Raw genomic sequence first — 115,343 nt, 5'->3', positions numbered from 1 at the left:
AATTACAGAAAATGGTAAATACTTAGGTGGGTCTATAGCACCAGGTATACGCATTGCCCAAGATGGACTTTTTGGAATGACAGCTCAATTGCCAAAAATAGAGCTTAGAAATCCAACAACGGCAATTGCAAGAACAACTCCTGAGAGCATGAATGCTGGTATAGTATATGGATATATTGCATTAATTGATGGACTAATTAGTCAGATTGAAGATGAACTTATAAACAATCATGATATTAAAAGTGATATAAAAGTAGTTGCAACTGGCGGATATTCTGAATTAATTTCAAATGAGTCAAAATATATTAAATGCATTGAACCGGATTTGATGTTAGACGGATTAAAAATTATTTATGACAGAATTAAAAAATAAAGAAATTATGCTGGCTCCACTAGCAGGAGTGACAGATGCAGCTTTTAGAATAATTTGCGAAAAATATGGAGCTGATAAAACATTTTCTGAAATGGCAAGTGTAAATGCCTTGGTATATGATAATAAACAGACCGATGATATTATATATATATCACCGAAAGAAAAGCATGCAAATATACAGATTTTTGGTAGAGATCCAGAAAAAATTGAAAGAGCAATAAAAGAAAAAATCAATCCAGTCAAAAACATTACTGATCTAAGTTTTAATATGGGATGTCCTGCTCCAAAGATATACAAAAATGGAGAAGGATCAGCACTTATGAAAGAAGTAGACTTAGTTGATAAGATTACCAAAACTCTAGTGAAATCTACTGATAAAAAGATAAATGTAAAATTTCGCTTAGGTGTTGATGAGCAAAATAAGAATTTTGTTGAAATAGGAAAGATTTGCGAGGATAATGGTGTAGATTATGTAATCCTACATGGAAGAACTCGCGATCAACACTATAGCGGAAATGCAAATTGGAATGATATCAGAAAATTAAAAGAAGCTCTAACTATACCTGTAATTGCAAATGGAGATGTTTTTTCAGTTAAAGATTTTGTAAATATCATAAATACAACAAATGCAGATGGTGTCATGTTAGCTAGAGGAGCTATGGGCAATCCGTTTTTATTTAAATATATTAAAGATTATTTAGAAACTGGCTCCTATACAAAGGTAACTCCTAGTGAAATAGTTGATCAAATTAAAGAGCAATATGCACTATCTTTAGAATTTAAAGATGAAAAATTAGTTGTAAATCAAATGAGAAAGCATGTAGGCTGGTATATTAAAGGCTTACCGGACTCAAGTAAAGTTCGAGATCAAGTTAATAAATTAAAAACCAAAGAAGAAATATTTGATTTATTAGATGAATATAAAAATGTTTTAGAGGGATGAAATGGCAGAAAATAAAGAAGTAATACTTTCAAAAGAGTATTTAGAAAAGTTAGAAGATGAACTAGAATACTTAAAAACTATAAGAAGACCAGAGATTGCAGAAAAAATAAAAATTGCAAGAAGCTTTGGTGACTTATCAGAAAATGCAGACTACGATGAAGCTAAAAATGAACAAGGTGAAATCGAAAGTCGTATAGCAAAAGTCGAAGATATGATAAGAAATGCAAAAACTATTGAAGTAGACGAAAATTCTGATGAAGTAGGGGTAGGTAATACAGTAACAGTACACGATGAAGAATTTGATGAAACAATGGATTATAAAATAGTTGGTACTGCCGAAAGTGATCCATTAAAAGGTTTTATATCAAATGAATCACCAGTAGGTGCTGCATTATTAGGAAAAAAAGTCAATGATAGAGTAGAAGTTTCTACTCCAAACGGCAAAATGTATTTTACTATTAAAGACATTAAATAAGGAGAAATGATGACTGATAACAATAAAGATTTAAATGAAATGCTTAAGATTAAAAGAGAAAAGCTAGCAGAACTTAAGCAAGAAGGAAGAGATCCACACGAAATTGTAAACTTTAAAGACCGTACACCTGCAGGTAAGATTAAAGATGACTTTGAAGAATATGATGGCAAATCAGCAAGAATAGCAGGACGTATCATAGCTAAACGTGGTCATGGAAATATGAGCTTTATGGATATCCAGGATGAATCTGGAAAAATCCAAATAGTAAATCGTAAAAATGTTATCGGTGATGAATTTAAACAAGTTAAAAAATATGATATTGGAGATATAGTAGGTATTGAAGGTAATGTATTTAAAACAAACCAAGGTGAGATTTCAATTGAAACCCAAACTCCTCAACTACTAACAAAATCTCTACAAATGTTACCAGAAAAATGGCATGGATTAAAAGACCCAGACCTAAGATATAGACAAAGATACTTAGATCTAATAGTAAATCCAGAAGTAAAAGAAGTATTTTACCTAAGAAGCCAAATTATTTCCGAAATTAGAAAATTTCTAGATGGTAGAGGATTTATGGAAGTGGAAACACCTATTTTAAATACAATTGCAGGTGGAGCCACAGCTCGTCCATTTATCACTCACCACAATACATTAGATATTGATATGTATCTAAGAATTGCTAATGAACTTTATCTAAAAAGACTTATTGTAGGTGGTTTTGATAAAGTTTATGAAATGGGCAGAATGTTTAGAAACGAAGGAATGGATGCAACCCACAATCCAGAATATACTGCCATGGAATTATATCAAGCCTATGCAGACTATGAAGATATGATGGAAATAACCGAACATATGATAGAAACAGTTGCTACAAATGTCTTAGGAAAAACAACTATAGAATATGACGGTCAGCAAATCGAATTAAAGGCTCCATGGGCAAGAATTCCTATGATTGATGCTATAAAAAATGAAACTGGCATAGACTTTAATGAAATTACATCTTATGAAGATGCAGTAGCAATTGCAAAAGAAAAAGGTGTGGAAGTAAAAGAAACCCGTGGTGAAATAATCTCAGAATTCTTTGAAGAGTTTGTAGAAGATAAACTAATCCAACCAACATTTATAACAGACTATCCAGTAGAAATATCACCACTTGCTAAAAGAAAAAATGATGACAAGTCATTAACCTATAGATTCGAAGCCTTTATCAATGGTAAGGAAGTAGCAAATGCTTTCTCAGAGCTAAATGATGCAGCAGATCAAAGAGAAAGATTTGAAGCTCAAGTAGCAAAACGTGAAAAAGGCGATGATGAAGCACAAATGATGGATTATGATTTCGTAAATGCCTTAGAAGTTGGACTACCTCCAACAGGTGGACTAGGAATTGGTATTGACAGAGTTATTATGCTTCTTACAGGTCAACATTCTATCCGTGACGTATTGCTATTCCCAACAATGAAGCCAATTGGTAAAAATAGTGAAGAAAATACAGAATCAGCGCCTGTAAAAACAATAGAAGAAACTAATGAAGTAGTTGACTTTACAGGAGTAGAAACAGAAGAGTTTTATGAAGATGTAGATTTTGATACATTTAGCAAATCTGACTTTAGAGTAGTAAAAGTTACAGGTTGCCAAGAAGTTCCAAAGTCAAATAAACTTCTAAAATTCACCTTAGATGATGGTACAGATACACCAAGAACAATTCTTTCAGGTATCAAAAAACACTATAATCCTGAAGAATTAATAGGAAAAAATTTAGTGGCAATAGTAAACTTACCACCAAGATCAATGATGGGAGAAGAATCTCAAGGAATGATCCTATCAGCAGTTCACAATCAAAACGGTGAAGAAAAACTAAATGTACTAATGGTAGGTAATAATATCCCTGCTGGAGCAAAATTATATTAATTTAAAATTTTAGGTGATGTGCATAATAGATTTATCTATTTCTGCAACATCATCTTTTTTTATATAGGTAAATTTTAATATATTCCTTAACTATATATTTTTAATACATAAGTGAAGTTTAAGAGTATTAAAAATATAAGAAGTTAATAAAATAGTTACTTTTATATACTAAAAAAATGAAAAATTTATTTATAAACTAGACAATAAATTAGTTATTATAAATAAAAAGAGAGTTTGTATTATATATACCTAATTGCTTTCAAAATGAATATAAATTATTATTAAAATTACTAGAAAAATATTTGTTAAATATTATTTGGCATAAAATTATCATATGATTTCTTTGTCTCTATCCCAGTGTATATACATATGGTATAATATGCTATAAAAGGAGAAAATTATGGAAGTTTTAGTAGTGGTTGATTTACAAAATGACTTTATAGATGGTGCATTGGGTAATATTGGTAATGAGGAAATAGTTAATCCTATAGAAGATTATATAGAAAAATTTGATGGAGAAGTCATTTTTACAAGAGATACTCATCATGGGGATTATTTAGAAACTTTAGAGGGAAAGAACCTGCCAATAACTCATTGTATTAAAGGAACACAAGGCTGGGAAATTAGGATTGATACCAAGGGATATAAAATATTTGATAAGGAAAGCTTTGGGTCTTATGAGTTAGCAGAATATCTAAAAGAATTAAATGATGAAGAAAAAATAGAAAAAGTAAGTTTTGTAGGTATATGTACTGACATTTGTGTGATTTCAAATGCTATATTAGTAAAAAGTGCTTTAGTAGATACACCTATTGAAGTAATAAGTTCTATGTGCAAAGGAACTAATGAAAGTAATCACAAGATAGCCTTAAATGCTATGAAATCAATGCAAATTAATATTATATAAGGGGTATAATATTAACAGAGGAGAAGTATATGAATGATAACTATCAATCAGATTTTAAAGATACCGACGCAGTTAGAAAATACGCTAGTAGGTATAATATTTATTCGTTATTATTTGCACTAGGAATTTTTATTATTATTGTTTCAATAATCCCTTATCTTTTAATAAATGCAACAAAGTTAGAAGATAGGATACTACCTTCAATAATAATCGCACTTGTAGGTTTAGTTATTGCAATTGTTAGCGATATTGGAAAAAGCAAATTAAAGGAAAAACAAATTAATAAGTACACGGTTGCTGCTGTAGAATTTATAGATTTTGAACATAGGTCTAGAAAGAAAATTTTTAGAAAAGATGTAGTTATTTCTATATTGTTAATTATATTAGTTCCATTTATTTACTATTTAATCCATACACAAGTAAATCTTGTTCCTGCAAGTTCAAAGAAATATTTCAATTCAGTATTGATTTTAATCCTAGCTATTGCAGTATTTATTATTTTATACAGTAAAGGAAAAAAAGAAGCATACAGCAACTTAATTTAAAAAGCACCTATAAATAGGTGTTTTTAATTGCCTAATTTTAAAATTTTGCATACAATAATATAAGTATGATTTAGGAGGATGACTTGAAAAAAATTAAAAATACTTTTGTTTTATTATCAACACTTGTACTTTTAACAGCTTGTAGTACAAATAAAGCTAAAGAAGAAGTAAATGAACCTGTAAGGACTGTAGAGTTAATTGAAAATATAAGAACAAATAATGAAGAAAAATCATTAGCAAAAAAGGAAATAACTTATGATGAGAAAGAAATTACAGAAAAAGACGATGAAAATGATAGTTCTCATCAAATAGATGAAAAAGACCAGTCTGAAGAAAAAATAGAAACAGTATCTCTTATAGCCGGTGGAGATCTAATGGCAAATATTGGTCAGACAGAATATGCCTATAATAAGGGAAATGGTAATTATGATTATTCTGATTCATTTATGTATGTTTCAGATTTTATAAAAGATGCAGATATTGCAATAGCAAATTATGAAACTACAACAAATCCTAATGTGCCATATGCTGGTCATCCTAGATTTAATGCACCAGCAGAATATTTAAAGGAAATAAAAAATGCTGGTTTTGATGTGCTGACAACAGCTAATAATCACTCTTTGGATACTGACATAGACGGATTAACCACAACTATAGACGCTATTGAAGAGGCTGGTTTAGACCATGTTGGTACTCGAGATGAAGATGGTGACACTAGATTTATAATTAAAAAAGTAAATGATATAAATATTGCATTTTTATCTTATACATATGGATGCAATGGCATAGAAGATTTATTTAAAGTTCGTGAAGAAGTTGACCAAGTAAATTATTTACATGAAGAAGAAATAAAAAAGGATATAGAAAATGCAAAAGAAGAAGGAGCTGATTTTATAGTGGTCTATCCACACTGGGGCATAGAATTACATTCTGATGCTGACCCTAGTCAAATAGAATTAGGTCACAAAATGATAGATTGGGGTGCGGACTTAGTAATAGGTAATCACCCACATGTTGTAGAACCTTACGAAGAGTATGAAAGTTCAGATGGGAGAAAAGGATTTATAGCATATGCTTGCGGAAACTTTATCAGCATCCAAAATTTAGAAACTGTAAATGACATTAGAACTGAACAATCAGTTGCCTATAAATTTGAATTAAGCAAAGATTTTTCAGATGGATCAACATCTATAGACAAATTTGAGGCTTATCCACTTTGGGTTGGTATGACTTATAATGATTACGGACGTAGTGTAAGAACTTATATATGCGAAGATTTCTTAGATGGCGGCAAATATTATGATCAAGTTGATGAAAATCGAAGAGAAAGGATTCAAAAAGCATTTGATGCAACCACCGCAACTATAAATAGGGAGGTAAACTATTAATGGGCCAGCGGACAAATTTTGAATTACATATTTTAGATGTCATTCAAAAAATATCTAATCCTACTTTAGATAAAATAATGGTAAATTTAAGTAGCTTAGGGAATATGTCCATTCTATGGATTGCTTTTATTATTATTTTCTTGTCTACAAAAGAATATAAAAAAGCAGGAAAAGTTATGGTTATAGGCTTTGTTTTAAACCTGATAGTAGTAAATATTTTGCTAAAAAATATTTTTGACAGGCAAAGGCCTTTTGAACTAGTAAATAATTTTAATTTGCTAATTCCACCTTTAAAAGATGGATCATTTCCATCAGGTCACAGTTCATATGCATTTACATTTTTTGCCATAATTTTATTTATGACAAAATCCAAAAGTTTAAAAGTTTTTACAGGAGTTCTAGCTTTTTTAATAACCTTTAGTAGGCTATACCTATACGTACATTTTCCAACAGATGTTATAGGAGGATCTTTAATTGGATTCTTTTTAGGAATGCTTGCTTTAAAAGTATATTTTGATAAAAAATTAAGAAAAAGATTTACGGTTAAATATTTGCAATTATAGTTATATATGTTATAATTAGTAGGTAACTGATAAGCCGGTGTGTTGGAATTGGCAGACGAGACAGACTCAAACTCTGTTGTCCATCTGGGCGTGTGGGTTCGAGTCCCACCACCGGCACCATATAACTATTATGTCGGTTTTCTTTATAGAAATCGTGATTTAAGCACGATAATATCGTATACCTAAAATTTTTTAGGATAAAAGCAGATAAGCTTAATTAAAAGTATAAATTTAAAACTCATAATCACAAAGATTATGAGCTTTTTTTATACAAATCTTTCAAATATCCCCGATTTAAGATATACTATAACTAAGGAGTGACAAATGAGTAAAACACTTATGCTAATTGATGGTTCTAGTTTAATATTTAGGGCGTTTTTTGCCCTGCCGAAGCTTACAAATAATGATGGAGTCATGACCAACGGAGTATATGGTTTTTTAACTATGTACCAGAATGCCTTTGATAAATACAATCCAGACTTAGTTCTAGTTGCCTTTGATAGATCTAGCAAAACGTTTCGCCATGAGGAGTTTAAAGACTATAAGGCAACTCGCGACAAGATGCCTAGTGAGCTTTCCTATCAGTTTGGAATTTTAAAGGATATATTAGATTCTATGGGCGTGGCTTATACTGACCTAGACGGATTTGAAGCTGATGATATAGTCGGTACTTATGCACAAATGGGTCAAGAAGCGGGCTATGATGTTGTAATAATAACAGGTGATCGTGATTATTTACAGCTGGTAGATGAAAATATTACACTTTATCTTACTAAAAAAGGTATCTCTGATATGGTTGAATACAACCTATCAACTATAAAAGAAGAATTTGGACTGACACCTAAGCAATTAATTGATGTAAAAGGTCTTGAGGGTGATAAATCCGATAATATTCCCGGTGTGGATGGTATAGGACCTAAAAAAGCAATTGGCTTTGTTCAAAAATATGGATCTATAGAAGGATTATATGAACATATAGACGAAGTTTCTGGCAAAAAAACTAAGCAAACTTTAATAGATAGTGAATCTATTGCGTATATGAGCAAAAAAATAGGGACAATAGTTAAAAATGCACCAGTAGAAATTGACTTGTCTGATTTAGAACTAGGAGAACCTGATTATCCAGCTCTAAGAGAGAAATTTTCTAAATATAACTTCAATAAATTTTTAGAAAAAATTGAAAGCCATGTAGATGATGCTGACAATAATAAAGATTTTATTTTTATTGAAACTGACTCTTATGATGAACTGATAGCATCCATTAAGGAAAATAAAGAATTTAGCTTTAAATCTTTATATGATGGAGATAATTATATACATTCTAGTATTTATAAAATAGCTATCAAAACATCTGATACTGATACATACATCATAAATCCCGATGAAAAATTTATAAAATCTTTTAAAGAGATTTTTTCTGATAAAGATATTATAAAAAATTCTTTTGATATAAAAGAAGATGTAGTCCTGCTTGATAAATTAGATATTAATCTAGACTTACCTTATGATGATATGATGCTAATGCACTATCTCATAGATCCTTCCAGATCATCTTATGATATAAAGACTTTAAGTCAAATTTATTCGGATTTTGAAGTTATGAATGAAGTAGACTTAATTGGCAAAGGTGCAAAAACTAAAAAATACGAAGAAATTGATCAAGAAGAATTAAATCCATATATGGCATCAGTTCTTTATACTATAGAAAATTCTAAAACAAAACTTGTAGAAGAATTGAAGAAATTAGAAATGTATGATCTGTATAAAGATATAGAAATTAAACTTTCTAAAGTACTAGCCAATATGGAAATTGCCGGTTTTGTAACTGACATGGATGTTTTAGAAAAATTAAAGGCAGAAATTGATGAGGTTTTAGAAGGACTAACAAACGAAATTCATGAATTAGCGGGATCTGAATTCAATATCAATTCTCCAAAACAATTAGGAGAAGTATTATTTAAGGATCTAGGATTGCCAGTAATTAAAAAAACTAAAACAGGCTTTTCAACAAATGCATCAGTATTAGAAAAGCTTAGAGATGAACATCAGATTATACCAAAAATCGAACAATATAGAGAAATGTATAAATTACGTTCCACATATATTGAGGGACTAGAAAATTCTATAGATGATGATGGTAGAATAAGATCTACCTTTAAACAAAGTATAGCATCAACTGGTAGGCTCTCATCAACTGAGCCAAATCTACAGAATTTGCCGATTAGAACTGAAGAGGGTAGAAAGATCAGAAAAGCTTTTAAAGCTGACCAAGGCAAAGTTTTAATAGATGCTGATTATTCTCAAATAGAACTTAGAATACTAGCATCATTATCAGATGACCCAAATATGATAAATGCCTTTATAAATGGTGTAGATATTCATGCTAAAACTGCTTCAGAAGTATTTGATAGGTCCATAGATGAGGTTACAAAACAAGAAAGATATAATGCAAAGGCTGTTAATTTTGGTATAATTTATGGAATTAGTGATTACGGTTTATCACAAAATTTAAATATTCCTAGACCTCTTGCAAAAGATTATATAGAAGGATTTTTTGAAGGTTATCCAAATGTAAAAAATTATATGGATAATATTATTAAAGAAGCAAGAGAGCTAGGTTATACAGATACTTTGTTTAACCGTAGAAGATATATACCAGAAATTACTTCAAAAAACTTTAATGTTAGAAGTTTTGGAGAAAGAGTTGCTTTAAATACCCCTATTCAAGGAACAGCAGCAGATATAATTAAGATTGCCATGATAAGAACTGATGAAAATCTAAAAAAAGCAGGTCTTGATGCAAAAATTATCCTACAAATTCACGATGAAATCATTCTAGAATCATCACTAAAAGATAAGGATAAAGCTATGGAGATTTTAAAAGATTCTATGCAATCAGCTGCAAAACTTAAAGTTCCATTATTAGTTGAAATTGATACTGGAGAAAGTATGTATGAGTCCAAGTAAAATAGTAATTACTGGTACAATTGCATCAGGAAAATCAACATTGTGCAAGCTTTTAGAATCAAAGGGTTTTATAGTCATTTCTGCAGATGAAATTAATAAAAGTTTATTAAATCCAGGAGCGATTAACTATGAATCTATTAAAAAATCTGGAGAATTTGATAAAGCTTTTATAAATGAGAGTTTGGATAAAGAGAAGCTAGGACAGATAATTTTTTCTGATGAAAATAAGCTGAAAAAATTAAATAAAATAACCCATCGAAATATTTTGAATGAAATTAATAAACAAATTGACTTAATAGATGAGAAAGCTGTTTTTGTAGAAATACCACTTTATTTTCAAATGGAAGTAAAATTTGATGCAGATGAAGTTTGGTTAGTTGTAGCAGACTACGAAACTCAAATAAAAAGACTTATGGATAGGGATAATATTAATCTTTCATATGCAAAAGCAAAAATAGAAAGCCAAAGGAAATTAATTAATATGAAAGAAAATAGCGATGTAGTTTTTGATAACAGCACAAGTGTAGAAAATCTAAACGAAAAATTAGAAGAAATTTTAGTACAAAAGGATTTACTATGAAAGTTTTAAAAATAATAGGAAAAATAATAGGATATTTGCTTTTAATTATACTTTTAGCAATTGTTTTATCCTATGGTATAATTGCCTATCAAACTTCAAGAACACAAATAAATTATCAGGATCAAATTACAGAAACTTCTGAAAATTTCAATATTGATCCACTTTTAACAGCATCAATTGTAAAAGTAGAGTCTGATTTTGATAATGATGCCCAAAGTCATCAAGGTGCTCAAGGTCTAATGCAACTTCTTGATGAAACGGCAAGACATTCTGCAGAGGTAATAGGTATGGACTATTATCCAGAAAAATTAAATGATATAGATTATAATCTAAATCTAGGGGTTGGATATTATAATTATTTAATAAAATACTACAACAATCAAAAATTAGCCCTAGCAGCCTATAATGGGGGAGTGGGAAATGTTGATAAATGGATAAAAGATGGAGTATTGGATAAAAATAATCCCGATATTTCAAAAATACCATTTGATGAAACTAGACAATATGTAACTAAAGTAGAAGCAACTTATGATGTTTATAAAACTTTTTATAAAGATGGCTTGCCTACAAATGAAGAAGTATCCGATTTAGGACAACTTAGCTATAATAATTTTGTGACATTCATTAATCAACTTTTATATAATATCGCATAGTTGTTGATGAATGTTACAAATTCATTTATAATATAAACAAAGATAAAAAAATAAGGAGATGTATATGGCAGAAAATGCTTTGACATTTAAAAAAGGTGTTCACATTGATGAGTTCAAAGAACTTTCTGAAAATAGTGAATTATTTACCCTCCCTACACCAAAAGAGGTTGTAATTCCACTTACTCAACATATAGGTGCACCAAGTAAATGTCTTGTTAACAAAAAAGACGAAGTACATATCGGGGATTTAATTGGGGAAGCTGTTGGTAATTTCTCAGCAAATATCCATTCATCAGCAAATGGTATTGTAAAAGACATAATAGATATACAAACAGCATCAGGGAAAAATTCTCAAGCAGTTGTAATTGATACTGAAGGCTACGACCAAGAAAAAGAGTACATATTAAATGAAAACGTAAGCTTAAATAAAGAGGAAATCGTAGCCAAAATAAAAGAAGCTGGAATAGTTGGTATGGGTGGAGCAGCTTTCCCAACACATATAAAATATACACCAGCAAAAGAAGTCGATACAGTTATTGTAAATGGTGCAGAATGTGAGCCTTATGTAACCTGCGATGACTATATATTAAAAAATAGACCACAAAATATTGTAAAAGGTCTAGAAATGTTAGTTGTTGGGTCAGGAGCAAAACAAGGAATTATTGCTATAGAAGACAATAAACCGAAAGCTTTTGAAGAAATATCTAATTATTTAAAAGATTATGCAAATAATGCTACAAATATGCCTGATCTAAAAGTAGTTAAGCTTGCAACAAAATATCCACAAGGGGACGAAAAAAGACTTATAGATGCTACATTAAATAGAGTTGTGCCATCTGGTGGTCTCCCAATGGATGCAGATGTTATAGTATCAAACGTTTCAACTGTAAATGCAGTTTACGAAGCTATTTACTATGATAAACCACTTTATGAAAGAGTAATGACAGTAACAGGTCATAATGTAAAAACTCCACAAAACGTAATTGTAAAAGTTGGCACTGCTTTTGGTTTTGCTATAGATCAAGTTGGCGGACTAAATGGAGAAATTGGGAAACTCATTAGTGGTGGACCAATGATGGGTATTGCTCAACCAAATGCAGGAAATCCTGTAGAAAAAGCTACAAACTGTATTTTGGTACAAACTAAAGAAGAAGCTATACCCGCAGAAATCGAACCATGTATTAGATGTGCTCGCTGTGTAAATGTTTGTCCAGTAAATCTAATGCCACTTTATATTCACAAATTTGCTTTAAATGAACAATTTGAAAAAGCAGAGGATTATAGAATTATGGACTGTATAGAATGTGGATCATGTTCTTATATTTGCCCATCTAAAAGACCATTGGTTGAAGCGATTAGATTTGGTAAACGTCAAATAAGACAAGCAGGAAAAGGTAAGTAGGAGCAGATATATGGAAAATAGAGAAAAATTATTAGTTACATCTTCTCCTCATGTGAGAAGTAAAAAAACAGTACAAAGCGAGATGAAAGATGTAATTATTGCGCTTATACCAGCTGGTATTGCAGCAGTATATTATTTCGGCTATAGAGCTTTAATATTAATATTAACATCAGTACTTGCTTGTGTACTATCAGAATATTTATTTAATAAAACAACAAAAAGAAAACAAACTGTAAAAGATCTTTCTGCAGTTGTTACAGGTATATTATTAGCCTTTAACGTACCATTTACCCTTCCAGTTTGGCAATTGGTAATAGGTGCAGTATTTGCAATTGTAGTGGTAAAAATGGCTTTTGGTGGTCTTGGACAAAATATAGTAAATCCAGCTTTAGCCGCAAGAGCATTTTTACTAGCATCATGGTCAAGCACAATGACTACATTTGTACCACCTCAAAGAGTAGCAACATTAAAATCAGTTAGTACAATATCTGCATTATCAGCAGCAACACCACTTTCAGAACCAGCTTCATATTCTGTTATGGATTTATTTTTGGGAAATATTCCAGGTTCTTTAGGTGAAGTTTCAGCACTTGCACTAATAATTGGTTTTATTTACCTACTAATTAGAGGAGTAGTAAATATAAAAATGCCACTTATTTACATAGTAACAGCAACCGTGTTAGGTGGATTATTCCAAGGATTTGATGATATACTAAAATACATCTTATCTGGTGGTATGCTTTTAGGAGCATTTTTCATGCTGACAGATTATACAACTAGCCCAGTAACACCAAATGGACAAATTGTTTATGCAATTCTTGCAGGTTTACTAACAGCGATTATTAGAGCTTTTGGTGGATATCCAGAAGGTGTAAGTTATTCTATCTTACTTGCAAATCTAGTTGTACCAATTATAGAAAAATATACTAGACCAAAAGTATTTGGTGTAGATTATAGCAAACAAAAAGGAGTGGAAAATGAATAATTTTAAATTAGGTTTAAGATTATTTGCCATTACAGCAGTGGTAGCTTTAGCACTTGCTTTTACAAATAGTCTAACAGCTCCAGTAGTTGCAGAAAATCAAGAAAAAGAATTAAAAGAATCTTTATCTGTAGTTTATCCTGCAGATTCTTATGAAGAAATAGATGTCAAAAAACCAGATACAATAGAAAATGTTTATAAAGCAATTACAAGTGATGGAGAAGGGTATGTATTCCAAATCAATTCTCCAGGTGGATATGGTGGAGATATTGAATACCTAATAGGTGTTGACAAAGACCATAACATTGTTGGATTTGCTCCATTAAATCACTCAGAGTCACCAGGATTTGGTGCGGAAATGGAAGAGGATTTCTTTAAAGAAGGAATGGTTGGAGTAAACATGGATAATGAAGTTGGCTATTCAGAAAATGGCGGAGAAAATGAAATCGTCGGCATATCTGGAGCAACATATTCAACTCAAACTATTGTAAATGGTATAAATGATGCTAGAGAAGTACTAGCTAATCTAAATTAGGAGTTATTATGGAACAACAAATAGATAAACCTATTGTAGATGAAAATACAAAGGTAAATAGCAAAAGAAAACAAAAAGTAAGTCTTGGTAAAGTGTTTTCTGATGGTATATTTAAAAACAACCCAGTCTTTGTACAATTAGTAGGAATGTGTTCAGTCCTAGGGGTTTCATCAACTATGCAAAATGCTATTGGTATGGGATTATCAGTAGTATTTGTACTTACAATGAGTAACTTAGTAGTTTCCCTACTTAGAAACTTCATTAAAGATGAAATCAGAATTCCAGCTTTTATCGTAATTATCGCAGGCTTTGTAACTATAGTTCAATTAGTCTTAAGAGCTTATGTACCATCATTGTATAAATCACTTGGTATATTTATCCCTCTTATAGTAGTAAACTGTGTAATACTTGCTCGTGCAGAAGGATTTGCTTCAAAAAATGGTCCTTTAGCTTCAATTATTGATGGACTTGGACAAGGACTTGGCTATACTATAGCTATTTCTGTTTTAGCTTTTGTAAGAGAATTATTAGGAGCAGGAACAGTATTTGGTAAAACAATAATCCCAGCAGATTATACAATTGGATTTTTACAACAACCAGCTTCATCATTTATAGTCTTAGGAATATTATTTGCAGCTTATGCAGCTCATAATAATAAAAAAGCAAGAACAACTAAATAGGGAGGGAATATGTCAGACTTATTAGCAATAATTATTGGATCAATATTTGTATCCAACTATGTTTTAGGACAATTCTTGGGAATTTGCCCTACTTTAGGTGTAACAAGCAAAGTTGATACAGCTCGTGGTATGAGTTTCGCAGTTATATTTGTAATTACTTTATCATCAATAGTAACCTGGTTTATTCAATACTACTTACTTGAGCCATTACATATAGAATATTTACAAACAGTTGTATTTATCTTAGTAATTGCATCATTAGTACAATCAGTTGAAACAGTTATGAAAAAAAATATGCCAAGCTTATATGGAGCCTTAGGTGTATTTTTACCACTTATTACTACAAACTGTGTAGTACTTGGTGTAGCTATAAAAACAATTACAAACTCTTACAATTTGCTTGAAACAATTGTATACGCTCTTTCTTCATCAGTTGGATTTATGCTAGCAATGATGATACTAGCTTACCTAAGAGAAAGAATTGCAGGAAATGATACTCCAGAAGCCTTTAAAGGTGCGCCAATGAGTCTAATTACTCTTGGTCTTATGTCAATAGCATTTATGGGCTTTGCAGGATTATAGGAGTAAAAAATGGATGAAATTTTATTAGCAGTTGTAGTTCTTGGTGTTCTAGGATTTTTATTTGCTACGCTCCTTGGACTAATTAGTTCAAAATTCAAAGTTGAAACTTCAGTTACAGAAGAAGAAGTAAGAAACGCTCTTCCAGGTGCAAACTGTGGTGCATGTGGATATCCAGGGTGTGATGGTTGTGCAGCAGCAATTGCAAAAGGTGAAGCTGCAGTAAACGCTTGTGTAATTGGTGGACCAACAACAGCAAAAGCAGTAGCAAAAGCTATGGGAGTTGAATCGGTAGAAAGCGATCAAAGAAAAGTTGCAGTTGTAAAATGTAATGGCGATTGCGAAAGTGCAAAAGATTTATTTGAATATTCAGGACTAGAAGATTGTAGAGCACAAATTGCACTTTTTGGTGGAAGAAAAGAATGTAATTTTGGATGTATTGGCTGTGGTACTTGTGAGAAAACTTGCCCATTTGATGCTATACATGTACATAATGGAGTTGCAAAAGTAGATCGTAATAAATGCGTGGCTTGTGGAAAATGCGTTGACGCTTGTCCAAAAGATATTATTAATTTAGTACCATATGATCAAAAAGCTGTAGTATTATGTTCTAATCAAGAAAAAGGTAAAGACGCTCGCAAGAAATGTGATAATGCCTGCATTGCTTGTACACTTTGTGCAAAAACATATCCAGAAGGATTTGAAATGAAGAAAAATCTATCATGTGAAAATATTAATACTGATCTAGATATAGAATTACTTAAACAAGCAGCAGATAAGTGTCCAAATTCTTGTATAGAAGTTTTTAATTAATAAGAGAAAAGATAAACCGGTTTTACCGGTTTATTTTTTTACCTATTCATAATTTGCTCTAAATTGACAACAAAAACTATAAAATGTAAACTCATATAATGAGGTATTTTTATGAAAATTAAAAAGGGAGATATAATTATTTCGCTTGCTTTATTATTATTAAGTTTACTAATGTCCTTTGGCATTTCAAATAGTAAACCAAAAACTAGTGGAAAAATTTTAAGGGTTGAACAAAATTCTAAACTTTATGGGGAGTATCCTTTAGATATAGATAGAGAAGTAGTTTTTGATGATGGAGTACATTTTAATAAAATTGTAATCAAAGATGGGAAAGCTTATATGGATGAAGCTAATTGCAGAGATCAAATATGTACTCATATGAAAGAAATCAGCATGAATGGTGAAACTATTATTTGCCTGCCAAATAGAGTTTTTTTAGAAGTAGTTGATCCTGAAAATGAAAATGATGATATTGATAAGGTGAGTAGGTAATATATGAAAGATATAAAAAAAGTAACAAATATTGGTTTACTGACAGCTATGGCCCTTGCAATTTCATTGATTGAGCATATGATCCCAATACCAGTACCTATTCCTGGAGCTAAACTTGGATTTTCAAATATGATTATTTTGATGACTCTTTATCTTTATGGATTCAAATCAGCCTTACTAGTAGGTGTATTAAAATCATTTTTATTAATGCTTATAACTGGATCTGTCACCGCATTTTTTTATTCATTAGCAGGTGCAGTTTTAGCTTCTATAGGGATGGCAGTTTCAATGAAGTTATTAAATAAATTTTCATCATTTATAGGCATAAGTGAAATAGGCGCTTTTTTTCACAATCTAGGTCAGATTTTAGTAGCTTCGGTATTTATGGGCAATATTAAAATGCTTATATATTTTCCTGCTCTTGTTATGATGGGAGTTTTTACAAGTTTTTTTGTTGGTCTTAGCGTAAACTATGTGGCTAATCATATGGATAAACTTGGTTTTGGAGAAAAAAATGTTAAACAAATCAATTAAGGACTTTAATCAAGAGGATAGACCTAGAGAAAAGCTTATAAGCAAAGGTGCAGATAGCTTAAGTGATGAAGAACTTTTAGCAATAATAATAGGTACAGGCACCAAGGAAAAAAATGTTATTGAATTGTCTAGAGAAATTTTGGAAACTTTTTCTTATGAGAGCTTGTCTGATATACAAGTAAGCGAGCTTACAAAAATCAAAGGAGTAAAATCAGCAAAGGCGAGTTCTATAGTAGCTTCTTTGAGATTTGGTCAAAGAATTGCTCAAAAAACTATGGAAAAAAAGATAAGAAAAATATCTAGTAGTGAAGATATATACAATTACTTAAAAAATGAATTGACAGATAAGAAAAATGAATATTTTTACGCTATCCTTTTAGATACTAAAAATGTTATAATATCTAAAGAAGTAATTAGTATTGGTACCTTAGATGTATCTTTAGTTCATCCTAGGGAAGCCTTTAAGCCTGCTATTAAAAAATCAGCAAAATCTATAATTTTTGCTCATAATCATCCAAGTGGAGATTACTCTCCATCAAATGATGATTTTAAAACTACCAAAAGACTAGTAAAAGCAGGGGATATTTTAGATATAGAAGTATTAGACCATATAATAATCGGCAAGGACGGTTATTATAGTTTTAAGAAAGAAAATTTTTTATAGGAGCAATGATACATGAGTTTTAAAATGGTTGCCACAGACTTTGCCATAGACCTTGGCACTAGTAATATTTTAGTTTATAAAAAAAATGAGGGAGTAATTATTAATGAGCCTTCTATGATAGTCTTAGATCAAAATAATACAAAGGTCTTAGCTATAGGAAAAGAAGCAAAAGAAATGATTGGCAAAACTCCTTCTAGTATCCATGTTGTAAAACCAATTGAAAATGGTGTTGTAACTGATTTTAACCTTACAGAAGCAATGCTAAAACATTTTTTTGATGAGGTAAATCCAGGAACATCAATAATCCAGCCTAAAATAGTAATTTGTGTACCAAGCGGCATAACAGATATAGAGTCACGTGCTATAGAAGATGCGGCTTTGCACGCTGGTAGCCGTGATATAATTTTAGTTGAACAATCGCTTGCAGCTGCATTTGGTATGGGACTTACTCCAGAAGATCCAAGAGGTATTTTACTATTAAATCTAGGTGCAGGGACAAGTGAGGTAAGTGTAATTTCTTTAAATGGAATCGTGACAAGCAAAACCATAAACAAAGGTGGAGACTACATAGATTATGCTATAATCGATTTATTTAGAGAGAAAAAACTTATGGATATAGGAAAATCTACAGCAGAAGAAATCAAGAATAATCTTTTAAGTCTAAGAGTGAAAGATGGAGAAAAATCTATGAATGTAGATGGCAGAGACTTAGTAACAGCTGCACCAAAAGCTGTAGATATAAAAAGTAAAGACTTAGTAGAATGTCTTATGCCATATGCTGATGAAATTGTAAATATGTTATACGAAGTTCTAGAAAAAATACCACCAGAATTGACAGCAGATATTAAAAAAGATGGTTTTGCACTAACAGGTGGACTAAGTATGATAAAGGGTTTACGAGAATATATTGAAAACAAACTACATCTATCATCCTATACATCCGATAATCCACAAACGGATTCAATTTTAGGAGCAGGACAAATCTTAGATGATCCAGATAGATTTTTTAAATATCGTAAGTAGGTAAAAATGGCATATAGAAGAAGAAAGAAATCTAATAAATCATTTTTAATAACAACAATAGCTTTATTAGCTACTATAGGTATAACATCTCAAACAGAAGGTTTATCAGGAGCAGGATCCAGTTTGGCAAATACAATTTTTAAACCAGTTGAGGGATTTACTTATTCACTATCATCTGAAATAATGGACCAGGTAGAAAGAACAATAGGTTCAAAAGAAACCAGAGCTGAAGTTATGAGATTGGAATCAGAAAATAGATCTTTAGTTATGGAAAATGCTAGACTTATGTCTATCATAAATAAAGAAGATTTTCTAAAAAATGAAGCAAAGACTATAGAAAATTCTCCAAATGAATTTATAAAGGCAAAAGTAGTTAATTCTGATGTGACTTCTTTGACTAGCAATTTTACTATAGATAAGGGCAAAAAAGATGGTATAAAGAAAAATGATATTATTTTACAAGCTATAGGAGATAGCAAATATTATACAGGTCTTGTTGGAAAAGTTACTGAAGTTTACCAATCAACAGCTAGAGTAGAAACAATAAATAATCAAGCAAATGATGTTTCCTTTATAAATACTAGAAGCGGAGATTATGGTGTTATAGATAAATTTACATCAAGAACCATGCAAGGTTATATGTTGGATGTAGAAAGCGAAGCAAAAAATTCTGATATACTTATGACAAGCGGACTTGGTGGAGTTTACCCATATGGAATATATATTGGAACTATAAGTAATGTTTCTATGAGTCAAGATACACTAAGAAAAAATATTACAGTAGACTCACCGGTTGACTTTTCTCATATATATAGAGTTTTAGTATTAAAAGGTGATGAAACATATAAATTAGATGAAAAGGCAGAACAAAGCGAAGGAGAGGAGAATGTAAGTGAATAAGTTTAAAACTTTTCTAGTATTTTTAGTGACGTTTATTCTCCAAACAACTATTTTTTCTAAAATTGATATATTTGGAGCAAATATAAATATAATCATACCAGCTACAGTTGCCCTATCCCAAACATTGGGAAAAAAAATTGGGCCTTATGGAGCGATGATTACAGGTCTTTTTGAAGATTTTCTATTTACAAATTTAGTTGGACCACGTGCTTTATCATACTTTCTAATAGGTTCTTTTGTATCAAGTGATAGATTTAGTTTTGCAAAAGATAAATCAACTGGCCTAATCATGACTTTTTTAGCAAGTATTTTTAATCTATTACTATTAAGCTTGATTTATTATATTTTTATGAGACAAAACAATTTTATGAATTATTTTCCAGGGCCAATGCTAGTCGAATCTGTTTTAAATACTTTAATTTACTTCATTTATTACAGGTTAGTTAAAAAGATAATGTATATTCCAACATATAGAATTTAGGAGTATAAGTAGTGAAAAAACAAAAGGAAAGACGCTTAGTAGTTATACAAGTTCTTGTAATCCTTCTAATGGCTATAATAATAGGTAAACTATTTTCAGTAATGATTAGTCAAGGAGATTATTATAGAGATCTATCAGATAATAGAAAAGTAAAAGAAGTCGATGAAATAGCTAGTCGTGGTAATATCTATGATAGAAATGGAAAAATACTTGCAACTAGCATACCATCTTTTGCTGTTCAAATTTATAAAGATCAACTCTTAGAAGAAGAGCCTAAAAAGAGAACCAGAAACTTAGCTGAGCTTGTAAATATTTTAGAAGCTGATGGTGTAAATTATACAGATGATTTTGCATTAAAACTAAACTCATTTGTGTATAAAAGAGACGAAGATTATTTTATACTTGGACAAATGCCAACAGAAGTTGTGGTTTCAACACTAATAGATAACAATCTAGTAGATGAGTTTCTAACATCAGTCTATAAAGATGATAATATTAAATACGAAACAATGAGCACAGCCTTACTTGCTTTAAAAAAACGTGGTATAGATATTCCTGCCAATGTTAGTCAGCAAGAAGGCAAGTTGAAAGTTAGTTATAGGCAAAATTCCAAAAATAAATTAAAATCAATCGGCTATAGTGAAAATGACAATCCTATAGACGTCGTAGTTGATGCGGTAGGTAATGATAGGTCAGTTTTACTATCTATATTACAAAATTCAAATGCTAGAGTTTTGGCGTACGATATTTTAAAATCAAATGATTTACTAGGCTCAATAACTATGAAGCCTTATGTTGTTAAAGCAGATGAGGATTTGATAGAAAAGAAAGCTAAGCTATCAAAAGTTTATCCAGAAGTTACATTAAAAAGTAAGGCTAGCGATGATTTTTATGAAATCGTAAAAGCCTCTACAATCAAGGATGTTTTAACAAAAGCAAATGTAAATGATGATGGATCTTATGTAATACCTGCTGATATTTTAATCCAACAACTTGAAAATAAAGGTATATATGCAAACTTTGACACAGAAGTAATAACAGAAAACGAGGATGAAAGAAATACATACAAAGTGAATGTTAAATTCAAAAACCCTCAAGCTGGTTCTCCAGTAGATGAACTAGCAAGAATTGCTGATGAAAATGGATTATTAAAACCATTAATTTTGTCAAAAGATATAAAATATATAGCCCAAAATGCCAACACTATAAATAATATATATCCTTCAATAGATATATCAGAAGATGATCCAAAAGATTGGGATTATACTTTTAATATAGAAAAAAATAATTTTTATACTTACTATGCAGGTAAAGATAAAGTCAATGATAGAGATAAGATAGTGTCTGTTCTTGAAAATGAGAAAGATGGTAAAGAAATTTTAAAGTATTTAAAGAAAATTATGGACCTAGAAGATTATTCTGATCCAGAAGCCTTAGGAATACTTACTATTGACAATCAAATCAACCGTCAAGGTAATTTTGGTTATCGTCCTATAAATTTAGTCTATAATATTGACGAATCTACAGTTTTAAAAATTGAAGAAAATATTGATGCTACTTCAGGTATACAAGTAGATACCATACCAATTAGATCATATCCAAATAGATACTTAGCTAGCCATATATTAGGATATATGGGACCTATAGCTACAGAAGAAGAGGTAGATAAATATGTAGATGAGCGTGACTATTTACGTGATGAGATAATAGGAAAAACTGGTGTAGAAGAATCTTACCAAGATAATTTAAAGGGAAAAAATGGTAAGTCTTTAGTAACAGTTGACTCAGCTGGTAACAGACGCCAAACTATATCTCAAACACCATCTGAACCAGGAGATGACTTATATTTATCAATAGATGCTGATTTGCAAGAGCAAACTGAGAAGTCTTTAGAAGGAGTTCTTGATGCTATAAGTGAAGGTTACCAATATGAGTCAGAATATGGTACATTTATGCCACTTAGACAAGCTCCTCATGCATCAAGCGGAGCAGTAGTAGTTTCAAATGTAAAAACAGGTGAAGTTCTAGCAATGGCTTCTTATCCAAACTATGATCCTAACCTATTTTCAACAGGTATTTCTCAATCAGATTGGGAAAGTTTACAAGTAGATGAAGATAGTGGACCACTGGTACCAAGACCTATGTTAAATATTGCAACACAAACTGCGGTTATGCCAGGGTCAACATTTAAGCTTGTAACATCTCTAGCTGCTCTAGAAAATGGTCTTGATCCTCAAGCAGTTATTACAGACTATGGATATGTAGAAGTAGGAGATCAAACCTTTAATAACTTAGCTTGGACAGAGTATGGTATTACCCAAGGTGAGGAAAACTTATACGGAGCAATTAGAGATTCAAATAACTATTATTTCTATGTATTAGCTCTAGGAGAAAATCCACATGATGGTAAGTCCATTGGGACAAAAGTAGACTTAAATGACATAAGAGTAGCAGCAGAAAAATTAGGACTTGATCAGCCAACTGGTATTGAAGTAAATATACCGAAAGAAACAACTGGCAATATCCCATCAATAGGCAAGAAAGTAGAAATAACTAAAACTATGCTACAAAACTATCTTGAAGATAGGTTACCAGTTTACTTAAAAGATGGCGTAAAAAAATCAAAAAGTGAATTTGAAAATGATGTTCTAGAAATTGTAAATATGACATCTAGTCCTAGCGAGTGGACTCGTAGTAAAATTATAGATTTCTTAGATGAAAAGGGATATAATGCAGAACAATCTTTAGGAGAAGATAGAGCAGGGCTTGCAGATACTATAAAATTCACATATTTAAACCAAGCTGAATGGGATATTACAGATATGCTTAATATTGTAATAGGTCAAGGTCAAAACTCTTATACACCGATACAAATGAATAGAGCTATAGCAGGTCTTACAAATGGAGGATACTTAAATAAATTAACACTAGTAGATAAGATAACCAATCATGATTCAGGGGATGTTTTATTTAATAATGTTCCACAAAGAACTAGAATAGATTTAAAAGATAAAAAATATCTAGAAGATATTAAATACGGTACACTTTTAGTATCTCAAAATAATAAAATTTTAAATCAAATGCCAGTAGATATAGGTATTAAAACAGGTACTGCAGAAGTAGAGGGCAAAAATTTAGATGGAAGTGACTATGATTCATATGCGTGGATGGTAGGTTTTGCTCCATACGATGATCCGGAAATTGCAATAAGTATTGTTCTTACTCAAGGAGATACATCTTATAATGCAACACCAATTATGAGAGATGTTATTTCAAAATATTTCGACCTAGATGTATATCTTACAAACTCTGGAGATACTCCAAACGATGCTGACATAGCAGAACTTGGAGACTCTGTAGCCAATGAGGAACAAGGTATGCCAGAAGATAAAAATAAAGACAACGAAGAAGATAATAATAAATTAGAAGAAGAAAATGCCGCAGGTGACGGCCCAGCAAACTAAAGGAATACAAATGAAAGTTTATGTAATAAATGGACCAAAATCCATTGGGAAAACAGATTTTTCAGTTAATTTAGCTGAATTTTTGCAACAGAATAATAAAGTTTTATTACTACAAGCAAAACGTGCAACAACGTCTAATATAGAAGATTATTTTCAAAAAGATGGTATGATAACTTATGACTTAGCAGACTATTTTACAGGATTAGCACCACTTGATACTATAATTGTTCATGAAAATCAAAATTTAGATTTTATAATCAGTCCACTTTTAGATGATAAATATGAGATTACTAATGTTGACTTCAATAAACTATTAAAAGAAGTTGATTATGATTATGTAATTATAGATGGGGTTGATAAAAATCTTTTGGAAAACAAAATTTCTGTAGATATTATAGGCCAAGATGATTTAAATCTAGTAAATGATAGTGATGCATTTTTTATAAATAAAGCTAGTGAAGATTTTGACATTAGAAAATATAAAGATACTATTGATAGCAAAAACAGTAAATATCTAGGATTTGTAAAAAATGGTGAATACTTTAAAAATGTAATAGAAAACTTGGTAGACGGCAGAGAAGTCGACATACCAAAATTAGGATTTTTTGAAAAATTAAAAGCTAGTTTTAGAAAATAAAAAGAAGGACTAAGTTAGATTAAAATTTCTAACTAAGTCCTCTTTTTTTGATTTTGATAATTTTTTGATAGCTATTTCTCTTTTTAATGCCTCTGATTTATTAGAGATTTCTTCATAATATACAAGATTGCAAGGTCCTTTAGCTCTAGTATATTTTGCTCCCTTGCCTGCATTGTGTAAACTTAGTCTTTTTTCTAAATTTTTGCACCAACCAGTATATAAAGAATTATCCTTGCATCTTAACATATATACATAACCATAAGTCATTTAAAAAGATCACCTACCACTATACTTATAATATCAAAATCAAAGCCTTTACCAGCAAGATACCTATAAACTTTTTGCTTATTTTCCATAGAAAAGTTATTTCGTGCTTTTTTTAAGGCAAAATAATAAGCATTTTCATATTCTTCTTTATTGCTTATTTGATCTAGATATTTATTTATTAATTCTTCATTTATATTCTTTGACTTTAGTGAGTAGAAAATTTTATTTTTAGACCATCTTGATAAATTATGCTTATCAGCAACATAAGATTTTACATAAAGTTCATCATTTAAGATTCTATATTCATTTAGAAATTCTATGGTTTTTTCTATTGTATTAGCAGAATAATCATTATCTTTTAAAATTTTTTCTACTTCAAAACTAGTTTTTTGAGCGTATGATATTTTTCTTAGAGCTAGGTTTTTTGCTCTATTTATTTCATCATTTTCTAGAATCTTTTTATATGTATCAAAATCCATCTTATCATCAATATTTAAATGTAAGTCATTGTATAGATCATAAGATATAGAAAAATCCTCACCAGAAATGGTTAGGATTACTAAGTTATATTTATCAGAATAATCTATTGCTTCAATAATCATAGACCGGCAAATGAAGCGTATGCACTATAAATAATAGGAGCTATCATAGCAACAGCAATTACTATTGCAAAAATTTTAAGTAAAGTTTTGTTATTTTTCATCAAATTCACCTCTAAATCATTCTACCATTCAAATTAAAAAATACATTAGAAGAATAATATAAAGTTTTAAAAAAAAGCTTGACAAGGGATAAGTATATGTACTATAATATATCTTGCAGTTAAGAATGCATGGATGGCCTTATCAAACGGCTTTAATTCAAATGTTAAGTTCATGTAAAAAATAAATTAAAAAAACTTGACATAAAAATTATATGCTGTATAATATATAGGGTAATGACCTGGTGGGTATGGTCCAGTTGGTTAAGACACCTGGTTGTGGCCCAGGAGGTCGTGAGTTCGAATCTCACTACTCACCCCATGCGGGATTGGCGGAATTGGCAGACGCGCTAGACTTAGGATCTAGTGAGAATTTCTCGTGAAGGTTCAACTCCTTTATCCCGCACCAATAAGACTTTAGAACCGTTGAAATATCAACGGTTCTTTTTTTATTCTTTTTTAACTTTACTATGATATAATAGTTTCATAGAATAAGTAAATAAGTAGAAATATCAAAAATTTTTAAAAACTCTTGGTTTCTATCTTTATTATAAATTTAAAATAGGTTATAATTTATATTAATAGGAGGCAGTTTTGCAAAAATTTAAAAGAGTTGTATTAAAGTTAAGTGGAGAAGCCCTCGCAGGCAATAAGGGTTTTGGATTTGATGATGAGGTTATTGAAAAAATCTGCTCATCTATAAAAGAAGTTCATAATCTAGGAGTAGAGATAGCTATTGTAGTAGGTGGTGGAAACTTCTGGAGAGGTCGTTCAGGAGCGCAAATAGAAAGAGCTAGCTCGGATACTATAGGAATGCTTGGAACAGTTATGAATGGTCTAAGAATCCAAGGAAGCCTTGAAGAAATGGGTTTGGACACTAGACTAATGACTGCTATAGATATGAAAGAAGTAGCAGAACCATATATAAGAAGAAGAGCTATAAGACACCTTGAAAAAGGTCGTATAGTTATATTTTCTGCTGGAACAGGATTACCATATTTTTCAACAGATACTACAGCTAGTTTAAGAGCTCTAGAAATTGATGCTGATGTTATCCTTCTAGGCAAAACAGGAACTGATGGAATCTATGATAAAGATCCTAATGCTTTTGACGATGCTGTAAAATATGATAAGTTGACTTATAAAGAGATTTTACAACAAGAAATCAAAATAATGGATACTACTGCAACAAGCCTTTCAATGGATAATAATATGCCACTAATAGCATTTGGAATTGATGATCCAGAGAATATGGTTAAAATTTTTAGTCAAGAAGAAGATATCGGTACAATTGTAAAGGAGAAATTTTAAATGAATTACGAAGAAATAAAATCAACAGCTGATAATGAAATGAAGGAAGCTGTAAAATCATTTGAAGGAAGAATTGCAAATATTAAAGCTGGTCGTGCATCGGAATCAGTTTTAGATGGGATAACATTTAGTTATTTCGGAAATGAAACTCCAATCAACCAAGCAGCTACAATCACTATTCCAGAGGCTAGACTTTTAGTTATTAAACCTTGGGATAAATCAAATATAGGACCAATTGAAAAAGCAATTTTAAAAGCAGATATTGGAATAAATCCTCAAAATGATGGAGAAGTAATAAGACTTCCATTCCCAACACTTACAGAAGATAGACGTAAAGAATATACAAAAGAAGTAAGCAAATATGCTGAGGATGCAAAAGTTTCTATTAGAAATAAAAGACGTGATGCTATGGATGATGTAAAGAAAAGCGAAAAATCTGGAGATATCACTGAAGATGATAGATTCTCATTAGAAGAAGAACTTCAAAATATTACGGATAAAAGTATTGACGAAGTAGAAAAATTAGCTGATAAGAAAAATAAAGAATTATTAACTGTATAATGTGGCTGATTTAGATTTAAATAAAATAAAGAACTTTTTAAATAAGGATATATCCTCAAAGAAAATAGACAGTAGGATTATGTCCTTATTTTTAAAGCAACTATCTTTACTACTTGGTGCAGGAGTAGCCCTAGATGAGAGTTTAAAGATTATAGAAGAACAAAAACTGGATAAAAAGTTAAATATTACTTTACACAATATAAATATTGAATTATCCAAAGGATTATCCGTAGACCAAGCATTTGAAATTAATAAAGAATATTTTAATCCTATGATTGTAGCTTTTATAAAAAGTGGCAGTCAAAGTGGTCGTATGTCTGAAGTTTTAGAAGAATTATCAACTTATATAGATGAGGATAGTAAAAATAAAAAAATAATTCAACAAGCTTTGGCTTATCCTTTAATAGTATTTGTTGTTATGATAATCATAATAATAGTAGTTATGAATTTTGTTTTACCTGGTTTTGAAAATGTATTTGAATCTTTTGGCAAACAATTGCCCCTTATGACAAGAATTCTAATGGGGATATCAAGATTTTTTGCAAATCGTGGATTATACCTTTTATTGATATTGGTTTTAATAATTATTAGTATTGTTTTCCTGAGAAAAGATGAAAGTATTCGTTTAAAACTAGATAAATTTCACTTCTTAAATTTGCCATTTTTCAAATATAGAAGACTTGGTTTAGAATATCAGCTTACATCTTTGCTTTATATTTTAAAAGCAGGAGATATAGATATTATAAAAAGTTTAGAAATAATAAGAGAATCATTTAACAATACATATATAAAAGAAGTTTTAAATCAGATAATTAAAGATTTAAAAAGAGGTTATAGTTTAAGCAAGTCAATGGCAGAAAAAGATATTTTTTCACCTCTATTAGTTTCTATGCTTAAAATAGGAGAGGACAGTGGAGAAATGACATTAGCCTTAAAAAAATCAAGTGATTATTTTTCTAGCGATTATATCTATAAACTAAAACACATTTCAACATTAGCAGAACCAATAATGATAATTATAATGAGTATATTAGTTGGATTTGTAGTTTTTGCAATAGCACTACCAATTTTTGAATCGGTAAATGGAATTAGTTTTTAGGAGAAAATATGAAAGATAAAAAGAAAAAGGGATTTACATTAATAGAACTTGTAATAGTCATTGCTATAATAGGTATTTTAGCTGCAATAGCTATACCAAAATACAACAATTCTAGACTTGCAGCTGCAGAAGCGGCTCATAAAAGTAATGTACAGATGTTAAAATCAGCAGCTCTTGTAAGACAAAATGAGTTATCAGGAAATCAAACAGTTACTTGGCCAACAAATGAGGATCCTAAAAATTATGTAGAAAAATGGCCGGATGTACCTGCTGGACTCAAAAATAAAAATGGAGGTCAAGTAGCAAAATCTTACACAGTAACAATATCATCTCAAAATATAAAAGTAAGTCCAGATGAAAATGATCTGACAAAATAATTGTGGAAAAATTTTATATATTTTTTGTAGGTACTATCTTTGGATCTTTTGCAAATGTAGTTATAAATCGCACTATTAGGCAAGAAAGCATAGTAAGTCCTCCCAGTCATTGTGAAAAGTGTGGACATAGGCTATATACAAAAGATTTAATACCTATAATTAGTTTTTTATTTTTAAAAGGAAGATGTAGATATTGCAAGCAAAATATAAGCAAAGATAATTTGATTTTAGAAATAATAGGTGGATTATTTGCCCTAGTGTTTTTTGATCATAATTATATACTAAAATCAATACTTTTTTATTTTGCAATAATGTTAGCTTTGATAATAGCTATTATTGACCTTAAAAGCTATGATATTTATATGATACAAATAGCTGTGTTGTCAATTTTTGGATTTATATACAGATTAAAAATTATTGGCTTTGACGTACTTTTTATAAAAAATGTTTTAATATTCTCTTTAATCTATGGAGCTATTTATTATATATCAAAAAATGGTCTTGGTGATGGAGATATTTATTATTATTTTGCTCTGTTTCTGTTTTTAGATAATAGTAAATTATTGTATTTTATCCTTATTTCACTTTGGCTTGGTGCCATATCAGGTGGATATATTGCTATAAAAAACAAGTCGACTAAGGTAGAAATACCATTTTGCATATATATTTTTATCTCGTTTTTAATAATAAATTTGCCGGGGATTTAAAATATGAAAAAGCATGGATTTACTCTGATAGAGTTAATTGTAGTTTTAACAATAATGTCGATTGGTTTGGGTATTGGGGCATTAAAGTTTAAAGTTGTGGATAGCTTTAAAGCTAATAGTGAAATTCAAACTATGATAAATGATGTAAATTTTGCTAAAATGAAAGCATTATCCACTGGTAGAGCTTACCAACTTGTTTTGAATAATTATTCCTATACTATAAAACCCAAAGGCGAAGAAAGTAAAGACGATATTATATATAGGAAACTTAATTATTTAGAAATTGGATTTAATGAAAAAAATTTCTCAAACCTTATAACATATACTGCAAGTGGTAGTATTTCAAATGCAGGTACTATATACATAAAAAGAAAAGATGATCTAGACATAGATCAGGTTTATAAGCTTGTATCAACTGTAGCAGGAGGGCATACTAGAATTGAAAAAGACTGGGTTTACTCTGATTGAAACTTTGTTCGCCTTAGCAATACTAACACTTATTGCAATTTTACTCTTACCATCACTTAATAATTTGATAAAAAGCTCAAATGCTCTAAAAGAAGATAGTAAAGTTATTTTTGCACTAGAAGAAGCTATAGAAGTAGAAAAACTAAATACAGTAAATGGTGAGCTTTCTTACGATGAAAGTATTAGGAATATTAATGGATATGATATATCAATAAATAGAGAGCAATATTCTAAAAATTTAGATAAAATTTCAGCTAGTTTTGGTAGATACCATTTAGAAGTTATTGAGGATAATTATGAGAAAAAAAGGCTTTACTCTCGTTGAACTTTTAGCTAGTATAGCTATTATATCTTTACTCATTGTAGTTACAAGCGCTATTTTTTCGATTAATATAAAAGCTAGTAAAAATGCTTATGAAAATGAAGTGAATTATAAAGAGACAGTAGTTGCGATGATGTATATAGAAAATGTGATAAGAGGATCCCATAAGATTGAGCTAATAGAAGATACTGGAGAAACAAATTTTAAAGCTTACATTCTAGATGAAAATAGCAATAAAATCTCAAGTGTATACTTTAAAACTTCCAAATCATCTGATGGTAATAATTATTTAATGGCTGTTAGAGATAATATTTCAAAAACTACAGATGATGTATTCGATTCTACTATTAAAAGCGGAACAATTAGAATCGCAAAATGCAAAGATTTATATGTAAAATATGATTTATCTAATGACATAGCTACTATTATTTTAAATAAAAATGATAGAAAGCTAAGATTTGAAAGCAAGATCTATCTTGGAGATAGATTATGAAGAAGGGTTTTATATCAATATATACGCTAATTATTTTTCTTATTCTATCTTTAACAATTACTTTTATTTATACTCAAAATGAAAATACAAATGAGTACATAAATGACCTGTACAATAAAAAACAGGCTCAATATCTGGCAGAATCTATCTTAAACATTTATATAGATAGCAATTATGAAAAAATAAAAAATGAAATTTTAAAAGATAATGAATATTATAAAAATGAAGATAGAAAATCTTATTGGGTATCAGAAGATGGAAAAGTAAGTTATAATGGAAATACTTATTATTTAAAGATAGCTTATGTGAAAAGGAATGATGATCCAAAGCTTTCGGATGTATATAGAATAGAAACAAGTAAAATAAATGTTGGAGATAGTGTTGCAAGTGCGCAAGCTATTTTCAAAGTCATTGATTCAAAAGAGCAATTAGATAAAAAAGATATAAAATTAATGGCGAAGTATACCTATTAACTTTTATATTGTAAGGGTATAGGTATAATAATGTATGTATAAAAATATAAGGAGTAAAAATGAAAATATTAGTAATCAATTGTGGAAGTTCATCACTAAAATACCAATTATTTAACATGGAAAATGAAGAAGTAATGGTAAAAGGATTAGTAGAAAGAATCGGTATCGAAGGTAGCCGTCTAGTACAAAAAAATAATGGCGACGAATTTGTAATCGAACAAGCAATGGAAAACCATACTCAAGCGGTATCTCATGTATTTGATGCACTTATCGATAGTGAAAATGGAGTTATCGATAGCCTTGAAGAAATTGATGCTGTAGGTCACAGATTTGTACATGGTGGAGAAAAAATGACAAAATCTGCTTTAATTACAGATGAGGTTAAAGATGCTATTAATGAAGCCGCAAAATTTGCACCACTTCATAATCCAGCAAACTTAATGGGACTAAAAGCTTGTGAGGAATTATTACCAAATGTACCAAATGTAGCAGTATTTGATACAGCATTCCACCAAACAATGCCAGCAAAAACATATCTTTATGGTATAGAATATAAATATTATGAAGAAGATGCTATTAGAAAATATGGTTTCCACGGAACAAGCCACAATTACATTACAAATAGAGCAGCAGATTTACTAGAAAAATCAGTTGAGGATACAAATATTATTTCAGCTCACTTAGGAAATGGTTCATCAATTACAGCAGTAAAAAATGGAAAATCATTTGATACAACTATGGGACTTACTCCATTAGAAGGACTTGTAATGGGAACTAGATCTGGTGATTTAGATCCTGCAGTAGTAACATATATCGAAGAAAAAGATGGCGTTTCAGCTGATGAAATGAACAATATATTAAACAAAAAATCAGGTGTACTTGGAGTTTCAGGTGTAAGTTCAGACTTTAGAGACCTCGAAGATGCAGCTAAAAATGGAAATGAAAGAGCACAAGTTGCATTAGATATGTTTACAACAAGAACTAAAAGATATATTGCAGGATATATGGCAGAATTAGAAAATGTAGATGCTATAGTATTTACTGGTGGTATTGGTGAAAATTCAATCGAAATGAGAGAAGATATACTAAAAGGATTTGAACAATTTGGTATAAAAATAGATCCAGAGGCTAATAATATTCGTGGTGGAGAACATGTAATTTCTACAGCTGATTCTAAAGTGAAGGTTATGGTTATTGCTACTAACGAAGAGCTTATGATAGCAAGAGATACACAAGATTTAGTTAAATAAATACCTTGACATCGGGGATAAGTCAATATATAATATAAAAGATTGCTAAAACTGATAAGAGGAGGTGTAACGATGGCAGTACCAAAAAGAAGAACATCAAAAACTAGAAAAAATAAAAGAAGAGCCTCAGCTTATACTTTGAACAGATCAAACTATGTTGAGTGTCCAAATTGCCATGAGCCAAAACTTGCTCACAGAGTTTGCCCAAACTGTGGAGAATATAAAGGCCAAGCAATAATTGATGTAGAATAAGATAGTGTTTTAGCACTATCTTTTTTTATACAAAAAAAGAGGAAAATATGAAAATATTAATTGATACTTTTGGAGCGGATGGAGGAGTAGAACCCATAATAGAAGGGACCATTAAAGCCCTTGAAACAAGAGATTTTATACCGGTTTTTGTAGGAAATGATAGAGAAATAAAATTATTAGTTCGTGATAGAATAAAAAACTATGAAATACTTCCTACAAATGAGTTTATTTCAAACGATGAAGATCCAGTAAGATCTATAAGAAGAAAAAAGGATGCTTCCATAGTTTTAGCATATGAAAAATTAAAAGAAGATGGATATGATGGATTAATTTCAGCTGGTTCTACAGGAGCACTACTTGCTGGCGGATTATTTATTCTAGGTAGAATACCGGGTATAAAAAGAGCTTGCCTAGCGGTAGGAGTTCCATCATTAAATGATGAGATTACACTTTTAATGGATACTGGAGCAAATATGGACTGTAAAGCAGAATTTTTATACGAATTTGCTTTAATGGGAAAAGTATACTTAGAAAACGTAATGAATGTGAATAATCCCAAAATTGGTCTATTAAATGTAGGAGTTGAAGAACATAAAGGGAATGCTCTTAGTAAAGAAAGCTACAAACTTTTAAAAGATTCTAATATGAATTTTACTGGAAATATTGAAGCTCGTGACTTATTTTATGGAAAAGTAAATGTAATAGTTGCAGATGGTTTTGATGGAAATATAGCTGTAAAAACAGCAGAAGGCGTTTTAAAATCTGTTGGATCAGAGCTTAAAAAAATAATTTATAAATCCAATAAGAACAAAATTGCAGGAGCAATACTAAAAAATGATATCAAATCATTAGCAGGTAAATTTAGCCCAGATGAAGTTGGAGGAGCACCTTTACTTGGGGTAAAATCTTATGTATATAAAGCCCACGGAAATACAAATGCAACAGCATTTTCAAATGCAATCTTGGGCTTATTAAATTATATAGATATGAATGTAATAGAAAAAATTGAAGGAGAATTAAATGGTAATAGATGAGTTAACACAACTTGCTAATAACAATCTTGATATAGATTTTACTGAATTAGATATGAGTACAAAATTATCAGACCTTGACATAGATTCTATTGATATGCTTGATTTCATTATGCTTATTGAAGAAAAATATGGCATAGAATTTGAAGAAGATGAACTAGATGAAATTGAAACTCTAGATGATATAGCAAGTCTTATAGAGAGTAAACTTTAATGATATCACAAGCACGTTTAGAACAAATTAAAGAATTTGAAGATAAGATTGGCTACACATTCAATGATAAATCATTGATAGATGTAGCCTTTACTCATTCTTCCTATACAAATGAAGCAAAGATAAAAGCAAAATCTAATGAGCGTTTAGAATTTCTAGGAGATAGTGTATTAGACTTAGTAGTTAGTGAAGTTTTATTTAAAAATTATAATAATAAACCCGAAGGTTGGCTTACTAAAACCAGATCACGCCTAGTATGCACTGATTCTTTTGCCAAAGCTAGTGAAAAATATGATTTAACAAGTTATTTAAATTTTGGCAAAGGTGAAAAACAACATGGGGGTCAGCTAAAAAAACATGTAAAAGCAGATACATTTGAAGCTGTTTGTGCTGCAATCTATTTAGATGCAGGTTTTGCCTATCTATATAAATTTTTAGTAGAAAATTATATGGAAGATGCAAAAGAAATAATTGATGATGATACTATTTTTAATGATTATAAAACTAAGCTTCAAGAATACCACAATGCCCATGACAAAAAAATATTAAGATATACCTTAGTTAAACAAGAAGGACCAGAACACGATAAGCTATTTACTATGCAAGTAAAGGTAGGAAATAAAGTATTAGCAACAGGTATTGGTAAGAATAAGAAAAAAGCAGAACAAGATGCAGCGAAAAACGCTTATGAAAGAATAAAAAATGACTAAAAAAGAGTATATAATACCCATATTCATTCCCTTTTTAGGTTGCCCACATGATTGTGCTTTTTGTAATCAAATAAAAATTACAAATTATAAGGATAAGATGGAGCCTAGCAAGGTGATAGGTGAAATAGAAAAAAATTTAGCGTATTTTCCTAAAAATAACAATTTAAAAGAAATTGCATTTTTTGGTGGATCCTTTACAGGACTTGATAAAGATGTAATGGTAGGCTACTTAGAAATTGCAAAAGAATATAAAGAGAAGGGAATTATTGATAGAATCAGACTTTCAACTAGACCTGATTATATAAATAATTCTATTCTTAATATCTTAAAAGAATATAAGGTAGATATAATAGAGCTGGGTATTCAATCTTTAAGCCAAGATGTTTTAGATGCTAATGAACGTGGTCATAGTGTAAAGACAAGCTATGAAGCTTCACAAATGATAAAAGATTATGGATTTACCTTAGGTCACCAAATCATGCCTGGACTTTTTAATGATACTTATAAAAAAACAATAGATACAGTTATAAAATCTATAAAAATAGGTCCAGATATTGTTAGAATTTATCCAACACTTGTCATAAAAGATACAAAATTAGAGGTGTTATATAATGAAGATATATACCATCCTTTAACAATCGATCAAGCAGTAAAAATTTCTGCTGAGGCTGCTATGCTATATAAATATGCGGGGGTAAATATTATAAGGATAGGCTTGCAGACAACTGAGAATATAAATGAAGGAGCGGATGTAGTTGCAGGTCCTTTTCATCCAGCTTTTAGACAATTGGTAGAAGCAGAGATATATAGAAAATATATTGAAGAAATTATAAATTGTAATAGCTTAGAAGACCAGCTAACAATTTTACAAATAATCGTAATATTTCATTAATTGCTGGCAATAATAAAGCTAATAAAGAGTACTTTTACAATAAATACAAAATAAAGTTGAAATTTAAAGCAAGCAACAAAGAATTTATCCTATATAACGATAAAAAAATAGAATTTAATGTGGATAGATTTATAGAGAACTATGTAAAAGAAAACTACGGCGGTGATTTACTATTAGACTCGAAAGTATTGAACTAAAAGGATTTAAGTCCTTTGCTAACAAAACAATAATACCATTTGAAAAGCAAATTACAGCTATAGTAGGACCAAATGGTTCTGGAAAATCAAATATTTCTGATGCCATTAGATGGGTTTTAGGTGAACAATCTGTTAAATCCCTACGTGGATCAAAAATGAATGATGTTATTTTCCAAGCTAATGGTGGAAAAAATTCTATGAATCTTGCAGAAGTAAATTTAAACTTCTCAAACGAAGATCATTCCTTACCTGTAGAATACGATAAAGTTGTAATATCAAGGCGAATATATCGTGACGGAGAAAATGAATATAAAGTAAATGGTAAAAAAGTTAGGCTAAAAGATATAAGAGAATTATTTTTAGATACAGGCATAGGCAAAGAAGGATATTCTCTTATAGGTCAAGGTCGCATTGATGAAATAATTAGCTCATCAAATCTACAAAGAAGAGCGCTTTTTGAAGAAGCAAGTGGGATTTCTAAACACAAATATAGGAGAGATGAAGCTAGCAAAAAGCTTACAAAAGTTAGTGATGATTTAGAAATAATTGAGCGTGAATGGGAATATAAGTCCAAAGATTTGGAAAAATTGTCAGTAGAAGCAAAGAATTTTGAAAAGTGGCATGAATTAACAAGAAACTTAGACAAAAAAGCTTATGGATATTTAAAAGAAAAATCAAATAATCTTATAAAATCAAAAAATATTTTAGACAAAGAAGTTAAAAATATTTTTGAAAATATTGACGATAAAGATAATAGTCTAGAAAAAATAAAAAATGAACTAAATCCATACAATGATCATTTGCAAAGCTTAACTACACAGAAAGAAAATATTGAAAATAAACTTGCTAAATCAAATAAAACTATAGCTAATAATAAAAATAAAATTGAATTAAATAGTAAGGAACTTGATTATAATAAAAAGGATTTAGATAGAATTATAGAAAATCTTTTATCAAATAATAAAAAATATGAAGAACTTAGCCATAAATTGTCTAGCAATCAAGAAAATTTTGCAAGTAAAAATAGTGAAATAGAAGCAGCTAAGTCTTATATTGAAAGTCTTAAAAAAAATATTGCTGAAGTAAATGAAAAAAATAACAAGTTAATGCTAGATATAAAGACAATTAAAAAAGATCATGATATATTAGATAAGCAAATATATGATTTAGAGATAAATGCAAAAACTAATGAGCTTTTAAATGAAAAAAGAAGCCAACAACTAGCACAAAATAAAGAAAAAATTAAAAAGATAGATTTGGAAATAGATAAGTTAAATAATAATTTAAATAAACTGTCAGATAAAAAAATAAAAGACCTAGAAACTAGTGACAAAATTAGCAATCTAATTAATACAACAAAAAGTGATTTACAAAAAATTGATAAAGATATAGATAATCGTCAAAAACAACTAAATAATGTAAGTATTGAATTAAAAACAGCTATAAATGAATATAGATTTAATAAAAATTTGTTAGAATCCAATGAAGGATATTTTTATTCTATACAAAATTTTTTAAACAAAACAAAGGCAGATAATCTTGATTATCTATATGAAGATACCTTAGCAAATTTAATCAGTGTAAAAAATGGCTATGAAGAAATAATAGACAATTTGATGGGACAGGCTGTTCAAAATATTGTCACAAGAAGTAAGGATGATAGTAAACAATTAATCAAGTTTGTAAATAAAAATAATATTGGGCGCATCACTTTTTTACCAATTGATTCTATAAAATCATATCAAAAATCAAGTCCGAATGAGCCAGAAGTTATTGCTATGGCATATGAACTATTAGATTTTGACCCAAAATATTCTGGAATTATAAATCATTTTTTAGGATCAACAGTAGTAGTAAAAGATATTGAAGATGCAACTAATCTATCGAAAAAAATAAATGGTTATAGGATTATCAGCTTAGACTTAGATGTTATAAATAGCTGGGGTTCTATGGTTGCTGGTTCTAATAAAAATAAAAAAACAAATACTAATCTATTAAATCGAAATAAAAAATTAGATCAAACTAAGAAAAAAATCACTGAATTAAAAGATAAAAATATTGCTATTAAGGGTGAATTTGATAATTTACTTAATCATAAAAATAAATTACTTGCAGATGAAAAACAAGAGATAAGTGATTTTGAATTTTTTAAAAAATCCATTAATGAAATAAATAACGAGATATCCAATCTTTCTTATAAGCTTCATAGTCTCAAAGATCAAAAAGAAGAATTAAATAAGGATTTGGAATTTATTGATAAGGATATAGATTATATAGACTTAAATGAATTAAAGAATAAAAAAGTTAAATATGAATCTTTATTAAAAAATTATTATGCACAAGTAAATGATAATGAAAAACAAATCAAAGTTTTAGAGAAAGATTTAAATAAAAACGAAAATAGAGTTGAAATTTTAAATCGTGACATAAATATGATTGAAAATAACATATCAGCTTTAAAAGCGGAATTAGCTAATTTGTCTGAAAGCAAGAAGATAGAGAGTAAATTAAAGCTAGAAACTGAAAAATTAATAGCTGACACTGAAGAAAAAAATAATAAATTAGTAAGTCAAATAAAAAAACTATCAAATGATATAAAAGATCTTGAATCTAAGCTAGAAGATAGAAATGAAATACTTAATAAATCTAATCAAGAAAATTCAAAGTTAGTTAATCAAGCAAGTGAATTAGAAGAAGAACTTAATAAATTGAATATCAAAAAAGTAGAGCTAACCTATAAGTTAGAGTCAGTAAAAAAAGATTATGACAACTTATTAGACGAAATAAAACCATTTTTAAGTAAAGAAATAAATGAGCTTGAAAAAACTTATAAAGATGCTGATATTAAGAATATAAATAAATCAGAGCTAATAAACTTGCAAAAGAAAATAAATAATATAGGATATTTCACAGCTGATTCATTAGAAAATTATAAGCAAACCAAAGAAGAATTTGACTTTATAAATAATCAGCTAAAAGATTTAGAAGAGTCAAAAGCTAATATTGAAAAATTAATTAAGGCCTTAGAAGATGAAATGAAAGATGAGTTTAAGAAAAAATTTGATATTATAAATACTAGATTTTCTGAAATATTTAAAATCTTATTTATGGGCGGAGATGCTAGATTAAGACTAGATAGTAATGATGAGCTTTTAGCTGGCGTGGAAATAGAAGCACGCCCACCATCAAAATCTCTTAAATCTATTTCCTTACTTTCGGGTGGAGAAAAAGCATTGACGGCTGTTGCACTTTTATTTGCAATTTTTGAGACAAATCCAGCTCCATTTGCAATTTTAGATGAGATAGATGCAGCCTTAGATGAAACAAATATAAAAAGATATATAGATTATTTAAAATCACTATCTCTTAACTCGCAATTTATAATGATTACTCATAGGCAAATAACCATGCAATTAGCAGAAAAAATTCATGGTGTGACTATAGGAGATGATGGAATAAGCAAAGTATATTCTATAGACTTTGATGAAAATTGAATAAAATAAAGCAAAAAGTAAAATATGATTAAATAGGAGGAACCTAATGGCTATAAGAAATATAAGAATTGAAGGCGACCCTATTCTTAGAAAAGAATGCAGGGAAGTCCCAAAAGTTACTGAAAGAATAAAAGTATTATTAGATGATATGGGCGAGACAATGTATCAAGCCGATGGAGTAGGCCTAGCAGCTCCTCAAGTAGGAATATTAAAACGTGTTATAGTGGTAGATCCACATGACGAAGTCACTGGTCTTGTAAAACTAATCAATCCAGAAATTATAGAAGCTGATGGAGAACAAGTAGGAGTAGAAGGTTGTCTTTCTATACCTAATTTTAACGCAACTGTAAAAAGACCAGAACACGTTAAAGTAAAATATTTAGATGAAAATGGTAAAGAACAAATCTGGGATGCTCATGGTTTCCCAGCAGTAATTTTATCTCACGAAATAGACCACTTAAACGGGGTATTATTTAGAGATAAATATATAGAAGAGATTTCATATGAAGTCGAAAATGCTTAATATATGTTTTATGGGCAATCCAAAGTTTGCAGTGCAGACTTTGGATGTTCTTTATAAAGAAGAAAATATAAATGTTAAACTAGTAGTTTCATCTAAAGACAAAAAAAGATCAAGAAACAAAGTGACACCAACACCTATTAAACAATATGCACTTGATAATGATATACCTGTAGAAACACCAGATTCTGTAAATAAAGAAGAATTTGTAAATCAATTAAAAGAATTAGAAATTGATTTTATAGTGGTAGTTGCCTTTGGTCAATTAATAGGAAAGTTACTTTTAGAAGAATTTAACGACCGCATTATAAATCTACATCCATCAATACTCCCGAAATACAGAGGAGCAGCACCAATGCAATTTACCTTGCTAAATGGAGATATAAAAACAGCACCAACTACTATGCTAATTGAAAAAGGTATGGATAGTGGTGATATTTTAATGCAAAATATTGTAGATGTAGATTTTAAGGATGATTATTATACCTTAGAAGAAAAAATGTCAGACCTAGGGTCAAAAGCTATCAGAGATACCCTCTTAAATTTTGATGAACTTTATAAAAACCGCCTCAAACAAGATGATGATAAGGCTACTTATACATCCAAAATTTCAAAAGAAATGGGTAAGATAGACTGGGAAAAATCTAGCTTCGAAATTTATAATCAAATAAGAGCCCTAGTGGCCTTCCCAAAGGCATATTTTTCCTATGAAGGGGACAATGTAAAAGTTTTAGAAGCAGAAATTTTAGATAAATATAAGTCAAATCCTGGCTACATTTATGAAGCAGATAGCAAAAATAATATCATAATTGGTACTGGAGATGGGGCTGTTAGGATAAATAAATTACAATTTCCTGGCAAAAAAGTTATGGATACTAAGTCATTTTTGTTGGGCAATGATTTTAAAAAAGGAATAAAATTAGATGACTGATTTAGAATTAGCATTTAATATCTTATATAAAGTTGTATATAAAGAAGCTAAGTCTAACGATGAGATAAATAAAGTAGCAGATTCTGCAAATAATTTAGCTTTTGTTACAAAAAATGTATATGGTGTTTTAGAGAATAAGATATATCTTGACTATATGATAAGAAAACTATCAACAGTTAGACTTAAGAAAATACATCCATCTGTGTTGCTTATTTTAGAAATAGGTATTTATAATATTTACTTTTTAAATACTAAAGACTATGCCATAGTAAATGAACTAGTTGAATTAACAAAACTTAAAAATAGAAGATCAAAAGGCTTTGTGAATGCTATCCTAAGAAACTTTATTAGAGACGAAAAAGAAATTTCTAAGATAAAAGAAAGTGATGATATAAAATCACTTTCCATTAGATATTCTCTACCAGAAGAATTAACTCGTTATATTTACAAAAATTATGGAATGGATTATACTAAAGCTTTTTTAAGATATATAAATAGCGAGCAAGTTATCTCAATAAGAGTAAATAATTTGAAAACTGATAAGGATGGTTTACGAGATTTACTATTAGATAAAGGATTTGAAATAGAAGATGGACATTTATCTAAAAATGCTCTTAAAATTTTAAACCCAGCGGGTCTTGTAAATACAGATGAATTTAAAGATGGTTTATTTACAATCCAGCAAGAAGGATCTATGAAAACAGTTGAAATATTGGATCCAAAAAATGATTGTAAAATATTAGACTTATGTGCAGCTCCAGGAACAAAAACTTCATATATTGGTGAATATACAAATAATAAAGCTCACATAATTGCCAATGATATTTCAAAAGATAAATTACCTTTAATAAAAGAAAATATTGATAGGTTAGGGCTTAAAAATATAGAACTTTCTAATTTTGATGCAAGTATTTGTAAAAATAAATTTGTAGATACTTTTGATTATGTTTTAGTAGATGCACCTTGCTCGGGACTAGGGGTTATGGGAAGAAAACCAGAAATAAGATACAATAGAAGTATGGAAGATATAGAATCCTTAGCAGAATTACAAAAGCATATTTTAGATCAAGCTATTAAGTATTTGAAAAAAGATGGAGTTCTAGTTTATTCAACTTGTACTATTGGAAATATAGAAAATAAAGAAAGCTTTTCATATTTATCTGCTATGGATAATTTAGAAGTTATCCCAATCGATGGTAAAAATTACATAGAATATGTAAACTATATTGATAAAACAGATGGATTTTTTATAAGCAAATTTAAGAAGAAATAATATGAAACAAACTATAAATGATAAAACAATTAAAGAACTAGAAAGCATTTTCGTTGACCTAGGATTTCAAAAATTTAGAGTAAAGCAAGTATTTCGTCAAATTCATGTAAATAAAATAAATGATTTTAATGAAATGACGGATCTGCCAACCGATATGAGAGAACAGTTATGTAAAGATTTTGAAATCCAAAAGGTGAATTTACTTGAAACTTATGCTTCCAATATAGATTCTACTAAAAAATATCTTTTCGAATTAAATGATGGCAATATTATAGAGGCGGTTTTTATGAAATATGATAATCGCAAGACTATATGTATTTCATCACAAGTTGGTTGTAGGATGGGATGCACTTTTTGTGCATCAACGAAAAATGGTTTAGTAAGACATCTAAGTGCAGCAGAAATAATAGATGAGGTCTATGAGCTTGAAAGACTAAATGGTGATATAAATAATATTGTAATTATGGGGATAGGCGAGCCTTTAGATAATTTTAAAAATATAACGAAATTTATAGAAATTATTACAAATGATAAAGGTAGAAATCTTTCTCATCGTTCTATTACTCTTTCTACTTCTGGTCTAACTCCAAAAATATATGAACTTGCTGATACAGGTCTTGACGTAAACCTTGCGGTAAGTTTACACTATGCTACTGATGAACAAAGACGTCAATACATGCCCGTAGCAAGAAAGTATAATATAGTTGGTCTTATGAAAGCCACTGATTACTATTTGGATAAGACCAAAAGACGTATATCTTTTGAATATGTAGTTATAGATGGGTTAAATAATAGAGATATTGATGTAGAAAATTTATCAAAACTTATGCACGGAAAAAACATCCATATCAACTTAATACCATTAAATCCTATTGAAGAATTTAAACATGATAAGACTAGCAAAAAAGTTATAAATGATTTTAAAGATAAGCTTACAAAAAAAGGATTAAATGCTACAATTAGGTATTCTATGGGTCAAGACATAGAGGCCAGCTGTGGTCAGCTGAGAAATAATTACGCGAGGTAGATATGAAATTTAGTTCAATATCAAATATTGGGAAACTAAGAGATACCAATGAAGATTATTATAGCAATATTTCGATTAAAAATTATGATTTTTTTATAGTTGCTGATGGAATGGGTGGCCATTGCGATGGTGAACTAGCAAGTAGCCTAGCGAGTAAAACTTTTACAGAATTTATTAAAGATTCTGAAATAAGTGACTATCAATCAATATTAGACTTACAAGAAGCAGCTTTATCTCATGCAAATAGTGAAGTATACAAGCTAGCAAGTGAAAAACAGGAAAAGATGGGCACTACCGCTGTCTGTCTTTGCGTTGATTATACTAACAATAAATATCATATTAGCCATATAGGAGATTCTCGACTTTATTTATATAGAAAGGGCGATATAAGCCAGATAACAAAGGATCACTCCCTTGTCAATGAGCTAATAGATAGCGGTGCTTTAAAAGAGGACGAAGCAGATAGTTTCATCAACAAAAGTGCTATAACTAGAGCAATAGGTATAGGACCTAGTATAAATATTGATAGTAAGACTATTGATATGGAAAATGATGATATAATCCTGATTGTAACAGATGGTTTAACAAACGAGTTATCTTTAGAAGATATAAGAAGTATTATTAGTGAAAATACAGATGTATATGATATATCAAGTAAACTAATTGAAGCGGCCAACTTATCTGGCGGTAGAGATAATATAACAGTTACAACTGTAAAAATTTAAGAGGATGTTATGGAAAAAATAATTTTGGACGATAGGTACGAGATTATAGAGCAAATCGGTGTAGGAGGTATGGCAAAAGTTTACAAAGCCAAAGATAAGCTCTTAGATCGATATGTTGCTATTAAAATACTCAAAGACCAATATGCTGAAGATGATGAATTTCTTAAAAAATTTAATATTGAAGCTCAATCTGCAGCTAAACTTTCCCATATAAATATAGTAAATGTTTTTGATATTGGTGAAGACATGTACAATGGCGAGCGTATCCATTATATAGTTATGGAATATGTAAACGGTCAGACCTTAAAAGACCTTATTGTACAAGAGGGCAAATTATCAAATCACGATATTATAGATTACTCAACTCAAATTGCCCAAGCTTTAAAAACAGCTCACCAAGCAGGGATTATCCATAGAGATATAAAACCACAAAATATTTTAATAGATAATTATGGACTTTTGAAAGTAACAGACTTTGGTATTGCAAGGGTATCTTCAAATGCAACTATAACATATACTAGTTCTATTTTAGGGACAGTTCATTATATTTCGCCAGAACAAGCAAAGGGAAAAATAGTAGACGAAAAGTCAGACTTATATTCTCTAGGTGCAGTTATGTATGAAATGGCTACAGGATGTGTACCATTTGATGCAGATAACTCAGTAGGTATTGCTGTAATGCATATCCAAGATGATCCTAAGCCACCAAAAGATTTGAATCCTGAGCTTTCAGACCATTTAAACTATATAATTATGAAGCTTTTAGATAAAGAACCTGCTAATAGATTTTTAAATGCTCGTGAGCTAATAGATGCTTTAGATGATGAGAATTATATAAAAGAAGAAGAGAATTTAACAGATACTGCTAGAATACCAATCGTTGTTCCCCAAGAACGTTCTTATCAAAAGGTTTACAATGAACAAGTCCAAGCTGAAAAAGAAGAAGAGGAAAAAGAAGCAGTATATGTTTCCAATAATGAAACAGAAGAAAAGACTAAGGATAAAAAAACTAGTAAGAAAATATGGCCATTATTATTAATAGCTATATTACTTTTAGGAGCTGTATATTTTTTGAGATCTAGATCCACAAGTAAAACTTCAGTAAATGTACCAATGGTACTAAATCTAGACCAATCTCAAGCAGTAAATGAACTAGAAAGAAGAGGACTAAAAGCTAATATATCTAGAACAGAAGAAAGCGATGAGTATGAAATCGGAAAAGTAATGTCCCAAGATCCAGAGCAAAATACTAAAGTAGAGCGTGGTTCTGTTGTAAATTTAGTTATAAGTGGGGGACGAGAGGTAGAAGTCCCAGATTTAAGAAATATGACCCTATCACAAGCAGAAGAAAGCTTAAAAGAGATTGGACTTAGGCTAGGTAGGACAAATTCCCAATCTAGTGATAGTGTAGATCGTGACCTAATAATTAGCCAAGATCCTAGAGCTAATACAAAATTGCAATCCGGGACAGAAATAGACGTAACAGTAAGTACAGGTCCTGACCAAAGAGTAAAAACAATTGAAGTTCCGAACTTAATAGGAAAAACAGAAGAGCAAGCAAAATCAATAATAAATCAATACGGTTTAAGCCTAAGAGATATAAATTATGAAAAGTCTTCAAATACTCAACAAGGGCTAGTAATGAGCCAGTCAATTGCCAAAGGGACTCAAGTAGCTAGTAACTCAAAAATAGACTTAACAGTAAGTCTAGGTGCAGAAGAAAGTCAACAAGAAACTACTCAGACAACAGATGATAATGACTTAAGAAACGTAGAACTTAGAGTAAAATTACCAGAAGAAAAAGATAACTTTAATGTAATGGTATTTGATGTTGTAAATGGACAAAGAAGTCAGGCTATAATAAACCAACAAATGTCTAGTGCTGACTTAAATGAAGAAGGAACACTTATATTAAATGTAAAAGCAAAAGTAGGAACACAGCTAGAGGTTATAATAGATGATGAAACATTAGGAGTATATGACGTAAGCAATGCAGGGTAAAATAATCAAAGCTCAAAAAGAATTGTATTATGTAGATATAGGCAACAAAATTTATATGTCAAAAGCTCGTGGCAACTTTAGGAAAAAAGGCATCAAACCTCTTGTAGGTGATGATGTAATTATCGATATACAAGATGAAGATAAAGCTTATATAACAGAAATCTTGGAAAGAAAAAATCTTATAAAAAGACCAAATATTTCAAATGTAGATCAGATGTTAGTTTTTGTAACCATTAATGATCCACCTCTAAATTTGTATAATTTAGATAAATATCTAGCCATGTGTGAATATGAAAACATGGATGTAGTTATTATCTTATCAAAAAAAGATTTGTCACCTAGTGAAAAGGTTCAAAATATAAAAGATATTTATGAAAATATAGGATACACAATTGTAAGTTTAGATAATTACAATGATTTCCCTCAAGAAAAGATAAAAGAAATATTAAAAAATAAAACTTCAGCAGTTTCAGGTGCTTCAGGAGTAGGTAAATCAACTTTTTTGAATAATCTAGTTGAAAAAGAACTTGAAATAGGAGAAATTTCTGAAAAATTAAAAAGAGGTAAAAATACAACTCGCCATACAGAAATATTTGCTATAGAGGAAAATACTTTCATTTTTGATACTCCAGGTTTTGATAACTTTGATTTTGACTTTTTAGAAGATGAAAATAATTTAAAATACACCTTTAGAGAGATGTCTAATTCTAAATGCAAGTTTAACAATTGTAATCACATAAATGAACCCAATTGCCAAGTAAAAGGAAAAGTAGAAATTGGTCAAATAGCAAAATCTAGATATAATAATTATCTAATGATGTTTAATGAACTAAAAAATAGGAGAGAAAATAAATGGTAGAACTAGCCCCATCAATACTAAGTTGCGATTTTTCAAATTTACAAGCAGATTTGGATCAAACAAAAGATACAGATTTAAAAATGATACACATAGATGTTATGGATGGTTCTTTTGTACCAAATATATCTTTTGGTTTTAAGGTGATCAGCGATATTCGTGACAAAAATGATTATTTATTTGATACACATGCTATGATATATGAGCCAATAAAATATATAGAAGAGTTTAAAAAAGCAGGTGTAGATAGACTTACTATTCACTATGAAGCATGTGAAAATCTTGACCAAACAATAGAAAAAATAAAAGAAAATGATATGCAAGTTGGTCTTACCTTTAAACCTGCAACTGATTTAGATTTGATAATCCCTTACCTTGATAAAATTGATTTGGTTTTAGTAATGAGTGTAGAACCAGGATTTGGTGGTCAGACATTTATGGAAAGTTCTATCGAGAAAATTAAAATTTTAAGAGATTATATTGACAACAATAATTTAGATGTCTTAATTCAAGTTGATGGTGGAATAAAAACAACTAATGTTAAAAAAGTTATAGAAGCTGGTACAGATATAGTAGTATCAGGTTCTGATGTATTTGGAAAAGATATTAAAAATCAAATAGATAAGTATTATGAAATATTTAACAAAAAGTCACTTTAATAGTGGCTTTTTGTTATATAAGGGTATGTATATACGTAAGAATTATTAATATATTTAAAGGAGATAAAAATGCCCAAAAAAGATAAAAATCAAAAATATGATCATAAAAAAGCTCCCTTAACTCCTCCAGATATAGATAAAGTAGAGCAAGTTAAAGATAATGAAAAACAAAAAGATTTAGAAGCTAATAAGGTTGATAACAAAGGTAAAGCTTTTACAACAAATAAAGGTCTAAAAATGGCTGAAGATGAATTTTCATTAAAATCTGGCAGACGTGGACCAACATTAATTGAAGACTTTCATTTAAGAGAAAAAATAATGCACTTTGACCATGAGAGGATTCCAGAAAGAATAGTTCATGCTCGTGGTGTAGGAGCTCATGGTGTATTTAAATGTACAAAAGATATGAGTGAATATACAAAAGCTTCATTATTTACAGAAGAAGGAAAAGAAACTTCTTTATTTACAAGAATTTCTACAGTAGCAGGTTTTAGAGGATCTACAGATACTCCTCGTGATGTACGTGGATTTGCTCTAAAATTTTATACTGATGAAGGAAACTACGATATAGTTGGTAACAATATCCCAGTTTTCTTTATTCAAGATGCTATAAAATTCCCTGACTTTGTTCATTCTGTAAAACCAGAACCAGATACAGAAGTTCCACAAGCCCAATCAGCTCATGATACATTTTGGGATTTTGTTTCAAGAAACCAAGAATCCGCACATACAGTAATGTGGGCGATGAGTGATAGAGCTATACCACTTAGCCTACGTATGATGGATGGATTTGCTGTTCATACATTTAGATTTGTAAATGCTGAAGGAAAAGGAACATTTGTTCGTTTCCAATGGAACCCTCAACTAGGAGTGCACTCTAGGGTTTGGGATGAAACACTAAAAGTTTCAGGTAATGATCCAGATAGCCAAAGGAAAGATTTATACGATGCAATTGACGAAGGAAACTATCCAGTATGGGACTTTTGTGTTCAACTTTTGCCAGAAGAAAAAGAATTTGACTATCCATTTGATATATTAGATCCTACAAAAGTATGGCCTGAAGAGTATATACCAAAAGTAAAAATTGGTGAAATCACATTAAATAGAAATGTAGACAATTACTTTGCAGAAACAGAACAAGTTGCCTTTAATCCGGGAAATGTTGTACCAGGAATTGATTTTTCAAATGACCCATTACTACAAGGTAGATTATTCTCATATACAGATACACAATTATTAAGACTTGGTGGTCCAAATTTTGCACAAATTCCAATAAATAGACCAATTTCTGAAGTTCATAATAACCAAAGAGATGGCTGGCATCAAGATATAATAAATAAAGGACCAGTTTCTTATCACAAATCAGCAATTGATGATCAATCTCCATACTATGAAAGTCCAGAAAATGGTGGATATGAACATTACCAAGAGAAAATTGATGGAACGGTAATAAAAGATCGCGATGATAGCTTTAGAGATCATTTTTCACAAGCTACAGCATTTTATAAATCACTTAACGAAGTAGAACAAAAACATATTAAAAGTGCGTTTTCATTTGAACTTTCCAAAGTTAAAAGACCAGAAATTAGACAAAATGTAGTAGATATGTTTGCAAACGTTGATGAAGATATGGCAAAAGAAATTGCTAAAAATGTTGGGGCGGATACTCCAGACGCTGAGAGAGGCTTTGATCCAGTAGGTATTAAGGCAAGTAAAGAAGCATTAAAAGTAAAAATGCCAGAATTTTCACAAGAAAATACTATTTTTAAACCAGATACTTTAAAAGTAGGAATTTATTCTGATAGTGACGATGATTTTGACTTTAAGTCTTTAGTAAAATCAATTAAGAATAGTAAAGCAAAAGCAGAAATAATACAAGCGGATTTACAAGATACTAAGGATGGTGTAATGGTAACTCATAGATACGAGACAATCCATCCAGTATTAGAAGATGCTTTAATCATAGTAGTACCAGAAAAACCAAGTCATGAATTTAGCAAAAATGTTGGTGAATTTGCAAAGGAAACATTTAAGCACTACAAACCTCTTTGGATTATAGGAGATGCAAGTGATATTCTTTCAGAGGATCAACAAAAAGCTGAGGGAGTAATGGTGACTAATGATAGCAAAGATATAGATAAATTTATAGAAAACTTAACTAAACAAAGATTCTGGGATAGAGATGGATCTAACTAGATAAAAAAAGACCACTAGGATTAAGTCCTAGTGGTTTTATTTTGAATTCAAAATAAAAAAAGCATTCGATTATGCTTTTTGTACTCTTCCAGATTTTAAACATTTAGTACATACGTTGATTGATTTTGGAGATCCATCTACTATAGCTCTTACTTTATGCACATTTGGTTTAAAATTTCTGTTGTTGATTTTGTGTGAGAAAGTAACAGTTTTACCTGCTTTTGTGCCTTTACCACAAATTTCGCATGTTTTTGCCATATAAACACCTCCTAGCTTTTACAATTAATCTTTATTATTTTACCAAATCTTTATCGAAATTACAAATTTTTTTTAATAAACAAAGATTTTAAATTACGGTATAATAATTTAGATAGAAAACTTTGATTTAATCTATTAAATCTAGGAGGACATATGGATTACAAATCTATTTATGAGTCAAAGAGATTTGGTGAAATACTTTTTGATGAACCCTTAAAAGATTACACAACTTGGGGGATAGGAGGCCCAGCCGACGTACTAGTTAAACCAAGTAATGAAGATGAATTAAAAAATTTATTAATATTTAATAATGAAAATGACATAAAAACAACTGTTATAGGTTTAGGTTCAAATTTACTCATTACAGATAAAGGTATTCGTGGATGTGTGTTAGTTTTATCTGAAAACTATGATGATATAAAATTAGATGGAACAGCTATGACCGTTCTTGCTGGAACATCTTTAAATAAAGCAGCTACTACATCTATTAGTAATCATCTAACAGGCATGGAAGAAATTTCTGGTATACCTGGAACAATAGGTGGTGCGGTTGCAATGAATGCTGGTGCTTATGGCAAGGAAATAAAAGATGTTTGTAAAAGTGTAAAAGCCTTTGACTTTAAAGGTAATGAATACAATTTTACAAATGAGCAAATGAATTTTTCATACAGACATTCTAAAATATTTGAGCAAGATTTGATAGTATCTTCAGCAACATTCGAACTTTTACCAGATGCTTTAGATCAAGCAGTTTTAAAATATGAAGATTATACAAATAGACGAGAAACAAAGCAACCACTTGACAAAAAGTCTGCAGGTTCTACTTTTAAGAGACCTGAAGGATCCTATGCATCAAAATTAATTGATGAATGTGGTCTTAGAGGTTATAGAGTAGGCGATTGCCAAGTTAGTGAAAAACACTGTGGTTTTATAATAAATGCTGGCAATGCGTCTTGTAAGGAAATGTTAGCATTTATAGAAGAAGTAGCAGGAATAGTACACGAAAAAACAGGATTTACTTTAGAACGCGAGGTTAAATTAATCGGAGAATTATAATGAAGCTTAAAATAATTACTGGTTTAAGTGGATCAGGGAAAACCACAGCTTTAAGGGCATATGAGGATATGGGATACTATGCAATGGATAATTCTCCAGCTTACTTAGTAGAAAAGTTTATTGAACTAAATGAAACTCAAGAAAACCCCATAGATAAAATGGCAGTAGTAATAGATTTTAGATCTCACAATATAGATAGCAATATGTATAAGTCTTTCAAATCTTTGAAAGAAAAAAATAGTGATACCGAAATAATTTATATTTATTGTAGTGATTCTATGATTTTAAAAAGATATAACGAATTGCGTAGACCACATCCCTTAGGTGAGTTTGGTAATATTTCTGATGGTATTAAAAAAGAAAAAAATTTGTTAAAAGCTATTACAAAAATTTCAGATAGATTTATAGATACTAGTAATTATACAGCTAAAGAACTAAAGAAGGTTATAGAAGATTCATTAGAAAAAAAAGATTCGATGATAGTAAATTTACTTTCTTTTGGTTACAAAAATGGCATTAGTGAAGATTTTGATTATGTATTTGATATGAGATTTCTTCCAAATCCATATTACATAAAGGATCTAAAGGCCTTAAATGGCACTGATAAGAAATTAAAGAAATATCTAGACCAATTTAATATTTTAGATCAATTTGAAAATGATGTATATAAAATAATTTCTTACTTAATCCCAGAATTTAAGAACCAAGGTAAAAATACAATAACAATTGCCTTTGGATGTACTGGGGGTAAGCATAGATCTGTTTATATGACAGAACGTATGTACAAACGATTAAAAAATGAAGATTACATAGTTATAAAAAAACATAGAGATAAGGAAAAGTGGTGAAATGCAGTATTGTAAAAGATTAGCTTTAGATAATGTAAAAAATGCAAGAGATTTAGGAGGAGTGCCTACTTTAGATGGGAATATAACTAAATGGAATAATTTTTTGAGAACTGCAAATCTTGATGATATTAGTGATAGTGAAATAAAAACTTTAAAAGACTATGGTATAGAAACTATTATTGATTTAAGACGTGAGAGAGAGATCCCTTTTGGTAGTGAAGAACACAAGAGAATTATAGATAATTTTAATTTTAACCATATATCTTTGGCACCAGATAATGAGTTTCGCAAAGAAGAGATAGAACAAATAATTAATAAAGAAATATCTATTGGCACAACATATAGAAATCTTATAGATAATTTTTCAAAGATAAGACAGATTATGGAAGTTTTTGCAAAGACAGAAAAAGCAATACTATTTCACTGTCAAGAGGGTAAAGATCGTACGGGAATTATTTCTATGATACTGCTGGGTCTTGCCAATGTAGCTAGAGCAGATATAATTGCAGATTATGAAATTTCATCTGCCTATCTTGGATATATAGAAAGATATGATGAGCATGAGCCCCTTTCTGTATTTAGAATTACAAATCCATATTATATGAAAGAAGCTTATGACTATATAGAAAGAAAATACAAGACTTTTGAAGATTATCTATTATATGCAAAAGTAGATCAAGATATAATTGATAAGGTAAAAAATAAATTAATTAACTAGGTGAGACTATGTCTTTTTCAAAAAGATGTAAAAAAGAAGTATTAAAAAAAGAACCAATAAATTCTCTTGCAGAATTACTCTGTGTTCTGGAATTTATAGGTTCCATAAGAATTTCAAGTAAGGGATATAGTATAGTCTTTAAAACTTATTCTAATTCTGAAGCTAGGTATATTTATAATATAATAAAAGATTCGTATGAGTACTCATCAGTTTTTGAGATAAAAGATTTACCGAGTGGAGATAGACTTTTCACGGTAATAATTGATAATGATGGTATTTGTGAAGATATTATGAAAAAAAATAAGGATTTTTTTATAAATACTTCTAATGATTTAGAAGAAGTTTCCTTTGACGACATAAAATCTTTTTTAAAAACATCTTTTGTATTTAAAGGTTCAGTCAATGATCCACAAAGAGGATATAATTTAGAAATCTCTACAAGTGATAAAAATCTTGCTGATTTATTAAAAGCATCTATGGAGATATTTGAGCTAAATCCAAAGATAAATACAAAAAGAGATTGTCTTGTAGTTTACTTAAAAGATAGCGACAAGATCTCAGACTTCTTGGCTTTAATTGAGGCAAATAAATCCTTATTTGAACTAGAAAATGTAAGGGCTATGAGGTCTATAAGAAATGATATAAATAGACAAACAAATTTTGATAAAGCAAACATTGATAGAACAGTAAATGCATCTTTAAAACAAGTAGATGCCATAAATCTGTTGATAAAAGAAGATGAATTTGAAAAATTATCAGAAGATATGATTGAAATAGGAGAGCTGAGACTTGCTAATCCTTATGCATCTATAGAAGAACTAGGAGCAATGCTAGAGCCACCGATGAGCAAATCAAAGGTAAATTACAGGTTACAAAAATTTATAAAAATGGCTGAAGATTTGTGATAAGCAAATCTTTTTAATTGGAGAAAACAATGGAAAATAAATTTACTCATTTACATGTACATACAGAATATTCTTTACTCGATGGTTTTTCAAGAATAGACAAGCTTATTGAAAAAGCTAAATCATTTGGTATGGATTCACTTGCTATCACTGACCATGGTCAAATGTATGGAGTAATAGAATTTTATAAAAAAGCCACAGCAGCAGGCATAAAACCTATAATTGGTTGTGAAGTATATGTTAGTGAAAAAGACCATCTCATAAAAGATCCTACAAATAAACGATATTATCATTTGATATTATTAGCTAAAAATAATAACGGCTACCAAAATTTACTAAAAATAGTATCTGAAGCTTATGTAAATGGATATTATTACAAACCTAGAGTGGATTTTGAATTTATAAAAAGATATTCAGAAGATATTATTGCTTTAAGCGCCTGCCTAAGTGGTGAAGTCAATCAAAGAATATTAGAAAATGATATTGATGGAGCATATGAAACAGCAAAAAAATACGCCGAAACTTTTGGTAAAGAAAATTATTACCTTGAATTACAAAATCATGGCTTGCCAGAACAAAAAAGAACAAATGAAGTTTTATCTCAATTGCACAATGACCTTGATATAGAATTAGTTGCTACAAATGATGTTCACTATATAAATAAAGACGATAGCTATTACCAAGATGTTTTGCTATGCATACAAACAGGTGCTCTTTTAAAAGACAATGACAGAATGAAGATGCCATGCGATGAGTTTTATTTAAAATCACCTGATGAAATGACTGCAATCTTTAAAGATTACGAAAGAGCAATTGAAAATACTAATAAAATTGCTGATATGTGTAATGTAGAAATACAATTTCATAACCCCCATCTGCCATATTTTTCAAAATTACCAGAAAATATGACAAATTTAGAATATCTTACCCAATTGGTAGATGAAGGATTGGCAAAAAAATATGATAAAGTAAGCGAAGAAATAAGAGCCCGAGCTACTAAAGAAGTAAATGTAATAAGTAATATGGGATATGTAGATTACTTTTTAATAGTTTGGGATTTTGTAAGATTTGCAAAAGATAATGATATAGCAGTGGGACCAGGACGTGGATCAGCCGCAGGATCTTTGGTTTCTTATGCACTAGATATAACTCAAATAGACCCTTTAAAATACGATCTGATTTTTGAAAGATTTTTAAATCCAGAAAGAGTATCTATGCCTGATATAGACATAGATTTTGATTATGTTAGACGTGATGAAGTTGTAGAATATGTAAATGAACTATACGGTAGAGACCATGTTTCTCAGATAGTTACTTTTGGTAGAATGCAGGCTAGAAATGCAATAAGAGATGTGGGTCGTGTTTTGGATATTTCATATGGCAAGGTTGATAAAATTGCAAAACTTGTGCCTGCAGTGATAAATATGACTCTAGATCGTGCATTAGAAGAATCAGATAAATTTAGGGAAGCTTATCATAGTGATGCTGAAAGTAAAAGATTAATTGATACTGCAAGGAAAGTAGAAGCTCTTCCAAGACACACATCAATCCATGCTGCTGGTGTAGTAATTAGCAAAGAAATATTAACAGATATTGTTCCTTTAGCGTTATCAAATGACCAAGTTGTAACTCAATTTAATATGACAGAAATAGAAGAACTTGGTCTATTAAAAATGGATTTCTTAGGTCTGCGTAACCTTACAGTAATTAAAGATACCATAAAAGATGTAAAAACAAATCGCGGTATAGATGTAGATATTGAAACAATTGATGAAAATGATCCTAATATAATTGTTCAGTTTAATAATGCAAAAACTATAGGTATTTTCCAGTTTGAGTCTCCAGGTATGAGAAACTTCCTTAAAAACTTAAAACCAACAGTTTTTGATGATTTAGTTGCGGCAAACTCTCTATTTAGACCAGGTCCTATGGATGAGATACCAACCTACATTCACAACAAAAATCATCCAGAAGATGTAAAATTTTTAGATGAAAAGCTAAAGCCAATTTTGGGTGTTACTTATGGAATAATAGTCTACCAAGAACAAGTAATGCAAATTGTCCAACAACTGGGAGGTTTTTCTTTAGGAGAAGCTGACAATCTAAGACGTGCTATGAGTAAGAAAAAAATGGATGTCATGCAAGCTAATCGAGAAGTTTTTGTTAATGGAAAAATAGATGAAAATGGTGAAGTGATAATTCCAGGATGTATAAGGAATGGAGTAAGTGAAAAGTCCGCAAATAAAATTTATGACGAAATGATCTCCTTTGCCAAATATGCCTTTAATAAATCCCATTCGGCAGCTTATTCTCTAGTTGCAGTGCAAACTGGATATTTAAAGCATTATTTTCCAGAAGAATATATGGCAAATCTAATTTCTTCTGTAATGGACAGTGCATCAAAGCTTTACTTATATGTAAGTGAAGCAAAAAGTATGGGCATAGAAGTAATTGCACCAGATGTAAATTTATCCTATCAAAAGTTTTTTGCCAAAGATGGTAAAATTATATTTGGATTATCAGGAATAAAAAACTTAGGAATAAACTTTATCAATGCAATTGTTGCGGTACGTGAGAATGATGGTAAATTTATAAACTTTAAAGATTTTTTAGAAAGAGTAGAAGCTTATGATAGTAGAGCTTTAAACAAAAAAGGATTGGAATCATTGATAAAAGCCGGTGCTTTTGATTCAATGGGTTATGCCAGATCAAAATTAATGGCAGTTTATGAAAAAGCAATGACTAATGTTCATGAAGGGCAAAAAGTAAATGTAAAAGGTCAGATGAATTTACTAGATATGGCTAATGAAGAAAAGAATAATCAAACTAGAGATATTAGTTTTCCTGATGTAAACGAATATCCAAAAAAAGTGAAATTATCTTTAGAAAAAGATGTTTTAGGCTTTTATATTTCTGATCATCCACTAAGTGAAGCAAATGAGAAACTAAAAAATACTATTACTTTTAGAACAAATTATAAAGACGAACTAACAAATTTAGAAATTACAAAACTTGATAATAAGTTTGTAACTATGGCTGGAATTATTACTAGTAAGTCTGAAATAATGACTAAAAAACGAAGTCTAATGGCTTTTGCAAATATAGAAGACTTATACGGAACAATAGAAATGGTAATTTTTCCAGAAATTTATAAGAAATATAGAAATCTAATTGAGGATGATAATGTTGTATTGGTTAAGGGTAAATTACAAGTGGATGAGGACGACTTAAAACTCTTAACACAAGAATTTATTGATATAGAAAAATTAGATTTACGAACTTTATACTTAAAAACTAATTATAAAGAGTATAATAATTTAAGAAGCGTGCTAAAGGATTACAGAGGTAAAACTCCAGTTGTGGTTTATTTTGAAGATCGTAACAAGTCCTTTAAGCTTGATGAAAGGTTGTGGGTAGATACCAGCGATCAAAATATAAAAAAGTTAGAAAATTTTTTAGGAAAAGAAAATGTTAAGTTGAAATAAGGAGTTTATATGAATACAATAGGTATCTTAACTAGTGGTGGCGATGCCCCTGGTATGAACTCAGCTATTAGAGCAGCGGTAAGAACTGCGTTAAACAATGGTATGAGGATAAAGGGGATTAGAAATGGATATGATGGGCTGATGAAAGGTGACATTTACGAAATGAATGTCTCCTCAGTAGCAGATATAATCCATAAAGGTGGTACCATACTTGGCACGGCAAGAAGTACAGAATTTACAAAAAAAGAAGGCCAACAAAGAGCAGCTCAAATATTATCTGATTATGGTATAGAAGGACTAATTGTAATAGGTGGTGATGGGTCACTCAAAGGAGCAAAAGCTCTATCTGATTTAGGAATAAAAACAGTTGGCATTCCTGGTACTATCGATAATGATATGGGATATACAGATTTTACCATTGGTTTTTTCACTGCTATGGAAACTGTAAGTGATGCCATAGGAAAACTACGTGATACTTCAAGCTCTCATGGTAGAGCTGTAGTAGTTGAAGTAATGGGTAGAAATTGCGGAGATTTGGCTCTTTACTCAGGACTTGCTGGTGGAGCTGAATCTATAATAGTGCCTGAACATGAGTTTTCAATTGATGATATAGTAGAAAAAATGGAGCACGGTAAAAAAAGAGGTAAATTACACCACCTAATTACTCTTGCTGAAGGAGTTGGTGATCCATATTCTATAGCAAGAGAACTTGAAGAAAAAACAGGCATAGAAACAAAAGTAACAGTACTAGGTCATGTTCAAAGGGGTGGTTCACCATCTGTTGCTGATAGACTTTTAGGATCAACTATGGGTGCTCGTGCCGTAGAATTACTTGGAGAAGAAAAAACTAATTTAGCTATAGGATATGTAGATGGTAAACTTGTTGAGGTGAATATTGAGGATGCTGTTAATAAAGAATCCCAATTTGATGAACAATTATACGAATTAGCAAACACTTTATCAAAGTAGTAAGAAAAGGAGTTATTTATGAATCAAATACCAGATATACTTAAAAAAACAAAAATAGTTTGTACTATAGGACCTTCATCTGAATCACCTGAAATTATTGAAGATCTTATTAAAAATGGGATGAATGTTGCTAGACTTAATTTCTCACATGGTACACATGAAGAACACCTAGCAAAAATGAAAACTATTAGAAAAGTTAGAAGAAAATTAAACAGACCTATAGCAATTATGCTTGATACAAAAGGTCCAGAAATTAGAACTGGAAACTTTAATATAGATGAAGTTTTCTTAAAACCAGGTGATGTTTTTACCCTTACAACTCGTGATGTAGAAGGTACAGAGGAAATAGTTTCTGTTTCTTACGAAGGACTTCCAAATGACGTAGAAGTAGGATCAGTCATATATATAGATGATGGATTAGTACAACTAGAAGTAACAGAGATCAGAGATGGCACAGATGTTGTTTGTAAAGCTCTTAACAACGGAGTACTTTCAAATCACAAAGGAGTAAACTTACCAGGTTCAAAAACAAATCTTCCTGCAATTACACCAAAAGATATTGATGATATAAAATTTGGTATAGAAAATGATATAGACCTAATAGCTGCATCTTTTGTTCGTAAAAAAGAAGACGTTTATGAGATCAGACGTATTCTAGAAGATAATGGTGGAGAACATATCAAAATCATTTCTAAAATCGAATCTCAAGAAGGTGTAGATAATATCGAAGAAATTATCGAGGCATCTGATGGTATTATGGTAGCTCGTGGAGACTTAGGTGTAGAAATTAGAACAGAACTTATTCCAATTGTTCAAAAAGAAATCATTAGAAAAGCAAATAAAGCTGCAAAACCAGTTATTACTGCTACACAAATGCTTGATTCAATGATTAGAAATCCAAGACCTACTAGGGCTGAAACAACAGACGTTGCAAATGCGATTATAGATGGTACTGACTGTGTAATGCTTTCAGGGGAAACAGCTGGAGGAAAATATCCAGTAGAAGCAGTTAGTACAATGAGAAATATTTGTATAACAACAGAATTATCTGATGACTTTAAAGAAAATATTTACCAAACAAATATTTCTTCATCATTTACTACAACAAATGCTATTGCAAAAAATACCTGTGACCTTGCAGAAACACTAGATGCAAAAGCAATTATTTCTTGTACAGCAAGTGGTAACACATCAAGAGTAATATCTAAATTTAAACCAAAAACAAATTCAATTGCAGCAACAACTACAGAAAGAGTTGCACGTCAATTATCTGTAGTTTGGGGAGTATATCCAATAGTAATACAAGATGCAATAGAAACAGATGAACTTATAGATCGTGCTATTTTTGGAGCGATCAATGAAGGTTTTGTATCAGAGGGTGACATTACAGTTGTAACAGCTGGTATACCATTAGGTATTTCAGGAAATACAAACTTAATCAAAGTTCATACAATTGGAGATATAATTACAAGCGGAACAGGTATTGGAACAAAATCAGTTTCAGGAAAAGTGTGCATAGCATCAACACAAAAAGAACTTGAAGAAAAATTTGAAGACGGCGACATAATAGTAGCCAGATTTACAGATGCAGATATTACAGAATATATCCAAAAGGCAAGTGCTATTGTTACAGAAGAAGGTGGACTAACAAGCCATACAGCTATAGCAGCAGTTCACTTTAACTTACCAGCAGTAGTGGGTGCCTTTAATATTAGAAACCTTGTAAAAGATGGAGATACTATTACTGTAGATCCAATAGGTGGAGTAATCTATAAAGGAGAAGCAAAAGTTATCTAATGATTTTAAAAAACATTAAGATAATTGATGTCCTACAAGATGGCAGAGGAGTAGCTCGTACAGAAGGAAAAATTGTCTTTGTCGAGAATGCAGTTTATGGAGAAACTCTAGATGCCGAAATCATAGCAGAAAAGAAAAACTTCTTAGAGGCTAAAAAACTAAATACTAAAATAAAAAGTGATTATCAGAGAAAGCCTCCATGTCCATATTTTTATGAATGTGGAGGTTGTTCTATAATGGACATTAATTATAAAACTCAATTAGAATTAAAAAAGAATCTAATAATAAATGCAATAAGAAAGTCAACAAAAATAGAACTATCAGATTTAGAAATTTTAGAAAGTCCAGAACTAAGATATAGAAATAAAGTACGCTTACAAGTAGATGAAGATGGTGGACTAAATTATCTAGAAGCATATTCTAAAAAAAAGGTAAAAATAGATGATTGCTTGATAGCAAATGAGCTTTTATCTAAAAATCTAAAAGAAATCCAAGATATAACAAGGTCTATAAATAATGAATTTGATGGACCTATAGATGAAGTTACTATTAGATCAAGCGAATATGATATTTTGTTAAATATTCATGGAAATTTTAATGCTGATTCAATTAACTTTATTAAAGAAAAATATAACGAACATAAATATTCCATAAATCTCTTAAACGCTAGACAACTAATTGTTATTAGTGGAAATGGCTACCTAGATTATAAGATAAATAATAAATCATTTAAAATAAGTGCCAACGACTTTTACCAAGTAAATGATTATCAAATAGAAAACTTATATACACTAGCAAGAGAATTTTTAGGAAATGAGCAAAAACTCCTAGACCTGTACTGTGGATCAGCCACAAGCTCCATGTCAATCAACGATAATCATATAGTAGGTATAGAAATAAATAAAAATGCTATCAAAGATGCCAAAGAAAATGCCAAAAGAAATAATCTCAAAGATTATAAATTCATAGCAAAAAATGCAAAATTCATCGATAGCAAATTCATAAAAGAAAATAAAATCGACGCAGTAACAGTAGACCCACCAAGAGCAGGACTAGATAAAGAGGTAGTAAAAACAATAGCAAATGCAGATATAGAAAAAATAGTATACATATCATGCAATCCACAAACTCTGGCACGTGATATAAAAAGGTTTATGGATAGGGGATATGAGCTTAAAAAAATAAAAGCAGTAGATATGTTTCCTCAGACTATGCATGTGGAGACTATAGCGTTGATACAAAAGATGTAAATTTAGAAATTCTGCATTTTAAGCAGTTTTATAAACATTTTGTCTTCGATAAAGATGAAGAAGGATACGTCAAAATACTCGAAAAACTACATGGATGTAAGAGTGGTTTTGAGACTGGTATGAGGAAACACAAAAAATAAGATTAACTCATTTTGTACTTTCTATAAGAGCGGCTTAAAAGGCTGCTCTTTTTGCAATTAGAATACCCAAGGTTGGATCAGGACTTTATGTTTATATTTAATGATAAAAAAAGACCTATATTTAAAAATAAACTTGCGTATTATCGGAAAAAAATAATAAGAGATTTATATGAATTAAATCATATAAAGAGATTATCACATTCAATTGAGATAAAATAGTGATACAGAAAAAAGACTTGATAAATAAGAACCATCAGAGTTTTATTAAAATAATTTAATAAAAAAGTCTAATAAAATTATTTAAGCATTATAGGTTTAAATTATATAATTTTCTTGATTATGTAACTATATAGAAATTAAGAAACAAGAGATTTAAGAGAAAATTAGGAACGATAGTATTTTAAAATTTGATTGCTTATGTAAGAATACGTTACTTATTGTATGTTGACTGATTGTATTCAACAGTGATAAAATTTTAGAAAAATAGAGGTAGTGTATAATGGATATCATAGAAGTTTTTTCTAAAAACGTTAAAAAACATCGAAATGAAGTGGGTTTAACACAAGAAGCTTTTGCTGAAAAACCCGGATTGCATAGAACATATATAAGTGCATTAGAGTGTAAAAAAAGAAGCATTGCATTGGATAATGTACAAAAAATAGCAGATGCTTTGGAGATAGAACCATATTTATTATTTAAGGAATAAATAGTAAGAAATAGGATGGTATTAAGTGAATAGGACAAATTATTTTAATTACATAGAAGAAAAATTAAATACGCTAGCATATAGAATAGAAGTGAGAAGTAAATTAAACCTTTTGGAACTTAATATCCATTCTGAAAATTTTTTCGCCAATTTGTGTAATATTATTTTTGATTTAGAATTAGAAAATTTAAATTTCTCATACCAAAATATAGATGGCATAGATTTAATAGATCATAAAAATAAAGTTGTTGTGCAAGTTTCTTCAACCTGTACAAAAACAAAAATTGAAAATTCTCTAAGCAAAAATGTATATACTAAATATAAAGATTATAACTATAAGTTTATGTCTATTTCTAAGAATGCACCTTTTTCTCTAAAAAATAAAACTTTTCAAAATCCATATAGTATGCAATTTAATCCAAAGCAAGATATATGGGATGTTGGGTTAATTCTTAAAAAAACTTTAAATCAAACAGTTTCTAAGCAAAGGTGTTTATATGATTTTATAAAATCTGAGTTAGGACAGGATGTTGATTGTGTTAAAATTGAGTCAAATTTAGCCAAAGTTATTAACATTTTAGCAGATGAGACACTTGATATTAATGCTGGTTCTCCAGAAATCAACTCTTTTGCTATAGAGGATAAAATTTTATTTAATGATTTAGAAGATGCTAGAGACATAATTGATGAGTATAAAATTTTTTATCACAGACTTGATGAAATATACAGTGAGTTTGACAGAGAAGGTAAAAATAAAAGTTTTTCTGTATTACAGGAGATTAGAAGGCAGTATATAGAATTAAATAGATTAAATTATACTCCTACAGATATTTTTTATGAAATAATTAATCGTGTTATGAAAGTTATAATTGGAAGTAGTAATTATATAGAAATACCGATGGAAGAACTACAATTGTGTACGGATATACTGGTTGTAGATGCTTTTATTAGATGTAAAATATTTAATAATCCGGAGGGATATAATCATGTTATTACCAGATAATATTCATCCTGAACTTAGTATTTATTATAATGGTTATGTTATTTTAACAGAGCTTGAAAAGAAAACAGAACAAATGCTTTTAGAATTATACTATAATGTAAAAAAGTCAAATAACATGTCATTTTCCGTGTTCGTATTGAGTCTTGACTGGTTATATTTAATACAATTAGCTCAAATAAGTGAGAAGGGGGTAGTAAGAAAATGTTTATAGAAAAGCTGAAAATTTCTACTAAATATGAAACAATTCGAGAGATGAAATTTCATACAGGTATGAATTTAATAATTGATGACACCCCTTTAACAGATGACTTAAAATCAACAGGGAATAATGTAGGTAAAACAACAGTTTTAAAATTAATTTATTTTTGCCTGGGAGGAGAAGGTAAGGATATTTACACAGATGAAGAAAATAAAAATAAAGTATATGAAGAGGTTAAAAGTTTTTTAATAAATCAGGAAGTGTTAGTAACATTAACCCTTATAAATGGATTTAACGTGCAAGAAAAAGAAAGATTAGTTATTGAGCGTAATTTTTTATCAGGGAAAAATGCTATAAGGAAAATAAATGGTAAATCAATATTGAAAAAAGATTTTGAAAATGAACTATTAGCAAAAATATTTCCAGAAAATAAAAACGAAAAACCTTCTTTTAAGCAAATAATATCTCATAATATTAGATATAAGGACAATAGTATTAATAATACACTAAAAACATTAAATTCTTTTACTACTGATGTTGAATATGAAACTCTATACTTATATCTTTTAGGATGTGGATTTGATAGTGGAGCCAAAAAACAAGCACTTACTAATAAGATAAAGCAGGAAAATGCATATAAAGAAAGGCTTGAAAAAAAACAAAAGAAAAATTCATATGAGGTTGCATTAGCTATAATTGAAGATGAAATAGTTGAGTTAAATAACAAAAAATCTTTATTAAATATAAATGAAAATTTTGAAGAGGATTTAAATAAACTAAATGAAATAAAATATAAAATAAATAGGTTAAGTCCACTTATTACTAAACTAGAAATAAGAAGGGACATGATCATTGAAGCAAAAAATGAGATGGAAAAAGATGTGTCTACAATTGATTTAGATCAATTAAGATTGTTGTATAGTGAATCAAAAGAATATATCCCTAATTTGCATAAAACATTTGAAGATTTAGTTGTATATCACAATAAAATGATAGTGGAGAAGGTTTCATTTATAACAAAAGAATTACCTGTTTTAAATGATAGAATTAAAAATGAGAAGAGAACTTTAAAAGAATTGTTAAGTGATGAAAAAAAATTATCTATAAAAATTTCCAAGAGTGATTCTTTTAATGATTTGGAAAATATTATTTCTGAAATAAATGAAAAATATAGATTAAAAGGTGAGTATGAAAATACAATTTCACAAATAAACGAGGTAGATTCAATTCTCGAAACAACAGAGAATGAACTTAAAAACATTGATCAATATTTATATTCTTATGATTTTCAAGAAAAACTTAAGAAGCAAATAACGAAATTTAATAGATATTTTTCTTCGGTATCATATGAGTTATATGGAGAAAAATATGCTCTGACATATGAGATTATTAATAATAAAAAGACAAACAAGCCAGTATATAAATTTAGTACATTTAACTCAAATATGAGTTCAGGCAAAAAACAAGGAGAAATTCTATGTTTTGATTTGGCATATATAATGTTTGCGGATGAGGAAAGAATATCCTCTTTGCATTTTTTATTAAATGATAAAAAAGAATTGATGCATGATAATCAATTGGTGAAAGTTTCGGATTTTGTTATTAAAAAAGACATTCAATTGGTAGTTTCAATATTGAAAGATAAGTTGCCTGCAGATCTATTGAGTAAAGCGAATATTATTGTGGAATTATCACAAACTGATAAATTATTTAAAATTGAATAATAGTATGGAAGAGTAAGAATTCCTTACTCTTTTATATTGTAGAAAATATATATTTAATGCTTGATACAAGGGAGGAATTGTATATACCATATAGAACTTATACCAAAATACAGGACAGAATATTTTATGTGAACAAAAGATTAGAGGATTAAGCAAACCGTGTAGTTGGAAGTAAATAAGTAGAATAGAAGTTGAAGTATGTAAAAACCGTAAACACATATTACTAGAGATATCTACTAAATTAGAATATTGAGTTAAGAAAGAATAATTTTAGAAAGGGTGTAAGGATTCGTTACATCCTTTTTCAAAAAATGGCAAACTCATAAGCTAACTTTAATTCGCTTTTATAACATATAATAAAAGCGTAAACGAGAGGAGGCAGACTATGAATACACTTAAAGAATATATACAAGAAAATTTAGTAATCACCAACAAAGAAGTAGAAGACCTTGGATATACTAGGCATAGTTTATCAGAATTAACAAAGAGCGGACAATTAGAAAGACTAAGACCGGGGCTATATCAATTAAAAGGAAAAGTAATAGACGATTTTGTTTTAATATCATCAAATAGTAATCGAATTATATTTTCCCATCAAACAGCCCTATACCTCCAAGACCTATCCGACAGAACTCCAAATGTATTTCATATATCTGTACCCCAAGGCTACAATGCAAGCCACATCAAAAATAGATACGAAGACCTACAAGTTCACTATGTAAAAAAAGACTTATACGAACTTGGGAAGTCAGAAATAAAATCACCCCAAGGCAATCTTATCCCAGTTTATGATATTGAAAGAACAATTTGCGACATCATAATCGACAGAGAAAAAATAGATAAGCAAATTTATACAGATGCCATAAAAAGATACTTTAAATCACCAAATAAAAATCTAAGACGACTCATAAAATACAGTAGACTATTTAAAATAGAAGATGAAATTAGAAAATATATGGAGGTGTTATCGAAGATTTAATTTTCAAAGGTTGTGTTGAAGAAGATGAACAAAATCTTATTTATACACATAAAAGAAGTGGTTTCAACTTATATAAAGTAAGATGATACTAATATGAAGGTGGGAAAAGCCATAAAAATACAACATATATAAGAATATACAAGTTTTCAAGGAGAAGAGTAAATATGGAATGGGATGAATTTATTGATAAAGTAAAATTTATATTGAGAAGATTTAATAGAGAATTTAATATAGATTATAGCGAAGATAGTATTAGTTATATTGTGGGTGAAAAAAGTTTTGAATTTAGTAAATCTGACTATAATAATATTAGCGATGATGCAATGAAATCCGATTTGTCACAATTTACAGTATCAAATAATAATAGCTATGAAGTTATTATTTATCAAACAAATAAAATGGTTCGAAGACTATTGCCATATAAATTTGAGGAACGAATAATATCTACTAATATTAAAGATTCTATGAATAATATTGAATATAAATTTCAAGAAATATCAGATCTAATGGTATGGAATATCATTAAAGAAATAGACTTGGAAAGTTTAAAAAGAGGTTTTATGATTTTTCCTCCTAGATTGCCAGGAGATGAAGGCGAAAGTTTATTTAATTTATTAAGAATTTGTTTTAGAAATCCTTATTCATTAATTGTTTCATATAAAAAAGATATTGATAAAAGTAAACTTAATGATTATATTAATTCATTTTTATTTAACTTTTGCTATAACTACGGATATTCCTTCAGGATTATGAATAGCTTAGATGAATTATTAAATATTAGGTATAGGAATAAAAATAGTTTTTACAAAAGCGAAGAGTTAGATGCACCAAGATTAATATATAAACAAGATTTAACAGAACAGTACCATATGGCGGTCTCTTCAGAAGATCCGTTTGTACAATTTATAGGATTTTATCATATCATGGAATATTTTTATGAAGAAATCTATAAAGAAGGTGTTGTTAATAATGTTAAGGAAATATTGTTAGATCCTGGATTTTCTACAAAAAGAAAAAAAGATATAATGAAACTTGTAGATTTAATTAATAAAAAGAGAACTGAAAGTACGGTAGGAAGTGAATTAGAAGCATTGGAATTAACATTAATGAAGTATATCGATATTGAAAAGATAACAGAAAAATTGAATGAAATTGATGAAGATATTATAGAATACTATAAAAACAATACGGTTAATTTTTCAAATGGAGATGCAATAGATTTAATAGGAGACAAAAAACATATATTTAAGAAATTGGCTAATAGAGTATATAAAACTAGAAATTCACTTGTTCATAGCAAGTCAAATGAAGTTAGGCTGAATGAAAGAGGAATTTATAAACCTTTTAAAGATTCGAAAGCCTTATTAAAGGAAATACCATTACTTAAAGTGATATCAGAAGAGATTATTATAAAATCAGCGAGTGAATTATAGTATAATAAATTCAAGAGGAGATACATAAGACTAAAATTGGGTCTGTAAATAATTTTGTGTATCAACCTAAATCCTGACATAAGTGTAAGGGTTGATACATTTTTTGTGTATCAATGTTTTTCCATTCCTATAGGAATGGGACTTTTCTTAATTTTACACAGTCTCGATGTATTTTTATAATTGCCATACTAATCACCAGAACTTTCTTTTGATTTATTAAGAAGTAGGGAATAGATCTGCCATATTTCTTTAGATGATTTTTCTATCTGTTTATTCATTGAGTCGATTTCATTTTTGTAAATAATACCAGTTGTATTAGTAGCCTTTGCGATCTGGTTTATATTATTTGTTGCATTTGAAAGCAGCCATTGTAGGTTTCTAAATGGTTCTAAATCTATAACATAAATTTCTTTTTCCAATACACATTTCCTAAGAAAGTGGGACATAGTTTTGCAATTTGCAAGTTTCATTTTCTTTTTAAAAACTTCCTTTTCTTCCTTAGTTAGTTTAATTTCTATTCTTTCATTTCTAAATCTATTTGACATTTTATTCTCCTTTATAAAATATATTTCGGGGTCTTAGGGTTCTCCCTAACAAGGTAAAAATTAAAAAAATGGAGCATTCCGTAAAGGTCTGCTCCATTAATTTTTTCGTAAATGTCCGTACACTTACTGTGCTTGATATTAAAGTTATAAGTGTTAAGCGTGTATTAAGTTTTATTAATTATATCATATTTAAGCATGGTTTTCTACTGTTCGTATTGACAAAAAGAAGATAAGTATATATAATGATAACTAAGTTATCCATATGATAAAAACTTATAAATTGAGACGTTAGTCAGGGAGATGAGGATATGACAGAAATTACTGGTTATGATTTAACACATAAAAAGATTATGGATAGTGGCAAAGTTAATTTTTTAAATGATGGCTATGAACGAGCTAATTTAAGAAAAATTTGTAAAGATGCTGGAGTGACAACGGGTGCTTTTTACAGGCATTTTAATGATAAAGAAGATTTATTTATCAGTTTAGTTGATCCATTGGCAAACGAACTTTTGGGTTTTTATAACAAGTTTGAAGAGGAATCTTTTAAAAACATAGAAAAAAATTGTGGGGAAGATCTATCAAAAATTAATATTGAAGGATCAATTGAATCTGCATTGTATATGTTTAGCAAAAAAGATTTATTTAATCTTTTAATATATAAATCATATGGCACTAAATATGATAATTTTATAGAGCTTCTGGTAGAAAAGGAAGATATAAATAGACATAAAGCGTTTCAGATTATTTCAAAGAAAAAGAATATAAAATCAGAAGTCCCTAAAGATGCAATGCATTTGTTAAACCATGCTTATATTAATGCATTGTGTGAAATTATAATACATTCTCAAACAGAAGAAGAAGTAAAGTTAAACACAAGAATAGTTTCGAAGTTTTTTTATGATGGATGGGAGAAATTGCGAGGTTTTTAAATATAAGGGAAAGGGTATTAATCACCCTTATATTTTTTAAAGTAAAGATAACTAAGTTAGCTAATAAAGTTATCTATATATGGAGGTGTTAAATATGAAAGAAAAAAGTCCTGCCACAATATTGTGGGAGCTTGCACATAAGGAACATTCAAAACTAAAAACATCTGTATTTATAGCAAGTCTCGGTGTTATTGCTGGAATTGTTCCATATATTGCAGCAAGTCGTATTTTAGTTTATTTATTGAATGGAGTTGAAGATTTCAAGGTCTATTTTCTATGGATGGGAATAGGTTTGTTATCTTATATTTTAAAATCTGTTTTATACTCTATGGCATTATCTGTATCTCATAAAGCGACTTTTAGTGTATTGAAAGATATTCGCTTGAGAATGCTTGATAAGCTTCCTAAGATGCCGTTGGGAGAAATAATTTCGGTTCCAAGCGGAGATTTTAAGCAAATCATAGTGGATCAGGTTGAAAGTATGGAAAAACCTCTTGCTCACCTGTTGCCTGAAATGACATCGAATCTATTGGGATCTTTGAGTATACTTATTTATTTATTGTTTCTTGATTGGAGAATGGCACTTTTGTCATTAGTATCTATTCCTGTGGGAATGCTTTTTATGGGCCTAGTAATGAAAAATTATGCCGTTCAATACGAAGGTTCTGTAAAAGTAAATCGAGAGATGAATTCTGCAATCGTTGAGTATATCAACGGTATAGAAGTAATAAAAACATTCAATCAGGATAAGAGGTCGTACGCAAAGTATAAAGACAAAGTCATTGCAAATGCGAGATATTTTTATGAATGGATGAAGAGCTGTCAGTTACCTGTGTCCTTATCTAAAAATATATCCACAACTACATTAATAACGGTACTTCCGTTTGGTTGGTATTTCTATATTAATGGAAGCTTAAGTGCAGAAGTATTTATATCTGTTATTATTCTATCTTTAGGTATTGCTGGCCCTTTACTTGAGACAATAAATTTTGTTGACGGTTTTGCAAAAATGGGAACTATTGCAAATTCTATTAACTTAATTTTGGAAGGGAAAGAACAACAACATTCCGATAAGGATGCTGACATTGATCGATATGATATTCAGCTACAAGATGTAAAGTTCGGATATGACGAAGAAAAAGAAATTCTTCATGGAATATCGTTGAATATAATGGAAGGATCAACTGTAGCTTTTGTAGGTTCAAGTGGAAGCGGTAAATCAACTTTAGCAAAACTAATAGCCGGATATTGGGATATAACTGAAGGTAGTATAAAAATCGGTGGTTATGATATTAAGGATATTCCGCTAAAGCAATTATATAGTATGACAGCCTTTGTTTCTCAGGACAATTTTTTATTCAATGAAAGTATTAGAGAAAATATCAGAATGGGAAATCCAAATGCAAGTGATAAAGAAGTCGAGGATATTGCAAGGAAATCTGGTTGTAATGATTTTATTATGAAGATGGAACAGGGTTATGATACTGTTGTCGGAAGCAGCGGAAATCATGTTTCCGGAGGAGAAAGACAGAGAATATCAATAGCAAGAGCGATGTTAAAAGATTCTCCGATAGTCATACTTGATGAAGCCACTTCATATATAGACCCGGAAAATGAAGTTATCATAAAAAATGCTTTATCGAAGTTAATAGAAAATAAAACTGTCATTATTATTGCACATAGGTTATCAACTATAACAGATGCAGAGCAGATTTTTCTGATTGAGAATGGAGAGCTTGTATCACACGGTAAACATGAAGAATTAATGAAAGGGTGTAAGCTATACCAAAAGATGTGGGAAGCTCACATTGGATCAAAGGATGGTGAAATAGAATGATAAGTGCTTTAAAAAAGATTTTGGATTTTTCAGGTGATGAAAAGAAAAATGTATACCATTCTATATGGGTGAGTTTTTTATTTGCTATTTTTCATATGTTTCAAATTAGCGCAATTTACTTTATAGTAAAGGCTATTGTCGAAAAAGATATGAGCATGACACCTGCATGGACTGCTTTAATTCTTCTTGTTGTAAGTATAGCGGGAAGAAGTGTTACAAATTATTTTTCACAATTACAGCAATGCCATGCAAGTTATTTCATGGTGGCAAATAAAAGAGTAGCAATAGGTGAAATGTTAAAAAAGATACCTATGGGATTCTTTAACGAAAATAATATTGGAGAGGTAGTTGGGATTTCCACAACTGTTTTGGAAGATGTAGAAAATACCGCAGCAATGGTTATGGTAAATACATTATCAGGTTTTATAAACACGATAATATTTACAATAATGATTTTAGCATTTGAGTGGAGAATAGGTTTTATTGTTGCAATTGGATGCCTATTGTACTTATTTGTTCTCTCAAAAATGGAAAACAAATCAAGGAGTGTTCTTCCTGAAAGACAAAAAGCGTCTGCTAAATTAGTTGATGCCATTTTAGAGCAAATTGGAGGAATGTCTGTTATAAAATCCTTCAATTTAACAGGGAAAGGAGATGAAAAAGTCAGAGGTGCTATTGAAAATAGTAGAAAAATAAATCTTGATTGTGAAAAACTGTTTACACCTTATACAATTTTGCAAAATATTCTTTTGGATTTGTTTAGCATTTTAATAATAGGTGCAGGCATTTTCTTTTATCTCAATGGAGAACTCTCATTCTTAAATACAGTTATGACGATTATAATTTCATTTCTTGCTTTTTCACAAATTAAAATGGCAGGGAGTGCAACAACTGCTCTCAGAGTTGTTAGTGGTTCTATTGAACAAACCAAAAAGTTAGAAGAATTTCCACAGATGGATATTGAAGGAAAAGAAATAAATCCGAATAATTTTGATATTTCTTTTGAGAATGTGGAGTTTTCATATTCAAATAAAAAAATTCTTGATGGTATATCTATTGATATACCGCAGAAACAGATGACGGCAATAGTCGGACCATCAGGATCTGGGAAAACCACATTTTGCAACTTGATAGCAAGATTTTGGGATATAGATAAAGGAAAAATCAGCATAGGTGGTCATGATATAAAAGAATACTCATTAGAATCATTGATGAGACAAATTAGTATGGTTTTTCAAAATGTATATTTATTTCAAGACACAATAGAAAATAACATAAAATTTGCTAAACCAGATGCCACACATGAGGAAGTTGTGGAGGCTGCTAAAAAGGCTTGTTGCCATGAATTTATTATGAAGCTTCCTGAACAATATGAAACAGTTATAGGAGAGGGAGGTGCAAGTCTATCTGGTGGAGAAAGACAAAGAATATCAATTGCAAGAGCAATGATAAAGAATGCACCTATCATTATTTTTGATGAAGCTACTGCAAATGTAGACCCTGAAAATGAGGATAAATTGCAGGTTGCTATGGAGGAACTCACAAGAAATAAAACAGTAATAATGATTGCACATAGGCTAAAAACAATAAAAAATGCAAATCAAATACTCGTTTTAGCAAATGGAAAAATAACGCAAGTAGGTACACATGAAGAACTCATAAAAACAGATGGTATATATAAGAACTTTATTGAAGCAAGACAAATAGCTGTTAATTGGAAACTGTAATAAGTAAAAAATATTTTATATCAAAATAATTCAAATATAAACAGAGTAGCTTTTTATGCTACTAAATACAAGGAGGATTAAAAAATGAAAAAAAGTTTATCATCAAAAGATTTAATTAATGTAGGAATTTACACAGCGATTTACTTAGTAATATTTTTTGTAGTAGGAATGTTAAATGCTATTCCTATACTATATCCAGTTATATACCTGCTTATTCCAATTTTTACAGGAATACCCTTTATGCTTTTTTTAACAAAAATAGATAAGTTTGGAATGGTTACTGTAATGTCAATTATTCTTGGAGTGTTTTGGTATTTTATGGGATACACATGGCTAGCATTAGCTGGTTATATTCTGTTTGGAATTATAAGTGATTTAGTTATGAAGTCAGGTGAATTTAGAAATTTCAAAAAGAATACAATTGGATTTTGGTTGTTTTCTTGTGGAATGATTGGTTGTCAAATGCCGATGTGGGTAATGGCAGATACCTATATGGCAGGTATTAAGCAGCAAATGGGAGAACAATATGTTACAGATCTAGTAAAATATATGCCATCATGGATGGGAGTTGCAGCAATTGGAATTATTTTAATAGGTTCAATTATTGGTGCGAATTTGGGAAGAAAGATGCTTAAAAAGCATTTTGAAAGAGCAGGTATCGTTTAATGGAAGAGTATGAGGTATATATACTGAATAAACCCAAAGGCTTTTTCTTAGATCCTCGTACTAAAATTTTATTTATGATATTTATCACAACTATAATGTCTGTCGGATATAAGGATATTTTAATTAGCCTTATATCCGCTATTGTGGCAATAGCATTACTTTTGTCTAATAGACAGTTTAAGATAGCTCTCATTTATGGAGGGCTATTTATATTGGCTGTTATGGCACATTTTACGAAAAATATGTACACTTTACCCACTATTATAAATACGATATTTGTTTTACTAAATGCTTTGATTTTAAGATTGTTTCCAATCTTTATGTTAGGCTATTATGTCGTAATGTCCACAAAAACAAGCGAGTTTATAGCAGCTATGGTAGAGTGGAAAATTCCAAATGCATTTATTATTCCTATAGCAGTAGTATTTAGGTTTATTCCGACCTTACAAGAAGAGCACAGTTCTATTAAAGCTGCTATGAAAATGAGAGGTATTAGTTTTAAAAATAAAAAAGCTTGGAAAAATCCTAGTTTATACTTGGAATATGTAACTATACCTTTAATTGTTTCAGTTGTAAAAATAGGTGATGAATTATCAGCAGCGGCAATAAGTAGAGGATTAGGTGGTTTGAAAAGAAGAACCAGTGTGGTAAAAGTGAGTTTTACTCTATATGATGCGCTTATTTTATGTATATCAATCGCTTTTATAGGATTATTTTTATATAGGAGGTGATAAGTATTGATTGAATTTAAAGATGTGTCATTTACTTATGATAGTGGTGATAGGAGCGCCGGAATTTATAATATTGACTTAAAGATCAATGATGGAGAGGTGGTTGTATTTTGTGGTGAATCTGGTTGTGGAAAAACTACAATAAGTAGATTGATAAATGGGTTGATTCCTGGATATTATACGGGGACTTTGACTGGAGAAGTTATAGTAAGAGGATACAAGATTTCTGAAAATCCGATTGATGAATTAAGTCGATATGTAGGGTCAGTATTTCAAAATCCAAGAACTCAATTTTTCAATGTAGATTCTACAAGTGAAATTGCATTTACTTGTGAAAATTTTGGAATTTCAAGAGAAGAAATCTGTAAAAGAATTGGCAATGTAACAAAAGAATTAGATATAAAGAACTTACTTGACAGGAGTCTATTTTCTATGTCAGGAGGTGAAAAACAAAAGATAGCTTGTGCTTCTGCTGCTACTATGGAACCTGAAATTTATGTATTAGATGAACCGTCTTCTAATTTAGATATTCAAACTATAGGAATGTTAAAAGATACTATAAGGAAATGGAAAGAAAAAAAGGCAACTGTAGTAATTGCGGAACATAGGCTTAAATATTTAATAGATATTGCAGATAAATTTATCTATATGAAAGATGGTAAAGTTCATAGTGTATTTTCTTCTGCTGAGTTCAAAAAAATACCTAATTGCACTCTAAATGCTATGGGATTAAGGAGTATTCATCCTAGTAATACCAATAAGTCTATTAAAAACACAGAATTTGAGGAACAAATAGAGATTAAAGATTTTATGTTTTCTTATGGGAAAGAACCATTTCTTGAAATTAAGGATGTTAAATTGCCCCAAAAATCTATTGTGGCTGTTTTAGGAATCAATGGTTCTGGTAAATCAACTTTTTCAAAATGCTTATGTGGAATTGAAGAAAAATCAAAAGGAACTTTAAAGATAAAAGCAGAAAGTTATTCCACTAGAGATAGGCTGAAAAAATGTTTTATGGTGATGCAGGATGTAAATCATCAATTATTTACTGAATCAGTTAAAGAAGAAATTCTTTTAAGTATAGAAAACAATGAAAATAAAGAAAACACAGTTGATGAAATATGTGAAAAGCTAAATCTACTGGATTTTATAGATTGTCATCCAATGTCATTGTCTGGAGGACAAAAACAAAGAGTAGCAATCGCTAGTGCTATTGCTTCTGATAGAACAATTCTAATTTTGGATGAACCTACAAGTGGTCTTGATTTTAAGAATATGAAAGAAGTTTCTGATGAAATGATAAAACTTAAAGAGGACGGTAAAACTATTTTCATTATTACACATGATTTGGAATTAGTAGAAAGCTGTTGTGATTATTATATGTTTATGGAGAAGGGAAAAATAAAATGGCATGGTGGTAAAGATGAAAAAAATATGGAAAAAATTAGGGCATTCTTCAATCAAACTTAAAATTTGCTTATAAAATATGGATGAAAGAAGGACAAAATTTTATGAAACAAGATATGAAAGAACAATTATTAACAAAAAGACCTATAGATTTACTTTTTCAATTATCTATACCTGCTGTAATAGGAATGATAGTAATAGGTCTTTACCCACTAATGGATGGAATTTTTGCAGGAAATATTATAGGACAAACAGCAATGACTGCTCGCGGCGTTGCTATGCCACTTACCTTTTTCAATAGGTATCTACACTTATAATACAAATATGGAAGTAGACATTTTTGGTGCAGAGATATTATGTAGACACAGCAGGCAAGAATGCGAAAAAGATACAAGAATATATAAAAAATCAATTAAAATAAGATTACATGGCAGACTAAATAAGTATAAAAGAATTTATAGAATCGTTCACGGGTGAGCAAGTAAACAAAAGCAAAGAATAAGGTGCTTTAGCACCAGATGTGAAAATAGGTGCACGAGAAAGAAAGTTCGAAGCATGGAATGTTGCCGGTAACATCCCCTTATAGGGGCAAAACAAACCACAGGCTTAGCCGGTGGTTATGATTTTATTCTATTTTGCAAAAGTACATTTTTTACATCCGTATTAGAATATGGTCGTAATTAAAATTTGAATTTATCACAATTAGACTTATGCTTGATTTTTTTAGTTGGACTCTTGACAAAAGTATAAGAAAATGATAATCTATATCAATAGAACGAGTGTCGGTCAATAGGTGGTGATATTTTGACAAAGAGAAATGTAAAAGATCCAGAAGAAAGAAAACAAGAACTTATAAATATAGCATCCAGACTTTTTGAAAAGTATGGGTATGAGAAAGTTTCTGTTCGAGATATTCTCGCAGAAGTTAATGGCGCTCCGGGAATGTTTTATTACTATTTTAAATCAAAAGAAGATATATTCTTGGCATGCATGGAAACATATTTTGATGATAAATTAAAAAATAAGTTAGATATACTTCAAAACAAGGAAATAGATTACGAAGAAAGAATAAAAATCTTAAGAGAACTTATAGTAAAAGATATAGGTCAATTTACGAAAAAATATAATTTTTCTCTCAATAATTCAATAACAGATAATTCGTATAGGCTTTGGGAGTTAACTCACTATATTGGAAAATTTATAGATGTCTATTCTGAATTTATTATTGAAGGAATCGAAGATAAAAAAATAGAAAACAATATGGGAATAGATAGAGAAAATGTAAAAAGTTTTGCAGCTTTTATTTTATATGGGGCTGTTGGAACAATATATACTGACTCAATCAATAAAGGAGAAAATAAAACAAACTCAAATGGAGCCTTTGAAGTGATTAGCGAACTTTTTCCAAGACTTCATTAGATAAAAACAAAATATAAGTATTTTACAAGGGAAACATTAAGTATGTTTTCCTTGTATTAGTTTTAGGGTAAATGAACGAACTCGTTCTGAGAAAAGGAGGAATATTATAGATGAAAAAAAAGAAATCTATTGGAGATATTATTTCCTACAGTGAAGTAAAAAAAGGAAGACTTATCAGTGGAATAATATTTGTTAGTTTGGGAATGTTACTAAGTATATGCCCAATCTTAGTAATATATAAGGTTATTAAGTCTCTGTTTTTATATGGAGCATTAGATAAAAACACAATAAATCTTTGTATTTATGGACTTGTAGCTGTAATTTTAGCTTATCTTTTAACCTACGTTGGCAGCATCTTATGTCATAAATTTTCATATATCTTAATAGCAAATTTAAAGAAAAAAATATTGAATCACGTTGGAAAGTTACCATTAGGATTTTTCAATGGAGATAATAAGTCTAAAATAAGGCAAGTGTTAGGTTCGGATATGAATCAAATTGAAGGATATTTTTCTCACCAATTACCAAATCTTATTTCGACTTTAATAATAATTTTAGCGATGATTGTTGTCATGTTTAAGATGAATTTGTTGTTAGGATTTATAACATTGTTAGTTTTACTTATAGGACTTGGAATTCAAATTGCGATTATGGCAAAGATTATAAAGTCAGGCGGACTTGCTGAAAATTTTAGGATTCTTGATAACATTAATTCTGTAACTACTGAATATGTAAAAGGTATGCCAGAAGTTAAAATATTTAGTTCTGGTGTTAGATCATTTAAAACTTTTTCAAAATCTGTAAATGATTATAAAAATTTTACAAGTTCTATGACTTCAATGATAAGACCGGGTTTTGTGTCTTTTAGAGTGTTCATACTTTCAGTAGCAACATTTATAGTACCTGTTGGGATAAGCTTATTATCCAAAAATTATAGCTTAGATTTTTTAACTACTTTTATTTTCTTTTTAATAATTGCCCCAGCTATGAGTGTACCTCTTTTGAAACTTAGAGATTTTGCAGAAGGAATGAATTTGTTAAATGAAGTTGTGGCTAGAATATATGAGCTTATATATGAAAAAGAAATGTTAAGCGGAAGTAACGATAAAGATATATTAGACTACAATCTTGAATTTAAAGATGTAAGCTTTGCTTATGGAGAAGAAGAGGTTTTAAAGAATATTAGTTTTTGTGCAAAACAAGGAGAAGTTACTGCATTAGTAGGATATTCAGGAGCAGGAAAATCAACAATAGGGACTTTAATACCAAGATTTTACGACCCATTAGAAGGTTCTATTGAAATTGGCGGAGTAAATATAAAAAATATTTCAATAAAAGATTTAATGGACAATATTTCTTTTGTTTTTCAAGATAGTGATCTTGTTACAGACACAGTTTTTAATAATATTGCTATGGCGAAGAAAGGAGCTACTAAAGAAGAAGTTATAAGAGCAGCCCAAAAAGCAAGATGTCATGATTTTATTAAACAGCTTCCTCATGGATATGAAACTCGTTTAGGAAAGGAAACTTATTTATCTGGAGGAGAGATACAACGTATTGCTGTGGCAAGAGCAATCTTAAAGGATTCACCTATATTGGTTTTAGATGAAGCTACAAGTTTTGCAGATTCTGAAAATGAATATCTTATGCAGGAAGCTTTATCGGAACTAGTCAAAGATAAGACAGTTATTATGATCGCCCATAGGTTAAATACGATAGAGAAAGCAAATCAAATTTTAGTAATATCTGATGGAAAACTTGTAGAAAGAGGAAAACATGAAGATTTAATCTGTGTAGATGGGATATACAAGAGGCTTTATGATATCTATAAAAAAACAAATATTTGGCAAATGGATATAGAAGGGAGTGAGAGATAATGATAAAAAATATTACCTTAGGAAAGGCAAATAATATAAGAAAATCTATTGTTCTAAACATTTTAGCATCTATTTCTAACCTTATACCATTTATTGCACTAGCTAAAATTGTAGAAGCATTATTTCTAAGTAGAAATACAGGAAAAATAGACACGAATCTTTTATGGAAATATTTTGTGATAATGGCAGTATTTTTCTTTGTAACAATTTTCTTTGAGAATTTAGCTACAAAATACACCTACGAACTTGGATATAAAGTGGCAGCAGATGGAAGAATAGAATTAGCAGATCATATAAGAAAACTGCCTATAGGTTATCTTTCAGGCAAAAGCTCAACGGAGATTTTAGATACTCTTATGAATGACTTTTTTAAAATAGAAACAGCAGTGACTCATCAATTGCCACAGTTTTTTAGTGGTATATGTGTAGCTATTGTTTGCTCAATTTTATTTTTGATAATTGATGTAAAAATGGGAATAGCAACTTTTATTGGTTTACCAATTTCTATTTTACTGTTAAGACTTATGCAAAATTTTCAGAAAAAAATCTATTTAAGAACAAAAAAGATAAAAATAAAAGAAGATGAGGATATAAATGAATATTTAGATACGATAAAAACACTTAAAGCTTACAATAGCTTAGAAGAAACATTAACTAAACTTGAAAGAGATATTGAAGATTCTAAAGATGCAAATATTAAGAATGAGAAAGGTGTAGGCTCGTTAACTACTATAGCAAGTATGATTTTAAGAATAGGGCTTCCTTTGATGAGCTTAGTAGGTTCTTATTTATTTTTAAATGGAAACTTAGAAATTGACACATTTTTAATGTTCTTATTTGTAGGTACAAGAATTTTTGATCCTTTAGAGCTTGCACTTGTAAATTATAATGGGTTACAAATAGCATCAGTGTCAGGAGAAAATATCCTAAGATTGTTAAATGCAGAGCCTATGAAAGGTGAAGAAGACTTAAAAGTAAGCAATAACATTGAAATTCGAGATCTTTCATTTTCTTATAAAGAGTCTAAAGTTCTTGATGATGTCACATTGGATATCAATGAGAATGAATTAACAGCTTTTGTAGGATATTCTGGTTCAGGAAAATCTACACTAATTAAGCTGATATCAAGGTTTTACGATCCTGATGAAGGAACAATAAAAATTGGAGGAATAGATTTAGCTAAAGCAGATCCTTACAAATTAATGGATAAATTTTCTGTGGTATTTCAAGATGTATATCTTTTTAAAGATACTATTTATAACAATATTAAATTTGGAAATGAAGATGCTAGTAAAGATGAAATCATAAATGCAGCAAAAATGGCAGGGGCATATGACTTTATAATAAAAAAGGAAAATGGATTTGATACTATGATTGGTCAAGGAGGAGCAACTTTATCTGGAGGTGAGAAACAAAGAATATCCATAGCAAGAGCGATCTTAAAGGATGCTCCAATAATATTACTCGATGAAGCGACATCTTCGCTTGATCCCGAGAATGAACTTATCATACAAGAAGCAATTTCAAATTTAATTAAAAATAAAACGGTGATAGTTGTAGCTCATAAGCTAAGAAGTGTTATGGGTGCAAATAAAATAGTTGTTTTAAATAAGGGAAAAGTAGAAGAAGTAGGAAAACATGAAGAACTAATTAAAAATAACGGTCTGTATAAAGACTTATGGAATTATCAAGAGAAGTCAAAAGAATGGAAGATTGTATAGTAACAATCAATTTTAAAGGAGGAAAAGAAAATGAAAACACAAAAGAAATCATCAAAAAATGCAATTACAGCAGGTGTTTTAATAGCACTTTATTTTGTAACTTATTTAGTTATAGGAGCAATATCTATGCCTGTTCCTGTATTATTTTTACTAATGCCTATGCTTGTAGCATTACTTGCTGCACCAACCTATCATATGCTTCTTGCAAAAACAAAATCAGGTACGGCAATTGTAATTGCAGCTACTCTTCCAAGTATATTGTTGGTTGCAACAGGACATATCCCAATTGCTCCTTTAGTTGCAATACCAGCTGGAATAATAGCTATGCTTATAGCAAAAGGTGGAGATTATACTAATTTTAAGAAAAACACAATTAGTCATATGTTTTTTTCTCTAAACTTATTTGGTGGGTTCTTACCAATTTGGATTATGAGAGAAGCATTTTTTGAAAGTGTAATAAAAGGTGGCTTAGATCAAAGCTTTTGTAATACTGTAAGGGCTTGGACACCAATATGGATGTTACCAGTTATGATTATTGGAACATTTATATTTTCTTTGTTAGGTTCTTACTTTACAAAGAAAATACTAAATAAAAAGCTTAAATCCGCAGGAGTATTATGATGGATGATGCAAAGTTTGTTCTGGGGTCAAAATATGACCTCAGGACAAAACTTATTTTGCTTATAGTTGCGAATGTTTTAATTTTTTTAGGATTTGGTTTAATCTATCAAAGTCTTATAACATCATTTTTTCTTGCAATTATTATTAGCGATGGCTATAAAAAATCAGCCTTACGATATATTCTGTTTTTTGTGATAAGTGTAATTTTAGAGAAATCATTAGTACATTTGAACATAAATTTTCTCATAAACCTACTTTTATTTATTTTTGCAATTGGAAGGAAGTTTTTACCTTGTATTATTGTTGGAAAATGGATCTTAAATTCTACGTCTGCCTCTCTTGCAGTAGCGACTTTGCAAAAATTAAAATTTTCAAAAGACTCTCTTATAATGATTTCTGTATTATTTAGATGTTTTCCTACAATTAGGGATGAGTGGAGTCACATTAATATGGCAATGAAAACTAGAGGAATCAATTTTAATTTAAAGAACGTATTAGAAAAACCTACTCTGATTATGGAGTATTTTTTTGTCCCTCTTTTTGTAAGTGTTATAGAAATGGGTGATGAGTTATCTCAGTCGGCTATTGTAAGAGGACTTGATGCGCCTGTTCAAAAAACAAGTAGATATCTAATTAAGTTTAGAAAAAATGATATTGGTGCTTTAACTCTTATGATTTTGATTTTATCAACAGTAATATTTATGAAAGTTTTAGGGTGGGATTTATGATTGAAATTCGAGAATTAAGCTTTAAATATAAGGGTGGAGCTAATTATTCATTAAAAGATATAAACTTAAAAATAAATAAAGGAGAGTGTATTCTTCTGTGTGGTAAGAGTGGATGTGGAAAATCTACCCTATTAAAGCTTATTAACGGAATCATTCCTGAATTTTATGATGGGGATATTTGTGGAAGTGTCAGAGTAAATGGCATTAATACCTTTACAACTGAAATACATGAATTATCTAAATTTGTAGGTTCAGTTTTTCAAAACCCTAAAACTCAGTTTTATACAACTGATACTACAGATGAGATCGCTTTTGGCTTAGAAAATTATGGTATAGATACTGAAGCAATTAATAAAAGAATTATAGAAGTTGAAAAAGACCTTCGCCTTGAAAGACTAATGAATAAAAATATATTCAACCTTTCAGGAGGCGAGAAGCAAAAGATTGCCATTGCAAGTACTTACGCTTTAAGTCCTGAAATATTTGTACTTGATGAGCCGTCTTCAAGTTTAGATATCAAATCAATGAAAGAGCTATCACAGACAATTGAAAATCTTAAAGCTATGGGAAAAACTATAATTATTGCAGAACATAGATTGTGGTATTTAAAAGACATAGTAGATAGAGCAATCTATATGGAAGATGGCAAAATTATTAGAGAATACAATATGGAAGAAATTGAAAAGTTAAGTGAAGATGAACGTTTGAAAACGGGACTTAGGCACTCTTCTTATAAAGATATAAACCTAGTTAATAATGAGGAGAGTTTCAATGAGGAATCCTCATTAGAAATAAGAAACTTGATTTTTAAAAGAAATGCTAGAACAATTTTATCTATTGATAATCTTAAATTTTCTTATGGCAATATAATTGGAATTGTTGGGGAAAATGGGATTGGTAAATCTACATTTGCAAAAATTGTATGTGGACTATACAAAACAAACGATGGAGAGATTTTAAAGGCTGATAAGCGATTTAATAGAAGAAATAGGATAAAAGAAAGTTTGCTAGTTATGCAAGAAGTAAACTATCAACTATTTACTGACACTGTGTTTGATGAAATATTATTAACATCAAAAATTAGAGATAAAAATATCGTAAATACGTACTTAAAATATATGGAACTTGAAAATATTATTGATAGAAATCCGCACACTTTATCTGGAGGACAAAAACAAAGAGTGATTATTTTATCAGCCTTGTTGTCTGGTAAGAAAATTTTATTTTTTGATGAACCAACCAGTGGATTAGATTATAGAAATATGAAAATAGTCGCTAAGAATATAAAAAAAGTGAAGAAAAAAGATAGACTGATTTTAATAATATCACATGATATTGAGTTTTTAGAATCAGTTTGTGATAGTATTGTAGAGTTTTAAGAGAACCAATATGCTATGAATGCATAGGCTCTCTTTTTAGTTTTATTCAAAAGAATAATATCAAGAGTTGATAAAAGAAATCTGTAGTGGGGTAAAATAATTATGAATGAATTAAACAATATAACGATAATAAGAGTAATCGTTATATTGTATAGAAGATATGCTTCCAAAAACGAGTAATTTGTAAGTTATCAATACTGTACTTTCAAGCCACGTTGAGAGTGTAGTATTGATTACGAAAATATAGAGGTATAAAAAAAGCAACCTGTGAAGTATTCAAAGAGTATGATTCCGGAAAACATGGACTAAAGGTTACAAATCTTCTTACTAACAGATCTGCTGGAAAAATAAAAGAGGACAAGGAAAAATCTACAGAAAAGATAGATGGTGTTATCGCTACAATCATGGCTCTTGATAGGGCGATAAGATGTGGGAATAATACAAGTGAATCTGTTTATGATGATAGAGGATTGATAGTATTTTAATGAGGGTATAATATCAATAACTATTACTTGTTTTTTGAGGTGAGTTAATTTGAATGAATATATATCTAGTTTAGAAGAAGAATTTTCTTTGATAGAGCATGGATTCAAAGAGGAAGAAAAGAGAGCTCTAGAAGATTATAAGTCTAACGATAATCAATACATTAAAAAATTAGCATTGTTAGCTTATAAATCTAATGTATATCAAGTGAGAATGTACGGCGTATTTTTATTAGGTCACCTATCAGATGACGATGAAATTTTAACATTTATGAGAGATGAAGTTTCCAAAGATGACAATTGGAGAGTTCAGGAAGTATTGGCAAAGGCATTTGATGAATTTTGCAAGAAAATAGGATATGAAAAAGCACTTCCAATAATTGATGAATGGTTAGAAAATGATAACCCGAATACGAGGAGAGCAGTAACGGAGGGATTAAGGATATGGACAAGTAGACCATATTTCAAAGAAAATCCGAATGAAGCTATTGAAAGATTAGTCAATTTAAAAGAAGATTCGAGTGAATATGTAAGAAAATCGGTTGGAAATGCTTTAAGAGATATCAGTAAAAAATTCCCTGAGTTAATTAAGAATGAATTGGTTAGCTGGGACTTACAAAGCAAAGAAATTAATCAAGTGTACAAGCTAGCAAGTAAGTTTATTGACTTATAAATTGTAAGTAAAGAAACTTTATTTTTTGGCTCTATGTCAAATAATGTTGGTAAATAATAATTAACCAAATACTTTTCTATGGATAGGAATTCCTGTTCATGGAATTTTTTGTTCACTTAAGTGAGTTGAACGAACTAATGTGAGTGAAACAAACCGAAATCGGTCTGAATGGAATGATATTCTTAACGCGTAATATGCAGGACGGAACAGGAAACTATGATTTAAGATTTGGGGAGACTTTTTACGATTTTTCCTGGTTTTATGGAGTTGACCAGAAAAAGATGTTGAGCGAAATAGAATGTCCGACAATCATTCTTCATGTTGCGCCTTCAAAGGAAACTGCGCCGAGCTATTATGATGAAAAAGGAATATTACTATCTGCCATGGACGAAAAAGATGCAGAAGAAGTTCATACTTTAATCAAAAACAGTACGCTTAAATCTGGTTATGAATCAAGTCACGATATTCATGCTGACTTACCGGAACAGTTCGTTGATGCAATGATGGAGATGAAGCAGCAGAAGTAGCGGATATGCCCATTGAACGGGCATTGACATTTACCCGGAAACATCATTTTTTTTGCCAACTTCTATCGTGCAACGAGCGTGGAGGCTCTCTTCCAAATGTATCGTTATCGTCAGGGTGGTCTTGGTACATGTGGAGAGTGTGGTATTGATGTCAAGAAATTAAGATTATAGTTATAATAGTGTTGAAATTAGCAGATTTTAAGATTTTTAGAGGTTTTTGTATGAGTATGAATTTTGAAAAAATTGTAATTAGTCTATTACCTATAGTAGGGTTGTTTTTGTCTTTTTATTATAATTATAAAGCAAAGGGAAATATCAGTAAGCATAGTGGATTTAGAACAGCATTAAGTATTAAATCAAAAGAAAACTGGGAGTATGCGCATAAGTATGCAGCTAAACTTTTACGAATATATGCTATATTTTTTATATTATTAAATATTATAATAATATTTAGTAATAGTCTAAATAATACAACTATGACAATCATAGTTGTATTGCAAATGCTATTTTACTTCATCATTGGATACAGAGTTAATAAGGATTTGTTGAAAAAAGAAAATGATTAAAATTTATTAAAAATTTAAAGGAGGTAAATTTATGTATATTGAAAATGAAAAAACAGACCGGTGATACAAGCTGATGGTATTGAGCCTAGGAGTTTGTAGTATTAATTTTTATAACGTTAGCTGTTAATGCTAATTTTGACATTAATGCAAATGTAATTACAATTATTAATATTAATGTAATAGCAAACGCAAGAGATGGTTTCAATTACAAATTAACTTTCAATAGAAAAAAATTATAGTTTATGATGAAAAGCTTAAAGTAATATTTAAATCTTCAGTTGAAGTTGAAATAGAAAACTGACAAGAAAAAAAGTAAATATACAATAAAATCAACAGTACAAGACACGCCTTTTAACAATGCGGACCATTTCTGGTCTTGTGAATTCAAAAAATAGTCTCACCACATGTGACAAGAGCTTGTTCTATAAGTATTATGTCATAAAAAATGACCAAATACTTGAACAAAAATAGAGCAAATACTTTAATGACATTAAAAACTTATTTAAGAATATGTTCATTGTGGAATTATTCCTAAATAGAGTTGAATTACATGGACTTATCATTTACAATATACCTAGATTAAGTTCCAAAATGGAAATAATTCTAAATAGGAAGAAGTGGTAAACCTTATTTACTTAATAATCTATTTTATAATCACTTGACCCAAAGTGGCGTTGATGAAAACCATATTATAAAATTTGCCTTTGATTCAGGTAGTGATTTATTAAAAATTGGCGAAGATTTAATGGATTTAGATGTATTAAGCGGTGAAAGATTAGTAGATCCTAAAAAATTTTTAGACTATATCATGAGCCAAACTAATGACAACTATAAATTTTATATCCTCTTAAATGAAGTTCAATTGCTTAAATCTTTTGAGCAAGTCTTAAATGAGTTTTTGCGTCAATATAATTTTGATGTTTATATTACTGGGAGTAATTCTAGATTCTTATCTAAAGATGTCATAACTGAGTTTGCAGGTAGGGGCGATGAAATTCATATTATGCCGCTTGTATTTTCTGATTTCTTCAAACTTATGATGGTGACAAAGAAGGCATTTTTGTTGAATATCAAGTTTACGGCAGTTTACCAGCTGGAGCTTTAATGAAAACGGATGAAGATAAGATGAACTATCTAAAGGGGCAACTCGAAAATGTATATTTGCGAGATATTGTTCATAGGTATGATATACGCTTAACTTCTGAACTAGAAAATTTACTCAATATTTTAGCATCAGGTATTTCAAGTCTTACTAATCCAAGTAGAATAGCTTCAACTTTTAAGTCCATAAAAAAATCTAAAATTTCTGCAAATACAATTGATAAGTTTATAGGCTACTTTGAAGACTCTTTTATCTTAAAAAGAGTATATAGATATGATGTTAAAGGGAGAAATATATAGGCACGCCTTATAAGATATACTTTGAAGATGTAGGACTTAGAAATGCAAGATTAAATTTTAGGCAGATAGAACCAACCCACCTAATGGAAAATATTATTTATAATGAACTAAAATATCGTGGCTATATGGTTGATGTAGGAATGGTCATGAAAAGGGAAAATGTTAATAATAAAGATGTAAAGAAACAGTTGGAAGTTGATTTTATAGCCAATCTTGGAAGTAAAAGATATTATATTCAATCTGCATATAGCCTTCCATCCATAGAAAAAATAAATCAAGAAAAATCGTCCTTGTTAAATATTGATGACTCATTTAAGAAAATAATCATCGTAAAAGATCGAGTAAAACCATTTTTAGATGAAAATGGAATACTCACTATTAATTTATTTGACTTTTTGTTAAATAAGGATAGTTTAGATTTATAATGGACTACCTATAAGTTATGGATATATTTCAACATAAGAGGCTTTTGAAAAATCTCAAATTTTATACATACTGACTACTCAAGCCACGTGGAGATGGTGGTTTTGATAGAACAATAGTAATAAAAGCTATTTGATTAATTTGAGATATTCATAGATATAATATGATACTAAACAGAAGATGATAGGAATTGTATGTATAAAATATTAATCGTAGATGATGATAAGGAATTATGTAATCTTATAAAACAAAGTTTGATTCATGAGGAGATAGACGCAGACTATTGCTACTCAGGGACTTCTGCCTTAAAAAAATTAGAGAAATTCGATTATCAAACTATAATACTAGATATAATGATGCCTGGAATGGATGGTTTCGAAACATTGGAAAGAATTAGAGAAATTAGTGATGTTCCAATACTAATGTTAACAGCAAAAAATAATACTAAATCAAAAGTTATTGGACTAAAATCTGGAGCAGATGATTATCTTACCAAGCCTTTTGATATGGATGAATTAATTGCACGAGTTGTTTCTTTACTAAGAAGATATGCAAATTTTTATAGTGGATCAAAAGCTAAGTCAGTATTAGCATTTAAAGGTTTAGAAATAGATACAAATAATCGAACAGTAAGCACAGACCTAGGAACTTTTGAATTGTCGCCTAAGGAATATGATATTCTAATTTATCTAATAAGAAATCAAGGAAAAATACTTACTAAGCAAATGATTTATGAAGAAGTATGGGACGAGGATTATTTCTATGATGATAGCAATATTATGGCAATAATAAGCCGAATAAGAAAAAAGATAGAAAAAGACACAAGTTTACCAGTTTATATTCAAACAGTTAAAGGTGTAGGATATCGTTTCAATGGGAAGGTTTAAAGTGTGGCTAATAAAATATTAATAATTTTATTTTTTATTTCCATAGTTTTTAATATTCTTCAATACAATAAAAATAAAAAAGTAAAAAGACAAATAAAAAATATGGATTCTATTTTAACAGATATGATTTCAGGTGAAGTAGGTCATAAGATACTTGCCTCTAATGATGAAATCACGTCTGATATTGCATTTAAGATTAATGCTATAGTATACCAGCTAGAAAAAGAAATATCAGATTTAAAGATAGATAGTGAGACAAATAAAGAATTAATGACTAGTCTTTCACATGATTTAAGAACACCACTTACTACCTTGATAGGTTACTTAGATGCTATTGATAAAGGAGTTGTAAATGGAAAAGAAGGTGATGAGTATTTTCAAATTGCTAGATCTAAAGCTTATGATTTGAAAGAATATATAGATATACTTTTTGAATGGTTTAAATTACAATCAAGTGAAATTGAGTTATTAATAGAAAACGTAGAAGTAATTGAATTAACTAGACGTATTTTAAGAGATTGGATTCCTATACTAGAAGAAAATGATATTGATTTTGAAATAGATATGCCTGAAAGACCAATTTTTATAAAAATTGATAGAGATAAGTATGGAAGGATAATAAATAATCTACTACAAAATGTAATAAGTCACAGTAAAGCTTCTAAGTTATACATTAGTATTTCTAACAATGATGGACGAGTATTTATTTCTATAAAAGATAATGGAATAGGTATTTCTGATACTAATTTACCATATATTTTTGACCGTCTCTATAAATGCGATGCAGGAAGAAGTAGAAAAGGAAGTGGACTTGGACTTGCTATTGTAAAGCAAATGGTTGAAGTTATGCAAGGAGAAATAAGCGTAGAAAGTAAAGAAGGAGAATTTACAAATTTCATAATTCAATTTAATACGACACCGAATAGATATAAATAAAATTTTAGTTCTTGTTTTTACAAGGACTTTTTTATTGCAAGGTTAATGCAAGGTTAATATAAGGTTAATGCAAGGATAGTAATATATAATGTAATTACAAATAAAAGGAGGTAAATCTAGTGAGTGATTATATTATAGAAACTAAAAATCTGACAAAAATTTATGGAGAACAAAAAAGTGTTGATAATCTAAATATCCATGTCAAAAAAGGAAGAATATATGGACTTTTAGGGAGGAATGGAGCAGGTAAAACTACAACAATGAAGATGTTGTTAGATTTAACTGAACCATCTAGCGGAGAAGTTTATGTATTTGGAAAACCACTTAAAGGAAATGAGAAAAAGACCCTTCCACGAATAGGAAGTTTAATTGAATCTCCAGGATTTTATCCTAATTTAACTGCTACGGAAAATTTGCGTATTTTTGAGACGCTAAGAGGCGTTCCAAATCGCAATGCTATTAAGGATTCGTTGGATTTAGTAGGGCTACCATATAATGACAAAAAACTATTTTCCGAGTATTCCTTGGGAATGAAACAAAGACTTGCAATTGCTCTTGCAATTATGCATGATCCAGAAATCCTAATACTTGATGAGCCCATTAATGGCTTAGACCCAATTGGTATTGCAGAAATACGTTCATTTATTTTAGATTTTTGTAAAAAAAGAGGAAAAACAATATTAATATCAAGTCATATACTATCTGAAATACAACTTTTAGCAGATGATGTAGGAATTATCGACAAAGGCATATTATTAGAAGAATCTAGTCTTGAAGATTTAGAAAAAAAGAGTAATAAGCATACACGTTTCATTGTTTCTAATGCACCACAAGCAGCAAGAATTTTAGAGCAAACATTTGGAGAAACACAGTTTGATATTGAAAATAATAATAAATTAAAATTATATAATCTTGAATTACCTATTGAGAAGATAATAACTTCATTTGTGAAAAATGATATTGAAGTATCGGAAGCACACACATATGAAGAAAACCTTGAAGACTACTTCAAGCGTGTGACAGGGGGTGAAGGAATTGCTTGATTTGATTAAGTGTGAGTTTTGGAAATTAAAAAGGAAAAAGTTCATTTTATTTGTGGTTATATCAGCTTTTTTATTTCCAGTTCCTTTAACTTATTTAATGACTACGCCCAATATGCTAGAACGATATGCTGATAAAAAAGATGCTTTTGATGGACTATTTAATATGGTTTTAGGATATGGAGTACAATTTTTGTTACCTTGTATTATAGGTGTGATAGCTGCTATTTTATTTTTTATGGAAAGAGATAATGATACATTTAAAAATTTAAGGACAATTCCCGTAACAAGTACACAAATGATACTTGCTAAGATTATTGTATTATTTATTTTTGGAGCAATTTTTTGTGTCGCATCTACATTTGCAACATTTATATGTGGAAGCTTTACTACAGAAATATATGGTATTGGATATAAATTGTTGTTAGCACTTGAAACAGGAATTTTTATTACAGCTGGAACATTACCCCTTATTGTACTAGTAGTTTTTTTCAGTAAAAGTTATATATTTTCTGTTTTGATTTGTATTTTTTACAGTGTACTAAATATGAGTGCTACAGCTTTATATGATACTTTACCAAAGATGACTTTGTGGACTCTTCCTACTCCTTTAACTACATTCTGGGGTGCGGGAGATATGGCAGCACATGGAATCAAAATGAACTTGGAAGAATTAACAGGCTTAATCCCTTCAACATCTCAAGTAGTTTTGATTTTAAGTATTACAGCAATACTATCATTTATACTTATAGATTATTTATATAAGAAGAGGGGGGAATAGAGATGCGTCGTATTCTAAAAGCTGAATTAATAAAACTAAAAAGATACAATTTTATATGGGCAGGAATTATACTAATGCTTCTTTCGGTTGTATTGACATTGTTCACATCAATGGCAAATGATGGCTCTACATGGGACTTTACTTATTTGATTGAACAGGTAATCAAGAATAATATGTCCACTATTTTCCCTATGTGTATTACGTTAATTGCAGGATATATTATAGCAAGAGAGCAAAAAGACGATACATTAAAAAATATAAAAGTAGTTCCCATTTCTTATCGAAAATTGTTATTTGGAAAACTATTAGTTTGTGGCTTAATTGCTATTTTTTTAGGTATTGTTTGTACATTGTTTACAGTAATTGCAGAATTTTTGGTTAAGTTTCCAGGCTTCTCTGTGCAACTAGTAGGACAAGCATTTATACAGATCACATTAAATTGCTTATTTTTATATATAGCAGTATTGCCAGTTATTATTTTAACCAGTAGATTGTCTAATGGTTATATGATAGGAGCTATTCTATCTTTCGTATACGGTTATGGAGGAATGTTTGCAGTAGGTAGTATGACTTTGGCAAATATGTATCCTATTACTGCAAGTCTTGGACTAATAAATTATCGAAGTTATGATAGTGCAGTTAATTGGAATAAGAGTATTTGTATTATTAGTTTAGTATCCATAATAATTTTATCAACTATTCTGTTGATTAATTCTAAAGAAGGAGAATGGAGTAAAAGAGAAAAGAAGAAACAATCATTAAAAAAAGGATGGTAGTTTAATAAAAGTAATAATTATTTTTTCCAAAAAAATATAGACGTAAAGAAACCATGTAGGTAAAGGTTAATGATATTTTCAAACACTATATTATACAATAAATGTAGACAGCTCTTGTTATATAGGGCTGTTTTTTCTTTGCTCCAGAATTATATAATAAATCATAATTGATATATTCTCACTTATGTGCTTTCAAACCCCTAATATTTTAAGATTGTTGAAATCTAGTGAGTTAAGCTTAAAGAGGTTAAAATTTAGAAAATATAAAGAGGAATCTTTTAATAATGTATTTATAAAAAAACACTGGAGGACTTTTTATGGATTGGGAATTTATTTTTAGTCACGCAATAAGTGGATATCACCTATCACGGTGATATTAATATTATATTTTATAGTATTAAAATTATTTGGCAATAGGCAAAGCAAAGGTCACATAATTTTAACTTTTATATTTTCTTTTTATTTTGCTGGAGTTTCAGCTTCGACAGGTATTTGTTTAAAACCAAATTTTTCGACTAAATTTTCATTAATACAGTTTATAGATATGATTAGAGAACAAAAAGATACAATTTTAAATATAATTTTGTTTCTTCCGTTATGATTTTTTCTACCTTTACTTTATCAGAAATACAATAGTTTATCTAAAGGTTTATTGCTTGGATTTATCTTTTCATTGTCCATAGAAATCACTCAAATCTTTGGTTTTGGAACTACAGATGTAAATGACTTGATTACTAATACTGTTGGATCAGATTTAGGATATGGTATATACAAATTGCTCAATGGCTTTTTTTCTGAGTCATTGATTGAAAAATGTCAAGTAAAATCTAAGTATAACTTTTATGAGTCAGTAATTTTATGGATTATTACGATATTGATTATGTTGTGACTATTCAACTTTATATCTATGATATTTTCTTCGCGGTTAACATAAATGGCGAAATTCAAAAATATTGATATTTGTTATTAATATGGGTGGAGTAAGTCCGTCAAATGGAAAAACAAAGAATATCAATTTCAAGACCTATGTTTAAAGATTCCCCAATAATTATATTTGAGTAAGCAATAGCAAATAATGATTCAGAAAATAAAATAGTGATAGTGTTTGCTTAAAGGTTAAAAGTCAATAAGAAGTGCTGACAAAATTTAAGTATTAAAAGATGAAAATTATTGATAAAATATATATTTAACTTTTTCAGTAGAAATATTTATCTAAAACTAATATAATAAATTGTAAGAGGTATACTTATGATTATTTTATTAAAAAATCATCCTAAGAACAAGCTTAGCTCTGTACAAATAAAACCGATGAAACATTGTACAGAGTATAGCAAATAGATTGCATTTAAGATTTCATCGGGAAATACACAGTCAAGTCATTGATATGGCTTTATTTTGGTGTGCATTTCTCGATATATAACTAAATGTAAAAGGCTACTGGCAATGTTTTGTTTGTAGTCTTTTGTTATATTTTCAAGCAAAAGGCAGATACTGTATTGTATTTATGCCTTTTTTTCTTGCATAAATATTGGAAGTTATATATTGAGAAATGGAGAATAATAAAATGAATGAAAATAGAATAAAAATATTGAAAGAAGAAAATATTGATAAAGCACTCTTTAAGCTTGGGATTCCTATGGTTATTAGCTTATTGGTAGCAGCGTTATACAATGTTGTAGATACCTATTTTGTTTCGGGACTTGGGAAAGAAGCTGTAGCTGCCGTTTCAGTTGCATTTCCAATTCAACTTATCTTTTTAGGAATAGGATTAACATTTGGAGCAGGAGCAGGCTCTTATATTTCACGATTATTAGGAGCGAAAAATAACAAAAAAGCAAATATTGTAGCTACAGTTTCTTTATTTTCTAACGCTATTATGGCGATAATAACAGCAATTGTGTTATTTTACTCTTTAGATAGTGTGATGAAGTTTATGGGAGCGACTCCAGTTATTATGGAACTTGCTAAAACATATACTAGTCTGTTTATAATAGGTGGAGTTTTAGGAGCGGTAAATGTTACTTTAGGAAATTTAGCAGTTTCACAAGGAGCAGCCAAAATCTCCTTGAAAGCAATGATTGTAGGATCTATATCAAATATAATTTTAGATCCGATATTCATCTTTAAATTAAATTTAGGAGTGAAAGGTGCTGCAATTGCAACACTAATAGCTAGAGCTATAACTAGTTTGATGTATTTTGTTTACTTTATAGGAGATAAAAATTTAATTAAAATTAAAATACCTAACTTCAAACCTACACTTGCAATTTATAAAGAAATACTAAAAATAGGAATATCTCTATTAATACTTCAGATTTTGCAAACCATAGCAATAAGTAAAATATCTTATGCTGCTTCTTTTTATGGAGAGGAAGCAATAGCAGCAATGGGAATAGTTCTTAGAATAGTAACTCTTGGTACAAATGTAGTAGCAGGATATATGAAAGGATTACAACCTATAGCAGGTTTTAATTACGGAGCTAAAAATTATGGAAGAGTACAAGAAGCGATAAAAGCGAGCATAAAATGGACGACTCTATTTTGTATAGTTTGGACAGCTATTATATATTTATTTGCACCAAGTATATTATCAGTATTTGGAAAAGATAAGGATGTAATAAGGATAGCAATTCCATCTTTAAGAGCAGCAGTAATTATGTTTATAACATTTGGATTTCAATTTACCTATGCAACATTATATTTAGCAATAGGTAAAGCCTTAGCTGGAGCTTTTTTAAATTCCCTAAGACAAGGCATTGTATTTATACCAGTTATTTTACTATTACCCAAAATGATGGGATTAGATGGTGTGATATATGCTCAAGCAATATCGGATGCATTGACAACAATAATTACGATTCCTTTTGCTATTAGTGTTCATAAGCAATTGCAATTAAAGAATGCATAATCTTTTTAGATTTTAAATGATATAACATTTGTATTAATATTATTGGGTATAATTTAATAAATCCTTGTACAATTTAAATGAAAGGTGGTGGAAATATGGATATAATGAAATCATTTAACTTAGCAATTGACTATATTGAAGATAACTTAACTGATGAACTTGATGAAAAAGAAATAACACGGATAACAGGATATTCATTTCCAATGTTTTCAAGAATATTTTCAATCGTATCAGGATATTCATTATCTGAATATATAAGGTTAAGAAAGATGACAAATGCAGCAATTGAATTAAAAAATTCAGATAAAAGGATTATAGATATAGCAATAAAATATGGCTATAATTCTCAAGATTCTTTTGCTTTAGCTTTTAAAAGTTTTCATAAGCTAACTCCAGGACAAGTAAAAAAAGGAGAAAAATATCAATATTTCCCAAGAATCTACTTTTCAATTTCAGTTCAAGGAGGAAATCAAATGGATATTAAGATTGAGAAAAAGAAAGCGTTTAAAGTAGCTGGTATTAAATCAGATGTAACTAAAAGTTCAAATTTCCCAAAAGTTTGGGATAGACTGGTAGAAAAAGTACCCAGAGAAAAATTTAAAGAGTTTGGTAATGGTCAAATTTATGGTGTTGGATATGACTATCTAATGGATGAAGAAGATTCATTTATATACTTAGCAGGTTTTGATTTGACGGATGAGGTAAAAGCTGATGAGTTAGGTTTAGATATACTCAGCATTCCTGAAAAAGAGTATGCTATTGTAAGCTTAGAAGGTCCTATACCAAAGTGCATCCACGAAGGATGGAAGTATATTATTTCATATTTCTTCCCAAAAGAAGGATATAGACATGATGAAAGTCCCGATTTTGAAGTATATGGGGATGGAGACCCTAACTCAGAGGATTATCAAATGGAATTATGGGTTCCAATTCTAAAAGAATAAGATAGTATAAATATATTTGAAAGCATCTATCAAAATGATAGGTGCTTTTTTGATGCCTAAAATTAAGGAGTAATCTTGACATATGATATTAGATTTTTGGAAAACATAGTCTATGTAACGGCAAAGCATGGAGACAAATCTGTTCCTGATAGTCCAGAAGAATGGTTAGATAATTTCTAAACATTTTCAATTTACCAAATTCTGCCTCAGCTAATTGAGTTATTGGGACTTAATATAAAAACGGAAGAAGTTCTTAAAAAGTTAGACCAATAGAAAGATCAATGACTACACCCTTATTCCTATTAATGGCAGTAGAACTTGGTCTTTCTATTTCTGATTTATCTCTTCTACATATTGGACTTGTCAACGATATGTTCACAGAAAAAAATGATGATGAATATAAATACAAGGAAGTAGCAACACAATAAGACTTTGATAAATTTTAAGTTATTAAGAATGATATTGACAAACAATAATTATTGTTTTACAATAATAAACAAAGATAATTATCGTTTTACAATAATTTAATGGGAAGGATCATCATGAGAAAAAGATTTTTAATAATGGCTATTTTTCTTGTTATTTCTATAGTATTTACTTCTTGTAGTCCAAATACTATGACAGAACAAACTAGGAGTAAAAAAGAAGAAAAGATTGAAATATTTGATTCTAACAATAAAAAAATTGTAGAAACAGAAGAACAAGAAGTTCTAGACTACTTTAGTAATTTGACAGGAATGAGTGTAGAAAATATTAATGATAAAAACTTTGACGATTATTTTAAAGAAATACCAGATGATGCAGTACAATCTTATCACTTTATATTAACCAGCAAGAGAAAGGATAAAAAAGCTACAAATATAGATTTTTATATTTATGAAAATTATCCTTATATTACAATGGAGGGAATGCCTATGATGCCATCTTCATTAACCTGGAAACTTTCTAAAGAAGATTTAAATGATCTGGAGGATAGAGTACAAGAATGGAAAGATGTAGATGATAAGAGATAAAGCGAAAGTGGTGAGGAGAAGTTATGAAGAGTTTTATTTTTAAAATAGAGATTATATTATCTAAGGTTTTAAGATATATTTCATATTTGGGAGCAGCTTTTACCTTACTTGGAAGTGTATTAACTCTGATTTTTAAAGATGATGTAATACAAGTAGTAGAATCTCAACAATTTAATCTACAAGAAGTTTCACTTCCTTTTATTATTTATTCATGCTTGAGTGCCGTTATGATATTCATTGTTGCTGGTTTTTCATTGGATAAATTCGAGAAGATTTTAGTGAATTTAGAGAAGAAAGATTATTTTTCGGACTTAAACTCAAAACATTCGAAAAATATTTTAATAGCTATTCTAATTTTGACAATTTGCCAAATTATTTCTAAGCTAGCTTTCAATTATTTTAAAGTGGACAACATTAGCAGTATTTTTAATTTAACTATTAAGGATTATTTAACGAATATAATTTTGATGGTTATAGCTTTTTCAGCAATAATGATATTTAATACAGGAAAATCCTTAAAAGAAGATTCGGAAAGTATAATTTGAAAATGAAGGATCAAATAATTATAAATCTGGATCAAGTGTTAAAAAAGAAAAATATGACATCAAAAGAGCTCGCAGGAAGGATAGGAATAACCGAAGCAAATTTATCAATATTAAAAACAGGAAAGGCAAAAGGTATTAGATTTAATACTTTAGCTGCCATTTGTAAAGAGCTAGATTGTCAACCTGGGGATATCTTAGAGTACATTAATACAAATCAATAATTATAAATGTAAATAATAAAAAACTTAGAACAAATTTTTTTAAGAAATTTACAGCATATTGGCTACGAATTTCTTATTATTTTTTTTATTTTGATTAATAATAATGAAGAGGTGCAAACAAAATTAATTATCAACATGAGGAACCATTATGAAGAAAATTTTAATCATTGAGGATAATAAAGAAATAGCCTTACAAATCAAAAAATATCTAAATAAAAATAATTATACGGTAGAAATAGCATCGTCTTTTTATGAAGCAAGCTACAAGATTAATGTAGACATTGATTGTGTACTTCTAGATATAAATCTACCAGACAAAGATGGTCAGTATTTGATCGAAAAGTTAAAAGATAAAGATATAAGGGTGATAGTAACAACAGTTAAAAATGATGAGGATTTCATTGTTAAATCACTTGACCAAGGTGCAGATGATTATCTAACTAAACCATTTTCTCTAGCTATCCTAAGAGCAAGAATTGACGCAGTTTTAAGGACTATTCCATTAAATCAAGATAAGACGATTATATACAAAGATATAAAAATAGATCTAAATAATTCAAAAGTTTATTTTAAAGGAAGAGAAATAGAATTAACTGCTCTTGAATATGAAATATTAGTATTGTTTATTAAAAATCCTCATAGAGTCTATACAAGAAGCCAACTTTTAGAAATGTTTTGGGAGGATAGAGATAAGTTTGTTAACGACAATACCTTAACATCAACTATCAAAAGGATTAGAGAAAAACTTGATAAAGAAATAATAACAACCGTTAGAGGAATAGGATATAGGATGGATTAGATGATATATGTATTATGGCTATTAAGTCTTTGCTTTCTATATTATGTCCTAGAATCTAGAAAGAAAACTAGAGTAAATGAGCTTATAGATCTAATCGATAATATGAAAAATCAAAATTATAAAATACCTATGAAACAAGATGACTTTTCAATACTCGAAGATAAAATCTATAAGCTTTTTATTGAAACAGTAGAAGCTAAAGAAACAAGCAATAAAAATAGCGAAAAGCAAATAGAATATTTAGAAGATATAGCCCATCAAATAAAAACACCAATTACGTCAATGTTATTTTCTATTGAAAACTTGGAAATAGATTATCCAGAAGATGAGAATATTGAAATTTTGAAAAGACAACTTATTAGATTAAACTCCCTTTCAGATATTTTACTTAAACTTTCAAGCCTTGATGCAAATAAAGGTCTTATGAAAAAAGAAGAAGTGTCATTATATGAATTGGTGACTTATGCTTTGGACAGTTTGGACTTAAAAAGATCTACTAATGTAGAAATATCGAAAATCTTAAAAGAAAATATTATTTGTGGAGATTTTTATTGGATTGCAGAGGCTATTATAAATATTTTAAAAAATGCAAATAATAGACCTCTTTGCGACAAAATTTCAATTCAATCTCACAAAAATCCTTTATACACAACTCTTGCCATTGAAGACAATGGAGGAGGCATAGAAAAAGAGAATATCAAAAAAATCTTTAAACGTTTCTATAAAACGCCCGATTCTAGTGGATTTGGTATAGGTCTTGCTATGGCAAAAACAATAGTAGAGAAAAATAATGGAGAAATTTCTGTGACAAATACAAGCCAAGGAGCGAGATTTGAAATAAAATTTTACAATGTCACCTAAAAATCACTTTACTTTTATATACTTACCTTAAAATAAGGAGGAAGTATGGAAATTTTAAAAGTAGAAAGTTTAAGAAAAGAGTATGGAGAGGGAAATAATAAGGTCATCGCCTTAGATGGAGTGGATTTACAAATAGAAAGAGGAGAATTCGTAGCAATAGTCGGACCAAGTGGATCTGGTAAATCAACTCTTTTACATATTATTGGTGGTGTAGATAGTCCAAATGATGGAAAAGTTTATATAGATGGTAATGATATTTCTCAGTATTCTTCAAAAGAACTTGCTTATTTTCGAAGAAGAAAAGTAGGTCTTATATATCAATTCTATAACTTAATACCAAATTTAACAGTTAGACACAACATAGAACTTCCATTAAAACTTGATAAGAGAGAAATAAATGAAGAAGAACTATTAGATATCGTTAAAAAATTAGGTATTGAAAGTAAGCTAGATTCTTTCCCAAGTGAATTATCAGGAGGTCAGCAACAAAGAGTTGCTATAGCAAGAAGCTTAATATATAGTCCATCAATTATTTTAGCTGATGAGCCTACAGGAAATCTAGATAGGAAAAACTCTAAAGAAATAATAGATATATTCAAATACTTTAATAAGACTTTAAAACAAACAATTATAATCATAACTCATGATGAAGAAGTTGCTCTAGAAGCTAGTCGTATTATAACTATAGTTGACGGCAAAATTGTAGGAGATGAAAGAAATGAATAAGAAAAATTTTCCTATTTTCATCTCACTTTTGATTGTCAGTTTATTTTTTACTGTGGTTTTTTATTACGGTTATATAAATAAACAAGCCAACTATGGATATGCCATGTCAAATAATTTTTATCATGCTGAGATCAAAGATGAGTTATCAAATGAAGAAGTAGAAAAACTAAGATCTATTGAAGATATCAAATTAATTGGAAAAATGTCACTCAATCCAGATAATGCTAAATATAGTGATGACTTAATAGTCATTAATTATCAAGATAAAGCCATAAATGAAATGAAGGATTATTCAAGACTTCAAGAAGGAAGATTTGCTAAAAAAGAAGATGAAATTGTATTATCAGAGTGCTTTGTAAAGAAAAATAATATTAATTTAGGTGATGAAATAAAACTTGAAATAGGTAAGAGATTTATAGATGGGGAAGAAATAGGACCTACTAGTGCAAATACTGATAAGGAAGAATTTAAAAAAGATTCTACTAAATCTTTTACTGTAGTAGGGATTTATGGAGACGTTTATAACAAATATAGTAGACTAAACTTTGCTTTAGGGTTACAAGAAAAAATGTCATCTTTTAAAACGTATGTGAAGTTTGATTCATTTGAAAAAGCTTATAAAAATAAAGAAAATATTCAGGAAGATATAAATAATAAACTTGGTAGGGATGTAGAACTAGAATTTTCGGATGGCTTAATAAATTATTACGGTATCGAAAGAGATGCTTTACAAAACATTATGAGTAAAGCGGTTATCGTATTATCTATCCTCGGATGTATAGTCGTCTTTATATTTTTTATAAAAAATATCTTTTGGGTTTGGGGTCTTCGAAAAATTAGAGAGCTATCTATATATAAATCTATAGGATCAACTAATGGTCAAATTTATTTGATGCTTTTAAAGGAAGGTTTAATTATATCAGCAATTCCAATACTTTTAGGTCACATAGCTGGTTTTTCCTTTATATATTATTTGTATAGTAATATACAAAAAGGTGAGGGAGTAAGTGCCTTTGAAGTAGTAAGATTTAATCCATTATTAAGTTTAGCCATACTCTTAGTATCTTTTATAATTGTTGCCTTGGCTATAAAATCTCCTGCAAAAAAGATTTCAAAGATAAATATAATAGATGGCATCAGAGGAAATATAGATTTTTCCAAGTATAAGAAAAAGAAGAAACAGAACTTATGGCAAGAACTAAGAATTAACAACTTAGCTTCAATAAAATCACAAAGATTTATTTCAGCTATTGGAATTCTTATTATTTCAGTATTTGTAATTGTAATAGGAATTGGAAATTATCTTAGAGACTATTCATATTATGATAATGGATATAACTTTTCTGTGGATTATTATAGTGATAAGGATGAAGTGCCATCGGTACTAAAAGAAATTGATGAAAAAATTTCTAATGAAAAATCCTATATTTCCAAACAAAAATATGTAATAGTTGAAAATAATAAAGATTTTTCAAAAGAAGCTAGGAATGTAAACCTAGATAAAGAGGCTGAAAAAAATATTGAAAAATATAATGCGGAAGGAATGAATGGATTTTTAATAGCCTTAGAAGAAGAAGACTTAAAAGAACTTGGAGGAAATAAGGGAGAGTTTCTAATTTATAACATGATCCAAGAAGATTCTTCCATACCTATATCTAAGGCAAAGAAAATTCCATATTTTGAGAATCCAACCAGTCTGGATATAAGTATCGGGGATGATTACCAAACAAGTATTAAGATTTCAAAGTCAATAAAAGATTTGAGGAAATTTAAGTCCAGAACGATGCCTTTTGATGTGAAAATTTACACCGACTTTGATACATTTTTCAATCTAATGAAAGAAGCAGGCGATGAAAAATATAGAAATTATCCTTATACTTTGAATATGAAAGTAAGTGACTCCGGTGTAAAAGATGCACAAGAGTATTCGGAAACATTAATTAGGGAACAAATTTTACCTGAAGATAGGTTTGATATCATTGTAGGAGAAGAGCTAGAAAGGAAAGAATTTGAAAGTTTACAGAGCCTAATGAAAATTGTGTTAGGTATAGGATTAATAATATTGGTTTTAAATATTACAAATGGATATTCATCTATAAATCTAAGCTTGATGAGTAGAAAAAAAGAAATAGGAAGCCTTTATTCTTGTGGAATGGATTTGGATGAACTTAAAAGGGTTTATGAAAAAGAATATATAAATGAGCAGATAAAATCATTACTTATAGTTGTATTGACCAGTATAGGTATAATGTTTATTATTTCTATATTCTCATCTAGATTGACTTTTTTAAATTTACTTAAATATTATGATTACAAAATTTTCCTAGGATTTTCGATAGTAGTATATTGTATAAATTTATTAATCTACCACTTTTCTTTAATGAGAATATTAGATAGACCGACTATAGATTTAATTCGAACAATATAATTTCGAAGAAAGAGGAGTATTTATTAAACAGAAATTAAGCAAGAAGATAATTCTACTTGGACTTGTAATATTTGTTATTTCTTACCTACTTCCAGTAGGAATATTTGAAAGCTATACAAGTCTTAGACCAACTGGACTCAAATCAATGTTTGTCTGCCCAATTATTGGACTAATAGGTTTAATATTTGGGGTAAAGGAAAAGGATAGGTTGTTTATAGTATTGAACCTACTTTTAATCTTATTACTGCCTATAGCAATGTTTGTAGGTCATCTAATATAGGTAATGCGACTAGACCAAGAAAGTAATAATCTTAACAGCTCTTTTGTGGGCTGTTTTTTCTTTGCTCTAAAATGATATAATAAATTATAATATGTATACTGATTGACATATTCTCACATACTAGGCTTTTGAGAAATATAAAATTTTATCAATACTGACCACTCAAGCCGCGTGGAGACTATAGTTTTACTTGAGAAAAAATAAATACTTCATATGACTTTTAGGATAAAGAATATATTCTGAAAGTCTTTTTTATTATTATAACTTTTCTTAAAAAAGAATTTAATTTATTGTAATAATAAAAATATTGGAATTATCATTACAAAAGATAGTTATTTATGAAGAGGAACTTATAACGATCTTACATTTAAAAATAAGATTAACATAGAAAAAATCTAGTTTCACAAAATTTATTCACATAAGTTAGAAGTAATTTGTTTTACTTGAGCTTATAATTAAGTATAGGATTAAATATAGATAAATCAAAAAGTTTAATATAGAAATAACAATAATATAGATAGTAGAATTGAATTAAACTTAATTTTAATATTTAGATTGAAGACATAGATAGCAATAAGGAGGTAGGATGAAAAAACAAAATTTAATTTTAATTATGCATATATTACTTCAAGTTATTTTATTCATGCCTATAGCACCATTTATAAGATATCAGCAGACATTAGATATAGGAATTTTAATAGTTTTTTTACTAAGTATTATAAATTTCATATCCTATATTATATGCATATTAAATTCTGAAAAAAAATATATTTTAATCCATAGCCTAGTAGTTGAATTATTTATTATTTTTAATTTTCTAGAAGACTTAATATTAAGAGACTTAATAATAGGTAAACACATCGAACTATTAATATATAGCTTGATACTATTTGCAAGTTTTAATCTTATAAGTCCATCCAATAAAAACAAATTCATGTCATTAATTACAACAATAGGAATTCTCATATCAATAATTATGATGAAATTTAATACCTTTCTAGCATCCTCAATATTTAATTATGTTGTGATTATTTTATTGTTAACTCCAACTATACTATATTTAAATGATAAAAATATTCGAAGATATGAAAGTAAAACAATGATAATACTGCAAGCTTTATTTATAATCACTTTTTTCATATGTAAGAAGTATGAAGGTTTGGGGCTAGTTTCTATAAGTGAGTATCAACTATTTACATGTATCTTCATTGAATCGGTACTGCTATATAGGATGAGTAAGACAAAAATCAAAAGTGGTTTAGTATTTTTCTCCCGTTCTCTGAAAAAAATATTTCCTGAATTTATACTGTTATTTATTATGTTGTATTTAACCTCCTTATCTTTTTCAGGAGTGATATTATTTTCTTTAAGCTTCTTCATGATTTTAGTAGAATTTAGATTATTTGAAAAACATAAAAAATCCAACATGATAACTTTTGAGGAAATGCTGGATACCTATTATCTTGAAAAACATAGAAATTTAGAAATTGAAAAATTAAATACTCTAAGGATCCAGACATTTTTACATGATGACATTCTACAGATTATCATAGCAATACGAAGGTGGATAGAGGATAATCTTTCAGGATCTGGCAAAAAATACATTATAGAAAATCTGGATAAGTTAAACGATTTGATTCGTCATGAAATAAATGCCTTTAATCCAATGCTCAATGATTATAACTCTCTTTATGACGCCTACAACAGGCTTATAGTAGATTTAGAAAGCATGTATTTAAACAATGAAATGCTGATAGAATTTGAATGTGATAGAAATATAGACTTGCCCAGTCCCTATGCTGAGTTGATTTACAAATGTATCAATGAATTATTAATAAATGCACTAAAACATTCAAAAGGTTATAGTACGGACATTATTCTTAAAACGGTAAAGGATAAAATTCATCTTACCATAAAAAATTATGGGGATTATTTAGACCATGAAGAAAAAATAGTAGAGGGAAATATAGGCTTAAATATATTAAGATTCAACTTAAAAGAATATGGTGGAAAATTTGATTTTGATTTTTCTAAGAATCAAAAGGAATTAGATGAATCATTTGTGGAATTTAAAATAGAAGTTCCAGTAGATAGGAGGGTTGTCAATGAAAATCTTATTAATAGAAGATCATAAAATGGTCGCAACTTCTTTAAAAATGAGCTTAGAGACGGACGAATCTATTTCTGTAAATATAGTAAATAATGTTAGAGACCTTAGTTTAAATGAATCTGTACTTAACTATGATTTGTTACTTATAGATATTAATTTGACAGGAATAGAAGGAACAATAAATGGTTTAGACCTAGCTGAAGAATTGATTCATAAATATGAAGACATCAAAATCGTCATTTTAACAGCCTATAAATTAGATTTCTATATTAAAAGAGCAAAAAGAATTGGATGTAAAGGATTTATTTCCAAAGAAGAAGAGACAAGTAAACTAATAGAAGATATAAAATCTATCGCCCTGAAAGGCAAAGCCATCTTTCCAGAAGAAAACCATATGTTAGAGCCGTTAACAAAAAGTGAAATTCATATAGTTAAACTATATTCAAAGGGGCTATCAAGGAAAGAGTTAGCCAAAGAACTAAATACAAATGTAAGAAGCCTGGCAGTATCCTTATCACGAATATATCAAAAGTTAGGCGTTAGAAATTACCAAGAAATGATAGATAAAGTGCGTGAATTAGGATATGTTGATTCATTTTAAATGCGAGCATTAGAATTTTATAATTCTAGTGCTTTTTTATTCACAAAAGTTAGCTGAAATGAAATTTAATTTATATTAGAATGTTAAAAGAATGAGTCATGTAATATATATTTTATGTTAATGAGTATAGAAGTAACTTATTTTTAGTATTAAAAATTAGTAAAAGGGAGAGATAGAAGTGAAAAAATCAAAATTTAAAATTTCTATAACAATAATTATCTTAGCATTTGTTGTATTATTATTATCCAATGCTAAAAAAGATAAAAATTGGGTTTCAGATTATTCGGAGAATGAGGACATTAAAACTTATAGTCTATTGATAACTAATAATAAAAATAAAGATATTAATGAGCAGCTTAAGTCTCTAGCTTTAAATGAAAAAATGTATTTGAGGATACTTAATATTGATAAAACTGATAAAGGAAAAAATGATATAGACATTAATACTGATAAGATACCATATATTATTATGGTAGATAATGGACGTTCTAAAAATGTAATTCCTTTAGATAGATATAATGAGTTAGAAAATAATTTAAACGATTATTTAGACGAACAATTAGATAAAGATTATTTTGATTAACTTATATTTATTAAGTATTCTAAGATTTGTATATAAATAAGGAGAATAAATTTAATGAATTATCTACAAATAACAAATTTAACAAAATCATATGGGGAAACTATAATTTTAGATAATGTAAATTTGTCAATAGATAGCGGAGAAATAGTGGGACTACTTGGTAGAAATGGTGCGGGTAAATCTACTTTAATGAAATGTATAGTTGGACTAGTAAGAAAAGATTATGGAAAGATCAAATTTAATGGTGTAGTTTCTAATAAATTCGGATATTTAATTGAATATCCAGCTTTTTATCCAAACTTATCTGCATATGATAATTTGAAAATTTTTGCGTCAATATTAAATGTATGTGATAAAAGAATAAAAGATATCATAGATATAGTGGGTCTTACAAAGCATGGAGATAAAATATTTGCAAATTATTCTTTAGGAATGAAACAAAGACTTGGCTTAGGGCGAGTTTTGTTAACTGACCCGGATTTATTGATATTAGATGAGCCTTTTAATGGATTAGATCCTTCAGGAGTAATCGAAATTAGAGGATTATTAAAAGAATTAGCAAAATCAGGAAAATCTATCTTAATATCAAGTCATAATTTACCAGAAATCGAAAGAATTGTGGATCAGATCAATCTAATTCATAATACAAAAATAGTTAAGAGTGTGAATATAAACGAAGTTCATAAAGAAAAGAGATTGGTAATTAAATCGAAAGATTCCGAAAAAATTATGGGGATTCTCAAAAAACACAAGTTAAGTCAAAACTATTTATTGGATGAAAATGCTATAAGAATAGAGGGAAATGATATTAATTCTGAAATGATTATCCAATTAATATATTCTAATGGGGGTAGAATTTCAGAAATATATTTTGAGAAAACTACGTTGGAAGAATACTTTGAGGAAATAGTTGGTGATATATATGAAGAAATTAAATAGAGAATTATTAAAGCTTAAGAACACAAAAATTTATACTTACTCAATATATTTTTCATTACTATTAATAGGTATGTTAGTTGTTAAGGATATATTTATGAGTGAATCAGTAAGTAGGGTAGGACTCAATGAGTGGGTAAAATCTAATATAATGATTGGAAATTTTATATTTATACATGCAATAAGTATTACTTTTATTACGTTAATATTTCAAAGGGAGTATGCAAATAATATAGTACAAAATATTTTACCTTATCTTGAAAGAAAAAGTAGTTTTATTATTGAAAAAATAATTACATGGTTTAGATTGCATTTAATAATGACTCTTATTAGCTTTTTATTAACCATGATTGGGGGACTAATAATTTTTAAAGGACTAAATTTAGCTGATTATATTATTTCCTTGATAACATTATATTTTAAAACCTGTATACTAGGTTTTGCTATATTACTTCCAAACTTAATAATTTGTATAGTACAGAGAAACGCATTTATATTGTCTTTGATATCAGGAGCTGTCTCTATTATACTTTCAGTAGGATTCTTGCAGTCAAGTAACATTTTACCTTATATCTTACCATGGAGTTCCGCCTTCATATTAATATTTAATGCTAACAATCCTTATGTTTATTGTGAAGTCACTTCTATACTGATTCTATCATTATTATCACTTATAGTTTCGATTAAAGTATTGAAAAAACAAGAATTTTGATGAAATAATTTGAGATAAAAATATTCAATATCTAAAATTAAGTGAAGTGAATGTCTATGAAAAAATGGTAGAATTTTTTTGCACTTGGCGCAATTATATTCGTAATATCATATTTTATACCTTTACAAATTTAAATCCAGCAGGATTTACATCTATGTTTGCCTACCCAATTATTGGATTAGTAAGGCTAATATTTGGAATAAAAGAAAATAACAAGTTATTTATAAGGTTGAATATAATTTGAAGCTTATTACTACCAATAGTAATATTTGCAGGTCATATCATAGGTATTTAATCAAGTTAGGAGTTTAGATTATATAGTAATGTTGGAGGGAAAAAATGACGGAAGAAGTAATTGTGGAAACAAAAAACTTAACAAAAAAATATAAACACAATACTGCACTTAATAATATTAATTTAAAACTAGAAAAAGGTAAAGTTTATGGGTTTATTGGTAAAAATGGTGCAGGTAAGACCACATTTATAAGAATGATTACAGGACTAGCTTTTCCAACTAGCGGAGAATTATCACTTTTTGGAAACTCAAGAGAAAAAGAACTACAAGAAGCTAGAAGAAAGATAGGAACATTAGTTGAAGGACCTTCCTTATATCCTTTTATGAGTGCTAAAGAGAATTTAAAGGCTCAACAAATTCAGTTAGGAAAAGAAGATGAACGTGAGATAGGTGAACTTTTAGACCTTGTTGGACTTAGCGGTGTTGGAAATAAAAAAGCACGTAACTTCTCTTTGGGAATGAAGCAAAGACTTGGAATAGCCATGTCCCTTATAGGAAATCCTGACTTTCTTATTTGGGATGAGCCGATAAACGGTCTAGACCCTGAGGGAATAAAAGAAATTAGAATCCTTATAGATGACCTAAATAAAAATAAAGGTAAGACTTTCTTAATTTCAAGTCATATTTTAGGAGAGCTTGAGAATACTGCGACAGATTTCATTATAATAGATGAAGGAAACATCATAGAAGAAATATCTAAAGACGAACTTTTAAATAAAAGAAAAGATTATATTTATATAGTTACTAGCGATAACAGTAGGACAATCAGCATATTAAAAAATAAATTTCCTAATGTATCCATAGATATAGAAGGAGATCATCTATTAATAGAAAACTTCAGTGAGAATATTGATTACTTATCTACCTTGCTATTTGAAAATCAAATTAATATAAGAGAAATGCGTAGAGAAAGAGAATCACTAGAAGATTATGTATTTGCAAAGATAAGGTCATAGCAATGAGATATATATTAAGATCAGAATTTTATCAAGTAAAAAAGGACAAAAGAAATCTATTTATTTTTATTGCATCTTTAATTATGAGTTCTGTATTGCTACTTGACAGTAACATCAAAAATGGATCAGAAGCCCTATACAAAACTCTTTACAATATGCCTCTTATATTTATAGTTGCGAATATCTTTATCGCTTTATACATCGGTGGTAATTTTTCTGAAAGGCAAATTAATAAATATATTGCATCAGGTCATAAGAGGAAAGATGTGATTTTTACACAAAGCTTAGTTTCTATAATATTTTCTAATTTAATATTAATATTCCAGCCAATTATTGTAACTATTATATTTTCAGCAATAAAAGGCTGGGGAGATACTTACTCTTTATCACAGGTTATTAGTATCATTTTAATAAGCATTTTATTAAATAGTGCTTCTGTAAGTATAATTTTTTTTTTAGCAATTTTACTAAAAAAGCCAGGCACGATACTAGTAGCTTCAACTACCTTGTATTTTTTAACAATATTTTTGTTAAATTCACAAAAAGCTTTAAGCTTTGCGCATATACTCCCACTAGGACAAGCAAGACTATTGATTGATAATGCAACAGGAAATATTGAAGCATTGCTTGTATCTTTAGTTTATTTAGTAATTTTAAATATCTTATCAAAAGTATACTTTAGGAAATGCGATTTGAAATAGGAGGGTAAAATGAAAAACTTGATTAAAAAAGACCTATATCAAATAAAACATAATAAAATTATACTCATCTCCTTTTTATCAATTATACTAATGGGGATTTTTGGTGCAGAGAGCTATATTTTAGACTTAAAAAGTAGTAAAGACTCCATAGGAATATTTGATGCTATGGTATTTGACTCCACAATAATAGTAATTTTAGCAACTCTTATAACATCATCATTATTGGGAATAGAATTTAAAAATCGAACTATAAATAACGATATCTATTTTGGAAATTTACGAAAAGATATATTTACTTCTAAAATCATAACTTGTTTAATCATTTATAATTTACTCATTATAGTTTTTCCTCTAGCAGGATGTATACGAATGATCCCAAAACTTGGCTTTACAACTATGGGTATATCAGGAGGAATAATACATATAATAAAAATAATCCTTTACTCTATACTGCTAAATAGCGCTATGTTTTCTGTATGTGTCCTTATTTCTTTCTTATATAGGGATATAGGAAAAACTCTAAGCTTATCAGCAATATATATACTATCATTTTCATTATTAATGGCTTACGGAAAACCAGAAGGCTTATTTGATAAAGTAAAGATACTAAACTTTATTCCGATAATGGAGATTAGATATGTAGTTTATGATAAGCTAACATCTATTAATCATATTATGATAATTACTAGTGCCTTGATAATCTTCATATTTTTTACTTCATTGGCAAGTAGAACTTTTAATAAAACAGAATTGAAATAAAAATAACCGTCTTTTTGTTATACTAGTTTGTAGTAGTATTTAAATTGTGTATATAACTGGATATTTTCCTGGTAGTAATGAATTAATTATTCCAAGCTCATTAATTAAAGAATTATATAATAATTTCAAGTTATTAGAAATAATAGAATGTAATCTTTGAATTTAATAATTATTGAAATTTAATTTGATAACACAAAATATACAAAGTATTTCTTATTTCTAATTATATTTTACAAAACATGAAATCTCCCTTATAATAGTAATTGTAAATTATCAACCTATGGGAGCTTTGTGCTGAGAGGAAGTTTTGACTTCGACCATTAAACCAATCAGGATAATGCCTGCACGGGAATGGAGCATATTTATACTCCTATAAGTAATTTTTAGGAGGTTTTTTTAATTTATGAAATATAAAACACAGATGGAAGCGGCTAAACATGGTTTTGTAACTGAAGAAATGAAAATAGTTGCAAAAAAGGAAAACGTTAGTGAAGAGTACTTAGTTGAAAAAATTGCTAAAGGTGAGATTGTTATTCCAAGAAATAAAAATCATAACTCAATCTCTCCAGAAGGAATTGGTACAGGATTAAAAACAAAAATCAATGTAAACCTTGGTATTTCAAAAGACATCAATAACCTTGAACTTGAAATGGAGAAAGTTGATATAGCACTTAAAATGGGTGCAGAATCAATTATGGATCTTTCAAATTATGGAAAAACTCAAGAATTTAGAGAAAGATTGATCAAAAAATCTACTGCAATGATAGGAACTGTCCCTATGTATGATGCTGTTGGATTTTTAGATAAGGGTTTAAGTCATATCAAGGCTGAGGAATTTTTAGATGTTGTTAGAAATCATGCTGAAAATGGAGTTGATTTTGTAACAATTCATTGCGGTATCAATCAAGCTAACGCTGAAATATTTATGAGAAACAGAAGAATAAATGAAATTGTATCTCGTGGTGGATCTTTATTGTTTGGTTGGATGAAAATGAATAATAGGGAAAATCCTTTTTATGAATATTATGATGAATTATTAGATATTTTAAGAGAATATGATGTAACCTTATCACTAGGAGATTCATTAAGACCAGGTGGTATTCATGATGCAACAGATCCTGCACAAATTGCTGAACTTATTACCTTAGGTGAGCTTACAAAAAGAGCTTGGGAAAAGGATGTCCAAGTTATCATTGAGGGTCCAGGTCACGTTCCAATAAATGATATAGAAACAAATATAAAATTACAAAAAAAATTATGCCACAATGCACCTTTCTATGTTCTAGGACCATTAGTAACTGATATTGCACCGGGCTATGATCATATCACAAGTGCTATTGGTGGAGCTATTGCAGCAAGTTATGGAGCAGATTTCCTATGCTATGTAACACCAGCAGAGCACTTAAGATTGCCAGATGTAGATGATGTAAAAGAGGGAATAGTTGCTGCAAAAATTGCAGCCCATGCAGGAGATATTGCAAAATTAAAAGATGCTGATAAGTGGGATCTTGAGATGAGTAAAAGAAGACAAAAAATTGACTGGGAAGGTATGTTTGAACTTGCTATGGATCCTGATAAGTGTAGAGCCTACAGAGCAGCATCATCACCTGAAGAGGAAGATACATGCACTATGTGTGGGGCTATGTGTTCTATGAGAAATATGAATTTAATTCTTGAAGGAAAAGATATAACTTTATAAATTTTAAATGGCTTTGATAGCCAAAAATAAAAACTCAAGTTTGCCAAAACAAAGCATACTTGAGTTTTTTGTTTTTAAAAATTATTGATTTATAAATTTATAATTAGATAATATACTTGTAGTTAAAAATATTTATCTTTAATTATTATAGGAAAATGTACGAAAGTTTTTTGATGAAAGGTTGGGTTTATGAAGACAGATATAGAAATTGCAAGAGAGATTGAATTAAAAGATATTGATGAAATTTGTAAGGATTTAGAAGTAGAAAATTATGATAAGTACGGAAAATACAAGGCAAAACTAGATTTAAGCTATGCTGATAAGAAAAAAGAAGGCTCAAAGTTAATTTTAGTTACAGCTACAAATCCTACACCAAGTGGAGAAGGTAAGACTACTATGAATATTGGATTATCAATGGCTTTAAATAGGATTGGACAAAAAGCTATTTCAGTTTTAAGAGAGCCTTCACTAGGACCATCATTTGGCCGAAAAGGTGGAGCAGCAGGTGGTGGATATAGTCAAGTTTTACCAATGGATGAAATAAATCTACATTTTACAGGTGATTTTCATGCTATCACAACATCCGTAAATCTTGTTGCAGCAATGTTAGATAATCATATTTACCAAGGTAACGAAAAGAATATAGATCCAAAACAAATTATTTGGAGAAGATGTGTAGATTTAAATGATAGAGCTCTTAGAAATATTGTAATTGGCTTAGGAAATAAAACTGATAGTGTAACTCGTGAAGATAAGTTTGATATAACTGTTGCAACAGAAATGATGGCGGTTTTATGCCTTGCAACAAGCATGCAAGATTTTAAAGAAAAAGTTGGCAAAATGATAGTAGCTTACGATTATTCAAATAATCCTGTAACTGTAGACGACATACAAGCTACAGGTTCTGTTGCAGTAATTATGAAAGAAGCTTTAAAAGCCAACCTTGTTCAAACAACAGAAAATACACCAGCAATTATTCATGGTGGTCCATTTGCAAATATAGCTCATGGGTGTAACTCACTAATTGCTACAAAAACTGCTTTAGGTATTGCTGATTATGTAGTTACAGAAGCTGGTTTTGGAGCAGATCTAGGTGCCGAGAAATTTAATGATATTAAGTGTAGATTAGGTGGACTAAAAACAGATGCAACAGTGATTGTAACTTCAATTAGATCACTAAAATACCATGCAGGTATGCCAATTGATATGCTAGCTAGTGAAAATCTAGACTATCTAGAAAAAGGATTTAAAAACCTTCAAATTCATATAGAAAATATGAAAAAATTTGGAAATAATATTATAGTTGCTATAAATAAATTTGCTACTGATACTGAAAAAGAAATAAAATTAGTGCAAGAGTTAACTGAAAAACTAGGCGTAAAAGCTATTGAAACAACAGTATTTACTGATGGATCAGAAGGTGGAGTAGAGCTTGCTAATCAATTAGTTGAACTTTGCGAAAAAGATAATGAATTTAAATATTTATATGATGAAAGATTATCTACAAAAGAGAAAATAGAAACAATCGCAAAAGAAATTTACAGAGCGAAAAAAGTTGTATACACAAAAAAGGCTGAAAAAGAAATTACTAGAATTGAAGGTCTAGGATATAAAGACTTACCAATATGTGTAGCAAAAACTCCTTATTCTCTATCAGATGATCCTAAGAAAAATATGACTGTCGATGATTATGAAATTACAATTAGAGATGTCAGAGTAAATGCCGGAGCTGGTTTCATTGTTGCCTATACAGATAATATTTTAACCATGCCAGGACTTCCAAAAGTACCAAATGCTTATCAAATTGATTTAGATGAAGATGGTGAAATTGTAGGACTATTTTAATATTGTAAAATTTTTTTAATATTTTTCCTTGAAATATTTTTAAAATTATTTATAATATACTTATACAAAAATTTAAGGGATAGATGGAGGGGTATTATGAAAAATTTACGTGTATACAACTATACATTTTTAAATAAAAGTATGTTTTCTTGTATTTCATACTCTATCTTTGCTTATATAAAAAAATTAAGATTTCCAATAGGATTATTTTGCCATGCATAAAGAGAACCCACAATAGGGTTCTCTTTTTCTTTATGTTTTTGAATAAGTTAGGAGGGTAACAAGAATTTATTTATGAGTGGTGTAGTAGCGATAAAAACTGAAGACTGTTTGTTCCAAAAGCTTTTTTATTCGTTAAGTTCTATCCAACACAGGGGGCAAGATTCAGCTGGAATCATACTTTCTGACGGAAAAACTTTAAATAGGATAAAGGGCATGGGACTAGTCAGTGAAGTATTTAGAGACACTGATTTAGAGGATAATGATTATAAAATTGGGATTGGTCATGTAAGAAGCTCACCAGAAGCTTGCAATAAAGATTATAATATCGAACCATTAGTTAGCTTTACAAAAAATAATGAGTTTGCATTAGCCCACGATGGTAATCTTACAAATTATGATTTATTAAAGGAAATTTTGGAAGAAGATGGGATATCCTTTCACACCCATACTGATAGCGAATTGATTTTACTTTTGATAGCTAGATACTATGAGGGTGATATGATAAAAGCTATTAGAAAAACTATGGATGTAATACAGGGAGCTTATTCTTGTGTAGTAACTATGCCGGATAAGATTATTGCATTTAGGGATTATCAAGGATTTAGACCTTTGATGATAGGAAGTGATGAAAATGATACTATTATCTCTAGCGAAAATTCAGCAATAGAAATTCTTGATATAGAGGATTACAGAGATATTCAAGCTGGAGAAATAATTATAATAGACGATCAAGGTATTAAATCATATCCATCACAAAATGAACAATTAGAAAAGCATTGTATATTTGAGTATGTATATACAGCTAGACCTGATGCAAATATTGAAAATATAAACTCTTATATGTTTAGAAGAAGGTGCGGAGAAGTCTTATATAGGCAAGCACCTATAGAAGCTGATTTGGTTTGTCCAGTCCCTGATTCTGGAACTCCTTCTGCTATAGGATTTGCTCAAGAGTCAGAGATACCATTTGCTGAAGGTTTAGTAAAAAATAGATACATGGGCAGAACTTTTATAAAACCAAGTCAAAAAGAAAGAGATCTAGCTGTAAAATTAAAATTAAATCCTCAAAAATCTGTTGTAGATGGTAAGAGGATAGTTTTGGTAGACGATTCTATAGTACGCGGTACTACCAGTGCAAAACTTATAAAAAGAATGAGAAAAGCTGGAGCTAAAGAAGTTCATTTTAGAGTGACATCTCCACCAGTTACATATCCTTGCTATTATGGAGTAGACACTCCAGATAGAAATAATCTTATAGCAGCTAGATTAAGTGTAGAAGAGATAAGAAAACAAATTGGTGCAGATAGCTTAGAATTTATAAAGCTTGAAAATATGTTAAATCTTGTCGATAAAGCAGAAAAATACTGTACAGCTTGTTTTACTGGTGAATATCCAATCATAGAGGATAAAAAATGAATCTAGCTGTTTTTATTTCAGGAGGAGGAAGTAATTTTAAGGCACTAATTGATGCTCAAAATAGTGGATATTTTAATAGTCAAATTAAGTTTGTAGTCTCAAATAAAAATGCACCTGGGCTTAAATATGCCAAAGAAAATAATATTGATTTTCTAATAAGTAAAGATGAAGATGAAATAATTAAAAATCTAAAAGAGCATAATATTGATTTAATAGTGCTAGCAGGATATCTAGTTAAAATTAGTAAAAAAATTTTAGATGAGTTTACAGTTATAAATATCCACCCATCCTTATTGCCAAAATATGGTGGCAAGGGATTTTATGGTATGAATGTCCACAATGCCGTTTTCGAAAATAAAGAAAAAGTAAGTGGAGTTACAGTGCATTTTGTAAATGAAAAACTAGATGATGGTGATATTATTTTGCAAAAACAAGTAGATATAAGTCATTGTAAAAATGCAGATGAAATTAGCCAAGAAGTTTTAAAAGTAGAACATAAGACACTAAAAGAAGTAATAAGAATATTGGAGGAAGAAGAGTGCGTGCATTAATTTCAGTAACTGATAAAACAGGAATAGAAGAATTAGCTAAAAACTTAAGTGATTTAGGAATAGAAATTGTATCTACTGGTGGTACATATAAAAAATTAGTGATGCAGGAGTAAATGCCATTGAGATAGATCAAATTACAAACTTTCCAGAAATATTAGAAGGCAGAGTAAAAACACTTTCTCC

Annotated in this window: 115 protein-coding genes, 3 tRNA genes and 4 pseudogenes (2 of these 122 running past the window's edge); 118 read left to right on the top strand and 4 right to left on the bottom strand. The window is 29.4% G+C overall.

Features of this window, described 5'->3' with window-relative positions:
• From DY249_RS04955 to DY249_RS04830, 26 genes are all read left to right on the top strand, one after another.
• On the top strand, positions 1-373 hold the 3' portion of the coding sequence (locus DY249_RS04955) for a type III pantothenate kinase (protein WP_101540975.1). Its footprint begins 413 nt before the window's first position; only the last 373 of its 786 coding nucleotides appear in the window; the start codon falls outside the window, past its left edge; the stop codon is at positions 371-373.
• Positions 354-1,316, top strand: coding sequence for a tRNA dihydrouridine synthase DusB (dusB, locus tag DY249_RS04950; RefSeq protein ID WP_115595375.1), 963 nt, complete (start codon positions 354-356; stop codon positions 1,314-1,316). The genes DY249_RS04955 and dusB overlap by 20 nt, the downstream gene beginning before the upstream one ends.
• A gap of 1 nt (position 1,317) precedes the next feature.
• On the top strand, positions 1,318-1,791 hold the full coding sequence (greA, locus tag DY249_RS04945) for a transcription elongation factor GreA (RefSeq protein ID WP_101540979.1): 474 nt from the start codon (positions 1,318-1,320) through the stop codon (positions 1,789-1,791).
• Between the two features lie 9 nt (positions 1,792-1,800).
• Positions 1,801-3,702 (top strand): lysine--tRNA ligase, encoded by a 1,902-nt coding sequence (gene lysS / locus DY249_RS04940; RefSeq protein WP_115595374.1) that lies wholly within the window; start codon positions 1,801-1,803, stop codon positions 3,700-3,702.
• A gap of 400 nt (positions 3,703-4,102) precedes the next feature.
• Positions 4,103-4,609, top strand: coding sequence for a cysteine hydrolase family protein (locus DY249_RS04935; protein ID WP_115595373.1), 507 nt, complete (start codon positions 4,103-4,105; stop codon positions 4,607-4,609).
• A gap of 29 nt (positions 4,610-4,638) precedes the next feature.
• Entirely contained in the window at positions 4,639-5,154 is a 516-nt protein-coding gene (locus tag DY249_RS04930; RefSeq protein ID WP_115595372.1) for a hypothetical protein, read from the top strand.
• 83 nt (positions 5,155-5,237) lie between these two features.
• Positions 5,238-6,542 carry a CapA family protein gene (locus tag DY249_RS04925; RefSeq protein ID WP_245943530.1) on the top strand — a complete coding sequence of 435 codons (1,305 nt, stop codon included), beginning with the start codon at positions 5,238-5,240 and terminating at the stop codon, positions 6,540-6,542.
• On the top strand, positions 6,542-7,105 hold the full coding sequence (locus DY249_RS04920; protein ID WP_115595371.1) for a phosphatase PAP2 family protein: 564 nt from the start codon (positions 6,542-6,544) through the stop codon (positions 7,103-7,105). The genes DY249_RS04925 and DY249_RS04920 overlap by 1 nt, the downstream gene beginning before the upstream one ends.
• A 33-nt stretch (positions 7,106-7,138) precedes the next feature.
• Positions 7,139-7,225, top strand: a tRNA-Leu gene (locus DY249_RS04915).
• A gap of 204 nt (positions 7,226-7,429) precedes the next feature.
• Positions 7,430-10,072: a DNA polymerase I gene (gene polA / locus DY249_RS04910; RefSeq protein WP_115595370.1), complete on the top strand. Its 2,643-nt coding sequence runs from the start codon at positions 7,430-7,432 to the stop codon at positions 10,070-10,072.
• Positions 10,059-10,652: a dephospho-CoA kinase gene (gene coaE, locus DY249_RS04905; RefSeq protein ID WP_101540603.1), complete on the top strand. Its 594-nt coding sequence runs from the start codon at positions 10,059-10,061 to the stop codon at positions 10,650-10,652. Before polA ends, coaE begins: the two co-directional genes overlap by 14 nt.
• Positions 10,649-11,305 carry a lytic transglycosylase domain-containing protein gene (locus tag DY249_RS04900; RefSeq protein ID WP_101540604.1) on the top strand — a complete coding sequence of 219 codons (657 nt, stop codon included), beginning with the start codon at positions 10,649-10,651 and terminating at the stop codon, positions 11,303-11,305. Before coaE ends, DY249_RS04900 begins: the two co-directional genes overlap by 4 nt.
• 64 nt (positions 11,306-11,369) lie before the next feature.
• Entirely contained in the window at positions 11,370-12,707 is a 1,338-nt protein-coding gene (rsxC, locus tag DY249_RS04895; RefSeq protein WP_115595369.1) for an electron transport complex subunit RsxC, read from the top strand.
• 10 nt (positions 12,708-12,717) lie between these two features.
• The gene (locus DY249_RS04890; protein ID WP_115595368.1) at positions 12,718-13,692 is read left to right on the top strand and encodes an RnfABCDGE type electron transport complex subunit D; all 975 of its coding nucleotides are present in this window, start codon (positions 12,718-12,720) and stop codon (positions 13,690-13,692) included.
• Complete coding sequence (locus tag DY249_RS04885) at positions 13,685-14,224, top strand: RnfABCDGE type electron transport complex subunit G (RefSeq protein WP_115595367.1); 540 nt, start codon at positions 13,685-13,687, stop codon at positions 14,222-14,224. The genes DY249_RS04890 and DY249_RS04885 overlap by 8 nt, the downstream gene beginning before the upstream one ends.
• 8 nt (positions 14,225-14,232) lie before the next feature.
• Complete coding sequence (gene rsxE, locus DY249_RS04880; protein ID WP_101540608.1) at positions 14,233-14,904, top strand: electron transport complex subunit RsxE; 672 nt, start codon at positions 14,233-14,235, stop codon at positions 14,902-14,904.
• Positions 14,905-14,913: 9 nt separating this feature from the next.
• Positions 14,914-15,486, top strand: coding sequence for an electron transport complex protein RnfA (locus DY249_RS04875; protein ID WP_101540609.1), 573 nt, complete (start codon positions 14,914-14,916; stop codon positions 15,484-15,486).
• Between the two features lie 9 nt (positions 15,487-15,495).
• The gene (locus DY249_RS04870; protein WP_115595366.1) at positions 15,496-16,296 is read left to right on the top strand and encodes an RnfABCDGE type electron transport complex subunit B; all 801 of its coding nucleotides are present in this window, start codon (positions 15,496-15,498) and stop codon (positions 16,294-16,296) included.
• A 111-nt stretch (positions 16,297-16,407) separates the two neighbouring features.
• Positions 16,408-16,788 carry a NusG domain II-containing protein gene (locus DY249_RS04865; RefSeq protein ID WP_101540611.1) on the top strand — a complete coding sequence of 127 codons (381 nt, stop codon included), beginning with the start codon at positions 16,408-16,410 and terminating at the stop codon, positions 16,786-16,788.
• A gap of 3 nt (positions 16,789-16,791) precedes the next feature.
• The gene (locus DY249_RS04860; RefSeq protein WP_115595365.1) at positions 16,792-17,322 is read left to right on the top strand and encodes a Gx transporter family protein; all 531 of its coding nucleotides are present in this window, start codon (positions 16,792-16,794) and stop codon (positions 17,320-17,322) included.
• A complete protein-coding gene (gene radC, locus DY249_RS04855; protein ID WP_101540613.1) occupies positions 17,303-17,986 on the top strand; it encodes a RadC family protein in 684 nt (227 codons plus the stop codon). Before DY249_RS04860 ends, radC begins: the two co-directional genes overlap by 20 nt.
• Positions 17,987-17,998: 12 nt before the next feature.
• Positions 17,999-19,009 (top strand): rod shape-determining protein, encoded by a 1,011-nt coding sequence (gene mreB, locus DY249_RS04850; protein ID WP_115595364.1) that lies wholly within the window; start codon positions 17,999-18,001, stop codon positions 19,007-19,009.
• 6 nt (positions 19,010-19,015) lie between these two features.
• Positions 19,016-19,909 (top strand): rod shape-determining protein MreC, encoded by an 894-nt coding sequence (mreC, locus tag DY249_RS04845; protein WP_115595363.1) that lies wholly within the window; start codon positions 19,016-19,018, stop codon positions 19,907-19,909.
• Positions 19,902-20,390: a rod shape-determining protein MreD gene (gene mreD / locus DY249_RS04840; RefSeq protein WP_115595362.1), complete on the top strand. Its 489-nt coding sequence runs from the start codon at positions 19,902-19,904 to the stop codon at positions 20,388-20,390. The genes mreC and mreD overlap by 8 nt, the downstream gene beginning before the upstream one ends.
• Before the next feature lie 11 nt (positions 20,391-20,401).
• Entirely contained in the window at positions 20,402-23,854 is a 3,453-nt protein-coding gene (locus DY249_RS04835) for a penicillin-binding transpeptidase domain-containing protein (protein ID WP_115595361.1), read from the top strand.
• A gap of 10 nt (positions 23,855-23,864) precedes the next feature.
• Positions 23,865-24,491: a P-loop NTPase family protein gene (locus DY249_RS04830; RefSeq protein WP_115595360.1), complete on the top strand. Its 627-nt coding sequence runs from the start codon at positions 23,865-23,867 to the stop codon at positions 24,489-24,491.
• A gap of 9 nt (positions 24,492-24,500) precedes the next feature.
• On the opposite strand, the gene DY249_RS04825 is transcribed toward DY249_RS04830, so the two are convergent.
• The gene (locus DY249_RS04825; protein WP_101540619.1) at positions 24,501-24,758 is read right to left on the bottom strand and encodes a GIY-YIG nuclease family protein; all 258 of its coding nucleotides are present in this window, start codon (positions 24,756-24,758) and stop codon (positions 24,501-24,503) included.
• On the bottom strand, positions 24,755-25,360 hold the full coding sequence (locus tag DY249_RS04820; protein WP_115595359.1) for a regulatory protein RecX: 606 nt from the start codon (positions 25,358-25,360) through the stop codon (positions 24,755-24,757). Before DY249_RS04820 ends, DY249_RS04825 begins: the two co-directional genes overlap by 4 nt.
• Positions 25,361-25,703: 343 nt before the next feature.
• Here DY249_RS04820 and DY249_RS04815 point away from each other — a divergent pair.
• The 27 genes from DY249_RS04815 to DY249_RS04685 all read left to right on the top strand — a co-directional run bounded on the left by DY249_RS04815 (position 25,704) and on the right by DY249_RS04685 (position 49,497).
• Positions 25,704-25,780, top strand: a tRNA-His gene (locus DY249_RS04815).
• Position 25,781: 1 nt separating this feature from the next.
• Positions 25,782-25,867, top strand: a tRNA-Leu gene (locus tag DY249_RS04810).
• 185 nt (positions 25,868-26,052) lie between these two features.
• Positions 26,053-26,769: a UMP kinase gene (pyrH, locus tag DY249_RS04805; RefSeq protein WP_101540621.1), complete on the top strand. Its 717-nt coding sequence runs from the start codon at positions 26,053-26,055 to the stop codon at positions 26,767-26,769.
• Positions 26,770-27,330, top strand: coding sequence for a ribosome recycling factor (frr, locus tag DY249_RS04800; protein WP_101540622.1), 561 nt, complete (start codon positions 26,770-26,772; stop codon positions 27,328-27,330).
• Positions 27,331-27,409: 79 nt separating this feature from the next.
• Positions 27,410-28,429, top strand: a complete 1,020-nt coding sequence (locus DY249_RS04795; RefSeq protein ID WP_115595974.1) for a type II secretion system F family protein — start codon at positions 27,410-27,412, stop codon at positions 28,427-28,429.
• Positions 28,430-28,437: 8 nt separating this feature from the next.
• Positions 28,438-28,806 (top strand): prepilin-type N-terminal cleavage/methylation domain-containing protein, encoded by a 369-nt coding sequence (locus DY249_RS09420; protein WP_101540623.1) that lies wholly within the window; start codon positions 28,438-28,440, stop codon positions 28,804-28,806.
• A 2-nt stretch (positions 28,807-28,808) separates the two neighbouring features.
• Positions 28,809-29,513 (top strand): prepilin peptidase, encoded by a 705-nt coding sequence (locus DY249_RS04785; RefSeq protein ID WP_172540060.1) that lies wholly within the window; start codon positions 28,809-28,811, stop codon positions 29,511-29,513.
• A 3-nt stretch (positions 29,514-29,516) separates the two neighbouring features.
• Positions 29,517-29,981: a type II secretion system protein gene (locus DY249_RS04780; protein WP_101540625.1), complete on the top strand. Its 465-nt coding sequence runs from the start codon at positions 29,517-29,519 to the stop codon at positions 29,979-29,981.
• Positions 29,953-30,306, top strand: coding sequence for a competence type IV pilus minor pilin ComGE (comGE, locus tag DY249_RS04775; RefSeq protein WP_101540626.1), 354 nt, complete (start codon positions 29,953-29,955; stop codon positions 30,304-30,306). The genes DY249_RS04780 and comGE overlap by 29 nt, the downstream gene beginning before the upstream one ends.
• Positions 30,278-30,796 (top strand): type II secretion system protein, encoded by a 519-nt coding sequence (locus tag DY249_RS04770; protein ID WP_101540627.1) that lies wholly within the window; start codon positions 30,278-30,280, stop codon positions 30,794-30,796. Before comGE ends, DY249_RS04770 begins: the two co-directional genes overlap by 29 nt.
• Complete coding sequence (locus DY249_RS04765) at positions 30,793-31,269, top strand: hypothetical protein (RefSeq protein ID WP_101540628.1); 477 nt, start codon at positions 30,793-30,795, stop codon at positions 31,267-31,269. The genes DY249_RS04770 and DY249_RS04765 overlap by 4 nt, the downstream gene beginning before the upstream one ends.
• Before the next feature lie 59 nt (positions 31,270-31,328).
• Positions 31,329-32,519 carry an acetate/propionate family kinase gene (locus DY249_RS04760; protein ID WP_101540629.1) on the top strand — a complete coding sequence of 397 codons (1,191 nt, stop codon included), beginning with the start codon at positions 31,329-31,331 and terminating at the stop codon, positions 32,517-32,519.
• 72 nt (positions 32,520-32,591) lie between these two features.
• Positions 32,592-32,771, top strand: coding sequence for a 50S ribosomal protein L32 (gene rpmF / locus DY249_RS04755; protein WP_101540630.1), 180 nt, complete (start codon positions 32,592-32,594; stop codon positions 32,769-32,771).
• A gap of 47 nt (positions 32,772-32,818) precedes the next feature.
• Positions 32,819-33,805 (top strand): phosphate acyltransferase PlsX, encoded by a 987-nt coding sequence (plsX, locus tag DY249_RS04750; RefSeq protein ID WP_115595356.1) that lies wholly within the window; start codon positions 32,819-32,821, stop codon positions 33,803-33,805.
• On the top strand, positions 33,792-34,016 hold the full coding sequence (locus DY249_RS04745) for an acyl carrier protein (RefSeq protein ID WP_101540632.1): 225 nt from the start codon (positions 33,792-33,794) through the stop codon (positions 34,014-34,016). The genes plsX and DY249_RS04745 overlap by 14 nt, the downstream gene beginning before the upstream one ends.
• A complete protein-coding gene (rnc, locus tag DY249_RS04740) occupies positions 34,016-34,726 on the top strand; it encodes a ribonuclease III (RefSeq protein WP_101540633.1) in 711 nt (236 codons plus the stop codon). Before DY249_RS04745 ends, rnc begins: the two co-directional genes overlap by 1 nt.
• Positions 34,719-35,618, top strand: coding sequence for an elongator complex protein 3 (locus tag DY249_RS04735; protein WP_245943528.1), 900 nt, complete (start codon positions 34,719-34,721; stop codon positions 35,616-35,618). Before rnc ends, DY249_RS04735 begins: the two co-directional genes overlap by 8 nt.
• A gap of 172 nt (positions 35,619-35,790) precedes the next feature.
• Entirely contained in the window at positions 35,791-39,309 is a 3,519-nt protein-coding gene (smc, locus tag DY249_RS04730; RefSeq protein ID WP_115595355.1) for a chromosome segregation protein SMC, read from the top strand.
• A gap of 46 nt (positions 39,310-39,355) precedes the next feature.
• Positions 39,356-39,832 carry a peptide deformylase gene (gene def / locus DY249_RS04725; RefSeq protein WP_101540636.1) on the top strand — a complete coding sequence of 159 codons (477 nt, stop codon included), beginning with the start codon at positions 39,356-39,358 and terminating at the stop codon, positions 39,830-39,832.
• A complete protein-coding gene (fmt, locus tag DY249_RS04720; protein ID WP_245943526.1) occupies positions 39,813-40,760 on the top strand; it encodes a methionyl-tRNA formyltransferase in 948 nt (315 codons plus the stop codon). The genes def and fmt overlap by 20 nt, the downstream gene beginning before the upstream one ends.
• On the top strand, positions 40,753-42,033 hold the full coding sequence (gene rsmB, locus DY249_RS04715) for a 16S rRNA (cytosine(967)-C(5))-methyltransferase RsmB (protein WP_115595354.1): 1,281 nt from the start codon (positions 40,753-40,755) through the stop codon (positions 42,031-42,033). Before fmt ends, rsmB begins: the two co-directional genes overlap by 8 nt.
• Position 42,034: 1 nt before the next feature.
• On the top strand, positions 42,035-43,060 hold the full coding sequence (gene rlmN / locus DY249_RS04710; protein WP_101540638.1) for a dual-specificity RNA methyltransferase RlmN: 1,026 nt from the start codon (positions 42,035-42,037) through the stop codon (positions 43,058-43,060).
• A 2-nt stretch (positions 43,061-43,062) separates the two neighbouring features.
• Positions 43,063-43,785, top strand: coding sequence for a Stp1/IreP family PP2C-type Ser/Thr phosphatase (locus tag DY249_RS04705; RefSeq protein WP_101540639.1), 723 nt, complete (start codon positions 43,063-43,065; stop codon positions 43,783-43,785).
• Positions 43,786-43,794: 9 nt separating this feature from the next.
• Positions 43,795-45,786: a Stk1 family PASTA domain-containing Ser/Thr kinase gene (gene pknB, locus DY249_RS04700; RefSeq protein ID WP_115595353.1), complete on the top strand. Its 1,992-nt coding sequence runs from the start codon at positions 43,795-43,797 to the stop codon at positions 45,784-45,786.
• Positions 45,776-46,645 carry a ribosome small subunit-dependent GTPase A gene (gene rsgA, locus DY249_RS04695; protein ID WP_101540641.1) on the top strand — a complete coding sequence of 290 codons (870 nt, stop codon included), beginning with the start codon at positions 45,776-45,778 and terminating at the stop codon, positions 46,643-46,645. The genes pknB and rsgA overlap by 11 nt, the downstream gene beginning before the upstream one ends.
• Entirely contained in the window at positions 46,639-47,301 is a 663-nt protein-coding gene (gene rpe / locus DY249_RS04690) for a ribulose-phosphate 3-epimerase (protein ID WP_101540642.1), read from the top strand. The genes rsgA and rpe overlap by 7 nt, the downstream gene beginning before the upstream one ends.
• Positions 47,302-47,370: 69 nt before the next feature.
• On the top strand, positions 47,371-49,497 hold the full coding sequence (locus DY249_RS04685) for a catalase (protein WP_115595352.1): 2,127 nt from the start codon (positions 47,371-47,373) through the stop codon (positions 49,495-49,497).
• 69 nt (positions 49,498-49,566) lie between these two features.
• Here the strand turns inward: DY249_RS04685 and rpmB are convergent, their stop codons facing one another.
• Entirely contained in the window at positions 49,567-49,755 is a 189-nt protein-coding gene (gene rpmB / locus DY249_RS04680; protein ID WP_101540644.1) for a 50S ribosomal protein L28, read from the bottom strand.
• Between the two features lie 153 nt (positions 49,756-49,908).
• Between rpmB and murB the strand changes: the two genes are divergently transcribed.
• From murB to DY249_RS04610, 14 genes are all read left to right on the top strand, one after another.
• Positions 49,909-50,811 carry a UDP-N-acetylmuramate dehydrogenase gene (murB, locus tag DY249_RS04675; protein ID WP_101540645.1) on the top strand — a complete coding sequence of 301 codons (903 nt, stop codon included), beginning with the start codon at positions 49,909-49,911 and terminating at the stop codon, positions 50,809-50,811.
• Positions 50,811-51,659, top strand: coding sequence for an RNase adapter RapZ (gene rapZ / locus DY249_RS04670; RefSeq protein WP_115595351.1), 849 nt, complete (start codon positions 50,811-50,813; stop codon positions 51,657-51,659). Before murB ends, rapZ begins: the two co-directional genes overlap by 1 nt.
• 1 nt (position 51,660) lies before the next feature.
• Positions 51,661-52,377, top strand: coding sequence for a tyrosine-protein phosphatase (locus DY249_RS04665; RefSeq protein WP_115595350.1), 717 nt, complete (start codon positions 51,661-51,663; stop codon positions 52,375-52,377).
• 8 nt (positions 52,378-52,385) lie between these two features.
• The gene (gene whiA / locus DY249_RS04660) at positions 52,386-53,282 is read left to right on the top strand and encodes a DNA-binding protein WhiA (protein ID WP_115595349.1); all 897 of its coding nucleotides are present in this window, start codon (positions 52,386-52,388) and stop codon (positions 53,280-53,282) included.
• A 29-nt stretch (positions 53,283-53,311) separates the two neighbouring features.
• Positions 53,312-56,767: a DNA polymerase III subunit alpha gene (locus tag DY249_RS04655; RefSeq protein ID WP_115595348.1), complete on the top strand. Its 3,456-nt coding sequence runs from the start codon at positions 53,312-53,314 to the stop codon at positions 56,765-56,767.
• 9 nt (positions 56,768-56,776) lie between these two features.
• Complete coding sequence (gene pfkA, locus DY249_RS04650; protein WP_101540650.1) at positions 56,777-57,736, top strand: 6-phosphofructokinase; 960 nt, start codon at positions 56,777-56,779, stop codon at positions 57,734-57,736.
• Positions 57,737-57,754: 18 nt separating this feature from the next.
• Positions 57,755-59,533: a pyruvate kinase gene (gene pyk / locus DY249_RS04645; RefSeq protein ID WP_115595347.1), complete on the top strand. Its 1,779-nt coding sequence runs from the start codon at positions 57,755-57,757 to the stop codon at positions 59,531-59,533.
• Complete coding sequence (gene rlmD / locus DY249_RS04640; protein ID WP_115595346.1) at positions 59,533-60,783, top strand: 23S rRNA (uracil(1939)-C(5))-methyltransferase RlmD; 1,251 nt, start codon at positions 59,533-59,535, stop codon at positions 60,781-60,783. The genes pyk and rlmD overlap by 1 nt, the downstream gene beginning before the upstream one ends.
• 639 nt (positions 60,784-61,422) lie before the next feature.
• Positions 61,423-61,629: a helix-turn-helix domain-containing protein gene (locus DY249_RS04635; protein ID WP_115595345.1), complete on the top strand. Its 207-nt coding sequence runs from the start codon at positions 61,423-61,425 to the stop codon at positions 61,627-61,629.
• 25 nt (positions 61,630-61,654) lie between these two features.
• A complete protein-coding gene (locus tag DY249_RS04630) occupies positions 61,655-62,632 on the top strand; it encodes an ABC-three component system protein (protein ID WP_115595344.1) in 978 nt (325 codons plus the stop codon).
• Complete coding sequence (locus tag DY249_RS09465; protein ID WP_342767205.1) at positions 62,568-62,843, top strand: ABC-three component system middle component 6; 276 nt, start codon at positions 62,568-62,570, stop codon at positions 62,841-62,843. The genes DY249_RS04630 and DY249_RS09465 overlap by 65 nt, the downstream gene beginning before the upstream one ends.
• Positions 62,834-64,555: a DUF2326 domain-containing protein gene (locus DY249_RS04620; protein WP_115595343.1), complete on the top strand. Its 1,722-nt coding sequence runs from the start codon at positions 62,834-62,836 to the stop codon at positions 64,553-64,555. The genes DY249_RS09465 and DY249_RS04620 overlap by 10 nt, the downstream gene beginning before the upstream one ends.
• Before the next feature lie 385 nt (positions 64,556-64,940).
• Positions 64,941-65,534, top strand: coding sequence for a type IV toxin-antitoxin system AbiEi family antitoxin domain-containing protein (locus DY249_RS04615; protein ID WP_115595342.1), 594 nt, complete (start codon positions 64,941-64,943; stop codon positions 65,532-65,534).
• A gap of 164 nt (positions 65,535-65,698) precedes the next feature.
• Positions 65,699-66,967 (top strand): hypothetical protein, encoded by a 1,269-nt coding sequence (locus DY249_RS04610; protein WP_115595341.1) that lies wholly within the window; start codon positions 65,699-65,701, stop codon positions 66,965-66,967.
• 188 nt (positions 66,968-67,155) lie between these two features.
• Here DY249_RS04610 and DY249_RS04605 read toward each other — a convergent pair whose 3' ends face one another.
• Positions 67,156-67,512: a plasmid mobilization protein gene (locus tag DY249_RS04605; protein WP_115595340.1), complete on the bottom strand. Its 357-nt coding sequence runs from the start codon at positions 67,510-67,512 to the stop codon at positions 67,156-67,158.
• Positions 67,513-67,820: 308 nt separating this feature from the next.
• On the opposite strand from DY249_RS04605, the gene DY249_RS04600 reads away from it, so the two are divergent.
• The 51 genes and pseudogenes from DY249_RS04600 to purH form a co-directional block, all read left to right on the top strand.
• Positions 67,821-68,444: a TetR/AcrR family transcriptional regulator gene (locus tag DY249_RS04600; RefSeq protein ID WP_115595339.1), complete on the top strand. Its 624-nt coding sequence runs from the start codon at positions 67,821-67,823 to the stop codon at positions 68,442-68,444.
• 94 nt (positions 68,445-68,538) lie between these two features.
• Positions 68,539-70,281, top strand: coding sequence for an ABC transporter ATP-binding protein (locus tag DY249_RS04595; RefSeq protein WP_115595338.1), 1,743 nt, complete (start codon positions 68,539-68,541; stop codon positions 70,279-70,281).
• The gene (locus tag DY249_RS04590; protein WP_115595337.1) at positions 70,278-72,008 is read left to right on the top strand and encodes an ABC transporter ATP-binding protein; all 1,731 of its coding nucleotides are present in this window, start codon (positions 70,278-70,280) and stop codon (positions 72,006-72,008) included. The genes DY249_RS04595 and DY249_RS04590 overlap by 4 nt, the downstream gene beginning before the upstream one ends.
• Positions 72,009-72,092: 84 nt before the next feature.
• Positions 72,093-72,674, top strand: coding sequence for an MptD family putative ECF transporter S component (locus DY249_RS04585; RefSeq protein ID WP_115595336.1), 582 nt, complete (start codon positions 72,093-72,095; stop codon positions 72,672-72,674).
• Positions 72,674-73,405, top strand: a complete 732-nt coding sequence (locus tag DY249_RS04580; RefSeq protein ID WP_115595335.1) for an energy-coupling factor transporter transmembrane component T — start codon at positions 72,674-72,676, stop codon at positions 73,403-73,405. The genes DY249_RS04585 and DY249_RS04580 overlap by 1 nt, the downstream gene beginning before the upstream one ends.
• Before the next feature lie 6 nt (positions 73,406-73,411).
• The gene (locus tag DY249_RS04575; protein ID WP_115595334.1) at positions 73,412-74,875 is read left to right on the top strand and encodes an ABC transporter ATP-binding protein; all 1,464 of its coding nucleotides are present in this window, start codon (positions 73,412-73,414) and stop codon (positions 74,873-74,875) included.
• Between the two features lie 41 nt (positions 74,876-74,916).
• Positions 74,917-75,111, top strand: a pseudogene (locus DY249_RS09250) (MATE family efflux transporter); the annotation flags it as partial.
• A gap of 18 nt (positions 75,112-75,129) precedes the next feature.
• Positions 75,130-75,251 (top strand): annotated as a pseudogene (locus tag DY249_RS09230) (IS200/IS605 family transposase); the annotation flags it as partial.
• A gap of 365 nt (positions 75,252-75,616) precedes the next feature.
• Positions 75,617-76,231 carry a TetR/AcrR family transcriptional regulator gene (locus DY249_RS04565; RefSeq protein ID WP_101540394.1) on the top strand — a complete coding sequence of 205 codons (615 nt, stop codon included), beginning with the start codon at positions 75,617-75,619 and terminating at the stop codon, positions 76,229-76,231.
• A gap of 110 nt (positions 76,232-76,341) precedes the next feature.
• The gene (locus DY249_RS04560) at positions 76,342-78,108 is read left to right on the top strand and encodes an ABC transporter ATP-binding protein (RefSeq protein WP_115595333.1); all 1,767 of its coding nucleotides are present in this window, start codon (positions 76,342-76,344) and stop codon (positions 78,106-78,108) included.
• Positions 78,108-79,829 carry an ABC transporter ATP-binding protein gene (locus DY249_RS04555; RefSeq protein ID WP_115595332.1) on the top strand — a complete coding sequence of 574 codons (1,722 nt, stop codon included), beginning with the start codon at positions 78,108-78,110 and terminating at the stop codon, positions 79,827-79,829. The genes DY249_RS04560 and DY249_RS04555 overlap by 1 nt, the downstream gene beginning before the upstream one ends.
• 30 nt (positions 79,830-79,859) lie before the next feature.
• Positions 79,860-80,450: an MptD family putative ECF transporter S component gene (locus DY249_RS04550; RefSeq protein WP_044566331.1), complete on the top strand. Its 591-nt coding sequence runs from the start codon at positions 79,860-79,862 to the stop codon at positions 80,448-80,450.
• Positions 80,447-81,178 carry an energy-coupling factor transporter transmembrane component T gene (locus DY249_RS04545; protein ID WP_245943524.1) on the top strand — a complete coding sequence of 244 codons (732 nt, stop codon included), beginning with the start codon at positions 80,447-80,449 and terminating at the stop codon, positions 81,176-81,178. Before DY249_RS04550 ends, DY249_RS04545 begins: the two co-directional genes overlap by 4 nt.
• A complete protein-coding gene (locus tag DY249_RS04540) occupies positions 81,175-82,557 on the top strand; it encodes an ABC transporter ATP-binding protein (protein WP_115595330.1) in 1,383 nt (460 codons plus the stop codon). The genes DY249_RS04545 and DY249_RS04540 overlap by 4 nt, the downstream gene beginning before the upstream one ends.
• Before the next feature lie 534 nt (positions 82,558-83,091).
• Positions 83,092-83,712 carry a HEAT repeat domain-containing protein gene (locus tag DY249_RS04535; protein ID WP_115595329.1) on the top strand — a complete coding sequence of 207 codons (621 nt, stop codon included), beginning with the start codon at positions 83,092-83,094 and terminating at the stop codon, positions 83,710-83,712.
• A 143-nt stretch (positions 83,713-83,855) separates the two neighbouring features.
• A complete protein-coding gene (locus DY249_RS04530) occupies positions 83,856-84,239 on the top strand; it encodes a hypothetical protein (RefSeq protein WP_209813606.1) in 384 nt (127 codons plus the stop codon).
• 221 nt (positions 84,240-84,460) lie between these two features.
• The gene (locus DY249_RS04525) at positions 84,461-84,805 is read left to right on the top strand and encodes an SdpI family protein (RefSeq protein ID WP_245943522.1); all 345 of its coding nucleotides are present in this window, start codon (positions 84,461-84,463) and stop codon (positions 84,803-84,805) included.
• 658 nt (positions 84,806-85,463) lie between these two features.
• Positions 85,464-85,910 carry an AAA family ATPase gene (locus tag DY249_RS09340; RefSeq protein WP_245943521.1) on the top strand — a complete coding sequence of 149 codons (447 nt, stop codon included), beginning with the start codon at positions 85,464-85,466 and terminating at the stop codon, positions 85,908-85,910.
• On the top strand, positions 85,910-86,206 hold the full coding sequence (locus tag DY249_RS09335) for a DUF4143 domain-containing protein (protein WP_245943519.1): 297 nt from the start codon (positions 85,910-85,912) through the stop codon (positions 86,204-86,206). The genes DY249_RS09340 and DY249_RS09335 overlap by 1 nt, the downstream gene beginning before the upstream one ends.
• An 83-nt stretch (positions 86,207-86,289) precedes the next feature.
• Entirely contained in the window at positions 86,290-86,631 is a 342-nt protein-coding gene (locus tag DY249_RS09330; protein ID WP_245943517.1) for an ATP-binding protein, read from the top strand.
• A 192-nt stretch (positions 86,632-86,823) separates the two neighbouring features.
• Positions 86,824-87,516: a response regulator transcription factor gene (locus tag DY249_RS04515; protein WP_115595328.1), complete on the top strand. Its 693-nt coding sequence runs from the start codon at positions 86,824-86,826 to the stop codon at positions 87,514-87,516.
• A gap of 3 nt (positions 87,517-87,519) precedes the next feature.
• Positions 87,520-88,452: a sensor histidine kinase gene (locus DY249_RS04510; protein ID WP_245943515.1), complete on the top strand. Its 933-nt coding sequence runs from the start codon at positions 87,520-87,522 to the stop codon at positions 88,450-88,452.
• A gap of 119 nt (positions 88,453-88,571) precedes the next feature.
• Positions 88,572-89,495, top strand: a complete 924-nt coding sequence (locus DY249_RS04505) for an ABC transporter ATP-binding protein (RefSeq protein ID WP_115595327.1) — start codon at positions 88,572-88,574, stop codon at positions 89,493-89,495.
• Positions 89,488-90,273, top strand: a complete 786-nt coding sequence (locus DY249_RS04500) for an ABC transporter permease (protein ID WP_115595326.1) — start codon at positions 89,488-89,490, stop codon at positions 90,271-90,273. The genes DY249_RS04505 and DY249_RS04500 overlap by 8 nt, the downstream gene beginning before the upstream one ends.
• A gap of 2 nt (positions 90,274-90,275) precedes the next feature.
• Entirely contained in the window at positions 90,276-91,049 is a 774-nt protein-coding gene (locus DY249_RS04495; RefSeq protein ID WP_115595325.1) for an ABC transporter permease, read from the top strand.
• Between the two features lie 613 nt (positions 91,050-91,662).
• Positions 91,663-91,938: pseudogene (locus tag DY249_RS09495) on the top strand (VanZ family protein); the annotation flags it as partial.
• Between the two features lie 699 nt (positions 91,939-92,637).
• Positions 92,638-93,957 carry an MATE family efflux transporter gene (locus DY249_RS04485; protein WP_245943513.1) on the top strand — a complete coding sequence of 440 codons (1,320 nt, stop codon included), beginning with the start codon at positions 92,638-92,640 and terminating at the stop codon, positions 93,955-93,957.
• Between the two features lie 95 nt (positions 93,958-94,052).
• Entirely contained in the window at positions 94,053-94,901 is an 849-nt protein-coding gene (locus tag DY249_RS04480; protein WP_115595322.1) for an AraC family transcriptional regulator, read from the top strand.
• Between the two features lie 281 nt (positions 94,902-95,182).
• Complete coding sequence (locus DY249_RS09150; protein WP_172540059.1) at positions 95,183-95,329, top strand: hypothetical protein; 147 nt, start codon at positions 95,183-95,185, stop codon at positions 95,327-95,329.
• 114 nt (positions 95,330-95,443) lie between these two features.
• Positions 95,444-95,914 carry a hypothetical protein gene (locus DY249_RS04475; protein WP_115595321.1) on the top strand — a complete coding sequence of 157 codons (471 nt, stop codon included), beginning with the start codon at positions 95,444-95,446 and terminating at the stop codon, positions 95,912-95,914.
• A gap of 23 nt (positions 95,915-95,937) precedes the next feature.
• On the top strand, positions 95,938-96,459 hold the full coding sequence (locus DY249_RS04470; protein ID WP_115595320.1) for a DUF2975 domain-containing protein: 522 nt from the start codon (positions 95,938-95,940) through the stop codon (positions 96,457-96,459).
• Positions 96,460-96,461: 2 nt separating this feature from the next.
• Entirely contained in the window at positions 96,462-96,680 is a 219-nt protein-coding gene (locus DY249_RS04465) for a helix-turn-helix domain-containing protein (protein ID WP_115595319.1), read from the top strand.
• A 148-nt stretch (positions 96,681-96,828) separates the two neighbouring features.
• A complete protein-coding gene (locus tag DY249_RS04460) occupies positions 96,829-97,479 on the top strand; it encodes a response regulator transcription factor (protein WP_115595318.1) in 651 nt (216 codons plus the stop codon).
• Positions 97,480-98,340, top strand: coding sequence for a sensor histidine kinase (locus DY249_RS04455; protein ID WP_115595317.1), 861 nt, complete (start codon positions 97,480-97,482; stop codon positions 98,338-98,340).
• Between the two features lie 45 nt (positions 98,341-98,385).
• Positions 98,386-99,066 carry an ABC transporter ATP-binding protein gene (locus tag DY249_RS04450; protein WP_115595316.1) on the top strand — a complete coding sequence of 227 codons (681 nt, stop codon included), beginning with the start codon at positions 98,386-98,388 and terminating at the stop codon, positions 99,064-99,066.
• A complete protein-coding gene (locus DY249_RS04445; protein WP_115595315.1) occupies positions 99,059-101,494 on the top strand; it encodes an ABC transporter permease in 2,436 nt (811 codons plus the stop codon). The genes DY249_RS04450 and DY249_RS04445 overlap by 8 nt, the downstream gene beginning before the upstream one ends.
• Positions 101,495-101,516: 22 nt before the next feature.
• Positions 101,517-101,774, top strand: coding sequence for a hypothetical protein (locus DY249_RS09325; RefSeq protein ID WP_101540416.1), 258 nt, complete (start codon positions 101,517-101,519; stop codon positions 101,772-101,774).
• A gap of 586 nt (positions 101,775-102,360) precedes the next feature.
• Entirely contained in the window at positions 102,361-103,908 is a 1,548-nt protein-coding gene (locus DY249_RS04435) for a sensor histidine kinase (protein WP_115595314.1), read from the top strand.
• Positions 103,880-104,485: a response regulator transcription factor gene (locus DY249_RS04430; protein WP_115595313.1), complete on the top strand. Its 606-nt coding sequence runs from the start codon at positions 103,880-103,882 to the stop codon at positions 104,483-104,485. Before DY249_RS04435 ends, DY249_RS04430 begins: the two co-directional genes overlap by 29 nt.
• Positions 104,486-104,663: 178 nt before the next feature.
• Entirely contained in the window at positions 104,664-105,068 is a 405-nt protein-coding gene (locus DY249_RS04425; protein WP_101540418.1) for a hypothetical protein, read from the top strand.
• 54 nt (positions 105,069-105,122) lie between these two features.
• Entirely contained in the window at positions 105,123-106,007 is an 885-nt protein-coding gene (locus DY249_RS04420; protein WP_101540419.1) for an ABC transporter ATP-binding protein, read from the top strand.
• Positions 105,991-106,716 carry an ABC transporter permease gene (locus DY249_RS04415; protein WP_115595312.1) on the top strand — a complete coding sequence of 242 codons (726 nt, stop codon included), beginning with the start codon at positions 105,991-105,993 and terminating at the stop codon, positions 106,714-106,716. The genes DY249_RS04420 and DY249_RS04415 overlap by 17 nt, the downstream gene beginning before the upstream one ends.
• 339 nt (positions 106,717-107,055) lie before the next feature.
• A complete protein-coding gene (locus DY249_RS04405) occupies positions 107,056-107,967 on the top strand; it encodes an ATP-binding cassette domain-containing protein (RefSeq protein WP_115595310.1) in 912 nt (303 codons plus the stop codon).
• Between the two features lie 2 nt (positions 107,968-107,969).
• Positions 107,970-108,668 (top strand): ABC transporter permease, encoded by a 699-nt coding sequence (locus tag DY249_RS04400; RefSeq protein ID WP_115595309.1) that lies wholly within the window; start codon positions 107,970-107,972, stop codon positions 108,666-108,668.
• A gap of 9 nt (positions 108,669-108,677) precedes the next feature.
• Positions 108,678-109,427, top strand: a complete 750-nt coding sequence (locus DY249_RS04395) for an ABC transporter permease (RefSeq protein WP_101540424.1) — start codon at positions 108,678-108,680, stop codon at positions 109,425-109,427.
• A gap of 403 nt (positions 109,428-109,830) precedes the next feature.
• Complete coding sequence (thiC, locus tag DY249_RS04390) at positions 109,831-111,126, top strand: phosphomethylpyrimidine synthase ThiC (protein ID WP_115595308.1); 1,296 nt, start codon at positions 109,831-109,833, stop codon at positions 111,124-111,126.
• 189 nt (positions 111,127-111,315) lie between these two features.
• Positions 111,316-112,971, top strand: coding sequence for a formate--tetrahydrofolate ligase (locus tag DY249_RS04385; RefSeq protein ID WP_115595307.1), 1,656 nt, complete (start codon positions 111,316-111,318; stop codon positions 112,969-112,971).
• A 96-nt stretch (positions 112,972-113,067) separates the two neighbouring features.
• Positions 113,068-113,193, top strand: a complete 126-nt coding sequence (locus tag DY249_RS09415) for a hypothetical protein (protein WP_257877087.1) — start codon at positions 113,068-113,070, stop codon at positions 113,191-113,193.
• 72 nt (positions 113,194-113,265) lie between these two features.
• Positions 113,266-114,609: an amidophosphoribosyltransferase gene (purF, locus tag DY249_RS04380; protein ID WP_101540427.1), complete on the top strand. Its 1,344-nt coding sequence runs from the start codon at positions 113,266-113,268 to the stop codon at positions 114,607-114,609.
• On the top strand, positions 114,606-115,160 hold the full coding sequence (gene purN, locus DY249_RS04375; protein WP_101540428.1) for a phosphoribosylglycinamide formyltransferase: 555 nt from the start codon (positions 114,606-114,608) through the stop codon (positions 115,158-115,160). The genes purF and purN overlap by 4 nt, the downstream gene beginning before the upstream one ends.
• Positions 115,148-115,343: pseudogene (gene purH / locus DY249_RS04370) on the top strand (bifunctional phosphoribosylaminoimidazolecarboxamide formyltransferase/IMP cyclohydrolase) (it continues 1,309 nt past the right edge of the window). The gene purN and the pseudogene purH overlap by 13 nt, the downstream one beginning before the upstream one ends.

Source organism: Anaerococcus octavius (assembly GCF_900445265.1).
In the GTDB taxonomy this organism is placed as follows: Bacteria; Bacillota; Clostridia; order Tissierellales; family Peptoniphilaceae; genus Anaerococcus; species Anaerococcus octavius.
The sequence above is the reverse complement of the archived record's forward strand: the minus strand, read 5'-3'. Positions and strand labels throughout refer to the sequence as shown.

Excerpts from the sequence above, each read along its gene's own strand:
- dusB (WP_115595375.1), top strand. The coding sequence starts at position 354 with ATGACAGAATTAAAAAATAAAGAAATTATGCTGGCTCCACTAGCAGGA.
- greA (WP_101540979.1), top strand. The coding sequence starts at position 1,318 with ATGGCAGAAAATAAAGAAGTAATACTTTCAAAAGAGTATTTAGAAAAG.
- lysS (WP_115595374.1), top strand. The coding sequence starts at position 1,801 with ATGACTGATAACAATAAAGATTTAAATGAAATGCTTAAGATTAAAAGA.
- DY249_RS04935 (WP_115595373.1), top strand. The coding sequence starts at position 4,103 with ATGGAAGTTTTAGTAGTGGTTGATTTACAAAATGACTTTATAGATGGT.
- DY249_RS04930 (WP_115595372.1), top strand. The coding sequence starts at position 4,639 with ATGAATGATAACTATCAATCAGATTTTAAAGATACCGACGCAGTTAGA.
- DY249_RS04920 (WP_115595371.1), top strand. The coding sequence starts at position 6,542 with ATGGGCCAGCGGACAAATTTTGAATTACATATTTTAGATGTCATTCAA.
- polA (WP_115595370.1), top strand. The coding sequence starts at position 7,430 with ATGAGTAAAACACTTATGCTAATTGATGGTTCTAGTTTAATATTTAGG.
- coaE (WP_101540603.1), top strand. The coding sequence starts at position 10,059 with ATGAGTCCAAGTAAAATAGTAATTACTGGTACAATTGCATCAGGAAAA.
- DY249_RS04900 (WP_101540604.1), top strand. The coding sequence starts at position 10,649 with ATGAAAGTTTTAAAAATAATAGGAAAAATAATAGGATATTTGCTTTTA.
- rsxC (WP_115595369.1), top strand. The coding sequence starts at position 11,370 with ATGGCAGAAAATGCTTTGACATTTAAAAAAGGTGTTCACATTGATGAG.
- DY249_RS04890 (WP_115595368.1), top strand. The coding sequence starts at position 12,718 with ATGGAAAATAGAGAAAAATTATTAGTTACATCTTCTCCTCATGTGAGA.
- DY249_RS04885 (WP_115595367.1), top strand. The coding sequence starts at position 13,685 with ATGAATAATTTTAAATTAGGTTTAAGATTATTTGCCATTACAGCAGTG.
- rsxE (WP_101540608.1), top strand. The coding sequence starts at position 14,233 with ATGGAACAACAAATAGATAAACCTATTGTAGATGAAAATACAAAGGTA.
- DY249_RS04875 (WP_101540609.1), top strand. The coding sequence starts at position 14,914 with ATGTCAGACTTATTAGCAATAATTATTGGATCAATATTTGTATCCAAC.
- DY249_RS04870 (WP_115595366.1), top strand. The coding sequence starts at position 15,496 with ATGGATGAAATTTTATTAGCAGTTGTAGTTCTTGGTGTTCTAGGATTT.
- DY249_RS04865 (WP_101540611.1), top strand. The coding sequence starts at position 16,408 with ATGAAAATTAAAAAGGGAGATATAATTATTTCGCTTGCTTTATTATTA.
- DY249_RS04860 (WP_115595365.1), top strand. The coding sequence starts at position 16,792 with ATGAAAGATATAAAAAAAGTAACAAATATTGGTTTACTGACAGCTATG.
- radC (WP_101540613.1), top strand. The coding sequence starts at position 17,303 with ATGTTAAACAAATCAATTAAGGACTTTAATCAAGAGGATAGACCTAGA.
- mreB (WP_115595364.1), top strand. The coding sequence starts at position 17,999 with ATGAGTTTTAAAATGGTTGCCACAGACTTTGCCATAGACCTTGGCACT.
- mreC (WP_115595363.1), top strand. The coding sequence starts at position 19,016 with ATGGCATATAGAAGAAGAAAGAAATCTAATAAATCATTTTTAATAACA.
- DY249_RS04830 (WP_115595360.1), top strand. The coding sequence starts at position 23,865 with ATGAAAGTTTATGTAATAAATGGACCAAAATCCATTGGGAAAACAGAT.
- DY249_RS04825 (WP_101540619.1), bottom strand. The coding sequence starts at position 24,758 with ATGACTTATGGTTATGTATATATGTTAAGATGCAAGGATAATTCTTTA.
- DY249_RS04820 (WP_115595359.1), bottom strand. The coding sequence starts at position 25,360 with ATGATTATTGAAGCAATAGATTATTCTGATAAATATAACTTAGTAATC.
- frr (WP_101540622.1), top strand. The coding sequence starts at position 26,770 with ATGAATTACGAAGAAATAAAATCAACAGCTGATAATGAAATGAAGGAA.
- DY249_RS04795 (WP_115595974.1), top strand. The coding sequence starts at position 27,410 with ATGTCCTTATTTTTAAAGCAACTATCTTTACTACTTGGTGCAGGAGTA.
- DY249_RS09420 (WP_101540623.1), top strand. The coding sequence starts at position 28,438 with ATGAAAGATAAAAAGAAAAAGGGATTTACATTAATAGAACTTGTAATA.
- DY249_RS04780 (WP_101540625.1), top strand. The coding sequence starts at position 29,517 with ATGAAAAAGCATGGATTTACTCTGATAGAGTTAATTGTAGTTTTAACA.
- DY249_RS04770 (WP_101540627.1), top strand. The coding sequence starts at position 30,278 with ATGAGAAAAAAAGGCTTTACTCTCGTTGAACTTTTAGCTAGTATAGCT.
- DY249_RS04765 (WP_101540628.1), top strand. The coding sequence starts at position 30,793 with ATGAAGAAGGGTTTTATATCAATATATACGCTAATTATTTTTCTTATT.
- DY249_RS04760 (WP_101540629.1), top strand. The coding sequence starts at position 31,329 with ATGAAAATATTAGTAATCAATTGTGGAAGTTCATCACTAAAATACCAA.
- rpmF (WP_101540630.1), top strand. The coding sequence starts at position 32,592 with ATGGCAGTACCAAAAAGAAGAACATCAAAAACTAGAAAAAATAAAAGA.
- plsX (WP_115595356.1), top strand. The coding sequence starts at position 32,819 with ATGAAAATATTAATTGATACTTTTGGAGCGGATGGAGGAGTAGAACCC.
- DY249_RS04745 (WP_101540632.1), top strand. The coding sequence starts at position 33,792 with ATGGTAATAGATGAGTTAACACAACTTGCTAATAACAATCTTGATATA.
- rnc (WP_101540633.1), top strand. The coding sequence starts at position 34,016 with ATGATATCACAAGCACGTTTAGAACAAATTAAAGAATTTGAAGATAAG.
- DY249_RS04735 (WP_245943528.1), top strand. The coding sequence starts at position 34,719 with ATGACTAAAAAAGAGTATATAATACCCATATTCATTCCCTTTTTAGGT.
- def (WP_101540636.1), top strand. The coding sequence starts at position 39,356 with ATGGCTATAAGAAATATAAGAATTGAAGGCGACCCTATTCTTAGAAAA.
- fmt (WP_245943526.1), top strand. The coding sequence starts at position 39,813 with ATGAAGTCGAAAATGCTTAATATATGTTTTATGGGCAATCCAAAGTTT.
- rsmB (WP_115595354.1), top strand. The coding sequence starts at position 40,753 with ATGACTGATTTAGAATTAGCATTTAATATCTTATATAAAGTTGTATAT.
- rlmN (WP_101540638.1), top strand. The coding sequence starts at position 42,035 with ATGAAACAAACTATAAATGATAAAACAATTAAAGAACTAGAAAGCATT.
- DY249_RS04705 (WP_101540639.1), top strand. The coding sequence starts at position 43,063 with ATGAAATTTAGTTCAATATCAAATATTGGGAAACTAAGAGATACCAAT.
- pknB (WP_115595353.1), top strand. The coding sequence starts at position 43,795 with ATGGAAAAAATAATTTTGGACGATAGGTACGAGATTATAGAGCAAATC.
- rsgA (WP_101540641.1), top strand. The coding sequence starts at position 45,776 with ATGCAGGGTAAAATAATCAAAGCTCAAAAAGAATTGTATTATGTAGAT.
- rpe (WP_101540642.1), top strand. The coding sequence starts at position 46,639 with ATGGTAGAACTAGCCCCATCAATACTAAGTTGCGATTTTTCAAATTTA.
- DY249_RS04685 (WP_115595352.1), top strand. The coding sequence starts at position 47,371 with ATGCCCAAAAAAGATAAAAATCAAAAATATGATCATAAAAAAGCTCCC.
- rpmB (WP_101540644.1), bottom strand. The coding sequence starts at position 49,755 with ATGGCAAAAACATGCGAAATTTGTGGTAAAGGCACAAAAGCAGGTAAA.
- murB (WP_101540645.1), top strand. The coding sequence starts at position 49,909 with ATGGATTACAAATCTATTTATGAGTCAAAGAGATTTGGTGAAATACTT.
- rapZ (WP_115595351.1), top strand. The coding sequence starts at position 50,811 with ATGAAGCTTAAAATAATTACTGGTTTAAGTGGATCAGGGAAAACCACA.
- DY249_RS04665 (WP_115595350.1), top strand. The coding sequence starts at position 51,661 with ATGCAGTATTGTAAAAGATTAGCTTTAGATAATGTAAAAAATGCAAGA.
- whiA (WP_115595349.1), top strand. The coding sequence starts at position 52,386 with ATGTCTTTTTCAAAAAGATGTAAAAAAGAAGTATTAAAAAAAGAACCA.
- DY249_RS04655 (WP_115595348.1), top strand. The coding sequence starts at position 53,312 with ATGGAAAATAAATTTACTCATTTACATGTACATACAGAATATTCTTTA.
- pfkA (WP_101540650.1), top strand. The coding sequence starts at position 56,777 with ATGAATACAATAGGTATCTTAACTAGTGGTGGCGATGCCCCTGGTATG.
- pyk (WP_115595347.1), top strand. The coding sequence starts at position 57,755 with ATGAATCAAATACCAGATATACTTAAAAAAACAAAAATAGTTTGTACT.
- rlmD (WP_115595346.1), top strand. The coding sequence starts at position 59,533 with ATGATTTTAAAAAACATTAAGATAATTGATGTCCTACAAGATGGCAGA.
- DY249_RS04635 (WP_115595345.1), top strand. The coding sequence starts at position 61,423 with ATGGATATCATAGAAGTTTTTTCTAAAAACGTTAAAAAACATCGAAAT.
- DY249_RS09465 (WP_342767205.1), top strand. The coding sequence starts at position 62,568 with ATGCTTTTATTAGATGTAAAATATTTAATAATCCGGAGGGATATAATC.
- DY249_RS04620 (WP_115595343.1), top strand. The coding sequence starts at position 62,834 with ATGTTTATAGAAAAGCTGAAAATTTCTACTAAATATGAAACAATTCGA.
- DY249_RS04615 (WP_115595342.1), top strand. The coding sequence starts at position 64,941 with ATGAATACACTTAAAGAATATATACAAGAAAATTTAGTAATCACCAAC.
- DY249_RS04610 (WP_115595341.1), top strand. The coding sequence starts at position 65,699 with ATGGAATGGGATGAATTTATTGATAAAGTAAAATTTATATTGAGAAGA.
- DY249_RS04605 (WP_115595340.1), bottom strand. The coding sequence starts at position 67,512 with ATGTCAAATAGATTTAGAAATGAAAGAATAGAAATTAAACTAACTAAG.
- DY249_RS04600 (WP_115595339.1), top strand. The coding sequence starts at position 67,821 with ATGACAGAAATTACTGGTTATGATTTAACACATAAAAAGATTATGGAT.
- DY249_RS04595 (WP_115595338.1), top strand. The coding sequence starts at position 68,539 with ATGAAAGAAAAAAGTCCTGCCACAATATTGTGGGAGCTTGCACATAAG.
- DY249_RS04590 (WP_115595337.1), top strand. The coding sequence starts at position 70,278 with ATGATAAGTGCTTTAAAAAAGATTTTGGATTTTTCAGGTGATGAAAAG.
- DY249_RS04585 (WP_115595336.1), top strand. The coding sequence starts at position 72,093 with ATGAAAAAAAGTTTATCATCAAAAGATTTAATTAATGTAGGAATTTAC.
- DY249_RS04580 (WP_115595335.1), top strand. The coding sequence starts at position 72,674 with ATGGAAGAGTATGAGGTATATATACTGAATAAACCCAAAGGCTTTTTC.
- DY249_RS04560 (WP_115595333.1), top strand. The coding sequence starts at position 76,342 with ATGAAAAAAAAGAAATCTATTGGAGATATTATTTCCTACAGTGAAGTA.
- DY249_RS04555 (WP_115595332.1), top strand. The coding sequence starts at position 78,108 with ATGATAAAAAATATTACCTTAGGAAAGGCAAATAATATAAGAAAATCT.
- DY249_RS04550 (WP_044566331.1), top strand. The coding sequence starts at position 79,860 with ATGAAAACACAAAAGAAATCATCAAAAAATGCAATTACAGCAGGTGTT.
- DY249_RS04545 (WP_245943524.1), top strand. The coding sequence starts at position 80,447 with ATGATGGATGATGCAAAGTTTGTTCTGGGGTCAAAATATGACCTCAGG.
- DY249_RS04540 (WP_115595330.1), top strand. The coding sequence starts at position 81,175 with ATGATTGAAATTCGAGAATTAAGCTTTAAATATAAGGGTGGAGCTAAT.
- DY249_RS04525 (WP_245943522.1), top strand. The coding sequence starts at position 84,461 with ATGAGTATGAATTTTGAAAAAATTGTAATTAGTCTATTACCTATAGTA.
- DY249_RS09335 (WP_245943519.1), top strand. The coding sequence starts at position 85,910 with ATGAAAACGGATGAAGATAAGATGAACTATCTAAAGGGGCAACTCGAA.
- DY249_RS09330 (WP_245943517.1), top strand. The coding sequence starts at position 86,290 with ATGGAAAATATTATTTATAATGAACTAAAATATCGTGGCTATATGGTT.
- DY249_RS04515 (WP_115595328.1), top strand. The coding sequence starts at position 86,824 with ATGTATAAAATATTAATCGTAGATGATGATAAGGAATTATGTAATCTT.
- DY249_RS04495 (WP_115595325.1), top strand. The coding sequence starts at position 90,276 with ATGCGTCGTATTCTAAAAGCTGAATTAATAAAACTAAAAAGATACAAT.
- DY249_RS04480 (WP_115595322.1), top strand. The coding sequence starts at position 94,053 with ATGGATATAATGAAATCATTTAACTTAGCAATTGACTATATTGAAGAT.
- DY249_RS09150 (WP_172540059.1), top strand. The coding sequence starts at position 95,183 with ATGACTACACCCTTATTCCTATTAATGGCAGTAGAACTTGGTCTTTCT.
- DY249_RS04475 (WP_115595321.1), top strand. The coding sequence starts at position 95,444 with ATGAGAAAAAGATTTTTAATAATGGCTATTTTTCTTGTTATTTCTATA.
- DY249_RS04470 (WP_115595320.1), top strand. The coding sequence starts at position 95,938 with ATGAAGAGTTTTATTTTTAAAATAGAGATTATATTATCTAAGGTTTTA.
- DY249_RS04465 (WP_115595319.1), top strand. The coding sequence starts at position 96,462 with ATGAAGGATCAAATAATTATAAATCTGGATCAAGTGTTAAAAAAGAAA.
- DY249_RS04460 (WP_115595318.1), top strand. The coding sequence starts at position 96,829 with ATGAAGAAAATTTTAATCATTGAGGATAATAAAGAAATAGCCTTACAA.
- DY249_RS04455 (WP_115595317.1), top strand. The coding sequence starts at position 97,480 with ATGATATATGTATTATGGCTATTAAGTCTTTGCTTTCTATATTATGTC.
- DY249_RS04450 (WP_115595316.1), top strand. The coding sequence starts at position 98,386 with ATGGAAATTTTAAAAGTAGAAAGTTTAAGAAAAGAGTATGGAGAGGGA.
- DY249_RS04445 (WP_115595315.1), top strand. The coding sequence starts at position 99,059 with ATGAATAAGAAAAATTTTCCTATTTTCATCTCACTTTTGATTGTCAGT.
- DY249_RS04435 (WP_115595314.1), top strand. The coding sequence starts at position 102,361 with ATGAAAAAACAAAATTTAATTTTAATTATGCATATATTACTTCAAGTT.
- DY249_RS04430 (WP_115595313.1), top strand. The coding sequence starts at position 103,880 with ATGAAAATCTTATTAATAGAAGATCATAAAATGGTCGCAACTTCTTTA.
- DY249_RS04420 (WP_101540419.1), top strand. The coding sequence starts at position 105,123 with ATGAATTATCTACAAATAACAAATTTAACAAAATCATATGGGGAAACT.
- DY249_RS04415 (WP_115595312.1), top strand. The coding sequence starts at position 105,991 with ATGAAGAAATTAAATAGAGAATTATTAAAGCTTAAGAACACAAAAATT.
- DY249_RS04405 (WP_115595310.1), top strand. The coding sequence starts at position 107,056 with ATGACGGAAGAAGTAATTGTGGAAACAAAAAACTTAACAAAAAAATAT.
- DY249_RS04400 (WP_115595309.1), top strand. The coding sequence starts at position 107,970 with ATGAGATATATATTAAGATCAGAATTTTATCAAGTAAAAAAGGACAAA.
- DY249_RS04395 (WP_101540424.1), top strand. The coding sequence starts at position 108,678 with ATGAAAAACTTGATTAAAAAAGACCTATATCAAATAAAACATAATAAA.
- thiC (WP_115595308.1), top strand. The coding sequence starts at position 109,831 with ATGAAATATAAAACACAGATGGAAGCGGCTAAACATGGTTTTGTAACT.
- DY249_RS04385 (WP_115595307.1), top strand. The coding sequence starts at position 111,316 with ATGAAGACAGATATAGAAATTGCAAGAGAGATTGAATTAAAAGATATT.
- DY249_RS09415 (WP_257877087.1), top strand. The coding sequence starts at position 113,068 with ATGAAAAATTTACGTGTATACAACTATACATTTTTAAATAAAAGTATG.
- purF (WP_101540427.1), top strand. The coding sequence starts at position 113,266 with ATGAGTGGTGTAGTAGCGATAAAAACTGAAGACTGTTTGTTCCAAAAG.
- purN (WP_101540428.1), top strand. The coding sequence starts at position 114,606 with ATGAATCTAGCTGTTTTTATTTCAGGAGGAGGAAGTAATTTTAAGGCA.